Genomic DNA, 89,500 nt, shown 5'->3' with positions numbered 1-89,500 from the left:
TCCATTGCTTGATCTGCTCTTTTGACATCATAAAAATCTCCCAACCTTTCTAATACTAATTGTAGTTTAGAGGTTGAAAGTTTACACAAATTATTTTACAGACTCGAGCTATATGATATTACGTCAGCAAACCCAATGGGCAGCCAGTTTGCATGCAGTAGTCGATTTTCCAGTACCTTGCTAATTTTAGCCATCGTTTTGAGCCTACTTTTGCAAATGCACTTGCTCAGTGATTTCTAGAGAGTGGATATGCTCAATTAATTGATGGGCGCGTTCCAACTTATCACAACTTTTCTGACGAGGATCGGTTGTGGTGCTTGAAGGAAAAAAATTCCGTTTGCAGTACCTTTATTAACGAGGAGATTTGACCGTGGCCAAGTGAAAACGAAAATAATTCATAAAATTATCTTAGTAAAAAATTTTTCAAGGTATTTTTCTATCTCTTCAATTGAATTTATAGAAAATTTTTTATCAGTATAACTTATAAGGCCCTCATTTATGCACTGAGCTATTGAACGATTTAAACTTCTAATTGGTGCACAGACCTCACTTGATAAAATTTGCTTTGTAAGGTTATCTAAATCACCAATTTGATAATGATTATGTATACGTAATAAGATACGATCTTTAACTGTTAGCAGTGATAACTTTGCCGCAGTATCTGAGCTTAAAATTAATTTTGAGGCAAGTTGTTTAATTATGTAAAAATTGAAATATAAGGAAGACATCGTTCCCTCATAACTTTGTCTATTAACTTCTGCTATACCTGTGGTTAGAATATAAAGATAATCATTTTGTTCATAGGGTGAATAATAAGGCTACCTTTCTTGTTTATGTCGTAAAACGATTAAACTATAGTGTATATACTGGATATTTGTGAGTATATTTCATGTCTTTACAAAATAAAGGTGCTTCTTCATTTCTTCTTGCTTTTAAATTTCTATCATATGAAAATGCTTTGCTGACTAATTTTGAACAAGTATCACTTTGAGCTTTAAAGAAATAAAAAGAATAGGCAACTCTACATTGAATACTGTAAAGTCACCTATTCTGACTAGTTAAGTGAATTCCATTTTGTTGGCGGGACCCATCTTCAAAAAATTAGCAGAATGAATTTATAGGATCAGTTATCCTAATATGCTATAATTTGGAAATACAGTAAAGTAAATCATCTCCATTTTTGATTTTTTAAAGGAGTTAATGATTATGGTTAAATCTAATAAACAAATGCTAATACTATATTCACTGCTATTATCCGTAAGTTTAGAAATTGTAGGTTGTAGTGATACCCAACCCCAAAGGGAAGATAGTCAGATTCAGGAAATGCAAGATCATAAAAAGGAACAGATAGATGAACAAGTCAAAGACGTAGATCCTATTAGCGATGAGAATTCAAAAGATTTAGATCCAATAGTGAAAAAGCTAGCAATAGGTCAATCAGTTGCTCAAGTGCAAGAAATGTTCGGGGAAAAATACGAGCTTGTAAACGATGCAGATACAAATACAGTTATTTGGAGATTCGATTTTTCCCAGAATACTGATTATAAATTTCCGAATGAGAAGAAATGGCTACAAAATATGAATGTAGATGTTGCTGATCTTGACGGTTTATTAAAAGGAGTTATTGATTCCCAATTGTTCATAAAATTTGATGATGAGGATAAGGTTAGTTCATTTAGTTACTATTTTAAAGGGATTGATAATGATATTAAAGTAAGGCATATATTTGAAGATGGTACTATTAAGGAAGAAGGAATTTAAAAGTTAGACCCTGGAGATTTAATTCTTTAGGGTCTATTTGAGCGTGACAATGGAAAATCAGTAAAAATAGTGATGTCATCCAAGACAGAGACAGTTGGTCATTATCACTCAAAACTCTTCCTCAAACAATAAAGAAGGAACCACCTGTCGAGGATAAGAAAAGAAGTAAACTCTTATCCCCTTTTGCAAATAAGCGAGATCTGCAAACGGCACATGTTTGAACATGTAGAAAATGAACCATCGATCAGTCGGGAGCATGCTCATGGTCGCCTTATTAGGGCCTGTCTGGTCATTTCGCAATCGAGCGGACTTGTAATGTATACAATCGCAGAAGCAATTTGGGTGGATTAAGAAGTTGGAGAAAAGATTGGTTCCGTTTAATCGCATTCTTTCGGTGAAATAGTTGCGTACAAGGAAAATGGTATTATATTCATTTTCAACAGTTCCTCTGAGCCCAAGCTTCGTCAGGGGCTTTTTTTTATTCAATGATTCAATCAAACAAGCATAACCTCACTGTGCCCCAATCAGCAGAGTAGACAGTTTCACATCCCAGAAGAGCTTTTACCCACCCCTCCGATTTAAAGACAGTTAAAAGACTTGTCTCTTAGTAGTGTGACAACATAAAATAGCGACATAAAGTTTTGAATAGTTTGTTTATTTCAAATAAGGAGGAATTGGTGTGAGAACAATACAAGAGCTTGATCAAAAAATGATTCGCCCTTCTGATCAATTGATACAGTCTATGGCGAGGATGGACGGTGATCTGATGATTTTAGGTGTTGGCGGAAAGATGGGACCAAGCCTGGCGAAGCTGGCCCAAAAGGCAATTGAAAAGGCTGGTGTAGAGAAAAAGGTGATCGGAGTTTCGCGTTTCTCTGCGGGTTCCCTACAATCTGAACTGCAAGAAGCGGGTATCGAGACGATCGCCGTAGATTTGTTGAACGATCAAGAATTACAATCTCTGCCTTCTGTGAAAAATGTCATCTTCATGGCTGGACAAAAATTTGGTACAACCGGCAATGAGTCGCTTACCTGGGCGATGAATACGTATTTGCCGGGAAGAGTGGCAGAAAAGTTCCGCGAGTCGCGGATTGTCTCCTTTTCAACAGGGAATATTTATCCACTGTCGCCTGTACTCCAAGGAGGTTCATCTGAAGATGCGACGGTGGGGCCTATAGGTGAATATGCACAATCTTGCTTGGGGCGGGAGCGAATTTTCAGCTACTTTTCCCAAAAATACGATATCCCCATGCTTCACTTTCGCTTGAACTACGCGATTGATATGAAATACGGCGTTCTGCTAGAAATTGCCAAGGCCGTATATGAGCGTCGTTCTCTCGATTTGAGAATGGGGCAAGTAAACGTAATCTGGCAGGGAGATGCCAATGAAATGGCCATTCGCTCCTTAGAGCTATGTAGTACACCTCCGCAGCTCTTGAACGTTACAGGTCCCGAAACAACTTCTGTACGCTGGCTGGCCGAGCAATTTGCTTCGCGCTTTCACGTAGAGCCTGTTTTCGTAAATCATGAGCAAGATACGGCCTTGCTGAGCAACGCATCCAAAGCCCACCAGCTGCTTGGTTACCCGCGCGTTTCTCTTGGTCAGATGATCGATTGGACAGCAGAATGGGTAGCTGCGGGAGGAGAGACAAGTAATAAACCTACGCACTTCCAAGAGAGAAAGGGGGAATTTTAAGATGGCAAGAGAACTAAAGACAGCTCTCCACAAAAAGCTCATGGAAGGAGTCGTCATTCCAGCACATCCGCTGGCCCTGGATCAAACAGGGCGCTTGGATGAAGCACGGCAGAGAGCCTTGACCCGTTATTATGTCGCGTCAGGAGCTGGCGGAATTGCGGTTGGAGTGCATACGACACAGTTTGAGATTCGGGAAAAAGAGATCAATTTGCTAGAACCGGTGTTGCACCTCGCCGCCGAAGAGATTGAACAATTGGGCAAGGCCGATTCCTTTTTGAAAGTAGCGGGTATTTGCGGACCGACAACACAAGCCATAGTTGAGGCTGAAGTAGCGGCAAAGCTGGGCTATGATTTGGGACTTGTCAGTATGGGAGGGCTTCATGATTATTCCGAAGTAGAGCTGTTAAAAAGAGTAGAAGAGATTGCGAAAATCATCCCGATCTTTGGATTTTACCTGCAGCCCTCCGTTGGGGGAAGAATCCTCAGCTATTCTTTTTGGAAAGAGTTCGCTGAAATTCCCGGTGTGATGGCAATCAAAATGGCACCGTTTAATCGATACCAGACACTTGATGTCGTACGAGCGGTATGCAGCTCTACTCGTTCTGACCAGATCGCTCTTTATACAGGAAATGATGACAATATCGTCGCGGATTTACTCACCACGTACCGTTTTCAGATCGACGGGAAAACAGTCGAGAAAAGCATCGTAGGCGGCTTGCTCGGTCATTGGGCCGTATGGACAAAGAGCGCGGTCGACCTTTTGGAGCGTGTGAAGCGGGCAAAACAAACAGAAAGAGGTATTCTCGAGTTGCTGCAAGAAGGGCAGGCGATTACGGATGCCAATGCTGCCTTTTTCGACCCGGCTCACGACTTTGCTGGCTGCATTCCTGGCATTCACGAGGTCCTTAGACGGCTAGGCTTGCTGGCAGGACGTTGGTGCCTCAATCCGGATGAAGAGCTGTCCGCGGGGCAGATGGAGGAAATCGACCGTGTCTATCGAGATTACCCAGCATTGAACGACGATGCATTTGTGGATGAGCATTTGGCTAGCTGGCTTTCTGTAAAACCTACATCGGTTTAAGAAAGGGGATCTTTCGTGTGGAACAATTGGAATCGAATGTCCAAAAGCACAAGAGGGCAACATCGTTGGTGAAATCACTCGGTCCGGCTATCATTACGGCTGCCTTGGTAGTCGGACCAGGGAGCGTCACCTTGACCTCCAAAATCGGCGCTATGTATGGGTACAGCTTATTATGGGTCATTGTTGTTTCGGTCCTCTTTATGATGTGCTTTACCGAGATGAGTGCAAGAATCGGAATGGCAACGAATCAGTCCCTTTTGACAACCATTCGGGTAAAATGGGGGAGAGCGGCATCCATTATTATGGGATTGGGATGCTTTTTGGTCACCTCGACGTTTCAAGGAGCGAATGTCATCGGTGCGGGTGTGGCTCTCTCGAGCTTGGCAGGAGGATCACCCAAAGTCTGGGGCACTCTCTTTACACTATTGGGAATCGCCATCTTATTTTATCGGAACTTTTATAAAATACTGGAAAAACTGATGCTAGTGTTGGTAGGAATCATGCTCTTCTCATTCTTGTGTACTGTAGTTGTTATCAGACCTAGCTTCAGCGGTATTTTTTCGGGTCTGGTGCCGCAAATTCCCGATGGATCGGCGATTCTCATCATCGGGTTGGTTGCAACAACATTTACGGTGGTCGGTGCTTTGTACCAGTCGTATCTCGTTCAGGAAAAAGGATGGACAGCCATCCATGCAAAAGAGGGCTCTCGTGAAAGTTATACGGGTATTATTTTGTTGGGAATCATCTCTGCTTTAATTATGATCAGTGCTGCAGCTGTACTAAAGCCCCAAGGAATCCAAGTGAATGCAGCGACCGATATGGGAAAGGCACTGGAGCCGTTGTTTGGTAACTGGGCGATGATCGTCTTTATGATTGGATTATGGGGTGCTGCCTTTTCCTCTCTCACAGGAAATGCAGCAATTGGCGGGGTAATGCTCGCAGATGCGTTTGGCTTTGGAAGCAAGCTGGAGAGCAACATCGTTCGCTACTTTATTATGGCAGTGATGGTTCTCGGGGGAGTCGTTGCCCTCGTCTTTGGCAAAATTCCTGTCCAGCTCATCATGATCACGCAACCGATCACAATCGTCGTAGTCCCGCTGATTGGCTTGGCATTATTTTTACTTGCTAATGATAAAAAAATCATGGGTGACTTGAAAAATACACCAATCAAAAACGGAATTACGATCTTGGCTTTGCTGTTCCTGGTTGTTCTAGCCGTGAAGACAGTCAACGACCTTTTCTTTTCATAGATAGTAGAACAAGCAGGCGAGGAGAAGGGGAGAACGATGCAAAATACAATCAAAATCGGTGTCATCGGACCTACCATCATAGTGGAAAAAATCAGAGAAGCACTCAAATCATTCCCTAACTTCAAACCTGTATTTCGAGCGTCCAATGAAATTTTGGACGCTTCTGCCTTTGCCCAGGAACTGATGGACCAAGTTGAGGTCCTGCTCTTTTCCGGCTATTACCCGTACAAAATAGCAAAAGAGAAAGTCGACTTTACGCTCCCTGTTCACTATATTCCTTTGACAGGGACGGGACTCTTTCGTTCATTGTTTCGCTTGTACCATCATCGCAAAATGCAGCGACTTAGCGTCGACTCTTTCCTGAGTCAAGGGGTTAACCAAGTGCTGCAGGAGGTAGGTGAGCCGTTTACAATCATCCATTACTATGAGGGCATTCCCTTTCAAATCGAGGAAATGGTTGCTTTTCATCGGGAAAAGTACGAGCAGGGAGTAAGCGACGGGGCACTTACCGGGGTTAAAAAAGTAGCAGACGAGCTGACACGGCTGAACATTCCCAATGACTGGGTAGTACCGACCGTTCAGGATATTTCTGTATCTCTGGAGCGTGCTCTTCTCTCCACGGAAAAGCGGCGTAATAAGGACTCTCAAATTGTTTTTGGGATCATCCAGATTGATGACTATCGTGAGCTGGTGGAAAAAAGCACCTCAGAGCATGGTGTACAGCGACTGAAGCTAGAGATTCAGCGCATGTTTTTGGATTACGTCGGCTGTTTAGAGGGGCATTTGACCAGTCTGGGTGGCGATGAGTATTTATTCGTGACGACAAGGGGGATTTTTGAACGTGAAACCCGAGGCTACAAAACAATCCCAATCTTATTGGAAGCAAAAAAGACGTTAGGGGTTTCACTCAGTATCGGAGTTGGCTTTGGACAGTCGGCTAATGAAGCGGGAACACATGCGCGGTTAGCATTGAGGCAGTCGAAAGAATTCGGGGGAGACATCTGTTTTATCGTACGTGAAGACAGAAGCGTAATTGGGCCCGTCGAAATGTCTCATCCCATGATTTACGAGCTTTCGATCACAGACGAAACGATTTTGGCGAGAGCCGGGAAGGCAGGGATGACTGCCTCCTATATGAGCAAGCTGATGGCTCAGGTGACCCGTCTGGGAAAAATCGAGTATACCGCGCAGGAACTAGCAGCGATCCTGGGCGTAACGATTCGCAGCTCTCATCGGATTTTGTTACAGTGGCTCGATGCCGAGCTGGTGGAGATCGTCGGGATCGAGAAGATTTCGGTGAAGGGCAGGCCAAGGCAGATATATCGGCTCAGCTTTGTGGATGAATGGGGAATCAAAGAAAACTAGCTTGTCCAAAGTGATGGTTGCCCATAAAGGAGCACTCTGGTTAGATGTCACCATGTTTGGGAAAACAGCACACGGCTCTATGCCTCATCATGGCATCAACGCCATCCATGTAATCCACCGTTCTCTAACCGAGCTGAATCACTTTCAATTGGAGCATGTACCCCATGCGATTCTGCGGCTCTACCATGAACATCGGCATGATTGGTGGCAAAGTGAGTCCCAAATTTCGTCGCGGATCAATGCAGTATCACTCTGATATCCGGACGGTTCCAGAAAAAATCACGCCAAGATTCTCGAAGAAATAGAACAGCTCGATAGGCATGCAAGTGAGAGTCTATCTGCTTCTTTTCAAGTAAATGGACTGGTAGTAAAAGGAGGAGAATGGTATGGGGAATGAGCTGCGAATTGGCATGGTAGGATTGGATACGTCGCATTGTGAGATGTTTACCGAGCTTTTGCACGATCATCTGCATCCATATCACGTTGCTGGCGGAAAAATTGTTGCGGCGTACCCGGGCGGTTCGCCTGATTTCGAATTAAGCGCTTCTCGGGTAGGGGGAATCACGAGCACCTTGTGTGATCAATATGGGATAAACATCGTTGCATCCATAGAAGCAGTCGCACAGCAGTCTGATGCAATACTGCTCACATCGGTAGATGGGCGTATTCATTTGGAGCAGTTTGCCTTGCTCGCTCCTTTTGGCAAACCGGTGTTTATCGACAAACCGTTCGCGACGTCTTACCTGGATGCACTCAAACTGATAGAAATTGCGCAGATTCACCAGGTGCCGCTCATGAGCTGCTCTTCCCTACGTTTCGCAGAAGGCATCGTGAATGCGATCATGAAGAGCGGCGAAGATCCGATTACCGGTGCTTATTGCTACGGACCTATGCCACTGGAGTCAGCCCTGCCTGGTTTGTTTTGGTACGGAATTCATTCGGTGGAGATGCTTTTCACGATACTCGGCCATGAATGCCTAAGTGTAACGGCAGTAAAAAATGATGAGTTCGAGGTCATCACAGGGCAATGGGGGGATGGGCGAACCGGAGTGATCCGGGGCGATCGTACGTGGAACAAAACATTTGGGGCACTCCTCCATCACAGGGAGCATGCTTCTTTTGTCGATGTGCAAGCAACTCCCAAGCCTTACTACGCTAGTTTGCTAGAGCAAATTCTCTCCTTCTTTAAAACGGGGGTATCACCGGTTCCACTAGATGAGACATTAGCGATTATGCGATTTCTTGAGGCTGCCAATGAAAGCAGACTGCGAGGCGGTACAGTCCGATTGTAAGAAAGGAGAGGGAATACTCCCGGCAGCTTCGCTAAAAGTAACTCGATCCTATTCATACCTTTTCCAAAAACAAATACATGATTCTGATTCCAGTCCATATCTTCAGCTGTGAGGTTATCCCAAAAGGGCCGGACTGGATCGCTCAAGTGAAATGAGATATTGTTCGAATTTTAACCATAGATCAGGACCGACTATACAGCGGAAACGGCTACCTCACTTGGATTGAATCAATGGACCCCGTCAACCCGATTGACATTGAGCTGACATTTACCGAATGGCTGGATAAGCTCATCGAGCATGAGGGGAAGGAATTCTGGATTCCACCTTACGAAGAATAGCCACAGGCTCGGAAAATCGCGTCTTTTTTATGCTATGAAGTTACAATCTACAATCGGGAAACCCGAAACACCACAACCACAAAAAACAGCAGCTTAAATCTGGCTGCTGTTTTTTTGCGTGGATGAAGAGAACAGATTCATTTTTTCAGGGGACAGGGAGGGAGACAGGATTCACAGAGCAGTTAAACGAGATGAAGCCGTCTTCAAACAGGAAGAATCATCTGCAATTTTTTAAAGGCATTTCTGTCTGGGGGAAAATTAAATGGATGATACTATTAGGGCTATATAGTAGGACAAATTATTTACAAGATTGGAAAGGTGCTTTGAAAATTTACTCGCAAAATCAAGCTCAGGCCCGAAAAGGCATCCTTTATCGAAGATATTGGAAAAACACGCTGGTGTTGATAACCAATGGATACGATAAGGGGTGTATTTTTCTATTGGGCAGATAAAAAAATATCAAACGATAAAAAATGAAAAAAATTTTCTTCTTTTGTTGAATAAAATGAAAATTATTTATATAATCAATTTTGTATTCTCTCAAAACCCAGATTTTTTAGAATTTATTAAACAATCATTTTATGAGGGGGAAGATAACAGCAGGCAAGAAGCAGGGGGCGTCTATCATTTCTTATTTCGTAGGGAGGGTCATTTCTTTGAAAACATATCGAAAAAGAATAGCTGTTGCTGTTTTGTCTACTTTAGTGCTGCTCTCGGGCTGTGCATCAAACAATTCTGCTTCCGATTCATCCGGACAATCGCAAGCGCAATCAGGTGCCGAGAAAATGTTGATTATCGGACGAGGCGGTGACACGGTTACGCTCGATCCAGCGCAATCCACAGATGATGAAACCAACCGGGTAACCGAAGAGGTTGTGGAAACGCTCGTTACATACCAAAAGGGCACGAGTGATATCGTAGGGCTTCTCGCGAAAAGCTGGGACATCAGTAAAGACGGGACAACGGTTACTTTTCATCTGGAGCAAAATGTGAAGTTCCATGATGGAACCCCGTTTAATGCCGATGCGGTGGTGTACAATTTTGAACGCTGGTGGGATCCAGCCCATCCTTATCACAACGGAGCCTTTTCCATTTTCCAGACGGATATGGGCGGATTCAAGGGCGATGAGAAAGCAGTCATTCGCGATGTGAAAAAGGTTGACGACAATACGGTCACGGTTACGTTGGCCCATTCATTTGCTCCGTTTATCGCCATGCTATCCGAGCCACAGTACAGTATGGTCTCGCCGGAGAGCATGAAAAAGAACAATGGAGAGTTCAAGGATCAATTGGTGGGTACTGGGGCTTTTCAATTTGTGAGTTGGGCACCAAATGACAAGATCACCCTCAAGAAAAATCCGGACTACCGAATCAGCGGCCTTCCAAAGGTGGATCAGCTCGTATTCCAGGTCATCAAGGATAATACAGCCAGGTTGAATGCTCTCAAAGCAGGTCAAATCGATTTGATGGAAGGGCTCAATCCATCCGATGTCACTTCTCTGGAGAGTGATGCAAACCTGACAACCTATACCAGCCCGAGCAATAACATCGGCTACATGTTCTTCAATACGCAAATGAAGCCATTTGACAATCCGAAAGTTCGGCAGGCCATCACCATGACGATTGACAAGCAGGCCCTGATTGACGCCTTTTATTACGGAAAGGCTGAGCCGGCTGTAACGGTCTTGCCGTCCAAGAGCTGGGGCTTCAACAGTGACCTTACCCCTTATCCGGTCGATATTCCAAAAGCGAAGCAGCTGCTTGCGGAAGCAGGCTATCCAGATGGCTTCCAAACCGATTTTTGGGTCATGCCAGTTGCACGTCCGTACATGCCACAGCCTGAAAAAATCGGGGCAGCCATCCAGGCCAATATGAAGGAGATAGGGATTGAAGCCAAGATCGTCACGTTTGACTGGGCTACCTACCTGAAAAAAGCAGGGGATGGAGAGGCACCGATGGGCTTCTTGGGATGGTCCGCAGCTACGTGGGATCCGACGACCTTGATGTACACGCTGCTTCGTTCTTCCGATGTGAAACCGACGAACAATGCCAGCCTCTATAAAAATCCAGAGGTGGACAAGCTGTTGGACGAAGCCTTGCAGGTTACAGATCAGGCGAAGCGCACGGAGATGTACAAGAAGGCACAGGCAATTGTCTTTGAGGATGCACCGATGGTTCCACTCGTACACTCGACACCGGTTCGAGCTGCAAACAAAAATGTAAGCGGTTATATACCCCAGGTAACGTACGGTCCGCAGTTTACGGATGTAGATATTGCGCAATAAAAAGTGGCGCGATTTACCCGCTCAGGTGCGTATCAGCTTTTGAGCGGGTAGCTCCACTTCACTGATTTTGCACCAACAGACAATCAATAAAGAGAGGGTGTTTTCGGATGGAAATAACAACAACGGCACTGTCTGAACTGTCAGAGAAGCTACAGGAAGAGCTTGTCGGCTGGAGACGTTATCTGCATGAAAATCCGGAGCTGTCTTATCAGGAGGAAAAAACAGCCCAGTTCGTTTATGAAACCTTAGAGTCTTTTGGCGGGCTTGAATTATCCCGTCCGACAGCGACGAGTGTGATGGCAAGACTGATAGGAGATGAGCCAGGCAAAACGATTGCAATCCGCGCCGATATCGATGCGCTGCCGATTACCGAAGAAAATGATTTCGCATTCGTTTCCAAAAATCCAGGAGTCATGCACGCCTGCGGACACGATGGACATACGGCGATCCTGCTGGGGACGACCAAAATTCTTGCTTCCTTGAAGCAGCAGATTAAAGGCGAAATCCGCTTTCTGTTCCAGCATGGCGAAGAGATGGGGCCAGGGGGAGCACAAGAGATGGTGGACGCGGGTGTCATGGACGGAGTCGACAAAGTGATTGGCCTGCATCTGCACTCGCCGCTCGAAGTAGGCAATATTGCTATAACCTCTGGTGGAACACATGCCGGTTCAGATACTTTCACGATTACGGTCTGCGGAAGGGGAGGACATGCCGCACAGCCGCACGATGCTGTAGACAGTCTCGCCATTGCTGCCCAGGTCGTGACTAACCTTCAGTACATCGTCGCTCGCAATGTGGACCCGCTTGACCGTCTCGTAATATCCGTCACAAAAGTGAGAGGTGGCACAGCCAGCAATATCATCCCAGGCTCGGTACAGATGTCGGGCACTACCCGCTCCTTTAACCCGGAGCTGAGAAACAGGCTTCCCCAAATGATGGAGCAGGTCATCAAGGGAATTACCGAAGCGCATGGCGCGACCTTCGAATTTGTGTACGAATATGGGAATGATCCGGTCATCAACGACCCGGAAACGACGCAGCTGGTAAAAGAAACACTGGTAGAGGTGTTCGGGAGCGGCGCAGTACAGGAGATGATCCCGACGATGGGCGGAGAAGACTTTTCGGCTTTCCAAAAAAAAGCGCCCGGCACTTACTTCTGGGTAGGAGCAGGCAATGTCTCCAAAGGCATCATCCATCCCCATCACCACCCGCAGTTCACCATCGATGAGGATTCCCTCACGATTGGCGTAAAAGCGTTTACCAATCTTGCATTCCAGTTACTGAAATAAGGAAAGGGGAGGGAAGGCTTGAAGCCATTGTTATCCGTGCGCGGTTTGCAAACCCATTTTTTCACAGACGAAGGAGTCGTTCGATCTGTAGACAATGTTGATTTCTCCATAAACGAAGGCGAAATCCTGGGTATTGTTGGGGAGTCTGGATGCGGCAAAAGCGTGACGTCGCTCTCGATTATGGGACTAGTTGCTTCTCCGCCTGGAAAGATTGTCGGGGGAGAGATTCTGTTCGAAGGAAAGAATCTGGTTGAATTGTCATCCAAAGAGATGCGAGCAATCCGGGGAAATAAAATCTCGATGATTTTCCAGGAGCCGATGACGAGCCTCAACCCTGTGTTTCAGATTGGCGACCAATTGTGTGAAGCTATCCGGCTGCACATGAAGCTGGGGAAGAACGAGGCCAGGGAGCGGGCCATTCAATTGCTCAAGCAGGTAGGCTTGCCGCGAGCAGAGCAACTCGTCGATGAATATCCGCATCAATTGTCGGGCGGGATGCGCCAGCGGGTGATGATTGCGATGGGCATTGCCTGCAACCCGCGCTTGCTCATTGCCGATGAGCCGACGACAGCCCTCGATGTGACGATTCAGGCGCAAATTCTCGATCTGATGCGGAAAATCTCCAAGGAGTCGGGCACGGCGATCATGCTGATTACACACGACCTCGGCGTCGTGGCAGAAATGTGTGACAGAGTAGTGGTTATGTATGCGGGAAAAGTGGTCGAGCAGACGGATGTGAAAACCTTGTTCGAGAACCCACAACATCCGTATACGATCGGGCTCCTTCAGTCGATGCCGACACTCAATGAGCGAAAAGAGACGCTTTCGACCATCCCCGGAAACGTTCCGATTCCGTCGGAGTTGCCTGCTGGCTGTAAATTTGCACCACGCTGTACACAGGCCACCACTATTTGTCATAAGCAGGAGCCTGAGATGAGACAATTGGACTGCGAGCGGCCGCATGAGGTCCGGTGCTGGCTGTATCAGGAGCATTTCGCAGCTCTGGTCGCAGATTGATTGACCCAACATGGAGGCGAAAACATGACGAGAACTTTGTTGGAAGTAAATGATTTAAAAACGTATTATCCGATTGAAACAGGCGGCCTGTTTAAAAAGGAAATGAAATACGTGAAGGCAGTGGATGGAGTAAGCTTTTCAATTCAGGAAGGCGAAACCTTCGGGTTAGTCGGGGAGAGCGGTTGCGGCAAGTCCACTACGGGAAGATCGATTCTTCGACTGACTGACCCGACAGACGGAGAAGTGCTGTTTGAGGGGCAAAATCTGGTCAAAGCTTCTGAAAAGGACATGCAAGCCATCCGCCGCGAGTTGCAGATTATTTTTCAGGATCCGTTCGCCTCCTTGAATCCGAAAATGACGATTGGTCAAATTCTTGAGGAGCCGATGCTCGTACACGGGATCAAAAGTAAAGAAGAGCGCAAAAAACGTCTCAGTGAGCTGTTAGACGCTGTCGGCTTGCATCCGCTGCACGCTAATCGGTATGCCCATGAATTCAGCGGCGGCCAAAGACAGCGGGTCGGCATTGCCAGAGCGTTGGTGCTCAGGCCCAAGCTGATCATAGCGGACGAGCCAGTCTCCGCATTGGATGTAAGCGTGCAGGCGCAGGTGATCAATTTGATGCAGGCGCTGCAAAAGCAATTCAAGCTGACCTATCTGTTTATCGCCCATGATCTCAGTGTGGTTCGCCATATTTGCAACCGTGTTGGTGTGATGTATCTGGGGCGGATCATCGAACGGGGAAATAGCGAAAAGCTGTATCAAAATCCAAAGCATCCATACACGCAAGCCTTGCTGTCTGCTGTGCCGATTCCAGATCCAAACCTGCAGCGGGAGCGGATCATCCTCCAGGGAGACGTTCCAAGCCCGATCAATCCCCCTACGGGATGTACCTTTCATCCCAGATGTCCGTATGCGATGGAAATTTGTAGAACAAGTCAGCCGCAATTCAGAGAGGTCGATTCTGATCATCAGGTTGCGTGCCACTTGGTTTGAATACTTTCAGGGCATGAATACTATCCCTCATCGGGTGACGATATAACTTGAAAAAATGGGGTGTAAATAGTGATCAGGTACACAGCCAGAAGAATCTATCAGCTTCTCCCTGTCCTGATAGGTGTCTCAATCATAGTGTTTGCCATCATCCACCTGATTCCGGGCGATCCGGCACAGGTGATTTTAGGCGAGCAGGCAAACGCCGAGTCCATTCAAAAATTGAGACAGCAGTTAGGGCTTGATTTGCCATTGTACCAACAATATTTTCATTTCCTTTTGCAGATAGTGCAGGGGGATCTGGGTGTGTCACTCCTGACGCAAAAACCGATTATCGAGGAGATCGTTCCGCATCTGGCGGCAACCGTCGAGCTCACCCTCTTTGCCATGATCTTCGCCGTAGTTGTCGGAGTCAATATTGGAATTGTCTCTGCTTGGAGAAGAAACACATGGCTGGATTACCTCCCCATGATAATTGCGCTAATCGGCGTTTCGATGCCTATTTTCTGGCTGGGACTACTTGAGCAATGGATGTTCGGCTTAAAGCTACAATGGTTACCCGTGCTAGGCCGGGAAAATGCAAGAATGCCCGTGGAGGCAATCACTCACTTTTACTTGCTCGATACACTGTTGCAGGGCAATATCGCGAAGTTTTTGGAGACGATTCGCCACTTGATCCTGCCTGCCATGGCTTTGGGGACCATTCCGATGGCCTATATTGCCAGAATGACGCGCTCGAGCATGCTCGAGGTTCTCAAGCATGACTTTGTTCGTACCGCAAAGGCAAAGGGGCTCCATGAATTTTTTGTCGTGTACAAGCACGCGCTGAAAAACTCATTTGCACCCGTCATGACTGTCATTGGTCTGGAAGTGGGCAGATTGCTCGGTGGAGCTGTATTGACAGAGACGATTTTTGGCTGGCCGGGAGTGGGGCAGTACATTTACAACGCCATCGGCTACCGGGATTATGCGGTGATTCAGTCCGGAATTCTGATCCTTGCCGTGATCTTTATCGTCGTCAATCTGATCGTCGATTTGCTCTACACCTATCTTGATCCCAGAATCCAATATAAATAGCGAGGTGTCACACATGCAAACTGGGCAAGTTGCTATTGAGGCAAATGCGCTTCCTGCTGCCAGGGCAATCAAGCGAACCCCATGGAGAGAAGGGTGGAAAAAGCTGCGCAAGCAAAAGGCAGCGATGATCGGCGGGGGCTTTATTATCGTATTCGTTCTAGTTGGAATACTCGCCCCATACCTTGCTCCGTATGATCCGATTGCCCAAAATCTTTCAAATACCCTAAAGCCTCCATCCGCAGAGCATTGGCTGGGAACGGACGACTCTGGGCGCGATATTTTGTCCCGCATTCTCTACGGTGCGCGAGTCTCCTTGACGATCGGATTCTTCTCGGTCATCGGCTCTCTGATTGTGGGAGCATTACTCGGACTGTTGGCAGGTTTTTTCGGAAACCGGATCGATACGATCATTTCCCGCTTGTTTGATATCATGCTGGCCTTCCCTGGAGTTTTGCTAGCGATTGCGATCGTTGCCATTCTGGGCCCAGGGTTGTTCAATGCCCTTTTGGCCATTGCGATTGTCAATATTCCGATGTACGGACGGCTGATTCGAGCCAAGGTGCTCAGCGTCAAGCAGGAGGAATACATCATGGCAGCCCGAGCCCAAGGGATGTCCACGTGGCGAATTCTCTTCCGCCACGTGCTGCCGAACAGCTGGACCCCTTTGATCGTCCAGGGAACGCTTGGGATCGCCTCCGCTATTCTTGAAGCCGCAGCTCTGGGCTTTTTGGGATTGGGAGCGCAGCCGCCAGAAGCGGAATGGGGGAAAATGCTAGCTGATTCGCGAGACTACATCACCAATGCCCCGTGGGTGGTCATGACACCGGGTCTTGCCATCATGCTAAGTGTGATCGGATTTAATCTGTTCGGAGATGGTCTGCGTGACGCGCTTGACCCGAAAATGAAATAGCTCTTGGAAAAGTCAATCTATCAGCAGGATGGTGAAAGTTGTGAAAATTGGAATTGTCGGACTTGGTAAAATGGGATTTAATTTAGGAAGTAACATGATTCAAAAAGGTCATGCTGTAGCCGGATACGATGTCTCTCGAGAGATGACGGATAAGCTAGAGGAAATAGGCGGGGGTGGCTGTCATTCCCTGGAGGAATTGATGGGGCAGCTTACTACCTCCCCAAGAATCGTTTGGTTGATGGTACCGTCAGGCGAAATGGTCGATAAAGTAATCGCGCGAATCCAGCCTTATCTTTCTAAGGGGGATATTATTATTGATGGCGGCAATTCCTTTTATAAGGATTCCGTCCGCAGAAGCGAGCAGCTTGCACAGCAAGGAATCTACTTTCTGGATATCGGAACAAGCGGTGGTATGGAGGGGGCTCTCAACGGTGTGTGCCTGATGATCGGTGGAGACAAGGCAGCCTTCTCGGCAATCGAGCCGTTAGCTCGTGACATTTCGCAGCCGAACGGTTATTTATATACGGGTTTGCCAGGCTCCGGGCATTTCCTCAAAATGATTCATAACGGAATCGAGTACGGAATGATGCAAGCCATCGGGGAGGGCTTTGAAATCCTGGAAAAAAGCGAATACTCCTATGACTACGAGCAGGTATCCCGGACCTGGAACAATGGCTCTGTCATTCGCTCCTGGCTCATGGAGTTGATGGAAAAGGCTTTTGCCTCAGACGCGAAGCTGTCAGATATTAGAGGAATCATGCATTCGTCCGGCGAAGGTCAATGGACGGCGGAGACAGCGATGGAGCTGCAAGTGGCAGCACCTGTCATCACCATGTCTTTGTTAATGCGTTATCGCTCGTTGCAAGAGGATACATTTCATGGCAAAGTTGTAGCTGCACTACGAAATCAGTTCGGAGGACATACCGTCGAGAAAGTTTGAATCCTGCGATGATGTGTTCAGGGAGGGAATTGAGCACAAATGCAAACTTCTTGGAAAGAAATTCAGGGTTGCTTAGCAAGAATTCATTATATGTATAACGATTTAACAAGCACAGAACTCAATATCGCGAATTTTATCATCCAAAACCCGAAAACAATTATTCAGCTTTCCATCACACAACTAGCTGAGCTGGCGGACTGTGGAGAAGCGACAATTTTCAGGTTTTGCAAGCGCATCGGCTATGAAGGCTACCAGGCGATGAAGATCGCACTTGCGGCTGATCTGGTCACTCCAATCGAGGCCATGCATGAGGAAGTCGAGCCGACAGACAACGTGGCGACCATTGCCCGCAAGGTGTTTACCTTTAATTCGGAGACGTTGCAGGAGACGCTGCGTGTACTAGATGAGCAGTCCCTGCAAGCGGCTGTCGATGCATTTGTGGCAGCGGAGCGAATCGAGTTCTACGGATGCGGCGGCTCCGGACCGATTGCTCTCGATGCCTACCACAAATTTACGCGACTAGGGCTTTCTTGCAATGCGTTGAGTGATTCACATTTACAAATCGTTTCTGCTGGACTATTAAAGCCCGGAAGTGTCGCTGTGGGCATTTCTCATTCGGGGAGCAGCAGGGATATCATTGAAGCGATCCAGGCGGCAAAGGATGCAGGAGCCACGACCATTTGCATCACAGATTACACGATCTCACCGCTGACGAAAATCTCGGATATCGTGCTCTATACCTCATCCAGAGAAACACTGTTTCGCCCTGAGTCCATGTCATGCCGCTTGGCCCAAATCAGCATACTGGATACGCTGTTGATTGGCGTATCGATCCAAAAAGCAGATACGTACTCGGAAAATCTCGGGAAGGTCCGCAAATTGATTGCGCAAAAGCGTTATTAAAAACAGACGTGAGAGGGTAACCATGGGAAATCGGGATGTCTTTATTGGGATTGATATCGGTACGACAAGCACGAAAGGAATCATTGCCAATGCGGCGGGTAGGCTGCTGGCGAATGTACAAATCGCCTATCCGATCTACCAGCCTGAGATTTCGTATGCGGAGCAGGATCCAGATGAAATTGCGAATGCAGTATGGAAAGTGATCAAGCAGCTGCTGTTATCTCCAGATGCCCAAGATAGTAAGCTGGTGGGAATCGGCTTTAGCAGTGCGATGCATAGCGTCATTTTGGTCGATGAAGCCCATCAGCCGCTTACCAGATGCATGATCTGGACCGATAATCGCAGCACGGCTGAGGCCGAAGAAATCAGAAACAATCAGGGGCTGGACATCTACCGGAGAACGGGTACACCGATCCACCCCATGTCTCCATTGACCAAGCTTTGCTGGCTGTCGCGCCATCGTCCCGAGCTGTTGACGCAGGCAAAGAAGATTCTGTCTATTAAAGAATACATACTGTATCAGATGTGCGGCTTGTATGTGGTGGATGTTTCGATTGCTTCGACGACGGGACTCTTCAATTTGTTCGAGATGAAGTGGGATGCGCAGGCGCTGGAGCTCGCCGGCATCTGCCCCGATCAATTGTCTGAGCCGGTTCCAACCACACAAGTCCTCCCTCTCCAGAATGTCCGATTGACCGAGGAGCTGGGCATACCGCTTGGCACTCCCGTCGTCATCGGTGCGAGCGATGGTGTACTGGCAAATCTCGGTTCCGGAGCGATTGAGGAGGATACGGCTGTCATTACGATTGGAACAAGCGGAGCGGTCCGAACGATGTGCAGGTCTCCCCGGACCGATCCGCAAATGCGGGCTTTCTGCTATGCCCTGACCGATCAACACTGGGTGACGGGTGGCCCCATCAACAACGGTGGGATTGCCTTGCAGTGGTTTCGCGACAAGTTTCTGGAAGGGAAGACAGATGGGATCAGCTACGATGAGATGACCGCTGCTGCGGCCAGAGTGAAGGCAGGGGCCGAGGGCTTGTTGTTCCTTCCTTATCTTACTGGTGAACGTGCCCCTTACTGGAATGCGCGGGCGCGGGGACTTTTTTTCGGGGCAGGCCTGCATCACCAGCGTGAACACTTTATTCGGGCTGTTCTTGAAGGGGTTATTTTTAGTGCTTACAGTGTATTTCGTTCACTTTCAAACGACAATAGCGAGATCAAAAAATTGTACGCCACAGGCGGCTTTGTCCAGTCACCTCTGTGGCTGCAGATGACAGCGGATATTTTTGGCATTCCGGTCCATGTTCCCGAATCTCCAGAAAGCGCCTGTTTGGGGGCGGTCATGCTGACCATGCTAGCGACGGGAGCCATCGACTCATTAGAGGATACTTCTGCGATGATACGGATGACGAATGTTTACCACCCGGATCAGGAAAATTTCGGTGTGTATCAAAAGTATCAAGAGCTGTTTGAACAGTTGTACAATTCCGTTGAAAATCATTATGAGACGCTCGCCAACATCGGATGACCTCGTATAAGAAAAGATCACTCAAAAGCCGCCGAATTTGATTCGGGCGGCTTTTGGTCTGTGGACCTTGTAGTTCTCACGCCAGTTTTTTCGGTGCGGCAGCAGGTGCACCGGATTTTTGCTGTTGTCCTGATTTGTCAGATTGGTTGTAGCGGATAAACAAGTAAATGCACGCGATAATGATGAGACCGCCGATGCATTGCGGGAGCAATAAAGTGCTCGTTTCCCAACTCGCCCAGACCATCCCGCTTATTAAGCTCCAGGACATCATTGAAGGAGTAGGCTCCCATTTCTACCATCATTTTGAGCCAGCGGCGACGCGATCCGCTGCATTTCCCTGATCGGGCAGCGCCTGGAATTACTTGCGCAGGAAAAAAGAATAAATTAATTCCTTAAATATCTTCGCGCCATGTTGGCTTGATTTCGTTGGCAGATCAAGCGATCGCTATTGCTCTTTCATAGAGAAGAGCAATGGCCTTTTTGTTGACCCTGACTGGCTTGATTAATATTAGTCGCTGAAGTGTTCTTTTTTAATAGGGGTAAAGCATTTAAGGGAAGCCAGTTTCCTAGCTATTGTACCATTAGCATTTTTTAGTTTACCTACACAAAAATCCTCAAAATTAGTATGATCAAGTTAGATTATTACAGCCAAGTCTAAGAATTGGTTTACAGTACAATGATATGATGATTAAACATTAATTAAATATCTCGATCCATTTAATTAAAACAAATAGTTTTACTATTGATTGAAGTTGATAATAAGATAAGACCTAGAACATTCAGCAACCTTATTTATTGCTAGATAATGAAAAGGAGTTAACTATAGAACAACATGGCTTAATTGATTGAACAAATGTACCAACCCATGTTGTTGGGGAAATGTATGATTGAATCTTTAGATGGAGGACACAGGAATGCTGGTGCTACAAAAAACACAAACGATAGTTCGCTATCAGAATGAATACGGTAAAATTTACTATGGAATTGTTGAGGGTGACGAAATATTACAATTGTCCAGTGATTTTACTGAAATTGTAAGCAATGAACTAAAATATGATGGCGTAAGAGTTAGATATGCTGATGTGAAAATTTTAGAGCCTGTCGTCCCCTCAAAAGTTGTTAACTTCGGCTGGACATATGCCGGACATGCAAAAGAGACTGGGGGACAAGCCAATCTCAAAGAACCATTTTTGTTCTTAAAACCGACATCTTCATTGATTCCAAATGGGGGAGATATCATTCTTCCTTCAAGTGAATTAACTCAGCAGGTGGAAATGGAAGGGGAAGTAGCACTCATTATTGGGAAACGGGGAAAAAACATAAAAGAAGAAGACGCACTAGATTACGTCTTTGGTTGTACTATATTTAATGATGTGACTGCTAGAGATCTAACAAAAACCGATCCCCAGTTCACACGGGGTAAAGGTTTTGATACTTTTGGGCCACTGGGTCCGTGGATTGTGACCGGTATAGATCCATCAAATTTACGAATAGTTACAACTTTAAATGGTAAAGTTGTACAAGATGGTAACACTAATCAGATGTCACTTTCAATTCCCTTTCTTATTAGTTGGATTTCGCAGGTTATGACACTCGAGCCAGGTGATGTATTGGCTACTGGTTCACCGTCTGGTAGTTGTCCAATGACGTCAGGAGATATTGTGACCGTGGAAGTAGAGAATATCGGAAAACTAACCAATTATGTAAAATAGCGGATAAAAATTAACTCAAAATCGTGTGGGAAAACGTGGGGGTTCAAGTCTCTTCACTGGCACCATATTACGAAATAAAGCTCTTGGGATGAATCATTCCTAAGAGTTTTTTTGTTTCTACCGTGTGACAATATATGGAATTTTGATTTCATAGTCTTTTAGTAACTTGAAATTTGAAGAATATGGTATGACAATAGTAGCAGGCAATCAGGAAGTATCCCATTATTTTCACCAAGGAGGAAGAGGAAGTGGGCTGGTTCCGGTGGTGGGGCAAATCACGGAAAAAAGAAAACACACCAGACATCGAGACACAAGATCAGCAGTTGTCATCGATAACCAAGGGAGCAGCTCTACTTACTTTGAGTGAGAAACTGTCGCTTGGCAGTGAAAATGTCGTAGGTGAAGTCGTTCTGGCATTGGATCAACCGGAATTGTATGTGGAGCAATGGGAAGAGCGGTTGGACAACCGTGGAATCCAAGGGCCGATACCGGACTTGGCCTGGATTGCACTCGTAGATGCTTTGGACCAACTAGGGCTTGTGTGGGAAAACGATTGGAAGCAGGACGCGGAGACCATTCTTTTCGCCGTGGGCTCGCTGCTGGATCGTAGAGGATGGTTGCTCCCAGCGGCTGATCGGCAATTAGAGCAAGCGATCAGTCACGACAGTTACACCTTTGACTTATTGGGAGAGCTGCATAAATGGTTGCGCCCTCATGGCATTATATTGGGTCATTTGGACATCAATAGTGACAGTTACGTTCTGATCGTTGTGAAGGAAGACGAGTGTGGAGAAATAGAGCGGCTGGCAGCAACATGCGGATACAGGTTTCATAGTCGCTTTAGCTAGGAGGAAAGGAACTAGAAAAATGCGGAGCCTCGAAAGCATTTTACTGAATAGAACCGATTGTATCACTTATCAGGCGATACCTAGTCGATCCAGTGAAAGGTACAGGCTGGATAGGTGGAAATGCACCTGCGTGAAAAAACGTATTTTGGAGGGAAGCATCAATGACGCCAACAAATGAATGGTTGTCCCAATGGGAACAGAAGCGTGAGAAACTGAAATGTCCTGTAGATTTAAATGATTATTTTTCTTCTACGGAAATAGCAGGCAAGCAGCTAGTGGTGATTGATATCGGTCCTTGCTCAGTTCCTACAGGCCAGATACTCGTTCGGGATCCGCTATGTTATTTGGCAAATAGAGAGGAACAGCCTTACTTCCAAACGGCACCGGCTGGCAGCTATCGCGTGGAAGTCAGTGTCGTGAAACCGGGCGAGGATGGTGACTGTGCCCGATATGCCGCTGTTCGCCTGCGATTTGCTGATGTGCCTGCCGTGAGATTCGAAGAGGCTCTTATCGGCCATGAAGACATATCAAGTCTGGGTGACGAAGAGTTCTTTGGCTTTAATGTCGATGCTGGTCTGGGATGTATTTGCGACAAGCAAGTTCATCAGACTTTTTGCGACTTCGTAGAACAATGGCATAATGAACATCCGGGTGCAAACCTTTATGACGATTATTTTGCTTCTTTGTTTGCAGAAAGCTTCCGGCTGCATCCAGAATATCAACGTAGCGGCGGCGATTGGTTGAACTGGCAGATACCAGGTACAGAATACCATTTGCCGATCTTTCAAAGTGGTTTTGGCGACGGTGCTTACCCGGTTTATTGGGGTTATGACGAAGTGGGGGAGATTTGCCAAATCGTTGTTCAGTTCATTGATATTGCTTTGGCCTACGGCGAAGAGGAAGAAGAAGATTAACACGAAATTCATAGGACTGAATTTTCACCATAAAAAACCGGACATCCCTTTATAGCGATGTAGCGTAAAGGGAGGAGTCCGGCTTTCATAGTGAGCAGCAACGGACTTGATTCCCGTATTCTGCTCTGCATGGAAAAAGTCTTGCTTGGCAGGGCTTCTTTGTATTTTTATTTGCAACCTGAGTGATTTTGCATGTAGCTAATCTTAGAGCTGATTTTTATTTGCAAGATTAATCCCTACAAGATAACTGACGAATTCAAAAATATAGAAGAAAGCATAGACGATATATTCCAAGCAACCATCCCCCCATATTCGTTTGTAGTAAATACGTTCGTTAAAAAAAACGTTTCAAAATGGGGGATGTGAGGACTTATCTACTGATCCCTGTACAAGGAGTTTTATGCAACGCGAAGCATTCTATGTAATTTGTCCAACAGAAATCGGAGTTTGCTTTTTATCTACTTCTTCAAGAATGAATTGCCGCGTATCCGGCGTAACCAATCGCCCTGTTTCCTCCAAGCATTCCCGTACCAGGGCTTGATGAAGAGTCTCTCCCGGTTCCTGTCCGCCACCTGGCAAAAGATAATAAATACCTTCCGCCTCATCTTCATACTTCGAAACGAGGAGTTTCCCGTTATGGATGAGTACGCCCTTAACAGAGTTTCTGATTTTCATGTGTTCACCTCATTTTCGTAGAGGTATTTGTTGTGCCATAAGTTAGGGGTAGCGCATCCCATGACCATTAAATAATTGTTGGATGAAGTTATACACACGGACATGTACATCTGGAAAGACAAAAGCAACCTCATTATTCCTCAGCGGCAGGGAATCTGAAGCTGGTTCGATCCAATATGGGATGGACAATAGGTCCAATGATTCCTTCAGGTAATGTACGTCTCTGTCAGGCACTCTATAGTAAAACGATTTTTCCACGAAACCAGCCCCTTTTCCACATTGTAGCACTAGAACGCGGGACATAAAAACAAGCATCAGAGGGGGAGCTGGACATTCGTAAGTGGGATAAAGCGATGAAAAAAGTACCCTCTCGCGCTCGCGTGATGAGGGTACCGCATCAATCAGATGAAAAGCGTGCCAGAACTCTTTACGGCAATACCGTTATTTTCTGTGCCAAATCCATTCAGTACCTGGTTATGGTGAGCAATGATTTGTTGCGCTTTCAACACAGGACTATCTAATGTGGAATGGCAATCTTCTACGAGTGTGACATCGTATCCAAGTGAAACAGCTCGTCTGCTCGTAGTATCAATACAGTATTCGGTTTGCAAGCCAACTATGACAAGCTGTTTGATTTCTCTTGACGTAAGCTCATCTTGCAGAGTGGTATCCAAAAAGGAATCACATGCAAATTTGCGAATGACTGGCTCATGCTCTAGAGGGGAAATGGTGTGATAGATTTCCCAGGTCGGAGTTCCGATCGCAAACTCACCCTCGGGTTCACAATGCTGAACGTAGAGGACCGGGATATGTAAATCACGGGCTCTGTTTATTAATTTTTCAATACGATCTGCTAATGCATGACCTTGAAACGCATGCTCGATCAGGAATTCTTGAACATCAATGATGAGTAGCGCAGTACTTTTACTCATGAAAAAGCCCCTTCCCATTTATGTACCCACAAGAACAGTATAGACGGAAGAGATGGTGCGAACAAATGAATTCATGAATTTCATTGAATTTTCTACCATTTTGCAAACCCACTTGTTTGAATCACTTCCAGTAGCTCGGCTTCAATGATTGAAGGTAGGGCATCTGATTCAGTAACGTTTACAAATGTTGGGTTTATGGATTGCAGATAAGGAGAAGCATTCGATTGTTCTACTTTAAAAAGCTGATTAGGTGTGTTGGGAATCAAGATATGCTTTTTTAACTCTTCATCGTAGTCACCGTTCAAAAATAGAAGGTACTCACCTCGTTGTAAAGCTTGATACTCGGGAGCTACTATATTAACCATGTCATTTCCTTCTCCCAAATTAACGCCCACGAGGCGATGGATTTCGAGCGTTTTCCCTTCCGAAATTTCCTGAGCAGTCTGATTTCTATATAGCTTATCTACCTGAATGTCATATACATAAAATACGATTTTACCCATTGATTGTACGCGAAAATCTTCAGATATGCGCCCTTTGATAATTACATTTGAGTCTCTCACCATTTCATCGAGAGAAGAGAAGGTTTTGGACAGGGTGGGGCCTTGCGAGCTCGTACGGGCCTGCTCTTTTTTGCTTGCAAGAGAGTAACTAATGCCAACCAGGACTGCTGCAAGTATAACGAGAGTGATTATTTTTCTCATGCAGAGCACTTCCTTTATGTAATCGATATGAAATAGGAATCAATCTTTTGGTGAAAAGATTACCGTACGACTGAATTTACTTGAAAAAAAGGGCTGGGCGTGATTAAATTATCTGATTAAAAGCCTTCCTCTCAATGGAGTGATAGGAACGAGAACGAATTCGAATTGAAAGGGTGGTTGAGGAAAAATGGCTTTGCCAGATAACAACAAGTTCGTGGATATTGCGGCACTTGTCATTGGATCTTTCTTATTCGCAGCAGGTATTAATTTATTTGTTATCCCCCAGCATTTTGGTGAAGGAGGCGTTACCGGGGTAACCATTATTTTGTATTATCTTTTCCAATGGGAGCCTTGGCTGACGAGCCTGTTGATCAATGCCGTCCTTTTATTAATGGGATATCGTTTTTTGGGGAAAGTAACGACCATTTATACGATCATTGTCGTTGGACTTCTTTCTGTCTTTTTACATCTTACAAAAACATGGACGATTTCCTCGAGTGAGCCGACCATCAATGCTATTTTTGGCGGAGTCGTCGTAGGTCTTGGTATTGGACTGATTGTTCGGGTGGGAGGAACCTCGGCAGGAACGGGGATTCTCGCCAAAATTGCAAATAAATATTTGAGTTGGAACGTTAGCTATGCTTTGCTATTTTTTGATTTGATTGTAGTTTTTGCCTCATTATTTATCATTGGTTTTGAGAAGATGATGCTGACAATCCTCATGCTTTTCGTAGCCACCAAAGTAATGGATTTTGTCGTTGAGGGACTGAATCCGAAAAAAGCGATTACGATCGTTTCTCTCAAGCAGGACGAAATCGCTGAACGAATCAGTATCGAGATGAATCGTGGTGTGACTGTACTCACAGGATACGGTTACTATACGAAAGAGCCGAAAGAAATTCTATATACAGTTATTACGAAGCAGGAAGTGCCCACGCTCAAGAAAATCATCCGCAAAACGGACAAGGATGCTTTTGTTACGATTCACGACGCGCGAGATGTTTTCGGAGAAGGTTTCGTAGATATTTCAAAATAGAAAACACGAAACGGCAGACGATCAGCCCTGAACCAGCTATTTATGTTCAGAGCAGCGGCTGCCGTTTTTCATTTAGTCTTTTCCTTTCAAAATAACATGAGGGACTACGCGAATATAGACGAGCTCCCCGATAATCTCAACGAGAGTTTGTGTCACAATAACAGAAGTGGCAAGCAGGCTTGTCTCCGCAGGCAGTGCTAGTGCAAATGGGAGGACCACAAGTGAATTCCGGGTGCCTCCACTAAAGATCAAAGCACGACCTGCTCCGATATCGAGTCTGAAAATACGTGCAAACAGACGTGAAATAAATGGGGTAATGATCATAAAAGCGATATAAACAGGAACCACATAGATGAGCATTTCCATTGAACCAGAGAGCTTGCCAATTTGGGATGCGACGATTATGAACAAAGTAATCGCCATGAATGGTACTGGTATCCAGGCAGAGGCGTCCAGTAGGGCGGAGCCAAGCCGGCCTCTTTTCGCGAGTATTTGTACAACCAATGCTATCGCTAAAGGCAGCACGATGAGTCCCAGGAATGCTTCCAAAAATGGTTCAACATGTACGAGATTAGCTGCTTCTTGCCCCATAAAAAGCCACAAATACAAGGGTAACAGCAGCATTTGTGTGACAAAAAGAAGTGGAGTCGCGACCAGAATGAGTTTTTCGTTCCCACGTCCAAGGGAGGTGAACACAATTACATAATCAATGCATGGTGTAAGTAAAACGAGATAGACTCCCAAAAGAAGTGGTGGATAGTCAGGTAGAAACCTCGTTAAAAGCCAAACCAGAATCGGAATGGCCACGTAGTTAACAGTCAGAAGCGCATAGATGAACCGTCGATTACGTAAAGCTTCTTTTAAATGAAAAAAGGGGATTTGTGAGAACATCCCGTACATCAGGATGCCAAGCACAACAGTTACGGCTTTTTCAAGCGACGAACTAACTTCTGGCCAAAGCAATTCAAATCCGAAGGCAAGGACAAGTGTCACTATATAGTACCAAACCTGATTGTTTTCTAAATGCTCTCTCGAAATCATGACGATTCTCCTTTGATGCTACATGCACGGAATTCCGTTATGATTTTATCAATGTCGTTGGGATCAATCCCTCTTTTGTTTAATAATAGACCATGCGATCATGAAGAGAGACCCGACCAGGCCCACTACACTCATGAAAGTATCATACGGATGGTAGTGATGTGAAAAGACTTGGGCAGTGGAAAGCCCCCATAATAGAGTAGGAAAAGCAAGAAACATGTGCAAGTAGCCATTACGCGTGAATTGAATGTAGGTAACAGTTAGGGCTGTGGACACGAAAAAACATAGTAGGAACACGGTAGTGTCCCCGGGCGTTATGACAACAGGTATATCGCTTGAAAGCAGCGTTTTGCTGGCCCAAAGCATAAGAAACCAAAAGCCTACTATCAACCCAATCACGGTTTTCCGTATTGTTTTTATGTTCATTTCATCCCCTCATGCGTTTGCACATAAAGCTTACTCTTTTGTCTGAAGCTTACTGGCATAATCGAGTATTAGCTCCTTCATTGCCAACGGCTCCAGCCATCGCTGAGGAATCGCTTCGATGCCGTAATGAGCACCTGCTAACTGACCGTATATGGCACCTGTTGTATCCGCATCGTCACCCAGATTTACCGCAAGCAATACCCCTTCCTCGAAGCTTTCCCCGTGATAAAATGCCCACAACGCAGCTTCTAGAGACTTCACAACATACCCGCTGCCTTGTATGTCTGGTGGGTTTAATCGCTTATAAGATCCCTGGGAAATTTCCTCGATCCGAGGCGAAAGAGGCTCCTTGGACCACAAAAACGCAAAAGTCTGCGGGTGTAACAATTCCTCTTTGCTAAGGCCTTTGGCAGCACTTGCAATCATTGCCCCAAAAAGCTTGCAAGCATCTACGCATTCTTTGGCAGCGTGTGTCGTTCTGGAGCTTTGAGCCGACCATTTGACGGCTTCGTTAAGATCGTCTGAAAAAAATAGAGGCACAGGTGCTAGTCGCATGATGGAACCATTGCCTGCAGAGTATGGGTTGTCCGAGCCACTGAACGGTTCGCCAGTTCGTTCAAATGTTTTTAGCGCTTCCGCAGTTGCATTCCCGATGTCAAAGCATTTTCCAATCGAACTCAAATGTCCCGCACGATACCATTTGACATACCGCTCCATCTGATCTATCGGATCAAACTGTTTATGGGTAATCAGACTTTCTGCAAGACATAGGGCCATGGAGGTATCATCCGTCCAACATCCCTTTGGCAAATCGAATACGCCTCCACCTATCATGTCTGTCACCTTATGAAAAGTTCCTGGCTTCTTGAACTCGACAGTTGTGCCGATCGCATCACCGATTGCGAGTCCAATGAGACTTCCTTGGAAACGATTAAGCATAGCTACCTCCTATCATATGATTTCGGTTTGGGCAGCAATTCGCTTGAAAGCGTCAAGCAGCTGTTTTCTCTCTTAGATAATCATACCATTTATTGACCGTTCCATAATCAACACTTGTTCGAATCATGCGAACTCTACGATATAATGTGGGTAGCTTGTTATCATGCTGTTTTGGAGGGGTAATATGCTTACATTTCGAATGGCTACAGCACAAGACGTGGACAAAATTGTGCAACTGCTCGCTGATGATGAATTGGGAAAGACAAGAGAACGCTACGAGAAGCCGCTACCTGAGAGCTATCTCAAAGCATTTGAAGCCATTGATAATGACCCGAATAATGAATTGATTGTAGCCTGTTTGGGTGAGGATATTGTAGGCGTCCAGCAAATCACGTTTACACCTTATCTGACCCACCAAGGAAGCTGGCGAGCAACAATCGAAGGAGTTCGGACAGCATCCACAGAAAGGGGAAAGGGACTCGGGAGCAAGCTGATTCTTTGGGCAGTGGAACGAGCAAAGGAGCGCGGCTGCCATATCGTTCAGCTCACGACCGATAAACAGCGGCCAGACGCACTGCGCTTTTATGAACGTTTGGGTTTTACAGCGACGCATGAAGGGTTAAAAATGAAGCTGTGATTTATATGCCGGAGTTTTTGATGGCAGGAGCCAAGCCGATTTCCTTTAACATTTGTTTGAGCAGCTCTGTTTTCTCGCCGGATATAGTATAAGCGGTATGGGTATTCGAAATGTCCATCAAAGTGGATACTGCTGCATCTGCCTTAATCCAGAGGAAGTAGGTTTGAGTGACGCTTGCTTTCGTCATTACAGTTATCTCGTAATCTGGAGGCACCATATCGACGATCCCCGGAATCTTGGCGGGACGCTGTAGGGTGGAGAGGAACTGCTCATTAGAGAATGAGTCAATAACGACTTTCGGTTTAAAAATGGCGGGTGGCTTTGTTTGCATTTGTGTGATAAGGATCGTCAGGTCAAGAGATGCATGATCATACGCAATTTCAGAAGCTGATTGACGATAGGAGGCAGACGCAAGCGGTTGCCAATAGGCATGAAACAGTAGCAAGCCTCCGAAGCATAGCAAACAGAAAAGATTTGTTTTCAAATGGATAAAAGCCCCCTTTTTAACTGCCTATTTACCAAATTATAACAGAAAATTTTGAAGAGCAAAAAAGGCGGCCGTTTTAGCCGCCTTATCGTTATTTACGTGCAGCCCACGCTTCCACCTCTACTTTAATGGCAGGCTGAGCCAGCGCGGATACGTATGCCAGGGTAGTAGGAGGTGGGGTACCATCGCCACGGAACTCGTTCCAAATGGCTAAAAACTGGGGGCGATCAGGAGCCTCTGTAAACCAGAAATTGATTTTAAGAATGGCGTCGGGTGTTAGTCCTTCACTCTTTAAAATGTTTGCTACGTTGGCCAGTGCGTTTCGAAATTGATCCTCGACCTTGTCCGGAATTGTTCCATCTAGCTCAGCCCCGGTCTGTCCAGCGAGGAAAAGTACCTCCGCATCTCTTGGCAGAATGGAGAGGTGGCTGTAAGCGCCAATCGGAGGAGCTACCGTTTCAGGATTTTTACGAGTTACTTTCATATAATGTCTACCTCCTATTTATGTAATTGGAGGATTATACCATTCGTTCGTTGTTTTCGCAATATTCAGAGCTGACACAGGAGATTCTTCTACAATAGATGCCAGGAATGAGAGGATTTAAAAAGCCCGAACCATCTGTTCGGGCAATCCCGGTACGCCTGTTATTCAGGAGGATAGATATCATTTAAGAATCGTTTTAGCTCTCCGTTTCCATCTAGAGCAAGATGTACAGAATTTTCATAGATTCAAAAGTAACGACGGTTACTGGTTTATCATTGTTATCTCCTAATGTATAGGTGTAGACTTTAGAAAATGTATAATCTTCAGCTTTATCGCCAAGGAGCGTTTCCAAATACGTAAACGCCTGACTTTCTGCTTCAAGTAATACGTATAAATGGTAAAAAAAGTAACTAACGATTCGTTGTTTTACTATTTTTATTTTTTGTACTAAAATAATCGAGAATAGCTTATGCGCGGCAAAAAGTAGGCAAGCATTGTTAAAATAAACGGAATAATATCATGACAAATAGAGGGGCAGTGAATGATGTCAATTTCTATGGATGATCTGGAACTATCCTGCTGGGAATGTGAAGGAAAAGGCGTTATCGAACAGGAAGGAAAGCAGCAAACGGAATGCCCCAAGTGCGAAGGAAAAGGCACCGTGCTAACCGCGCAAGGACAAACCCTGCTGCATTTCATTAAAAAGCACTTATAAAAAATACAAGGCAACAGCTTACATCTGTAAGAGAGGCTGTTGTTTTTGTTTTCAGAAACAATTGATAGAAACAATTTCATTTGCATGTTCTCATGTTGTTCGCATATAATACAGGAACAAACGTTCTGTTTTGGAGGCGAACAACATTGAAAAAAGAACTGCTCCGTGCCATCAAACAGCACCAGCACATTCGAGTCATTTATTTGGGGAGCGATGGTCACACTTCGATTCGGGTGATTCGACCATTGGCGATTGAAGGAGAACGGTTGAAAGCCTACTGTCTGACACGAAAAGGTCCGAGGGTGTTTGCCATTTACAATCTGCTTGCAATTGAGCCGGTGGTGAACGACTATGCTGTCTGATATTGAGCGGAAAGTTCTCCGCGTCATTGCGAACTATTCCGCAGGACGTCGGAGGACTCCTACCATCCATGAGTTATGCACGAAGACAGGGAGGTCGCGTGGGGGAATTATGATGGTATTAGAAGTGCTCGCAAAAGAAAAGTATATCGAGTGGATGCGATCTGCTCCTGATGACATAAACGTATTGGAAGCGTGGGAGAGGAAGCGGTAAGCAGCGGCAGGAACAAATGTATTCGAGTACGAATGCTCCAGGTAAAATCTGGGCATACTGTTTTCATACACTGTTAACAACCTTTTTCAACCCTCGTCCTTGCGAGGGCCTTTTTTATAGGCAGTCACGGACATCGAGCTCTTTGTCCACGACTGCCTATTTGGATTGTTATTCGATCAGTAAGCGTACGCTCTGCGTGCCGATAGAAAAGCTCTCCATCGCTTTTTCCTTCGCGAAAACTACATCAGAAACGAGTACACTTTCTCTCAATACGTGATCAAAACGCACTAAAGCTTCTTGGAGATAGTCGTCGACATCAAGCGAGAGGCGAACGCGTTTTTCGATCGGTAAATCAAGCTTTTTGCGGTAATCCTGAATCACCCGTATGACTTCACGGACGAGTCCTTCCTGCTCAAGCTCCTCTGTGATCGTCGTATTTAATGCTACGTTTAACTGGTAGTCAGAAGCGGAAGCGAAGCCTTTTTTCCCTTGTTTCTCGACAAGTAACTCATCCAGAGTAAGGTGGAAACCCTCTTCATCCATGGAGGCATCCAAAAAGCCGTTTTGTACGACCTGCTTTGCTTCAGCTGCGGGCAGCTCCTTTAAGTAGCTTTGAAGCGGGCCAACCCATTTTCCGTATTTCTTTCCAGCTACCTTCAAATTCAATTTAAGCGTGTAATCGACGAAGCTGCTGTCACTTTGCTCTAGATGGATATTTTTTACGTTGATCTCGTCTTTGATGATGTCCTCAAATCGCTTCAGGTTGAATGCTCGATCCATCGAGACGATCAGCTCGGACAGGGGCTGACGTGTTTTAATTCCTGTTTCATTTCGGATATTACGAGCCAGCTCAACGATTTGACGGGCGGTTTCCATTTCACTTTCCAGGGTAAGGTCGATGGCGTCTTCATTTACAGTCGGGTAATCGGTTAGATGGACGCTTTCCTCGCTGCCGTCCAGATTGCAATAGATGTCATCCGCGATGAGCGGAGCGTATGGAGCAATCATTCGTGCTAAAGTAAGAAGCACTTCATGCAGTGTTTGGTACGCAGACAGCTTATCCGTAGACATGCCACTGCTCCAAAAACGATCACGCGAGCGACGAATGAACCAGTTGCTAAGTTCATCTACAAACACTTCGATATGCTTGGCGGGGTTGAGGAAATCGTAAGACTCAACTCCTTTTAGAACATTTTGCAGCGTCGTGTGTAGCCGAGAAAGAATCCAACGGTCTAATTCGTTTTGCGATACTTGTGGCTGGTGATCCTTCGGTTGAAAGTCATCAATCGTAGCATAAAGTGAGTAGAAGGCATGGGTGTTATGGATGGTATCGATTACCTTATATTTTGCTTCAGCAACGATTTGCTTGGAAAAACGTTTGCTGCTCCATGGTGAGCTGTCAGATAAGAGTGCCCAGCGGAAAGCGTCTGTTCCGAACTCGTCGATGATTTCCCATGGGTCAATCACGTTTCCTTTACTTTTCGACATTTTCAAGCCATTTTCATCTAACACATGACCGGTTGAAATGACGGCTTTATACGGAGATTTTCCGTTATACAGGGTAGATACAGCAAGCAGGCTGAAGAACCATCCGCGAGTTTGGTCGATACCCTCGGAGATCATATCTGCGGGATACTGATCCTGAAATCGATTCTCTTCGTTAAATGGATGATGGTATTGGGCGAATGGCATCGAGCCACTGTCAAACCACACATCAATGACTTCTGGCGTTCGTTCCATTGTGCCGCCACACGTACAACGAAGCTTCACATCGTCTACATACGGCTTATGCAGCTCCAGATTTTCGGCTAATGGCTCTACAGACCTTTCGCGAAGCTGGGCTAAACTGCCAGGTGAATATTCACACCCGCAATCGGTGCAAAGCCAGATATTCAAAGGAGTACCCCAGTAACGGTTCCGACTGATATTCCAATCAACAAGCTCCTCCAAAAACTTTCCAAAGCGACCATCGCGCAGATGGGAAGGGTACCACTCGATCTGCTTGTTGTTTTCGATCAGCTGATCCTTTATAGCAGTCGTTTTGATAAACCAGCTCTCCATCGCATAGTAGAGAAGGGGAGTTTTACACCGCCAGCAAAACGGATAGCTATGCTCATAGCGCTCTTTGGAAAACAGGAGCTGACGATGGGACAAAGCTTTGACGATATCAACGTCGCAATCCTTGACAAAGCGTCCAGCGAAATCGGTTATTTCGTCCGTATATCGACCGGACAAATTGACGACGTTGACAAAATCAAGCTCGTGAAGACGGCATGTGCGGTAATCTTCTTCTCCGTGTGCGGGAGCTGTGTGAACAATTCCTGTACCGCTGGTGTCACTTACGTAGTCTGCATCAACCACGATGTGTCCACGTTTAACCTTTACGTAGCCGAACAGCGGCGTATAAGGGGTTCCAACAAATTCAGACCCTTTATGTGTGGATAAGATCTCATAGTTTTCCTTGAATACTTTTTCAGCAAGATTTTTGGCTACGACGAATATTTCGCCGTTCTGCTTGACACGGACATAGTCGATATCTTTGTTGATGGCCAACGCGACGTTTGCTGGTAGCGTCCATGGCGTTGTCGTCCACGCGAGAAAGATTTCTTCACCGGTTTTGCTTTTGAATTTTACCGTAGCACTCAAATCTTTTACATCTTCATAGCCTTGTGCAACCTCGTGGGAGCTAAGTGTCGTTTGGCAGTCAGGGCAATATGGACTTACGCGGTGGCCTTTGTACAGCAGCTCTTTTTTATGAATTTCGGACAAGATGTGCCACACGCTCTCGATATAGGGATTAGTCAATGTGACATAGGGGTTATCCATATCGGTCCAATAGGCGATGCCTTCTGTCAGTTCACGCCACTGTCTTTCGTATTCGAAGACGCTTGTTTTACACTGCTCCACGAATTTGGCTACACCGTAATTTTCGATCTCTTGCTTGCCGGAGATCCCCAGCTGCTTCTCGACGCCAAGCTCGACAGGGAGACCGTGTGTATCCCAGCCAGCTTTACGAACGACGCGATAACCTGACATCGTTTTGTAGCGCCCGATAAAATCTTTGATTACTCGTCCGAGAACATGTCCGATATGAGGCTTGCCATTTGCGGTAGGGGGACCTTCGTAAAATACGAAATTCGGCTTTCCAACCCGATAATCCATTGATTTTTTAAACGTTTCGTTTTGTTTCCACTGATTTAGGATGCGAAGCTCACGGGTTCTTGCTTTTTCTTTCACATCTACTTTTCTCATTCTATTCATCCTTTCGTTGTCACGAGGAGAAGAGCGCATCAGCAGAAAAAAACAAAAAATCCCGCCCCCTAAGGGACGAGATTTTATCTCGCGATACCACCCTTGTTCCGAGATGATCAAATAACAGGATCTCTCGGCACCTCATACTACGTACCATCATACGCGCCCCTTGTAACGGCGGGAACCCGGGTTAGCTTACTGATCTTTCTTTCAGCTTTCCTTCTCGGAGAGGATTTTCGGCTAAGTCTTGAACGTTGGCTTTCAGCACAAGGCCAACTCTCTGGGGAACAAGGGTTTAGCTTACTCTTTCTCGTCAATGAATTTATTCACGTCATTTGGTTACCTCATTTTTACAACAGATTCAGGCGAATGTCAAATTGTGATTTTTTCAGCTGTGAAAAAAGGGCGTTTTATTTTTTGAAGATGACGATGACAATCAAGAAGGTGAGGAGCAAAATAAAGAGCAAGATAAAAAATTGCGATAAAGGACGGTGTGAGATTTCGCTGCTGACGATGATTCCGCAGATCGACAGTCCGATGTTTTCCCGGTTATGTTTGGTGAATTTATATTTGAAAACGCGAAAAAGAACAAGAGTAACCATGCCGAGTGCTAAAAGAATCAGTATGCTCTCCATAAGAATCCTCCTTGGTAAGCTCCTTCAATCGATATTCGATTTTCGAATTTTCTTACTTATTCAAGGTTACTCTATTCCTTTACATTATTACCATATTTTTCGTATGGAACCAATAATAAAACAAGAGCATAATAGAAAAGTAATCCAAACTAACTAGTATAATCCATTGGGGATTGCGCCTTGACTTAAACTAAGCAGATAAGTCGGCGCTCATTTTTTATTCCAGCGATAGGTATAAATACCTATATCAAGTTGTTGTCAATGTATGGCGGACCCTATATGATAAACGTATTCACGTATAATCAACGTACTACCCCGTACGCCCCAACCGTAAGTTTGCGGTTGGGGATTTTTTTGCCCCTGTGTATTGAGTCCCAATTATCTCCTATCGCCTGTATATCCAATTTCATATATCCTATATAAGGACTCGAAAAGTTCTTGGGGTCTGCGGTGACTCAAAAATGCAGATGAGTCACCGCTTTTTTTAAATAAATACCACCCTGAATCTATAAGCAAACCCGTCTTTCGGTACTGACCGAGACGGGTTTTTTCAACGTATAGGAATTTATAAGCGAGAAGCTTATGAATTCTGGAGCGCATAACAAGGTGCCTCAGCGTCCGCATCCGGCATAACTACGGTAAAACTTTCCACTAAAACGTGATCGCACCTCCATGCAGAGACCTCGATAGAGGTTTTTTTATGGAATAATCACACAAACATATAATTGCCATTTACGGTCATTCTAAAGGATAGGTGATTTTGGTAGGGAGGTCTTTGATTTGCGTACTACAGTCGTCGTCTTATCCTTTGCCTTGCTCATGACGGGCTGTGGCTCAAACTCTGAGTCGAAAGGCAAAGTCCAGTCTAAAGAAGCAGAGCCTCTGTGTGCACCTGCGCCAGTACGCTATGAACAATGGGAAGAGCAAGCAAAAAGCATAGCCGGACAAGTTAAAGGAATTGACCAGGTTGTTGCCGTACAGATTGATAAAGAGCTAGATGTAGCCGTAAAAGTGACTAACTTTAATCGCTTCAGGCTTGAATCGATTCAAAAAGAGGTAGCCAAACGATTGAAGGATGCTTTTCCTGATACTGACATTCATGTCACAGCCGACAAAAAATTAATTCGAGAGCTACAAAAATTTGGTGAGAATCCATGGCCGACAGACGTGAGAGAAGCGTGCAAACAAAAGAAGAAGTTCAAGCAGTTAGAAAAAAAGATGAAGGGATGAAGATCGTGGGTAGTAGACCTGACCGATATGAAAGTCCCGGACCGAAAAAAAGACTCCGCAATACGGGAGTCTTTCGTTTTTGTGGAGAGGAGGTTAGCGTAACCCAGTCCTAGTAATGGTCGTAATCACGGTGCACATGGTGATCCACATGGTCATCACGGTGACGGTGATTTCGGTGAACATCTACATCACGTAGTTCATTTTTTGCTTTTTCAACAAGCAGCTGGTAATCTCGTATCACCTCGGTGAGAGCAGAGACGGACTCTTTATAATCAGGCTCATTACAGATGCCGTCTATCGCTCGATGGAGGTGGTACATCTTATCTTCGGTTTTTCGGATAAACTCAACCCAATCCATGCCGTTCATAAAATACCTCCTTTCCACTTTAGGCTTTACACGCCCTTTGGAAACTATGCAAAAAGCAGAAGCAATCAAGAATTTGCATAGGGATAAAACAGGTTGGGCTTGCTCGGAAAAAAGGTTCATGATAACATACGTCACGTCAGTGCTTCGCTTTGGACAAAGGATATAGTCGGGAGAAAGCAAAGCACCTTCCATCAAGAAACAACTGAGGTGTACGTATGGACACATTAGCAAAAATAAACAAAATGCTTGAAAAAATAATGCCACTCCTGACGCCAAGCAGCGTCGTAATCGGTGTGTTGGCAGGAAGTCATTTGCAGCCGTATACATTTCTTTCTCCATGGGTATTTGCCTTTATGACGTTTGTGGGTAGTCTGGGGTCGGGATTTAAAGAATTTGCGAAAGTGCTTGCCAGGCCTTTTCCGTTAATTGCCAATCTTTTGATCCTACACGCACTTATGCCCCTCGTAGCTTGGGGAACAGCAAGCTTGTTTTATCCAGACGACACTCATGTTGTAACTGGCTTTATTTTGGCAGCTTTAATTCCGACAGGTATCACAAGCTTTTTATGGTCGTCCATTTATATGGGGAATATCGCCTTGACTCTATCCATCATCTTGATTGACACCATGCTTTCTCCTTTTATCGTCCCTTTGGGAATGTCTCTGTTTTTAGGGGCAAAGGTCGAAATGAACATGGCTCTCATGATGCAAGGTCTATTTTTCATGATCGTACTGCCTTCGCTTATCGGTATGCTGCTCAATCAGTTGACTGGAGGCAAAGTGAAGACGACACTTGCTCCCAAATTAGCTCCTTTCTCTAAGCTGGGGATGGGGGTGGTTGTCGCCATTAATAGCTCCGTCGTGGCTCCTTATTTATCGACCTTGGATGCGAAGCTGCTCGGTATGGCAGGGGTAGTGCTCTTGCTGGCGATTATTGGATATCTCATGGGATGGTTTATCGCAAAATGCTGTGGATGGGATCGAGGGGTGATCGTGACCTTGACCTTCAATAGCGGGATGCGAAATATTAGCGCAGGTGCAGTTATCGCAACCTCGTATTTTCCAGCAGCGGTTGCTTTGCCGGTAGTGCTTGGCATGCTGTTTCAGCAGACGCTTGCCTCTACATTTGGTAAATTTCTGGAGATCGTCGAAAAAAGGCCAACTCATCCAGAGTCCATAAAGTATGGGTCGAAAGCAGGGTAACCTGCTTTTTTTGTTTGGAGACTTTGTGTTGCGTGTTCGCATCTCGTTCGTATATACTACAAACAAACGTTCGTGATCGAGGTGGTAGTATGATCGAGACAATCATGGTTCCTGTAAACAGGGAGATGAAGCGTGTCCCCGTTTTGACAAAAACGCATCTGCGGATTATCAGAATGCTTGATAACGGGGCGGACATCAGTACGCTCGTCGCAGATCGACAAATGAGACGAGCGGTGAATGACTTATGTAGATTAGGGTGGGTGAGTTCGCGTGGCAGCAGGCATTAGTAATCGGGATAATAAAGGTATGACAGCAAACGATCGGGATTCCTTTTACTACTTGCTCCGTGATTCTGGTCGTGAAGACTACGCAGTTGCGGTGAGCTGGTGGGTGTCGCTTGAAGGTGAAACAGGGAATACATGTACAATGTGGGGAGTTGTCAAATGGTTTGATCCAAAGTCTCGTAAAATCCAGCTTGCCAATCAGACGAGCAGTCAGTGGATCGACATGGAACAAATCGTTGATGTGCATGGTTAGAAGATTCGGAACATCAATCCCATGTAAGAAAATATGACGTAAGAATTCAGAAAACTGCAAAAAACAATAGACTTGAGCTGGTTTTATGTTAGAATATATTACATAGCTTGCATTTTCTCTCCACTTCCAACTTTGACCCTTTCATGGGTCGCTTTTTTTTGTCCTACGAAAGGTCTATTGGGAATAAGTGGAGGCTTTCTATTCCGCTACTTGGTAAAATGAAAGGGACCCTATTATTACGGATATGGCTTGCCATCACCTTTAAACAGCTTGCTGACCATTCCGTAGAGCTTGGCAGGCATATTGGGGAAGACAAAGGAGTACTGACTGGCTCCATGCTTTAATAATGCAACTGGGGCTTCTATTGTATAGGGAATTTTCATGAGATCGAGCATTTTTTTGTACTCTTCAACCATCGAATGATCTACGGTGTAATAAAATGATTTCGAAGACTTCATGGGCACACACTCCTTTTCCATATTGTAGCATATCAAACGGACATCATTAAAAACCAGTTTAGCCAAGAATGTATGGTTTTTGTTAAGGGAGAGTAAGGCTTTGGCCTGGAGGGAGAAAAGCGATGCGGACACGGTTTTCGGCGGCGAATCGTACAGAGCTACTCAAGAAAATGACCTTGAAAGAATTGGAAGTGCTGGTCATCGGCGGAGGAATTACAGGAGCGGGCATTGCATTGGATGCTGCCCTGCGCGGAGTACAGATTGGGCTAATTGAACAAAACGATTTCGGCTCAGGAACGAGCAGCCGCTCAACCAAGCTCATTCACGGTGGCTTGCGCTATCTCAAGCAAGGAGACGTAAAGCTCGTACAAGAGGTGGGGCGAGAGAGAGCAATCTTGTATAAAAATGCACCGCATCTTGTGGTTGCGGCACCGATGCTCTTGCCGATCTATCGGGGAGGAACCTATGGGTATTTTGCCTCTTCAATGGGTTTGTACATTTACGATTGGCTAGCGGGTGTAGAGCGTCCTGAGCGCAGACGAATGTTAAACAAGCAAGAGGCGCTTCGCTTTGAGCCTCTTTTGAAACCAGATGGGCTTAAAGGCGCCGGATATTACTATGAGTACCGCACTGATGATGCGAGACTTACGATCGATATGATGAAAACAGCCTTTCAAAATGGAGCGACTATCGTCAATTATGCAAAAATGACCGAGTTTATTTATAAAGACAGCCGTGTGGTTGGGGTCAAGGTCACTGATCGGATAACCAATAAAGTCTACAGCATTTATGCAAAGCAAATTGTAAACGCGTCCGGCCCGTGGGTAGATGGCGTGCGACAATTAGACGGGAGCCTCTCTGGCAAGCGCTTGTTTTTAACCAAAGGTGTTCATCTTGTAGTAGCCAAAGACAGGCTGCCGATCCGCCAATCTGCCTATTTCGATACACCAGATGGTCGGATGATTTTTGTGATTCCACGCGGAGACATCACCTATATCGGAACAACCGACACCGCTTATCAGATGGAAATTGATCAACTGCGTACTACCCAGCAAGATCGTGATTATTTGCTGAAAGCTGTGAATGCCATCTTTCCAGAGGTGAGACTCAGTCCACAAGATGTTTGCTCAAACTGGGCAGGTGTGCGACCACTGATTTATCAGGAAGGAAAAGGTCCGTCAGAGCTGTCCAGAAAGGATGAGATTTTCGTTTCTCCGTCCGGCTTGATCACGATTGCAGGGGGGAAGCTGACCGGATTTCGTAAAATGGCAGAAAAAGTAATGAATCTGGTCACGAGTGAGCTGGCACTAAAGACAGGCAGTAGGTATAAGGCGTGCAGAACAGACCAAGTGATCGTCACGGGCGGAGAGCGTATGGGGTATCGTGACTATGCCGATTGCAAAAAAGACTTATTGGAACAAGGGATTGCTCGTGGCGTGGATGCAAATACTGCAGCGGAATGGATCGACCTCTACGGGACGAATACGCTGCAAATTTATAATCGATTAGGCGCAGTTAAAAGAAAAGGCGAAGGAATCGAGCTAGAAAAACTGCTGCGGGCACAAATCGCGTATGCAGTGGAGGAGGAAATGACGACGACTGCGGTTGATTTTCTGAGGTTGCGCACGGGTTGGACGTATTTTCATGTGAAAAAGGCAGAAGCCAACGCTGAAGGAGTCATTCGAATCATGGGGGAGCAATTAGGGTGGGGCGCGGGTGAATGTAACAGGCAGCGAGCGGAAGTGACAGCTTTACTGGATGCAATATATCGTTTCCCAGAGAGCGAGGAAGCGTGCAGGGAATAGACACCGTGTCCGTTTGGTTCGGGAAAGAAATTAGTTTATAGTTCAACTAAGATAGAGCTTTGTTGTTGTCGCTAGAAAAAATCCAAAAAAGCTTAGAACCGCTACTATTATGGCGGTTTTTTATGTTTTTAAAATGATCTTCCACGGGTAGCCAGACAACGAAAACCTTTTACAGAATTAATAAACACAATAGTATATATTTTCAGAATAAAATATTGTGGTTTTTGGGTGCAGCACGTATAATTCAACTAGAGCAGCAACTTCAGACACTCATATTTTTTAAAGTATAAACTTCAAAACAATAAAATCATAAAAAGGAGGATGAATCATGATGAGAATTGTTATTGCGGAGGTCATGCACGAAACGAACACCTTCTCAAATGTCCCTACTACACGAGAGCTATTTGAGCTGTGGGAGTGGGCAAGGGGAGATGACATCCTGAGGGCACATGCTGGGGTTCGCGATTTTCTGGGTGGAATGATTGACGGTGCCAGACAGCGGGATATTGAAGTGGTAGGTGCTTTTGCCACAAATGCATATCCGGCAGGCACGATTACAAAAGAAACATTTGATGCCATGCAAAATGAACTGCTCCAAGGAATTGCGGATGCAGGAAAAGTAGATGCCATTTGTCTGTCTTTGCATGGCGCTGGCGTCGCAGAAGGCGCTGATGATTTGGAGGGTACGCTCTTAAAAGCGGTTCGCGAGCAGGTCGGCTATGACATTCCTCTCATCGTAACGCTGGATTTGCACGGTAATATTTCGGATGAAATGATTGCTGAGGCGGATATTTTGCTGGGGGTTCATCTCTATCCACACACCGATTGCTACGAACGCGGCCTTGAAGCCGTAGAGTTGGCTGAGAGAATGGTAAAGGGAGAGCTGGTCCCGCGCATGTATCGTGCCGTCTTGCCGTTGATGATTCCTCCTTCAACGACAAATCTTTCTCCTGCCAAGGATATCAATGAAGCGTGCTATAAATGGGAGCGGGAGCCGGGGATGATTGATTGTGCATTTTTTCACGGGTTTCCGTACACGGATATTCCGGAAATGAGTGTGACAGTCGTTGCAGTCGCAAATAACGATGCAGAGTTAGCGAAGCGCGCCGCTTTGGATGTTGCTGATTTGATTTGGGAAAAACGCGAGGAATTCTCTCCAAAGGTATTGTCACCTCAACAGGGACTAGAGCTGGCAAAAGCGGCAAGTGCGTTTCCGGTCGTATTAAATGAAACGTCTGATAACCCAGGTGGAGGAACTCCAGGGGACGGGACATACCTTTTACGAGCGATGCTGGAAGCTGATTTGCAAGATGCCTGCTTTGGCTTTATTTACGATCCGGAAGTCGCAGCATATGCTCATGAACAAGGTATTGGCGCCACAATCGAGGTGAAGCTCGGCGGCAAAACTGATCAGCTGCACGGAGAACCGATCGCTCTCACAGCCTATGTCAAGACGTTGACTGATGGGAAGTTTATTGTGTCATCGCCGATGGGCAAGGGCACTCCTGTCGATCTGGGAAAATCGGTCCGCCTACAAGCAAATGGTGTCGATATCCTCGTCTGTTCAGTCAAAACACAAGTGCTGGACGAGCAGGTTTTCCTTCTCCATGGTATAGATGTCACGCAATACAAAATTGTTTGCTTGAAATCGAGCCAACACTTCCGAGCCAGCTTTGAGCCAATCAGCGCGGAAATCATTACAGTAGATTCTCCAGGTTTGACGACATTATTGTTCCAAACATTTGATTACCAACGTCTGAACCGACCGATTTACCCACTCGATCCAGTCACTCGCTCTTCGTACTGACACAATAAACAAAATGCACCCCCATACTGGAATGTTCATTAGAAATAGAGATATATGATTAGAGGAGAATGAAATTCATGCGGAGAGACGCCTTAGAATATCGTACGGTGACAACCGCCATCGAGATGGTTGAAATGGAAGATTTGCAACGACGTATTTGGGGAGAGAGCAGTGTAACGCCTGTTCCTCAATTGATGGCAGCCATCCACAATGGCGGGGTGGTCATTGCTGCTTATCATGAGGGGAAGCCAGTCGGCTTTTGCTATGGCTTTACCGGCTTCAAGGAAGGCAAGGTACACATATGCTCGCATATGCTCGGGATTCTACCCGAATATAGAGATTGGGGTATCGGGAAGCAGCTCAAGCTAAGCCAGCGTGAATGGGCCATCGAAAATGGCTATGACAAAATGACATGGACATATGACCCGCTTGAAGCGCGCAATGCGTATCTGAATCTGTGTAAGCTGGGCGGTGTGGTACGAACTTACTTGGAGTCGTACTATGGCGAAATGGGCGATGGCATCAATAAAGGCATGCCAACCGACAGGCTACTGCTGGAATGGGATTTGAACTCGGACCGTGTTGTAAGCAGTATGAACGGCTCACCCATCGATCGAGCGGAGTGGAGAGATTATGCTTGTGTGCTTGATTGGGAGCTGAACGGAGAACACCCACGCCCAGTTAATCGTCTAGAGTTGGGAGACCATACGGGAATTTTGCTTTCCGTACCCGTTTCGATCCAACAGCTGAAGAAGGATAATCTCGACATTGCGTTGGAGTGGAGGCTTGCCTTGCGCAACCTTTTTAAGGAAGCGTTTTCATCAGGCTACATCGTCGTAGGCCTCTTGAAGAGCGATAAACCTGTGCACGCTTATGTTCTGGAAAAAAGTGTGCGGGTGGATGATTGAATAAAAGAAACCGAGGAGGCGTGACATGAAAACGAATGAATGGGGAACAGCTTTTGAAGCGTATGCGAGTAAGCTGATCGACGAGTTTCGAGTCCCGGGTGCTATCGTGGCTGTCGCCAAAGAAGGCGAGCTACTTTACGAAAAAACATTCGGTTATCGCGATCGGGAAGAAAAAGCGCCGATTGATCTCGATACCGTGTTTGGCATCGGCTCCATCACGAAGTCGTTCACGTGCTTGGCGATTATGCAGCTGCAGGAGGAAGGCAAGCTCTCCATACATGATCCTGTTGTCACCTATTTACCAGAGTTTCGTACCCGGGATGAAGCACACACCAAGGCCGTTACGATTCATCATTTCATGACGCATTCACCTGGTCTGCCTCCTCTTCCAGCTCTTATTCCTGCGATGCTGCCAAGCTTGAAAGCAGATCCGACAGCTGAAGAGTTATTAAAACAGTTTGAAAAGGATTGCAAAGAACCGATTGATACTTATGAACAGCTGATGGCGTATATTGCGGAGCACCCATATGAACTCTTGGGACCGCCGGGGACTGAATTCAGCTATTGCAACGAGGCGTACGGTTTGCTTGGTGCGATCATTGAACGTGTAAGAGGGAAAAAGTACGAAGCGTACGTGCAAGAACATATCTTGCAACCACTTGGGATGGATCGATCTGTTTTTTACGTGGAGGAGCTGGGAGAGGATGACAATTGCACCATGCTGTACACTCCCCGGGTGAAAGATGGCGTGCGAGAAGCATTACGTGCCCCGGGATGGTGGGATTCCCCTTCAATGCTTGCAGCTGGTTTTCTCAAATCTACCGCACGTGACATGCTTCGCTATGCAGATGTGTATCGGACAGGGGGGGCCTCAGGTGACGTTAGAGTGATTTCGGAGGTAAGCGCTTCGCAAATGACTGCTCCACATATCAAGACCGATTTGGTCCGCAGCTATGGTTATGGACTCGGAACCCAATCATTCCATGAAAAATATACCTTGATCCAGCATACAGGAGGCTTAAAAGGGATTACTTCGGTGATGTTAATCATTCCGGAGGCGGGGTTAACGGGAGTTGTATTGACCAACGTAGATGATGCACCGATTTCAAACTTGGTTCTGGGATTACTAAACAGCTTGTTTGATCGCCCGTTGGAAACGCCGCTAGTGACCTTTGCCCCCTATGAGGCGCCGCTTGCTCAGCTGCAGGAAAGCAACGGTACGTATAAATCTGGTGAGGGCGATGAGGTGAAAATCCGCTTTGATGAAGCAGACAGGAAGCTGTGGTTTGCTGCGGGCAGTGAGGAGCTGCCTCTGCGACCAATTGGTGAGGATTCATTTTTGCTCAAGCGCAATAACATGGATATGCAAGTTCGTTTTGTACGGAATTCGGAAGGACAGGTCAAGCGCTTCGTAATGGGCGGGCGCCAAATGCCTAAAGTAGAAGCGTAGATCATAATCAGGAGGTGATCTTAGAATGAAGGTGTTTATTTCGTTAGACATGGAAGGGATTTCAGGACTTTGCGAGGCGGAGGATGTCATCCCTGGCCGCAGGCATTACGAGGCTGGACGACGTCTACTGACGCAGGATGTAAACGCTGCGATAGAAGGGGCGCTTGATGCAGGTGCCACGCAGATCATCGTCAATGAATCGCATGGACCGATGAACAATATCATTCTGGAAGAGCTGCATCCAGCGGCAGATGTCATCCGTGGATTTTTCAAACCGCTCTGCATGATGCAAGGAATCGATGAAAGCTTCGATGCCGCTTTCTTCGTCGGCTATCATGGAAAAGCAGGCACAGGGGATGCTGTACTGAACCATACCTTGTCTGGGCTCGCCATTCATCGTCTCGTATTAAATGGCAAAGAGGTTGGAGAAGCAGGGCTAAATGCTGCGGTTGCAGGTGCGTTTGGCGTTCCTGTTATATTGGTTACAGGCGACTCGCAGACCGCACAGGAAGTCGAGGCGGATATTCCGGGCGTCTTTACCGTCGCAGTGAAAACAGGAATCACAGGACTGTCTTCACAGGCAATACATCCAGTTCGCGCACGCGAGATGATTCGCAAGCAGGCAAAAGAAGCTCTGCTTAGCCGGAGTCATGTACAGCCGATCGGACAAAAGGCTGAAAATACGATCGAAGTGGAGTTCACCAAGTCGCACTTTGCTACGGCGGTCAGCTGGATGCCAGGAGTAGAGCTTGTCGAAGGGCGTACCGTTCGCTTTCATTCTAACGATCTTGTGAGCATGATGCCTGTTCTGCAGGCGATGCTGCTGCTTACTGGACAAGTGAACCGGATGATCACCGGGTGACGAATGACCAAAATAGGATGTGAATAAAAAATGCAGCCACCTTTCATAGACAAGGGGCTGCATTTTTTGTTAGAACGAATGAATTAACTCGCTATTTCAAAACAGATATACGAGTGTTAAACGATTGTTTAACTGCTGAAAAAACTACGGCTGGACCGCTTTTTCTTGTAATGAGAGCTTCCGTAATACGAGTGTCCCTGCCCGTAGTGTGATCCATTTTCTTTTCGGTGTTTATAATCGCTGCTGCTGAACTTTCTGCGTTTGTAGTCGCTGCTGCTGTATTTTCTGTACTTGCTAGATGAAGACGAGTGATTACCCAGTAAATTTCCTAAGAGCTTTTTTAACAATACAATCACTCCTTGTCGTATGTGTATTAGCATATACGAATATAACTGGCTACAGTTTCACATTCTCCTGTGTCTATTTCGAATGTATGACGGGTCCGATTCGATCAATCCGATTCGTCCAAATCAATCCGGAGAAGCCTTGGGGCACGCTTGCTAGATCCTGTGGACTGTCAAACCCACGAGAAAAATCGCCACTGCCCGCAACGAGCACAACCCGTGTCTGCTGATGGTCCATTCTTTCCATAAAACGGTTTGGCCAACCCCATAGCCACGGAGCGATTTGGTCAGGTATATGCAGCTGTGTTTGTGCGCACGCTTGTGGTACATAGCTCGACCAGCCGACAGCGATATATGGGATCAGACAGGCTTTTAACGTTGCCTTGGACATCACTCGCATTTCTGGCAGCATGCTGTGCAGAGCTTCAATAGGCTTGTCCCCTCCGTACACGGTGAGCGTTTCCAAGCGTTCCTGAGGCAAGGCAGCTAAATAACGTGCCAGCTGTTCGCCTTCACTCGAATCATTGCTTTTTATATGAATCAACAAGGAGCGATCAGGAAATGTTTGAAGTACATCGGACAGGGAAGGCATCATTCCAACTCCTTTTCCGCGGAATGGGAAGGTCTTGCCTCCGTCAGCCGTGTATTTGTAACCAATATCGAGTTTTTGCAGCTCAGCTAATGAAAAATCACGAGTAACACCTTCTGAATTTGTACGGCAGCCAAGCGTCCAGTCATGGAAAATAGCAAACTGTCCGTCTTTTGTTGGCTGGACGTCTAACTCGACAACGTCAGCACCTGCGTCAAAAGCAGCGCGCATGGACGGGATGGTATTTTCCAAAAACGGATGCTCGGGAGGGTAAATTCGTTCTGCTGTACAGGTTTCATCTGTTATGTCTTCCATATGAAAGGTTTGAGACATCCCCCGATGAGCCAAAAGAAGCGGAGAACCAGAAGCCTCTCGGGCAAAATAAGAGCTGTTCGTTACGTAAACATATGAGATGAAAATGACCAGTATCCAAAGCCACCTGCGTTTGAACCACGGTTTTTTCGGTTTATGAGCATTTGTCATGGAAAGGCGCCTCCTAACGTACCATTGTTGTTTGTTTTGTGATTCTATCAAAACATGTGTAAAAAGGAAAAGCTTTTCAACGTTTAAGGACTTGGCATCATCTAAAAAGACTGGCAAAATATACGAGAGAAAAGATGCTCAGGACGAAGACACAGGGAGGTTCCATGAAAATAGCGTTGCACCAAATCGCCTATCAAATCGGGATGCACCCTACTGAAATGGCTAAGCTCGTTTTTGAAGGGGAAGTCACAGGAGAAGTGCCTGACCGAAATCCGCAAGCAAAAGACGCGTGGGTGGATCTTCACTCCCTGAGTAATTTTATTCAATGGAGATTTGAGCAGGGGCACTTTGATAAAATGTTTTATGACAAAGCAATGCGTCACATTAACAAATACTTGCCAAACCGGTAGGGTGAAAAGGAGTAGTAGGATGGACAACATCATTTATTGTATGGTTCCTAAAACGTACTGGGAGCAATGGGAGAAACGGGAGCACTATTTACCTCGCGATTATGAGCAAGAAGGCTTTATTCATGCTACCAAAGGAGACGAGCTGCTTGAGATTGTAGCGGATCGCGTCTATCCATCCTTTGACGGGGAGCTGCTTTTGCTCGTTGTGGACGAGACAAAAACCACTTCTCCAATTAAGTATGAGCAAGCAAAAGATGGTTTGCTCTACCCGCACATCTATGGACCACTCAATCATGAAGCGATCATCGATATCAAATCGATGCTACGAACAGACGGACATTGGAAGCTCGGAGCTTCTATACGCTTCTAATACATACATAAATCATTCCAGTATCGCGCACAATGTATGGGGTAGTACCTACATATTGTGATGCGAAGGAGTGCTAATTACATGCCAAAACCGGATGATCGTTCAGACAACGTAGAGAAGCTGCAAGAAATGCTGCAAAATACGGAAGAGAGTATTCGCGAATCAGAGGATTACCTTTCTGCTCATGCTGGCGAGATTTCAGCAGAGGAAAAAGCGAACATGGAAGCGAAGAATCAACGCCGAGAAGAGAGTATTGACGGATTTCGTTCGGAAATTCAGGACGAAGCCTCGGAGCAATCATAGGACTGCAAACGTCTGTTGCGCTCAAAGCAACAGGCGTTTTTTGTTTAAAGTGCAACAAAACATGAATTGTTTTGTGAAACATGGTAATCTGTTAATGGTACAATCTGAAAAAAGAGGAGAAAGACCATGAAACGACCAGAAGATACACGCGTCGTTGTCGGCATGTCCGGCGGCGTTGACTCCTCCGTGACGGCTTACCTGCTCAAACAACAGGGATATGACGTCATCGGCATCTTCATGAAAAACTGGGATGATACCGATGAATTCGGCCACTGCACGGCGGAAGAAGATTTCCAGGATGTCCGGCGCGTCTGTGAACAGATCGGCATTCCGTATTACACCGTAAACTTTGAAAAAGAATACATGGATAAAGTATTCCAGTATTTTTTGGATGAATATAAACGAGGCCGTACGCCTAATCCTGACGTCATGTGTAATCGCGAAATCAAATTCGGCGAGCTGCTGGCCAAAGTAATGGATTTGGGAGCCGATTATATTGCGACGGGTCACTACGCCCAAGTGAAGCACATCGACGGAGAGTACAAGCTAATCCGTGGTGCAGATAATAACAAAGATCAAACCTACTTTTTAAACGTGCTGGGGCAGGAGCAGCTGTCGAAAACGATGTTTCCGATCGGTCATCTGCCAAAGCCGGAAGTGCGTAAAATCGCAGAGGAAGCGGGACTTTACACTGCCAAGAAAAAGGACAGTACAGGGATTTGCTTTATTGGCGAACGAAACTTCCGTGACTTTTTGCAAAATTACCTCCCTGCAAAGCAAGGCAATATTGAAACCGTGGATGGTGCAGTTATCGGTAGTCACGATGGGTTAATGTACTACACGCTAGGACAACGCCAAGGTCTTGGTATTGGAGGCGGCCACGGAACAAGCGGGCAGCCATGGTTTGTTGTGGATAAGGACCTGGAGCGTAATGCTCTCATCGTCGGCGAAGGCTCAGATCATCCTCGACTGTATTCCACTAGCTTGCTAGCAACTGATATCTCTTGGGTGAGTGCCAAGCAGCCTGCGTCTACTTTTACTTGTACGGCGAAGTTTCGATATCGCCAGCCTGATCAGGGCGTCACGGTTCATATACTAGACGATCAGCAGGTTGAAGTCGTGTTTGATCAACCCCAAAAAGCAGTTACTCCGGGCCAAGCGGTCGTGTTTTATGACGGAGAGGTTTGTTTGGGCGGAGGAACAATTGATAAAGTACGTCTGAATGATAAAGAGAAATAGATTGACGGGGGAATTGGTTGGTGGATGCAACGAAAAAGTCGAAAATCGTTATTGCTTCATTTTTAGCAGGAGCCGTTTTATTAGCAATTGTAGCAGTTCTCGGTATGTCGTCGACAAATGAAGAGCATATGACGACAATTCAGCAAGTGATCAAGGAACAAGGTGGAGAGATCGCCGCCAAAGGCATTACCATAGTTCCGGTAGATGAAAGTCCATTCGAAAAGAGCGGGAAAGGAAATACGATTTATCGCATTTACTATACCAAGGATGGGCAAAATCTGACTGCGTGGTTCCGCTCTGAGAACCACTCCTCTATAAAAAAAGAACCGGAAGAGTGGATTCTTCCCTAACGTAAGAAAAATCGACTGGGAGAGAGAGGAATCGCCATGACCCAATTTGCTGGATTGCGTGAGCTTGCAGGGTTGATTAGACGACTGGAGCCTGATCTGTCGGGAGCATCTATCAGTATCCTGACTCATGAAAATCGAGAAGAAATCACAAAACAACTATTAGACGGACTAGGTGAGCGTGTACCGGTTCAAAACAGTGCCGGAGAATATGCCAATCATCTCGCTGTGCTTCGTGTAGGGGCGAATAAATATACGGTAGCACAGGACTGGCGTGAGGTTTATATTAGTGAAATCAACTACTGCTTCTGCCGCATCCCTCCAGGGGCGCATGGACTTTTGGTGCATCATACCGACTATCCCGGTGTTATCTACGATGTTTCGAGAAAGCTGGCTGATTTCGAGATCAATATCTCCAAGCTGAATGTATCCCGAGAGCAAAAGGGGAAGAATGCCTTGCTCATTTCTGTAACGGATGAAGAAATTACACCAAATGTTGTATCCGCTATCGAAGAACTACCCCAAATCAATAAAGTGGTTTCCCTTCAGTAATTCGTAAGGGGCCAAACGAGACACCGCCTGCAGCGTGTGGGCGGTTTTTTTGCGTTGCCCTAAGTAAATACTCGCTCAAAAGGATATGCTAACGGTTATATGTCTTGATTATGTGATAGTAAAGGCACAAGGAGTATCTGGTATGTTTTATCTACTACTTATGGCTGTTATCATTTGCGTAATTGCTGGTATTGTATTGCTCGCAAATAGAGTCTTTTTGTGGGGAACTGTGCTGATCCTGAGCGGCCTGGGCTTATTGTTGTTGATGTACAACAGGTATAAATCGAGGGTGAGAAATAGCTGCGACTGTATGCCTGACATTCCGTGCTTGGAATGTCACACGCCGGATTGCCTGGATTGCGGTGGTCATTCATGAAAGTAGACAAGAGACTAGCCTTTCTCTCGTTTATTCCCTGTCATCGCCTGCCGTCCCGTTCTATTTATTTGAACGGCAAACCTTTTCCGTTATGCGCACGGTGTATGGCCATCTTGCTTGGATACGTTTTTCTACCTGCGCTTTTTTTGGTGCCCTTGCCTTTTTATGTAGGCCTCCTAATGCAGGTGCCGATGCTAGTGGACGGCATCACGCAGTTTGGGAAGTGGCGAGAATCAACCAATCAGATTCGAATCATAACAGGGCTTTTAAGTGGGGTAGGTCAAGGTGTATTGATCGTCTCAGCCGTTAATTTTCTAGTAGAATCGCTAATGTAGCAACTCTTGCTCATTATGCTTGACTACTACGACATATTGAGGTAAAGTAAGTTTTACCAACTACATATTGATGCGGAGAGGTGTTTGCCAACTAGATTTGGCAGACTTAATAGGGAAGTCGGTTAGAATCCGACGCGGTCCCGCCACTGTAATGAGAGAGTTCTATTCGAGGAAAGGCCACTGATCAGATGGGAAAGATCGGGAAGGCGTAATAGAACGTTTGATCCCGAGCCAGGAGACCTGCCTAGCCGTTGACACGCTGTAGTACCTACGGAAGATAGGGAAGTGTTCGAGCGCTCAATTCGCATGCGAATTGATATGATCAAGTATCATTATGCGCATTCGACATTTTAATCGTCGGATGCGTTTTTCATTTGTACAGAAAGTATACATACGCAGTAAAGGATGAGGGATATGTTAATTGCTTTTGATTCAAAAACAGGGAATGTACGCAGATTTGTCCAAAAGATCGATTTGCCACATGTGGAAATTAATCCTGAGATGATATTGGATGAACCGTTCATATTGGTTACGTACACGACCGGATTTGGACAAGTACCTGAAAAAGTGACGACATTTCTAAAAACAAATCATTCCTTGCTGCGAGGCGTATCGGCAAGCGGGAACCGCAACTGGGGTCAAAGCTTTGCCAAAAGTGCAGATACGATTGCAAATCTTTACGGCGTTCCGGTAATATCTAAATTTGAATTATCGGGAACAGGCCGAGATGTGGAACATTTTACGAGTGGGGTGGCAGCAATTGCGACATATTGAATTGAACAACCAACTGATGCAGCGTGGAGAAGACGGATTTTTTCAGCTTGAAAAGGATCGTGAAGCCGTTGCAGATTTCATGAAAGAAGTTGAGGAGAAAACCTTGGCTTTTGCAAGTATTAAAGAACGGATGGACTACCTGATTGAAAATGACTACTACGAAAACGTCTACGTTACGTATACAGCTTCGCAGGTAGAGGAAGTCTTCCGTTTGGCAAAAGACGCTTCATTTCAATTTGCATCGTATATGGCCATCTCCAAGTTTTATAAAGATTATGCGTTGAAAACAAACGACAAATCCATGTATTTGGAGCAGTACTCGGATCGGGTAGCGATTGTCGCACTCTCCTTGGGCCAAGGGGACTTCGAGCTGGCCAAACGTTTGACGGTTTCCATGATGGATCAAAGACTGCAGCCAGCAACTCCGACTTTCTTGAATGCAGGAAAAAGTCGACGGGGGGAAATGGTTTCCTGTTTCTTGCTTGAAATGGATGACTCGTTGAACTCGATTAACTTTATTTTGGGAACGTGCATGCAGTTGTCCAAAATCGGCGGTGGAGTCGCTGTAAACCTGTCCAAGCTTCGCGGACGCGGCGAGCCGATCAAAGGTGTCGAGGGTGCAGCAAAAGGGGTCATGCCTGTACTCAAGCTTCTAGAGGATGCTTTCTCCTATGCGGACCAGATGGGACAACGCAAAGGATCGGGAGCGGCATACTACAACATTTTTGGCTGGGATATTAATGAATTCCTCGATTGTAAAAAAATTAATGCCGATGAAAAGTCGCGGATTAAGACCTTGTCGATTGGCCTCATCGTTCCGAACGTCTTTTACAAGCTCGCTGAGGAAAACAAGCCTTTGACTGTGTTTGCTCCATACTCGGTGTACAAGGAATACGGAGTTCATCTGGATGATCTGGATCTGGACGAGATGTACGATGAGCTGGTTGCCAACGATCGAATCAAGAAAAAAGTCGTGATGAGCGCACGGGACATGCTGACGAAAATCGCCATGATCCAGATGGAATCCGGCTATCCTTACATTATGAATAAAACAAATGCGAACCGCGATCACGCCTTGAAAGATATTGGGGCAGTGAAGATGTCCAACCTGTGCACGGAAATTTTCCAGCTGCAGGAAACCTCCTCGATCATGAATTACGGAGAAATGGACGTGATTCGTCGAGATATCAGCTGCAACCTGGCATCGCTTAATATTGCAAACGTGATGGAACGCAAAATGATTAAAGAGTCCGTCCACGAAGGCATCGAAGCCATCACAGCAGTCAGTGACATGACAAAGGTAGAAAATGCACCAGGTGTGCAAAAAGCAAATCGCGAGCTGCACTCTGTCGGGCTTGGTGCCATGAATCTGAATGGCTATCTGGCGAAGAACAAAATCGCGTACGAGAGTGAAGAAGCAAAAGATTTTGTTCGGACTTTTTTCATGATGATGAACTATTATTCACTCGAAATGAGCATGATGATTGCGAAAAAGAAAGAAACAACATTCCATGGATTTGAGCAATCGGAATACGCAAAGGGCACGTACTTTAACAAGTATGTAATCACTGATTATCAGCCACGCACGGAAAAAGCAAAGCGGCTCTTCGAAGGCATGTATATCCCGACTACCGAAGACTGGGAGAACTTGAAGCAACAGGTTCAAACTCATGGGCTGTATCACGCATATCGTCTGGCGATTGCACCAACCCAAAGCATTTCGTACATTCAAAATGCAACCTCCAGCGTCATGCCAATCGTCGAGCATATCGAAACGAGAACGTATGCGAACTCGACGACGTATTATCCAATGCCGTATTTGTCACAGGAAAACTATTTTTACTATAAATCGGCCTACTCGATCGATCAGTTTAAAGTCATTGATCTGATCGCTGAAATTCAGGAGCATGTGGACCAAGGGATTTCAACGGTACTGCATGTGAACAGTAACATCTCGACTCGCGAGCTTGCCCGCTACTACATCTACGCGGCGAAAAAAGGACTCAAGTCGCTCTACTACACACGCACGAAGCATTTGACTGTAGAAGAGTGCATAAGCTGCGCCGTTTAAAACCAATCAAACACCCTGCTGCTCTCTCGAACCTTAGGAAGAAAGAGGGCAAGTAGGGTGTGGGTGTGTAGTTTAACGAAGAAAACTGTAAGTAAAAAGAGAAGAGGAACGCCACATGAAAGCTGTCAATTGGAACAGGCCGGACGACGATTTTACAATGACATTTTGGAACCAGAGCATTATGCAGTTCTGGACCGATGACGAAATCCCGCTCTCTGACGACAAGATGTCCTGGATGGAGCTAAGCGCTGCTGAACGGGATACCTATAAAAAAGTGTTAGGTGGCCTCACCCTATTGGATACCGTACAGGGCGGAGTGGGAATGCCCAAAATCATGGAGCATGTCGATGGACTGCAGCGCAAAGCTGTCCTCGCTTTTATGGGCATGATGGAGCAAATTCACGCCAAATCGTACAGCAGCATTTTTACCACACTTGCTGCAACCGAAGAAATTGATGATATTTTCAGCTGGGTGGAAAAAAATCCCTATTTGCAAAAGAAAGCTGCACTCATCTCTACACGTTATCAAGAGATTCATTCCGAGAAGGATTTATATATGGCGATGGTGGCATCCGTGTTTTTGGAAAGCTACTTGTTTTACAGCGGCTTTTTCTATCCGCTTTTCCTGGCAGGACAAGGAAAAATGACGAGCAGTGGCGAAATCATTGACCTAATCGTGCGCGATGAAAGCATTCATGGACTTTATGTGGGTGTACTCGCTCAGGAAGTGTATCAGCGTCTGAGTGTCGCTGAGCAGTCAATGGTGAAAGAGGAGCTGTACGCACTTCTGCAAGAATTGCATCAAAACGAAGAGGCGTATACGAGATCGCTCTATACCGAAATTGGACTTGCTGACGACGTTTTGGCCTATGTCCGTTACAATGCGAACAAAGCGTTGATGAATTTGGGACTAGATCCATTTTTCCCAGACGAAGAAGTCAATCCAATCGTATTAAACGGCATCCGTACGCATACCAAGCAGCATGACTTCTTCTCGAAAAAGGGCAATGGCTATGTTCGTACACTGAATGTAGAGCCGCTTTCTGACGACGATTTTAAATTTTAGCCACCAAAATAGCTTGATAAAACAAAATAGCACTCCACCTTACACACCAAAATAGATAAGAGATTTTGTGTGTGTATTTTTTTGATCTTGTTTTGTAGGTTCTGTCACAAGAAATATGTAGCAGGAGGAGAGAATGAATATTCGTTACCTTACCGTACAATGGACTTCCATACTTGAACGTATAAAAATAACGAATGGCCAGATCATCGAGCTCACTGCAGATGACCCTACAACCATTCAAGAAATGCTTTCAGTGGAAGAAAAGCTAGGCATCCAGCTTCCACATGACTTCAAGAAGGTGCTTATGGAATGGTCCAAGCATCTCTATTTTAGGTGGTCGTTATCCGATGAGGTTGTACTGCCGCATGAGTTCAGAGAGATATTTAGCGGAGAATTAGGCTGGAATCTGGAGTGGCTGCAGTATTGGCACGAAGAATATGCAAAAGAACAATACGCTAGCAGCTTAGCGGGAAAACTCACATTTTTTCCTGTGGGTAACGGTGATTATTTAGCTCTGGATTTACAGTATGATGGTGAGCCACCTGTCGTTTATTGGGATCACGAGACAGACGAGGTTACGCTACTTGCTTCTTCCTTTTCGGAATACCTAAGCAAGATGACAGAGCTTGGCAGTATTGGTGCAGAAATGTGGCAATATGAATGCTTTTTAGGATCGGGCGGAATTGAAACAAACTCTGATGCTGCCCAGCGGTGGAAAGCGTGGTTTCAGTCTTTTCTGAGTCTACGATTCGAAGATGCCAAAGAGTCCCTCGATTCCTTATTTCAATACATTTTGTACCACGGTGAAGTAAACAGTAGAGAAGTATCAGCACTTCAATCATTTCCACGTGACGAAATTCTTACGTATGCATGGAAACGGCTCCCCACTTCTTCGCGAGAGGAATCAAAAGTGTTGTGCATGATCGTAGGAGAGGGAGTTGGAAAAGATGCCGCAGAGTGGGTTAGAAAACTTTGGGTAGAGCCAGGTACGATAAATCCTGTGGATCGGTCATATTTAACGGCAAGATGCTTACCTATCGATGAGGCCTACCAGCTCATTGTGAATTACGTAGAAGAATCAAAAGTAAAAGAGATTAATGGCTATGAAGCATTGCGTCATCTATCTGCACTCGAATCCAATCGCGTGATTACCTGGCTTGAGAAGAACTGTCGATTGCCTGCAACAGATGGATGGGCTGCATTATTCGCAATTTCAAAACCATCCTGGGATGATTTGAAGCATTGGGCTGAATTGGAGACGCGGCACCGCTTAACCATCATCCATGGATTAGAAGAAATGATACGTGAACAGAATACTTGCAACTCCACCCAATTAAAGGTTTATGGAGTTCCAAGCAAAAATGAAATGTTGGATTTTTTAGGGAGATTACATGATTCAGAAATCCTGAACACCAAGAAAGCGATTATTAAAAAGACTATTGATCAGGTGGACAAGATCTTATTGTAGAGCCATGAGTGCCTTAATTTGAGGTAGGAATTGTTTCATTCGGTAAAGTTTGACATGACAAAAAATGGTTTGCATGTTACTGTATGAAAAGATGTTGCCAGCTAGTCTAAGGGGTACATGCTTTGTTTTTTAAAACTGCATATGAGTGGAAACAGGTTCCTTGTTGTTGTATCACGCAAGGATGAAAAGGGAAGTCGGTGAGAATCCGACACGGTCCCGCCACTGTATGAGGGGAGTCGGCACTACGAGAAGCCACTGATCCAACCGGATTGGGAAGGCATGTGCAGATCATGAGCCTCAAGTCAGGAGACCTGCCTGTTTCAACGACACTGCTTAACCTACGGGAGATAGGGAGGTGTTAGGATGCTGTGATCTCAGTGCTTATTTGGCATTTCTAACGTTCTTTTTGATCGTTGGAGATGCCTTTTTTGTTGGGTGGACTCAGACATGATCGAGCAAAGAATGGAGAGGAAATTCATGAAAAGCAGCAATTTGGGATTTCCACGGATCGGCGAACAGCGCGAGTGGAAAAAGGCATTGGAATCGTTTTGGGCAGGGGAGCTTGCGGAAAGCGTTTTGTTAAAGCAAATGGAGCAAATTCGCAATCGCCATCTGCAAAAGCAACAGGAAAAAGAAATCGATTTGATTCCAGTTAATGATTTTACATTTTATGACCATATGCTGGACATGGCCGTGATGTTTGGGCTTGTTCCTAAACGGTATAATTATGATGGAGGACCTGTTTCTCTCGCTACCTATTTTGCTATGGCTCGGGGGAATGAATCCGCTGTTGCTGGCGAGATGACGAAATGGTTTACGACGAACTACCACTACATCGTTCCGGAGTTTGGGGACAGACAACCTGCTGTGACTGAAAACAAGCCACTTCTAGCGTACCTCGCGGCAAAGGAATCGCTCGGGATTAAGGGCAAGCCAGTAATGGTGGGGCCATATACATTTGTAAAATTATCCAAAGGATTCGCATCTGATGAATTCCATCAAACGATTGAGAAAATGGTTCCGCTTTATATCCAAATCTTGCAGGAGCTGGAGCTGCACGGGGTAGAGTGGGTACAGATAGACGAGCCAGCCTTTGTAATGGAAGTACCTGCGCTTGATTTGCCAGTGATAAAAAGTGTGTACGAACAGCTGAGCCAAGCGCTGCCACATTTGAAGCTCATGCTGCAGACGTACTTTGAAGCCGTGGATTGGTATCAAGAGCTGGTCGCGCTGCCTGTCCAAGGAATCGGATTGGATCTGGTACAAGGCGCCGCTAGAAACCTGGCACATTTGCAAACGCATGGTTTCCCGGAGGATAAGGTACTGGCTGCAGGAATTATTGATGGGCGCAACATTTGGCGATCTTCTCTGGAGGAAAAATGGAGCCTGGTCAAGAGCATCACTGACATTGTTCCCCCTGAGAGATTATGGCTGCAACCATCTACGAGTCTCCTGCACGTCCCTGTTACCGTTCATCAAGAGAGTGATTTAGAAGAAGTAAAACAAGCTTTAGCATTTGCAGACGAAAAACTGGGAGAGGTACAGCTTTTAGTCCAAGGATTCCGATATGGTAAATATGTTATTTCAAAACAGATTGCGGAAAATGAATCTGCCATCATGCGTTTGCAGTCGTCGCCCGCACGAAATCGTGTAGAAGTGAAGCGAGCTTTGGAAGAGCTGGACAAGACCTCAGCAAAGAGAGAGGTGCCGTTCCACGAACGCAAGGAAATCCAGCAAGCTGCGTGGAATCTCCCATTGCTTCCAACAACCACGATTGGTAGCTTTCCGCAGACGACTGAAGTTCGCAAGGCTAGACAACAGTATAAAAAGGGAGAATGGTCCGCTGAACAGTATGCTTCTTTTATTCAGGAGCAGATTAAGGAATGGATTGGCATCCAGACAGAGATCGGATTGGATGTTTTGGTGCATGGTGAGTTTGAGCGGAATGACATGGTCGAATTTTTTGGCGAGAAGCTTGACGGATTTGTGTTTACGAAAAACGGTTGGGTCCAGTCCTATGGTTCTCGTTGTGTAAAGCCACCAGTGATTTACGGAGATGTGGAGTTCACCTCCCCGATGACCGTAAAAGAAAGTGTTTACGCCAAGTCATTGACTCAGAAACCTGTGAAGGGAATGCTCACTGGCCCGGCGACCATTTTGAATTGGTCGTTCGTCCGGGATGATGTCTCCCGCAAAGTTGTTTGCGAGCAAATCGCTTTGGCGCTGCGAAAAGAAGTAAAGGCGCTTGAAGCAGCAGGTATCCATATGATTCAAGTAGACGAGCCAGCCTTGCGCGAAGGACTCCCCCTCAAGGCAGAAGACAGAAAGGGCTATCTGGATTGGGCAATCAAGGCATTCCGCATCGCTACATCATCTGTGCAACCGACTACGCAAATTCACACGCACATGTGCTATTGCGAGTTCCATGACTTCATCGACGTCATTAGCGAGCTAGATGCAGATGTCATTTCGATCGAGACATCACGCAGTCACGGGGAATTGGTTTCCGTGTTTGAGACTCGCACCTACGATAAAGGGATTGGACTGGGAGTATACGATATTCACAGCCCACGCGTTCCTGCTGTAGCCGAGATGGAACAAATGGTGAGTCGCGCGCTTCAGGTGCTTCCTCCATCACAGTTTTGGATCAATCCCGATTGTGGGCTCAAGACTCGTGGAATTCGGGAAACGATTGCATCGTTAAAAAATATGGTAGAAGCTACACATATGGTCCGTGACCGTTTGTCTGCACCAAAATCTACCACGTGAGGAGTTGGACAGATGCTTGAGACATCTTGCCCCGTTCAGCAGTCCAGAACCTATTTGACAGACCTCGTATTTCCGCCGGATACGAACCACCACAACACCATTTTCGGAGGAAAAGTGATGGCGTATGTGGACAAGATTGCTTGCATCGCCGCGATGAGACACTGCCGCAAGCCGGTCGTTACCGTGTCCAGCGATTCCTTTGACTTCCTGGCACCGATCAAAACTGGAGAGGCAATCAATCTGGAGGCATATGTAACCTGGACACATCGCACTTCCATGGAGGTATTCGTCAAGGTCGAATCAGAGAATCTTTTGACGGGGACAAAGCAGATGACTGCTAGAGCTTATTTGACCATGATTGCCCTTGATGACCAAGGGAAACCGACTCTCGTCCCATCCGTCATACCCGAAACAGAGGAAGAGAAGCTCCAGCACGAAAAGGCCAAAGAGCGTTATGAGCTGAGACGGAAGCGTAAAGCAGAAGTGTAAAAAATCGCCCCTGTCCTGGAATAAAAACTAGGGCAGGGGCGATTTCTTCGTTCTGAGTGTAGATTATTAGGAAAGAGAACGAATTAAGTAAACACAACCAATAAAAAGCAATGAACAAACAGACAGAGTCCCTAGTGGATGCAGAATCTGTCTGGTAAACCAGGAGTCCGTCCATTTCGGAGACGTGAACCACAGCAAAACCAGCATGACAGACACGCTGGCAAATGCAGTACCAAGCAAATTGGAGAATAAACTGGTCACCCATCCAGCAAGCATGACGATCACAAATTTATCAAGAGGGTGAAAGTATCCTTTGCAGATTCCAAGTGGTTTTCATAGCAGCCGCACGCCTCCATTTCCTCCATCATGATGATCCCTTTTCATGCAGAATACCATAAATGCCCAGTTGATTGTGAAAACATAGTGACCAGCTGCTCGAAATGGCTTGAAAAGATGGAAAAAGATTCGTTACAATAGGATCGTACGTTCTTGTTCGAGGAGGATCAAGCTGTGAAAATATTTACTGTAAGCAAACCACATCAATCTAGCTATCCGAATCCAATATGTCTTGATGTTGGACAGAAGGTCAAGTTGGGGAAACTGGACGATGGGCCGGAAAATTGGCGCAACTGGAGATATTGCTACTCGCTAGATTTACAATCCGAGGGCTGGGTACCGGAGCAAATCATCGAAAAAGAAGGCGAGCAAGGTATTATTACAGAGGCATATTCCGCTCATGAGTTAACAGTGGCTGGTGGAGAGCGGGTTTGGCTCGAACGCGAGCTGAATGGCTGGGGCTGGTGCACACTGGAGGATACAGATGAAGCAGGCTGGATACCCATGGAATGTTTAGCTGAGGGGTAAGCTTGACAGGGAACGAGCAAAACGTTTGTAAATCTTGGCTTACTTCGTTTCGCTTATGGTACGGTAGTGAAGTTCAAGTAAATAGAGAGGCGCTCTACAATGTAGGGCGTCTTTTTTAGTGCGAAAATCACTTTGATCGAGGTTTAATAAAAATTTTAACTTTACCCCACTATTTATTTTAATAGTTCTATCTATTTTATACCTAGGGGAAAAAATCCCCAAAACATAAACCTGAAGGAGAATTGTTATGAAAAAAAATCTTAAAAAAACATCCGTACGTTTGGCAGCTTTAGGATTGGCTACTGCGATTTCCCTATCTGGAGCTTTACTAGTTAGTGCTAATGAAAATCCAACTCAAAAGACTGCAGCTCAGAACCAAGATTCTGCGAAATTGTATGCAGGAACTTACCAAAAAGTCTCAGCTTCTGAAGCTCTTGCGGACAAGGATGTGAAAGCAGCAATCGATCAAGTCTATGCTATGTTTCCTGAAACAAAATCCTATGAGGTCAATGCTTATAAAGATGTGGTTTCAAAAGATGAGTACGATAAGTATGTTATTAACCTTGAAAAAGATTCAAATAACTTTTTTCACTTTGCAGTAGATTCGAAAACGGGGAACCTTAGCTATACCATACAATCATTGGATGCTTCTAAAGTTCTTTCATACCCAAATGTACAAAAAGGGGTAGATAAAATCTATGCCTTACATCCTGAAACAAAATCCTATGAGATTTCAAGTGCCAATGTTGTAGACAACTATATAAGCAAATTTAGCAGATATAACCTTACGTTTACTGAAAAAGATTCCAAACGCTCTATCACTATTGGAATAGATGCGGGAACGGGAGAGATTATGCCTAACAAATTTACTCCTGCCAAATAAGCATGCTTGACTAGGTTTTGGCTACGGCTAACACAGCGGCTCCACCAACCCAAATAGGTTTCCTTCCGTGCATCACCCGTTCATTCAATCTCGCCCCCTCATATTCCCACGATATGAAGCTACAGTTTTTCATCAGAGAAGGTCATAAAATAGTTAATAACGAACGGAGGAAAAGGAAGAGGTTGCGTTGAATTGCCGTTAAAAATAAAGATATGAATGAAAGAACGAGAGCGTCCTATCAATTATGCAGGACGCTCTTGCTTGTTATACATGAACTATAGACTTCTTTCTAACAAAACTCCAACTTGTTTGGCCATAACTTGCGGCGGATACGGCATCCCGTTCCGAATCCACCACTCAATTACTCCTACATAAGCGTTCCCAGCATATTGCAGCATAACATCTTCACTTAATTCAGTATTCCTACCGCTTTCTCTGTCAATCTCACCTTTGAATCCTTCAATAAATGAAGAAAAAAGCCGTGACCTGAAAGACGATGGGGTCCCTTTACTTGCTAACATGGTGGAAAAAAACAAGTAATTATCCGCAAAATATTCAAAATATGGAATAAGAGCGTCGATCCAATCCATCTCACATGCCCACTTATCCATCTCTCCTAATTCGTCAAGGTGTGTTTCAATGAGTTTATCCAATAAATCATATTTGTCTTGATAATGAAGATAGATGGTTCCGCGGTTCACATTTGCCCGATCCGCAATATCCTGAATAGTAATCTCATCAAAGTTTTTTTCAGTCATCAGTTCAATAATAGCTTGTTTTAAGGACTCTTGTGTTTTAAGAATTCTCCGATCCACTTTGGTCATAGAAGAACATCACCTAGCCTTCTGAGATAATGAACATATTTGTTATATCTGTTGATATATCAACATTTCACGGTTTTTTAACCATTGATTATACTCTTCTTGCTCATATAATAATAGACATAAGTTGATTAAACAACAAAATTTGAATATCCGGCTCTAGAGGATGACATAGGATTGTCTTCCGGGCGGATATTGATACTACATTGGATTGCAGGAGGTTAAACTATGATTACTGTTAAAGCACGCGCAACTTTCAGTCCAGAGGGTCCATTCAAACTGACCAAGATAGAGCGTAGGGATCTCCAGCCTCATGATGTCCTCATTGAGATTAAGTACGCTGGTATTTGCCATTCTGATATTCATACAGCTCGCGGCGAGTGGGGGGCGGTGAACTATCCTTTAGTTCCAGGACACGAGATTGCCGGAATTGTCACCCAGGTTGGTTCGGATGTCACAAAGTTTGCGATTGGTGACCGGGTGGGGGTAGGCTGCATGGTTGACTCCTGCGGAGAGTGCGTTAACTGCCATAATGGAGAGGAGCAGTATTGCCTTAGTGGGAATACGGGCACCTATGGAGTCATCGACAGATACGGGCAGTATACGCAGGGTGGTTATTCCACTCACATCGTTGTAACTGAAGAGTTCGTGGTTAGAATACCTGACGGTTTGGAGCTTGATGTCGCCGCTCCTTTGCTTTGTGCCGGTATCACAACTTATTCGCCTCTGCGCCATTGGGGAGCCGCTCCCGGCAAAAAGATAGCTGTTGTGGGGCTTGGTGGGCTTGGACACATGGCCGTGAAGCTCGCTCATGCCATGGGGGCTGAGGTTACGGTTTTATCACAATCTTTAAAGAAAAAAGAAGACGGGTTGCAGCTTGGAGCCGAACATTATTATGCCACGAACGATCCAGAGACATTTAATAAATTGGCTGGTTCGTTCGATCTAATCGTAAATACAGTCAGCGCGAAAATCGATATGAATGCCTATCTTTCGTTGCTTGCGTTGGACGGTACATTAGTCAACGTAGGTGCGCCAGCGGAGCCATTGTCCGTGCATGTTTTATCTCTTATCGGTCATCGTCGGTCGTTTGCTGGATCGATGATTGGCGGTATTCGTGAAACGCAGGAAATGTTAGACTTTTGCGCTGAACACACTATTACTCCTGAGATTGAGGTTATCTCTGCTAACCAGATTGATGAAGCCTGGGAGCGTGTATTAGCCTCAGATGTCCGGTATCGATTTGTGATCGACATCAGCACGATGAACAATGAATAGAGAGTCATCCTTGCAAAGCAATATGGGGCACTCCAACCACGGTGTGCCTCTTCCCGTACGAATCTATGAAGCAGCTATTAGACCAAATAACTTAAAATGGAGGTATTTGAGAAATGGAAATCAAAAGAATCGGCTCGCAACCTTCCGGCAAGGGACCGTCGGAATATTTTACCGGAACAGTTCGTATTGATCCCCTGTTTGGAGCAACAGCTCCTGCTCGAGCAGCTGGAGCGACCGTTACGTTTGAGCCTGGAGCACGGACGGCATGGCATACTCATCCATTAGGACAAACTTTGATTGTTACCGCGGGCAGTGGACGGGTGCAACGCTGGGGCGGTCCGATCGAGGAAATTCGTCCCGGTGACGTGGTCTGGTTCCCGCCGGGTGAGAAACATTGGCATGGTGCTTCTCCAACCACCGCTATGACTCACATTGCCATTCAAGAACAACTTGACGGTAAGGCTGTCGAATGGATGGAGAAAGTCAGTGACAATCAATACGATGCCTAGTCGGACTGGACTTTACACGAAATGCAAAAATGCCTGTTTAAGGAAATCACATGGTTTGATAGCAGTCAGCAGTTCGCACGGGAAGAAGTGAGGATATGAGATAAATGATGACTGTTAAACGAAATAACTTGCTTATATTAATTTTGACAACGGGTGTATTTGGCATTTTAAATACCGAAATGGGCGTTATTGGTATATTGCCGTTAATTGCCGATAACTTTCAGGTCAGTATATCCAGTGCAGGGTTGGTTGTAAGTCTTTTTGCACTTGCTGTAGCAATATCTGGTCCAATTATGCCTATTTTATTTTCGCGCATGAATCGTAAGGCGACCATGTTACTTGTACTGGGCATTTTCCTTTTAGGAAACGTTGTCTCGGCACTCACAACTAACTTTACCGTACTAGTTATCGTTCGTGTGATCCCAGCCCTATTTCATCCGATTTATGTTTCATTGGCTTTTACAGTAGCTGCCAGATCGGTTAGTAAGGAAGAGGAACCCAAGGCGGTATCCAAAATATTTATTGGTGTTTCGGCAGGAATGGTACTTGGTGTGCCCGTTACTAGTTTGATTGCTACGGCAACCTCACTAAACATGGCAATGTTATTCTTTGCTATTGTGAATGCTATCGTATTTATAACTACACTCCTCTATGTACCATCCATGCCTGTTCGTGAAAAACTATCTTACGGTGCACAATATAGCGTACTAAAAAAATCAATTACCTGGTTATCCATTGCCGCGGTCATTTTTATGAATGGAGCTGTATTCGGAGTCTATAGTTACCTCACGGAGTATCTTGAAACCGTTACGAAGATGACATGGAACACAATTAGCTTCATTTTATTTATATACGGTGCGGCAAATATTATTGGGAATATCCTAGCAGGGAAGTTGCTCACTACTAATGCTTTCAAATCTGTAGCGACTTTTCCTTTTGCATTAGGAGCTGTTTACATCGTCTTATTCCTGATGGGACATTTCAGTGTTCCAATGGCCTTCATTATTTTATGCTGGGGGATCTTGGCTGGTATCGGGGCAAATATCAACCAATACTGGATTACGTCTGCAGCTCCAGAGGCTCCTGAGTTTGCAAATGGATTATTTTTAACATCCGCAAACTTAGGAACAACAGTTGGTGCCACAGTATGCGGATTTTTTATATCAGGCCTTGGCATTCATTACGTTGTATTTGGAGGATTTCTGTTACTGATAGGAAGTTGTGTATCCATTTTTCTAAGAAAATCCAGCTATTGCGGGGGTTAAAGCTTAATAAATCAGCGGCTGTTTAAGACTATTTACTCTTGTCTGAGACAGTCGCTGTTTATGATAGAGAAGTCCGGAAGTAATGAAGCAAAACCATCCGAAAATAGAATAGGTAAGAAGGAGATACCCAATGCATTTGAGTATCTCTTTTTGATTTTATGGGTGACAGAGTAACTTGTGGAAATTTAGATAAGTCAGATTTTTAAACGCTGTTAACATACATTACAAATTAAAATGTTGACAAAGTTAAAAGGTGATGTTAAATTGTTTGAAAATACAGAATCAAATGGAGGGATCGAAATGCAACAAACCCAAAGGCAGCCTTGGATCAATGCGGGTACACTGACATCCATCCAAGAGAAGGGCCACAAGTTGATCCACGGCGGGATCGTCGTGTTTTATCATGAGGAGAAGGTTTATGCGGTCGACAATCGCTGTCCGCATATGGGATTTCCCTTGCATATGGGTAGCTTGTGTGAAGGGATACTCACCTGCCATTGGCATCATGCGCGCTTTGATGTTTGCAGCGGTGGAACGTTGGATCTGTGGGCGGACGATGTTCCATCCTATGAAGTAAAACTTGAAAATGGAGTAGTTTGGGTGAATCCACATCCAAAACAGACGAACAGCGTTGAGAAATACAAACGCCGGTTGCGAGAAGGCCTGGAACAAAATTTGGGTCTCGTGATTGCCAAAGCCGTTGTCGGATTGGTGGAAGCCGGCGTTCCAGCAACGGAAATCATGCAGGTAGGCATAAATTTCGGTACTGTGCATGGGAGAAGCTGGGGTTCGGGACTCACGATTCTTACCGCGATGGCCAATGTACTGCCAAAGCTAGATAAAGCAGGAACGATTCTCGCTCTTTATCAAGGGTTGCTTCATGTGGCGCGCAACAGCTCCGGTGCCGCGACTCGGCATCTGCTTAAGCCACTACCGGAGGCTAACGTGCCGTTTGAGCGGCTGACGGAATGGTACCGCAGCTGTATCGAGGTGCGCGACACTCAAGGGGCAGAAAGAGTATTGCTCACGGCGATCCACCAAGGGGCTTCGCTGGAGATGCTTTCGGAGATGATGTTGATGGCGGCGACTGACCACTTTTATTTAGACGGCGGCCATACGTTCGATTTCCATAATAAAGCCTTTGAAGCGATTGGCCTTATCGGCGAGGAGCACACCGAGCAGACACTGACCTCACTGGTTCGGCTCCTCGCCAATCCGACAAGGAGCGAGGAACTTCACCAATGGCAGTCGCCAGTGAATCTGGTCGCTCCGCTAAAGGAAGCTTTCGCTCTACTGGATAGCCTCCCTCTGGCCAAGCCCTATAGAGAGATATTCGTAGCGGAAGAGAAGAAAATGGTGGAACAGCTGTTAAGTGACAAACCACTCGAAACAGTGAGCCTTGTGACAGAGCTATTGAAATCCGGTGCACATCCGGCGCAACTGGCCCAATTGGTTGCTTTAGCCGCAGCTGAACGAATCGTGCGCTTCCATACCCAGAATGATTTCGGGGATTGGATCTCCGTTTTGCATACCTTTACCTATTCCCATGCCGTGCATGAGCGATTGCGCCGATCTACCCATCCGCTGCTCATTCGGGCCATCTACCACGGGCTAATCAGAATTTATTTGGATCGCTTTTTGAATATCCCTGCGGCACCCCGCCCGGATGGCTCGGCCGTCCCAGCCGTTGACACTACCTATCCGGAGCGATTGCTGCAAATTTTGGATCTACGCCAGCAGGTGAACGAATCGGCACGCTGGACAGCGGGATATCTGCACGCCGGCGGCGACCCTGACGCCCTGCTTAATACGTTGGGCCATGCGCTATTACGCGAGGACGCCGAATTCCATTCGTTTCAAATGTATGAAGCAGCGGTCGCCGAATTTGAGCGCTGGACAATACGTAGCGATGATTTTGCCGCTCGCGCTGGTGAAACAATGCTTCTGGCGGCAACCCGCTATTTGGCGGCGCATGCACCCACCCCTCGTGAACTTCCACATATCGCCCGAATTGCCACTCGACTGCACCGGGGCGAACGGCTATTTGAAGAGGCGTAATCTAAAAGAGTTGATGAATACCGAGAAAAAAGAGTATTAATCTAAAATAGCAGAGGAACTCCTGAATCGCAAAAAGGAGTTCCTTTTTCGTTTGAACGTCTGCATGGGTTATTTGAAAGGAGAGGATTGGACTCCACGGAATTTTAAATAGGCTGAGAATAAATATGTCAAGCAGGATACTGCCAACCACTGTGAGCCAGAAGCCGTCCACAGATACAAGGTGAAGGGCAAGGTCCAGACAAAGGCAATCAAAATCACCGGCACTGAAATAAATGAGGTAATTAGCGCAAAGAAGGCTGGTAGGACAACTAAGAGTATGAGCAAGAAATCAAGTCCTTTAAAAGCATCGCCATAAATATAGCCATAGGAGACAAGCAGGGCAAGTACTGATCCTGTGAATCCGACAAGGAAACCGACAAAGGATAACCAGTTGGTAAACATCTGTTTTCGCCTCCTGATTTTCTTACATCGTAACATTTGTTAGATAAATAGGGGGTAAATTCCAGAAGCATTTACACACCAAAATGAAGGATAAACTACATTTTTAGAGATGTATTGAAGTGTTTTGTTTCAAAAGATATACTATTCTCAAAATTACTCACAAATTGATGACAAAGGAGCTTCAGTATGGAGCAGCATGTGAAGGAACGAATTCGGAAGCAATATGGGAATCTGACAGCCAGCCAAAAAATCATATCCAAGATCGCGATCGAAAAGCCAAGCTTACTGGCTATTCATACAGCCAAGAAGATTGCTGAGCTGACGAATACGAGTGAGGCTACCGTTATCCGTTTTTGTTACGCATTAGGGTATTCCGGATATACCGAGCTCCAGGACGAGATCAAGAAATCACTCTTAGTCGGGGAGCAAAAAAAGGGTCCATTCCAAAAATACCGTGATACCGAAGGCACGCTCAGCCGCGACAATTATGCACACCAGGTCATCGAAACAGATATTGCTTATTTGCAGCAAAGCTTGCAGCAACTCGATTACGGTCTGCTTCAGCAAGCTATCGACCATATTATTCGCGCAAATCGCATTGTGGTGGTCGGTTTCCGCTGGTGCCATATTCCAGCCAAATGGTTGTTCTCCTCGTTGAATGCGATCAAGGGAAACACGCATTTGTATACCGGAGCAGTGGATAATGCCGACTATTTCCTCACAGAGAGAGAGCAGGAATGGCTTGTCATCGCAATTTCCTTTCCTCGCCACCCGAGCGAAACAGTGGCAATGGTTCATTCTGCAAAAGAGCTGGGAGCCAAAATCTTGGCGATCACAGAAGGAGAGCTGTCTCCAATCAGTCAGGCAGCCGACCTGCTTTTGAAAATTACGACACCACAGCCTGTTGCGACAAGTGGCATGCCGACGCTCTTTTCTATTCTCAATGTCTTGATCCAGGGGGTGATGGTACACGATTCGGAAAATGTGCAAAAACGATTGCAGCACTATGACGAAATCAGCTCAAAGCTGTATTCATTCGCCGGAGACGAGGAAGAGGATTATTCGATTTTTTGAATGAGCCATATAGGGATAATCAGCCCCAAAACAGTAGTGAACAGGAGGAGCACGCCAAAATGACACGACCGATTCTTTTTGCAGCAACAGGTGACAGCTTTATTACACGCAATCTTCCTTACAAGGACCAGGCATTTCGAGAGGTGTCTCGCTTACTCCATCGAGCAGATGTACGTATCGCCAATCTGGAAACAACGGTCCATGACAATGAAGGCTACCCAAGCGCTCAAAGTGGGGGAACATGGGCAATGTCACCTCCTTCCGTATTACACGTCATGAAGGATTACGGCTTTAATCTGATCGGCTGGGCTAACAACCACACGTTGGACTATTTGTATGGCGGGTTGGAAGCTACCGAACGAAATCTGAATGAATTCGGCTTTGTTCACGCTGGAGCGGGTAAAAATTTGGCAGAGGCTGGTGCCCCTCGGTATTTGGAATGTGAATCTGCCAGAGTGGCTCTCATCGCTGCTACCTCTACCTTTCATCCGTGGTGGGCAGCAGGAGACCAACGACCGGATAGTATCGGGAGACCGGGCATCAATCCGATGCGCTATATCATGACGCACCATGTACAGGAAGACAAGCTGAAGCAGCTGCAAGCGATTTCTGAATCCACAGACATTAATGCCTTCAACAAACTATTAATTGAGGAAGGCTTTATGAATGATCCTGGCAAAGACATCTTTCTTTTTGGGAACTCTCGCTTTGTTGTAAGCGATGAAGAAGGAACGAGTACACAGCCGCATCCGCGTGACCTGCAGCGCATCGTAAAAACGATCAATGAAGCAAAGCAGCGCGCGGACTACGTTATCATCAGCATACATGCACATGAGATGAAGGGAGAAGCCAAGGAAGTTCCAGCCGATTTCCTGCCGACCTTTGCAAAGGCTTGTATTGATGCTGGCGCACACGCCGTAGTGGGACACGGACCGCATCTGTTGCGCGGCATTGAGATCTACAAGAACAGACCGATTTTTTACAGTCTGGGCGACTTCATTTTCCAAACCGAGGCGGTTACGAGTCAGCCTGCTGATTTTTATGAGCACTATGGCTTGGACCACACGCACACAGTTGCCGACGCCTTGAATGCAATGAGTGCGAACTATACGCGAGGATTATGCGTTCATCGAGAAGTGTGGGAATCAGTTGTTCCTCTGTGGAAAATGCAGGACGGGGAGCTAGTTGAGATCGAGCTGCACCCGATCGAGCTTGGATTCAATTTGCCTGTGCATCGGATGGGCTGGCCCAAAATAAGTGCGGATACACGCATTTTGGAAGACCTTCAGGCTTTGAGTGCCCCATACGGTACTGAAATCAAGATGGAAGGGGGAATCGGGCGAGTGGTCCTTAGGTAAGTTTGCGATCCCTATTACCTTTCACACTGATCACACAGGAACAGCTGTCAGCTTGTCTGCGAAAATGGAGCCGGCCATTGGTGCGAAAGAAATCATTTTTACCCGTGTCTGATTGATCTTGTTAATGAATGGAGTGATACGCATGATGGCCAGAATTACGATGTTAATGCTTTTTGTGCTTTACATGATTAACTACGCAGACAAAACGATTGCAGGCTATTCGGCTGTTCCGATCATGGAGGAATTTTTTCTGACACAAAAGGAATGGGGCCTGGTTGGAAGCAGCTTCTTCTGGTTCTTCTCAATCGCAGGGATTTTGGGAGCTGCCTTATCTGATCGAATCGGTACGAAAAAGATGCTGGCAATTATGGCGATTTCCTGGACGGTCATCCAGTTTGGGGCATGCGTGATTGCTGGCCTGCCGATGCTGGTGCTGGCGCGGGTGCTCTTAGGTATTGGTGAAGGTCCATTCTGGGCGACTGTCGTCAGTCACTTAAACAAATGGTTTCCCGAAGAAAAGCGTGGTCTCGTCTATTCTACGGTCAACTTTGGCGCATTCGTCGGAGCCGTTGCTTCAGCCCCATTGCTCGTTTCGTTAATTGATTCTAACGGTTGGCGCTTTGCCTGGGCATTCATGGGCGCACTCAGCTTGATCTGGTTGATTATTTGGCTTGTAATTGGCAAGGAAAGGCCGCAAATCAGTATCACACCTACCAAAACAGAAGCACCGTCTCTTCCAAAAGCGAAATGGTCCGACATATCTGGAGTCTTGCTGTCATCTACTTTTATCCTTTGTTTTCTCATCTATTTCGCTCAAATTTGGGGTACGACGTTCGCAGCGGTATGGGAGCCCGTCTATTTGGTCAAGGTATTCGAATTAACGAATCAAGAAATGGCTTATGCAATCGCAGGAACAGGCTTACTCGCAGGCTTGATGACCATTTTCATTTCCTGGATGGGTGATCGATTGTATAAAAAGCATCGCAGCTATCGCAAGTCCTATGTCTTCATCGGCGGAACGTCAATTGTTTTGGGTGGGCTGTGCTTCTTCGCGGTGCCGTTCCTGCAATCAACCGCTCTCGTCCTTATTGCTCTTTGCCTTGGTAAAGGATTTGCTTTTTCGGTCGGTACAGCCGCATCGGTTATTGTCAGCAGCCTTTTGCCAGAGAGAACGGGTTTGCTTGTAGGAGTTTTGTCCAGTCTGGTAACCTTGGCAGGAATCATTTCCCCGCTCGTTACAGGCTCGATTGTTCAAGCCGCAGGTAATGTGGGAACAGGCTTTGGCAATGCGATGATCGTAAACGCACTCATTTTCGTAGTATGTGGCGCATTGTTCCTGATGTTTGCAAAACGAAACGAGCAAAAAAATGAGCTGGCTCCACCTATTACGAACGCTTCCTAGCAAAAAATGACAAATTACTTCTTTTTGGAAACAAATGCTTTATCCTGATTATTTCAAATGTTACAATTTTCAAAAGGGGGTAGATGTGTGATGTATCATTTAAATGAAAATCTGAAGCAAAGCGCTCAAAACTTCCCAGACCATCCCGCTTACATATTTTTGGGGGAGTCCACAACTTATGCTGAACTAGACCAGCAAGTTGATTATTTGGCTGCAGGACTTGCCAAACGCGGAATCGGAAAAGGTGACTCTGTCGCTTTGCTGCTGGATAACCGCCCACATTTTGTAAGCGCTTACTACGCGATTTTACGGGTGGGGGCGGCGGTAGTACCGATGAATCCCATCTACACACCTAGAGAGATCAGCTATATTTTGGCCAATAGCAAAACAAAAGCGGTTATTGCCTTGGCTGCACTGGAGCCAGTAGTGGCATCAGTCAAGGAAGACCTGAAAGATTTGGAGCTGTTCATCTACACGGAGCCAGTAGGCGATGAGCTGAGCATCGACCAGATCATACTGGAAAAGGAGACGGACTTCACTTCACCAGAGATGGGAGAGGACGATCTCGCTGTCATCCTGTACACCTCTGGTACGACTGGCCAGCCAAAAGGAGCAATGCTCTCCCACCGCAATATGGCTTCGAATGCCGAAGCAATGGGCATCCTTTTTGAGCTGACGCCACAGGATCGAATGGTCTCTGTCTTACCGATGTTCCACGTGTTTTGTATGACGGTCTGCCTGAATGGCCCTGTGCGGTACGGTGCAACAATGTTGATCATACCGAGATTCCACCCTGTGGAGGTGATCAACACCATCCGTGAACAAAAAGCGACTTGCTTTGCCGGAGTGCCTACCATGTACAACTACATGCTCCAGGTTCCTACGGCAACAAAAGAAGACCTCGCTTCTATCCGACTGTGCTGCTCTGGTGGTGCTGCGATGCCAGTAGAGCTGCTCCATAAATTCGAAGCAAAGTATGAAAAGATCATTCTGGAAGGGTATGGTCTGTCCGAAGCGGCGCCGGCTACCGCGTTTAATCCGCTGCGAGGAACACGTAAGCCAGGCTCGATCGGGGTTGATATACCTGGCGTCACAAACAAGATTTTTGATCCCGAGGGGAACGAACTGCCTTGTGGAGAAGTAGGAGAGCTCGTCGTCAAAGGTCCAAATGTCATGATCGGTTACCTGGGATTGCCAGAAGAGACGAATGCCGCTCTCAAGGACGGCTGGCTCTATACCGGAGATTTGGCACGGATGGATGAAGAGGGCTATGTATATATCGTCGACCGGAAAAAAGATATGATTTTGGTAGATGGGTACAACGTCTATCCACGTGAGGTAGAAGAAGTGCTCTACCAGCATCCGGCGATTATTGAAGCGGCTGTCATCGGCGTCCCGGACGAGGTGCATGGTGAGGCGGTCAAAGCGTTCGTGGCTCTAAAGGAAGTTGCCGTTTCCCAAGAAGAAATCGTATCCTTTTGCCAGGACAAACTAGCCAAATACAAAGTACCTCGGCAAGTAGAAATTGTCACCGAGCTGCCGAAAAACAGTACCGGAAAAATTTTGCGCCGTTCACTGCGAAAATAGTGAATGACAAAAAAACCAGTTTAAAACATCGTGTTGTTTTAAGCTGGTTTTCTATCTGTAGAAGCGCATAGGCTTCACTCCTGACGCAAATGGCAAGCGAGCTGCACCTTCAACAAATCTGCCGGCTGGTGCAGATCGATAGCAAGCAGCTCTTCAATACGTTTTAAACGCTGGTACAAGGTATTGACGTGGATGTGCAATTCGCGAGCTGCTTGCTGGGGGGACTGACTGCATCTCATATACGTAAGCAGTGTGTGCTCAAGCTCCTGATACTTTTCCTGTCCTTCCCAAAGCGGCTCAAAGACATCGCGGATGAATGCGTCAATATCTTCCTGAGATTGATTAAGTATCAAGCGATTTATACCCAGATCGCTATAACGGACAACACCTGATCGACCTCGATTCACCAAATAATGTGCTGCTTTTTTGGCTTCCTCAAAGCTCTTTCCAATCTGCTCCAAGTCAGAGACGACACTTCCTGCCCCTATGGAGAGGGATACTTGTTTTTCTAGCTCCCATTCTTGAACGGCATCAGAGAGACGTTCGATCACTTCTTTTACCTCTAGCGAATTCGATGGCGTCAATAGAATTGTAGCGTGATTATGAAATCCATAGATTAAAACCTGGCTGCTCGCAAAGTCCCATTTCCAGCGAGTAACGAGCCTGTGAATGTTGGCTTCAAGCAAGGACAGATCGTGCGAACGGCTTAAATACGCATAAATAACCCAATAGTCTCCATGTGGCGAAAGTCCAAATCCTCGCGCGCGTTCGAATAGCTCGCTGCCTTTGCTGATGATCAGCTCTTGAAAAATGTCATGTGCACGCTTGTACAAAACGGAGCTGAGTGATTGTTTTTTCACCAAATCTAGGGTAAGGACTGCACTTCCTTGCTCGATTGTCACACGCTCCAGCTCAGATAGATGACGCTCCTTGATCAAAATAATGAGACAACCTAGAAAAACACTGCCGTTTGTTAGCGGATATACGTAGCAGGACTGCTGGCGATTTTTCTGACCAGAAAATAACTGCACGAGGATCGGGTGCCTTTTGCCCGCGAGCAAGGCAGACAGCTCATCCCAGCTAAACAGGATCGGACTTTCCGCTGGATAATATCGCTGCTCCAGCCAATCGGCAAAAAAGACCTGCTTGGCAGTCATTCTGCCCAGTGCTTTCACAATAGTCTCTGTGCCTTTATTTTGCAGAGACAGCTGTTTGATGGACTCGTGAATTTTGTTTCGCTTGACGAGATCATCATGCTTTACTCGCAGCTGTTCACTAATCGCAGCCATGTTTTGATAGGCCTCTCGTGATTCCGCATACAGTCTCGCATTTTGCAGCGCAATGGAGGTTTGATCAGCAAAGCCCTGAAGGAGGGCAAGATCGTAGTTGGAAAACACATTTTCCTGATGAAATTGATGCAGAACAAGAACGCCGATTCGTTTTTGTTCCAAAGAGATGGGAACGCATAAGAGTCCAGTCAAGCTGTGAAGTGCTTTTGCGTCATTCAGCGATTCAAAGTTATCTTGAGACAAATCGATCATAGCCTGTGAGGTTTCGGGATGGGTACGATACATTCTTGGCTGTCCATCCTGAAAAACCTTGCCTGCAATCGATTCGCCAATGCGTAATTTAAAATTACGGTAAACGGTGTCGTGAAAGCCAACCGTTGCCTTCGGTACGAGCCGATCAATGTCGGCATCATACAAGTGCAACAGACCGGCATCTGCAGCGGGAATTACCGCCAGCGCATTACTGATAATATCGCGAATGATGCTTTCCACATCCAATGTCGCAGAAATCGAATGGATTCCTTGCAAGAGCTTGGTCCATTCCTGACTTTTGGTCTCGATCATTTCTTCTGCTACGAATAATTGAAAGGCAAGCCAAAGAATCTCCCATTGCTCAGAGGTAAGAGAAATAGGGGAGAAATCGGATTTTTCCCGCACGACTACTGCTTGTCCTTCCTCGGAAAAAAAGAAGCGGAGGTAGCAGAGGTCTGCTTGTTCTTCATAAAGATAACGATCTACACCTGCATGAAAAGACACTTCGTCAGGCTTGTGTGTATGGATGCTCTCTACTTCTTCTTTCGGTACGGATGAATAAGAAAGCTGGAGATGGCGATCACGTGAGCCTTGTACCCATATAGAGAATGGAGTGCCCGCAAAGTATTGGTGCAGCTTGGATAACAAGTAATCAAATGCATTCAACTTATTCCCCACCTTATAGAGGTTGTTCAAAAAGTCGTCTTTTGATCACGAAGGAGTCCTGAAAGCTTATTCGACATCGAAAATGGCGTTCACCTTCGAAGTCCGGTGCTCATGTAGTTTGCCTACACTCCGCTCCTCCTTCGTACGTCTCTCGCCATTTTCTCGGTGCTGAAAAGCCAACTTTTTGAACACGCACGTATAGAGATATACACATAAATAAAAGTGATTCTGTGTGTGTACCCACATTGTATGTAGTATTTTGAATTTATACAATACTCTTATAAGACCAAAGAGTAGGTGGGGGATTATATGACAGCGACATACCAGAACTATATTAATGGAGAATGGGTAGCGAGCCATACAGGTCAAGTATTTGCGAGTACCAACCCTGCACAAACAGCTGAGGTTCTCGGTTACTTTCAAAAATCAGATGGGGCAGATGCCCGTGTAGCGATTGAAGCTGCTGCGAGTGCTTTTGACAAGTGGTCAAAAACGCCGGCACCTTTGCGAGGCGAGTTTCTGTTCTCTTTAATACACCTCTTAGAAAAGCACAAAGAAGAATTGGCTGAAACGATCACCCGTGAGGTAGGAAAAACATTGCGGGAAGCTCGCGGTGAAGTGAATAAAACGATTACATCGATGAAGCAGCTGACAGGCGAGGCTACTCGTTTGACAGGACAAACCGTACCCTCCTTTGATGAGCGAGTCATTGGCTATACGGTACGGGAACCAATTGGCGTTTTTGCGATCATCGCACCATGGAACTTTCCTTTGGGAATCGGCTTGTGGAAGATCGTTCCAGCGATCATTGCAGGCAACACGGTCGTTTTTAAACCAGCGAGCAACACTTCGCTTATTAGTGTAAAGCTGGTTGAGTTGCTGATCGAAGCGGGGGTTCCTGCAGGAGTCGTCAATCTGGTAACGGGACCAGGCTCAGTCATCGGCGATGAGCTAGCGAATAATCCGTTGATCAAAGGAATTTCCTTTACAGGCTCCTCCGAAGTCGGCTTGTCATTGGGACAAGCTGTAGGAGCGCGAGGCGGCAAAATTCAGGCAGAAATGGGTGGAAAAAACCCAGCGATTATTTTAGCAGACGCAGACATCAATTTGGCTATCGATTGTATCGTCACCAGCGGCTTTTTTGACAATGGACAGCGTTGTACGGGTACGAGCCGTGTGCTGGTAGTTCCAGAGGTAGCCGAACAGGTGAAAGCCAAATTAATCGAACGGGCGAAGAGCATGAAGATCGGAGATGGCTTTGATCCAGAGAGCAATAACGGTCCAGTCGTTGACGAGCATCAGCTAAACCTGTATCTCCATTACGTGCAAAAAGGGATCGAAGAAGGTGGCGTGCTGGAATGCGGTGGTAAGCGTCTGGTCGACGGAGACCTGGCAAATGGCTATTTCGTTGCGCCAACGGTCTTTACCGGAGTGACCCAAGAGATGACAATCGCCAAGGAAGAAATTTTTGCTCCGGTTATCGCGGTCATCGATGTGGAATCGTTCGAGCACGCCATGGAGATCGCAAACCAAGTGGAGTTTGGCTTGTCATCCACGATCTTCACCAACGACCTGCAAAAGGCCTTCCAATTTGTAAAGGGCATCCAATCAGGTGTTACACACGTCAATATGCCTTCTACGCATTTTGAATCGCAGTTCCCGTTTGGCGGCAAGAAGATATCTGGTCTGGGTCCGAGAGAGCAAGGGGAGTCGGCACTCGATTTCTACATCGAGACCAAAACGGTCTATATTCGCGCATAAGCCTGTAGAGAGTAGGGGGAGCAAGTATGGAAGCGATTGGAGTCATTGGCATTGGAGCAATGGGCAAGGGAATGATCGGTAGTTTGTTGAAAAAGGGCTATCATGTTTACGCGTATGATCCAAGTCCAGCCGCGCAGCAGTGGGCGAGTGAGCAAGGGGCTCATGTGGTAGCTTCACCGCAGGCTGTAGGATGCGTCACCCGAGTCGTATTTACTTCTTTACCGGGTCCAGAGATTGCCCAGCAGGTGATGCTTGGGGAGGACGGACTCTACCAGACACTGCCCGAGGGCAGCTTCGTTTTCGATACGAGCACGATTGATCCAGCAACAGCCAAGCGATTGAACCAATCAGCGCTGGAAAAACAAATCTACTATTTTGATTGTCCAGTAAGCGGAGGACCGGCAGGCTCTGCGGCAGGGACATTAACGATCATGGTTGGCGGAGATGAGTCCAAGCTTGAGGCGATTATGCCGTATCTGCAATTGATCGGGAAAGAGATTTTCTATTTGGGTGAATCCGGATCGGGTCAGGTCGCCAAGCTTTGCCACAATTCCGTCGTGGCGGTAATTACGACTGCATTGGGAGAAGCTCTGACGGTAGGGGCAAAAGCAGGAGTCGATCCACATAAACTCGCCGCCGTTATCGATAAAGGCTCGGCTCACAATCGTGTCCTGTCCGTATTCGGTCCGAATATTTTGTACGGTACCTATGAAAAATCAATCTTTTCGCTGGATCACATGCACAAAGACCTGCAGCTGTACGCGGCAACAGCGAGGGAACAGCAAGTGCCGGTTTTGGTTGGCTCGACCGTTGCCCAAATGTATGAGGCGGCAAAAGCACAAGGCAAGGGAAGCTGGGATTCCTCCGCAGTTTGCACAGTTACAGAAGAGCTGGCGAATGCGACGGTGGCTAGATAAGATTATACGGAAAGTCGATGGTTCTTGTTTTAGGACCGTCGACTTTTCATTTTTTTGTCCATATTCTTAATTGTTTGCGAATAATCATTTTGCCCCCCAAGAAAAACGAGTCACGATCAGAAAGCTTCGGCAATAACGGTCCGAGGCTTTTTAGGATGTGGTCAGAGGATAATTAGAATGTCTCCGATTTTATGTGGTGGAAAAAAGGTCGTTGACATGACACTAAAAGGTGTCGTATTATCGAAATGACACTAAATGGTGTCCAATTGAAAGCAAGCCATTTGAAAGGTTGAAAACCTGAATAAGTTTCGTTTTAAACCATTCATGAGGGGGAGACGAATGAGCAAGACGATCAGCGCAGCAATAACTTCGCGAGCAGAAACACAGCCCAGAGGAAAAATGATTGCTTATTGGACAGTCACATTCTTACTCGCAGCCACGGTTATGTTAAGTGGTATTGGTCAACTAATGCAATATGGCGGAAATCTTGAGTTAGTGACGAATCTTGGTTACCCAATATACGTCTTGACCATTCTCGGGATGTGGAAAATGCTAGGAGCTATCGCTCTCGTCATGCCAGGTTTTCCTCGACTTAAAGAATGGGTTCACGCTGGTATCTTCTTTTTAATGACGGGTGCGGCATTATCTCATGCTTTTGCTAACGATTTTGGTGAGTACGGGTTTCATATTATCCTTCCGCTTTTCTATGCCGTACTAAATATCGCCTCGTGGACACTGCGTCCGAAGAGCCGTAAACTTTAGGGAGGTGGTGAAATCAACGGCTGTCCCTTCGTAGCAGCAAATAGATTTCTCCTGCAGAACATCATATTTTTGGAGGGAGTGTCGTGAGCGAGAACAACCAGTTACGGGATGTGTTTGACGCGATTGCAGATCCAACAAGGCGCCGACTGATTCGCCTGTTGGCAGGGGCAGGGGAGATACCGCTTCATGAATTAACAGCACAGTTTCAAATGGGGCGAACAGCGGTATCCAAGCATTTAACCATCCTTAAAGAAGCTGGACTGGTACTGGACCGAAAAGTCGGCAGAGAAACGCGATTTAGGCTAAACGCCACGCCACTCAGAGAAATTCAGGATTGGGTAGCTTTCTACAGTCAGTTTTGGAGTACGAATATGTTGCGCTTGAACCAACTATTAGAGGAGGAAGAAGAATGAGTTTAACATTATCCTTGGATTTTCAGTACAAGACGTCAATTGAGAAGCTTTGGTCCGCTTTAACCGATTCTAGTAAGCTTGCCAAATGGGTGGTCAATAACCACACTGGTCAGCCGATGGAAAATGATTTTAAACCTGTCGTAGGACACCATTTTCAGTTTCGCACTCAGCCATCCGAATATTGGGATGGAATTGTTGACGGTGAGGTGCTCATCGTAGACGAACCAAACAAGTTGTCCTATACGTGGGCCAGTGGAGGAGAGAAGCACACGGTCACCTGGACACTGGAGGATGTAGGGGAAGGAAAGGTTAATCTTCATCTCGAACAAACCGGAATCTCAAATGCCCAAGCACTAGGCGGAGCTAAGTATGGCTGGAGTAAATGGTGCGGTGAGCTTGAAAAAATGTTGGAACAATAACCGCATTCAACAAGAAATCAGATAAATAGAAAACCTTCCATTTGATGCAAACGAGAATGAATGCCCAAATGGAAGGTTTTGTTATGCTAATTTTTGCGATCAGGATAATCTGAGCGTGGAAAAAGCATTCAGATTTTTGCCATAAAGTGCATAATGGTACTAAGTATGATATATTTTTTACAGAACTAAAGAGGATAATTGTGGTAATTCAGTAAAAAACACTCAATCTATTGAATCGTCCAAGGAGAGTGGAACCAGATGTTTACGTATGATCGCTCTTTGCCTTTAGATTTTGAAGAATCTTCATGTATTGAAAAAGAAGGTTATACGATTAGAGACGTGTCTTATTTAAGTCCGTATGGTGGAAAAGTACCTGCTTATTTGGTCGTTCCCACTTCCGACGGACCTTTCCCGGCAGTTATTTTTATGCATCCGGGTCAAGGCAATCGAACATCGTTTCTGCCTGAAGCTGAGGCTTTAGCTTTAAAAGGTGTAGTTTCTCTATTGATCGCTGCCCCCGCCACGCGAAATCATCCACCAAAAGATTTAACCGAAGAACAGATATTAAATCTTGTTATAGAGACAATAACGAGCATTCGACAATATACCCAGACAGTCGTTGATATTCAGAGGGGGATTGACCTTCTTTATCGTTTTGAAAATATTGATGTAAAGCGTCTTGCCTATATTGGTCATAGTTTTGGTGCTACTTGGGGTGGAGTCCTTGCTGGAATGGAAGAACGAATTAAATCATACGTTTTGATGGCTGGATTCGCCAGTGTATCTGAGTGGCATAAAACGAGTGAACATCCATTTGCAGTCCTGATTCGTACAAAGTTAACAAAAGAGAAATTTAATGAATTTATTTCTGAATTGGAACCATTGGATGCGGTCCATTACATAAAAAAAGCTACACCTGCATCACTGTTATTTCAATTTGTTCACGATGATGAATTTGTGCCGAGTAATCAAGCGGATACATTCTATTCTACAGCAAGTTCACCAAAGGAAATTTCTTGGTATGAAACGGACCATCTTTTTGCGAATTGTGATGCTGCCTATCAAGACCGTACGCGGTGGATTATTAAGCAGTTAGGACTTACTCATCTATAAACTTACAAAATGTAGATGATATAATATTCTGAAGCTGAACATATTGTGGGTGAATTTAACTTCATCCTTTTTTTGTTGCAAAAAAGGGAATCAATCGCTTGACAGGGGGGATGCAAGAGGTGTTTTGGAAGAAAGAAACGCAGCTTGATCGAATAAAAAACAAGCTCGAAGGTGCACTGCGCAAAGATGCAGCTTTATTGGTGTTTGGAGCATCTTCACACAAGTACAAGGTGAATGAAAAGCTTACAGCAAAAGAACTTGCAGACTGGCAAGAAAAGCATAACGTCACACTTCCGGAGCCATATGCACAATTTTTAACGAAGGTCGGAAATGGTGGTGCCGGCCCGTATTACGGGATGTATTCAATTGAACAAGCAACTTCCTATACCGATACAAATGCACTCACTACAAAGTGCGTTTTGCACCCAAGAATGACAAAAGAGGAATGGAATCATCTGACCGAGTCCCTGATCAGTGATGAAGACATCTCTGACCTGGAATACGACGCAGCCCGTGATATGGTGATGGGGGGCATGCTGTGCATTGGTACTCACGGCTGTGAATACGATATGTATCTCGTCCTCGAAGGGAAGCACAGGGGAAAAATCGTTTATACTTCAGATTTCTATTCTGATCATCCCTTTTTCTTTGTCTATGAAGACAACTTTTTGGACTGGTATGAGCGCTGGCTGGACGAAATTATTTTGGATTATGATATCGGGTGGTTCGGAAGCAGAATGCCGGGTGATGAAAATGCGTTGATACAGGTTTATCAAAACGCCACAGACGAAGAAATAAAATCAAACGCGCTTCAGGGAATGTTCAAGTTTAAGAACATCTCGCAACCAACGATTGATTTTTTAAAAAGCGTTGCGGAGCAAAGTAAAAATGATCGGACCACAGCTATTCAGCTAATCTGCAAAAACTCTTTTGATGAGGGTAGAGGCTTTATTCGCGAGCTGTTGCACTCTAACAGAAATGAGGATTTTTTAAAAGCTTTACATGTTATGAACTGGTACGGCAAAGCTTTTGATTTAACCGAGTTTATAAAGGTGATATTGCAAAGTCATGACAGGGTTCAGGACGCGGAAACGTTACGTCATGTGGGGTATGTTTTGGAAGCCTCAGGCATGATTACCCTCAAAAACTTTGCGCCATTTTTGTGTCACACCGATTCGGATATACAAATTGCAGCAATCTATGCCACGAGCAAATGCAATAACAAAACGGAAAACTGGGAAACCATTGAACAGATGTTAATGAATAGCGACAAGGAGGTTATGAAAAACACCATCTTATTTTGGGGCGTTGTCCCTCATAAGGAATTATTGCCGTATTATAAGGCTGCATGGCCAGAATATAAAGGCAATATTCATTTCAGGGAAAAATTTATAGGTTGTTTGAAAGAATTACATTTGCCAGATGATTATTTTGACAAAGAATAGGAGGGATCATGTTGCAGGAGTTCTTTAACGAAATGATAAAGCAGGACGTAAAGCCGTTCTTGTCCAATCAAGGCTTCGCAAAGAAGAGTTTGAATTTTTATAAGATGTCAGATAGCCTCATCTACATGATTCATTTTCAAAAATCGTCTGGTAATACAGCGGACAATGTAATGTTTTATGTCAACTGTGGAATTTATGCAGCAGAGTTGGCTCAGATACAATCGAGAGAGATACTGACGTCCCCAAAAGAGTCGGAGTGTCACTTCAGATCCAGAATTAGGGAAATTACTGAGACTGTTCCAGATCGCTTTTCAATCAGTCCTGATACGAATATGGAAGATTTGAGAAGAATACTGCTTGGTGGATTAGCTGAGGTTATTCATTTCTATGAAACGATGACCAGTGCCAGATCCATCGTTGACTATTACACGTCAGGTCCATTTTTACATCTAGGCGAAGAGAGCTTTCATTTGCTGTTGCAATCCAATGATGTAGCAGCTGCTAATCATTATTTGAAGGCTTTACATAAAAAGCATGGATCAGAAAATCGATGGATCATATTTGAAAATAAATACAAGGCTATCTTCAATAAATACGGGGTAGAATTTGAGGCGGACGCTTTGTGACCGCTCAATCAGGTTTCATACTTCTCCGTTTTATGGAAGACAGACTAGCTTCATTCAATGCTGCAGGCAATTCACAGTTAGAACCTAACCAAAAGTCACCATGACGCTCCATGACCAGTACATTCCCGCAGCGGTAAAACGTATGAGTAGATCCTTCTTCTTTGGGGCTCGTATAATACCCATTTATCCACAACTCTTCAAGCGGCTCATCGTACTCTGGTGGATCAACATGATTTTGACGAATACTTTGAGCTAACGAATGACTACCTGTAAAAATGTAACGATATTTCATGTATATTGTTGGTTTTAAAACGGTTTCAATGCTATAATGGGGGCAGAGAAGATTATTGATGTCAGGGTAATGTGCATTGCCGCTTACATCCTGATCTCCTCCATTTGGCATGGCGGGATGGATAACTGGTATCATAGATGCTTAGTCATTAACCCACCATAAAACGGTTTGTGCAAAATCATGCACAGATTGTTTTGTGGTGGGTTTTTATTTATCTATTGGAGGTTACGTCTAGATGAAACAAGTGAGCTTTGAATTAAATGGAACGAGGCACCAAACAGAAGAGGGCACTCGTATTCTGGATTATTTGCTTCGGCAGGATATCGAACATCCACACGTCTGTTACTCTTCTGAATTAGGTCCGATCCAGACTTGTGATACATGTATGTGTGAAATAGATGGGAAAATCATGCGCGCCTGTTCTACCCAAATTCAAGATGGCATGAAGATTCTTACTTCTTCTGAGCTGGCAAAAAATGCGCAACGGGAAGCGATGGACCGGATTCTTGAAAACCACATGCTCTACTGTACAGTTTGCGACAACAACAATGGAAACTGTCGCGTTCATAACACGGTGGAATTGCTGGAAATTGAACATCAGCAACGTCCTTTCCGTGAAAAAGGCTATGAAGTAGACATGTCACATCCTTTCTATCGATATGATCCAAACCAATGCATCTTATGTGGGCGTTGTACAGAAGTTTGCCAAGATTGGCAAGTGAATGAAACGCTGACCATTGACTGGGAACGAGAAATGCCGCGCGTGATTTGGGATGACAACAAATCGATCAACGAATCATCCTGTGTATCCTGCGGTCAATGTGTAACTGTATGTCCATGTAATGCCTTGATGGAAAAATCCATGCTCGGCGAAGCAGGCTTCATGAGCGGCATGGAAAGCGACTTGTTGAATCCGATGATTGACCTGATCAAAAAAGTGGAGCCAGGCTATAGCAGCATTTTTGCCATCTCGGAAATGGAAGCGGCTATGCGCGAAACGAAAATTAAGAAAACGAAAACCGTATGTACGTTCTGCGGTGTAGGCTGTTCGTTTGAAGTGTGGACCAAAGACCGAAAAATTTTAAAAGTAGAACCAAGTCCTGAAGCACCAGTGAACGGAATTTCCACTTGTGTGAAAGGGAAATTCGGGTGGGATTTCGTCAATAGCGATCAGCGATTAACCAAGCCACTTATTCGACGCGGGGATGCGTTTGTAGAAGCTACGTGGGATGAGGCACTGGATGTCGTTGTGAACAGACTAGGTACCATTAAAGACACCTATGGCCCTAATTCGCTTGGATTTATTTCTTCCTCCAAGTTCACGAATGAGGAAAACTACCTGATGCAAAAAACAGCTCGCCAACTGTTTGGAACGAATAATGTAGACAACTGCTCGAGGTACTGTCAGTCGCCAGCTTCTTGGGGACTCCAGTATACAGGCGGAATTGGCGGAGACTCGGGAACTATTCAGGACATCGCAAAAGCTGGTTTGGTCATCTTGATGGGCTGTGCGCCAGCTGAAGCACATCCCGTACTCGCTACCAGAATCAAACGCGCGAAAAAATTGAATGGTCAAAAACTCATCACAGTTGATTTGCGCAAACACGAGATGGCAGAACGGGCAGATTTGTTCATCCGTCCAAAACAAGGAACCGACTATGTTTGGTTAGCTGCCGTGTCTAAATATATGATCGACCAAAATTGGCATGATGCCGCGTTCATCCAGGAGCATGTCAACTTTTATCCGGAATTCGTAGAATTGATTCAAAAGTATACGTTGGAATTTGCAGAAGAAGAAACAGGGATTTCCAAAGCGACGTTGATCCAAATCGCGGAAATGATTCGCGATGCTGACGGTACAGCCATTTGCTGGGGAATGGGTGTCACGCAAAATGCGGGTGGCTCCTATACCTCGACGGCCATTGCAAACCTATTGCTGATCACTGGAAACTTCATGAGACCAGGTGCAGGAGCGTACCCGCTGCGCGGACATAACAACGTACAAGGTGCGGCTGACATGGGAACCATGCCAAACATTTTCCCAGGGTATCAACCGGTTACGAACGATGAGATTCGTGCTAAATTTGAGGCAGCTTACGGCGTGAAAATTCAAGCACAGCCAGGTCTGGACAACATCCAAATGCTGGAGGCAGTAGATCGTGGCGAGCTTCGTGCAATGTACGTCGCAGGTGAAGACATGGCATGGGTAGATGCAGACTCCAACCATACGCAAGACATGCTTGCCAAGCTCGACTTTCTCGTGGTGCAGGATGTTTTCTTAAGCAAAACGGCGCAGTTTGCAGACGTTGTTTTGCCAGCGGTTCCGTCGCTTGAAAAGGATGGCACCTTTACCAATACCGAACGTCGTGTACAACGCCTGTATCAGGTGCTTGAGCCTGTCGGCGATAGCAAACCTGACTGGTGGATTTTCAGCCAGCTTGCGAAAAAGATGGGCTATGATTGGAACTATAGCCATCCGAGCGAAATTTTCGATGAAATGGCATCACTGACTCCGTTCTTCTCGCAATGTAATTACGAAGTGCTAGAAGGCTGGAACAGCTTTAGCTGGGGATCTCCTGATGGAAGCAACACTCCGCTGCTGCATACCAAAGGATTCAACTTCCCTGACAAAAAAGCACGTCTGGCGCTGTTCGATTATATTCCGCCAGCCAAGTTCCCGGAAGAGTATGATCTGACGCTTGATAATGGACGCTTGCTTGAACAGTTCCATGAAGGAAATCTCACAAACAAGTCCAAAGGTATCCAGTACAAACTCCCAGAAGTGTTTGTGGAAGTTTCTCCGGAGCTAGCTGAAGAACGTGGACTCTCTGACGGAACATTGGTCCGTCTCCTGTCTCCTTATGGAAAAATCAAGCTCCGTGTGCTTGTGACGAGCCGAATGAGTGGAAAAGATATTTATGTTCCGATGCACTCCGCGAGTCATGAGAGCGCTGTGAATCTGCTAACGGGTGGAGCAGTTGATGTGCAGACGCATACTCCTGCCTACAAGCAGGTCAAAGTACGTATGGAGATTCTTGAGGAAAAAGGAAAATCGCCACTTCCGGCGTATAATCCTCGTTATGCCAAGCGCAATCCACAGCTCGGCGTACAAGTGGAACGCAAATGGGCAAGAGAAGATTACAAGCCGATTGCAGATGTGAATGTTGCGGTAGATGTAAGAGGGGGTAGAAAGTAATGGCGAGTCCTATTACGAAAATTGTCCAACCGACACTCTCAGAGAGTGAAAAGCAAAATCAAACGGTCGAAGCCATCCTCCAATTACTTGCGAAAAATCCGGAAGGAATCCAGGAAACGATCAAATTACTCCAAGAGCTGCATGATAGTGGTGTCTTGGGAGCACTTACTGCAGCAGTCGAAGCAAAGGAAGAGCTTGCGAAAATCGTCGTAGGGCAGATGGTGCGTCCTCCTGTTACGAATATCATTAATAATGCAATGGCTGCAGCAGGCGGACTTGCCGAGCTGGAGCCAGAAATGACGCAAAAGCTGATGAAGGGTGTTTCCAAGGGGTTGCAAAAAGCGGACGAGGGACTTCACTCTGGTCAAAAGGTTGGCATCATGGATTTGATGAAGGCGTTATCCGACCCAGACATAAATCGGGCGATCGGCTTTGGCATCAACTTGTTAAAAGGAGTAGGTGAGGGCTTAAAGGAATCCTGATGCTTTTCTCCGAATTCTATAAGATGGAAGGAGATAAGCCATGTCAAAACAGTTGGAGCATCAATTCAGCATGCTCGTTCGAGAGATTCGCAAGGAATATGTGGGCAACGGGCCCAAAGAAATTTTTACGCGTTTCGTGGATACCTGGGCGATTAGTGAGATGAAAGGGAATCTGACGAACGTAGAAAAATTTATGATCACCTCAAATGAAGGCAGAAGAATGGTTCATGATGCGCGTACGAAATTGGTGAAAAAGATCTATACCAATCCAGAGGTAGTGACAAAGCTCGAAGATTTGATGAAGGCAAAAATCGTACGCATTTTTTCCGATATAAATATCGAAGAGGATATCGCCATGACCGTATTTGTATTCGATAGAGCACTTGATTCCAAATAGAATTGCTTTAACCTAAACCAATAATGGAGTCAGTCTGACACTTGCGTTTGAGTGTTTGGCTGGCTCCTTTTTTTGCGGATTTCTCGTCATTTCCCCCAGAAGCCAGCAAACGAAGCTTAAAAAGCTTATTTAAGAAAAACGTAAGACTTATCCTACGATTTTTTTCAATAGTTTCTCCTATTCTTATCAGGACAACAAGCTTACAGGAGGGATTTGTTATGGAGAAAAAAATCGTTGCAATCTTATTTGGGGGAAGATCCAACGAGTACGAAGTTTCGTTAATCTCTGCAGCATCGGTGATTGAGCATATCGATAAAGAAAAATACAATCTAGTGCTGGTTGGCATCACGAAAGAGGGAGAATGGCTCAGGTACTGCGGCAGTACCCAGGATATTCGCGAAGACCGCTGGCATGCACATCCGAGCTGCATCCCGTCCTTTATTTTGCCGAGTCGATCAACACGAGGACTCATAGAGCTCGTGCAAATAGAATATCACCTGATTCCGATCGATATCGTTTTTCCCATCTTGCATGGACGAAATGGAGAGGACGGAACTATACAAGGCCTCTTAGAGCTTGCGGGTATTCCGTATGTGGGATGTGATATGCTGTCCTCCGCTATCTGTATGGACAAGGATATCGCACATATACTCGTGCAGGCTGCTGGTATCGACACCCCACGTGCGATAACGGTCTATCCGGATGACTATAAGGAAAAAGCGATGCAAGCTGCAGAACGATTCGATTTCCCTCTGTATGTCAAACCGGCAAAATCCGGGTCATCGATCGGGATTACAAAAGCACACACTCATAAAGAACTGATAGAAGGCATTGTACTTGCGTTTATATATGATCACAAAGTCGTGATCGAACAAAATATCGAAGGCTTTGAAGTGGGGTGCGCTGTTCTTGGGAATAAGAACCCTCGCTCAGGTGTAATCGATGAAATTGAGCTTGCGGACGATTTTTTCCATTTCACAGAAAAATATTCCTTGCAAACGTCAAAAATTCATTTGCCTGCTCGTCTAGACGCTGAAACATCGAACAAGGTTAGAGAGACAGCCATGCTCATTTACCGAACACTCGGCTGTAAAGGCTTTGCGAGAGTAGATATGTTTCTCACACCAGATGGAAGGGTTGTATTCAACGAGGTCAATACGATACCCGGGTTTACCTCGAATTCCAGATATCCAAATATGCTGCGTGCAAGCGGTATTTCTTATCCGCAAATACTCGACGAGCTGATACATCTTGCACGGGAGCAGAGATGATCATGACTCGTAAAAAATTGCTAGCTGTTTCCGATGATGAAATTCGTTTGGACCGATCTGCTATTCATTACGGGCATCTCATCCTGGTTAACCGAGAGCATCCAGTGCAATTGAAAGAGTCATCTCTGGATCTTTTTCCAATAATTTACATTCGCTCATTTGATGAAAATGTTCAGTTGTTCCTCGAGAAAACATGCTTGCAACAGCTTTTCGCGTTAGTTACTACATGCAAGGGCTGTGTTTGGCAAAATAAAAGTACACTCTTTGGCAACCGAAAAGTGCAGACCATTTCCGAAAATGAAAAAAGCCTTGC

86 protein-coding genes, 1 pseudogene, 2 riboswitches and 1 other annotated feature are annotated in these 89,500 nt (G+C 45.7%); of the genes and pseudogenes, 68 read left to right on the top strand and 19 right to left on the bottom strand.

All coding sequences use genetic code 11. The features are described from left to right. Positions 1-395: 395 nt before the first annotated feature. Positions 396-728: a cyclic nucleotide-binding domain-containing protein gene (locus SB752_RS28885; RefSeq protein ID WP_410718906.1), complete on the bottom strand. Its 333-nt coding sequence runs from the start codon at positions 726-728 to the stop codon at positions 396-398. Positions 729-1,206: 478 nt separating this feature from the next. Here SB752_RS28885 and SB752_RS28880 point away from each other — a divergent pair, with 478 nt between their 5' ends. The 16 genes from SB752_RS28880 to SB752_RS28805 all read left to right on the top strand — a co-directional run bounded on the left by SB752_RS28880 (position 1,207) and on the right by SB752_RS28805 (position 19,725). Then, a complete protein-coding gene (locus SB752_RS28880) occupies positions 1,207-1,761 on the top strand; it encodes a hypothetical protein (RefSeq protein WP_410718905.1) in 555 nt (184 codons plus the stop codon). A gap of 679 nt (positions 1,762-2,440) precedes the next feature. Further along, positions 2,441-3,457, top strand: coding sequence for an NAD-dependent epimerase/dehydratase family protein (locus tag SB752_RS28875; protein ID WP_410718904.1), 1,017 nt, complete (start codon positions 2,441-2,443; stop codon positions 3,455-3,457). 1 nt (position 3,458) lies between these two features. Beyond that, positions 3,459-4,538, top strand: coding sequence for a dihydrodipicolinate synthase family protein (locus SB752_RS28870; protein ID WP_410718903.1), 1,080 nt, complete (start codon positions 3,459-3,461; stop codon positions 4,536-4,538). Between the two features lie 17 nt (positions 4,539-4,555). Then, positions 4,556-5,788 carry an Nramp family divalent metal transporter gene (locus SB752_RS28865; protein ID WP_410718902.1) on the top strand — a complete coding sequence of 411 codons (1,233 nt, stop codon included), beginning with the start codon at positions 4,556-4,558 and terminating at the stop codon, positions 5,786-5,788. A 36-nt stretch (positions 5,789-5,824) separates the two neighbouring features. Then, a complete protein-coding gene (locus SB752_RS28860) occupies positions 5,825-7,153 on the top strand; it encodes a GGDEF domain-containing protein (RefSeq protein WP_410718901.1) in 1,329 nt (442 codons plus the stop codon). A gap of 10 nt (positions 7,154-7,163) precedes the next feature. Further along, the gene (locus SB752_RS28855; protein ID WP_410718914.1) at positions 7,164-7,409 is read left to right on the top strand and encodes a peptidase dimerization domain-containing protein; all 246 of its coding nucleotides are present in this window, start codon (positions 7,164-7,166) and stop codon (positions 7,407-7,409) included. Positions 7,410-7,539: 130 nt separating this feature from the next. Further along, the gene (locus SB752_RS28850) at positions 7,540-8,445 is read left to right on the top strand and encodes a Gfo/Idh/MocA family protein (RefSeq protein WP_410718900.1); all 906 of its coding nucleotides are present in this window, start codon (positions 7,540-7,542) and stop codon (positions 8,443-8,445) included. 994 nt (positions 8,446-9,439) lie between these two features. Beyond that, positions 9,440-11,068: an ABC transporter substrate-binding protein gene (locus SB752_RS28845; protein ID WP_410718899.1), complete on the top strand. Its 1,629-nt coding sequence runs from the start codon at positions 9,440-9,442 to the stop codon at positions 11,066-11,068. Between the two features lie 113 nt (positions 11,069-11,181). Next, positions 11,182-12,357 (top strand): amidohydrolase, encoded by a 1,176-nt coding sequence (locus tag SB752_RS28840; RefSeq protein ID WP_410718913.1) that lies wholly within the window; start codon positions 11,182-11,184, stop codon positions 12,355-12,357. An 18-nt stretch (positions 12,358-12,375) separates the two neighbouring features. Beyond that, positions 12,376-13,374: an ABC transporter ATP-binding protein gene (locus SB752_RS28835; protein WP_410718898.1), complete on the top strand. Its 999-nt coding sequence runs from the start codon at positions 12,376-12,378 to the stop codon at positions 13,372-13,374. A 24-nt stretch (positions 13,375-13,398) separates the two neighbouring features. Next, the gene (locus SB752_RS28830; RefSeq protein WP_410718897.1) at positions 13,399-14,367 is read left to right on the top strand and encodes an ABC transporter ATP-binding protein; all 969 of its coding nucleotides are present in this window, start codon (positions 13,399-13,401) and stop codon (positions 14,365-14,367) included. A gap of 69 nt (positions 14,368-14,436) precedes the next feature. Then, a complete protein-coding gene (locus SB752_RS28825) occupies positions 14,437-15,441 on the top strand; it encodes an ABC transporter permease (RefSeq protein WP_410718896.1) in 1,005 nt (334 codons plus the stop codon). A 13-nt stretch (positions 15,442-15,454) separates the two neighbouring features. After that, positions 15,455-16,351 (top strand): nickel transporter permease, encoded by an 897-nt coding sequence (nikC, locus tag SB752_RS28820; protein WP_410718895.1) that lies wholly within the window; start codon positions 15,455-15,457, stop codon positions 16,349-16,351. Positions 16,352-16,391: 40 nt separating this feature from the next. Then, positions 16,392-17,291 (top strand): phosphogluconate dehydrogenase (NAD(+)-dependent, decarboxylating), encoded by a 900-nt coding sequence (gnd, locus tag SB752_RS28815; RefSeq protein WP_410718894.1) that lies wholly within the window; start codon positions 16,392-16,394, stop codon positions 17,289-17,291. A 39-nt stretch (positions 17,292-17,330) separates the two neighbouring features. Beyond that, on the top strand, positions 17,331-18,194 hold the full coding sequence (locus tag SB752_RS28810) for a MurR/RpiR family transcriptional regulator (protein WP_410718893.1): 864 nt from the start codon (positions 17,331-17,333) through the stop codon (positions 18,192-18,194). Between the two features lie 22 nt (positions 18,195-18,216). After that, positions 18,217-19,725 (top strand): gluconokinase, encoded by a 1,509-nt coding sequence (locus SB752_RS28805; protein WP_410718892.1) that lies wholly within the window; start codon positions 18,217-18,219, stop codon positions 19,723-19,725. A 76-nt stretch (positions 19,726-19,801) separates the two neighbouring features. On the opposite strand, the gene SB752_RS28800 is transcribed toward SB752_RS28805, so the two are convergent. Next, positions 19,802-19,996: a hypothetical protein gene (locus tag SB752_RS28800; protein ID WP_410718891.1), complete on the bottom strand. Its 195-nt coding sequence runs from the start codon at positions 19,994-19,996 to the stop codon at positions 19,802-19,804. Positions 19,997-20,639: 643 nt separating this feature from the next. Between SB752_RS28800 and SB752_RS28795 the strand changes: the two genes are divergently transcribed. From SB752_RS28795 to SB752_RS28785, 3 genes are all read left to right on the top strand, one after another. Next, positions 20,640-21,437, top strand: coding sequence for a fumarylacetoacetate hydrolase family protein (locus tag SB752_RS28795; RefSeq protein WP_410718890.1), 798 nt, complete (start codon positions 20,640-20,642; stop codon positions 21,435-21,437). 248 nt (positions 21,438-21,685) lie between these two features. Next, a complete protein-coding gene (locus tag SB752_RS28790) occupies positions 21,686-22,285 on the top strand; it encodes a DUF6630 family protein (protein WP_410718889.1) in 600 nt (199 codons plus the stop codon). 161 nt (positions 22,286-22,446) lie between these two features. Further along, positions 22,447-23,199, top strand: a complete 753-nt coding sequence (locus SB752_RS28785; protein ID WP_410718888.1) for a DUF4241 domain-containing protein — start codon at positions 22,447-22,449, stop codon at positions 23,197-23,199. A gap of 417 nt (positions 23,200-23,616) precedes the next feature. Here SB752_RS28785 and SB752_RS28780 read toward each other — a convergent pair whose 3' ends face one another. From SB752_RS28780 to SB752_RS28770, 3 genes are all read right to left on the bottom strand, one after another. After that, positions 23,617-23,874: an NUDIX domain-containing protein gene (locus SB752_RS28780; RefSeq protein WP_410718887.1), complete on the bottom strand. Its 258-nt coding sequence runs from the start codon at positions 23,872-23,874 to the stop codon at positions 23,617-23,619. Between the two features lie 401 nt (positions 23,875-24,275). After that, on the bottom strand, positions 24,276-24,806 hold the full coding sequence (locus SB752_RS28775) for a cysteine hydrolase family protein (protein WP_410718886.1): 531 nt from the start codon (positions 24,804-24,806) through the stop codon (positions 24,276-24,278). A 92-nt stretch (positions 24,807-24,898) separates the two neighbouring features. After that, positions 24,899-25,510, bottom strand: coding sequence for a hypothetical protein (locus tag SB752_RS28770; protein WP_410718885.1), 612 nt, complete (start codon positions 25,508-25,510; stop codon positions 24,899-24,901). Positions 25,511-25,697: 187 nt separating this feature from the next. Between SB752_RS28770 and SB752_RS28765 the strand changes: the two genes are divergently transcribed. Further along, complete coding sequence (locus tag SB752_RS28765; RefSeq protein ID WP_410718884.1) at positions 25,698-26,546, top strand: YitT family protein; 849 nt, start codon at positions 25,698-25,700, stop codon at positions 26,544-26,546. A 72-nt stretch (positions 26,547-26,618) separates the two neighbouring features. Here SB752_RS28765 and SB752_RS28760 read toward each other — a convergent pair whose 3' ends face one another. Continuing rightward, entirely contained in the window at positions 26,619-27,587 is a 969-nt protein-coding gene (locus SB752_RS28760; RefSeq protein ID WP_410718883.1) for an arsenic resistance protein, read from the bottom strand. A 456-nt stretch (positions 27,588-28,043) separates the two neighbouring features. Further along, a complete protein-coding gene (locus SB752_RS28755) occupies positions 28,044-28,952 on the bottom strand; it encodes an ADP-ribosylglycohydrolase family protein (protein WP_410718882.1) in 909 nt (302 codons plus the stop codon). Between the two features lie 184 nt (positions 28,953-29,136). Between SB752_RS28755 and SB752_RS28750 the strand changes: the two genes are divergently transcribed. After that, the gene (locus SB752_RS28750; protein ID WP_410718881.1) at positions 29,137-29,589 is read left to right on the top strand and encodes a GNAT family N-acetyltransferase; all 453 of its coding nucleotides are present in this window, start codon (positions 29,137-29,139) and stop codon (positions 29,587-29,589) included. Position 29,590: 1 nt separating this feature from the next. Here SB752_RS28750 and SB752_RS28745 read toward each other — a convergent pair whose 3' ends face one another. Both SB752_RS28745 and SB752_RS28740 read right to left on the bottom strand, forming a co-directional pair. Continuing rightward, positions 29,591-30,073, bottom strand: a complete 483-nt coding sequence (locus SB752_RS28745; RefSeq protein ID WP_410718880.1) for a YhfM domain-containing protein — start codon at positions 30,071-30,073, stop codon at positions 29,591-29,593. 94 nt (positions 30,074-30,167) lie between these two features. Next, a complete protein-coding gene (locus tag SB752_RS28740) occupies positions 30,168-30,560 on the bottom strand; it encodes a RidA family protein (RefSeq protein WP_410718879.1) in 393 nt (130 codons plus the stop codon). 544 nt (positions 30,561-31,104) lie between these two features. On the opposite strand from SB752_RS28740, the gene SB752_RS28735 reads away from it, so the two are divergent. Together SB752_RS28735 and SB752_RS28730 are read left to right on the top strand one after the other, a co-directional pair. Beyond that, positions 31,105-31,275 carry a tryptophan RNA-binding attenuation protein gene (locus SB752_RS28735; protein ID WP_410718912.1) on the top strand — a complete coding sequence of 57 codons (171 nt, stop codon included), beginning with the start codon at positions 31,105-31,107 and terminating at the stop codon, positions 31,273-31,275. A 146-nt stretch (positions 31,276-31,421) separates the two neighbouring features. After that, complete coding sequence (locus SB752_RS28730; RefSeq protein WP_410718878.1) at positions 31,422-31,637, top strand: WYL domain-containing protein; 216 nt, start codon at positions 31,422-31,424, stop codon at positions 31,635-31,637. Between the two features lie 379 nt (positions 31,638-32,016). Here the strand turns inward: SB752_RS28730 and ileS are convergent, their stop codons facing one another. Both ileS and SB752_RS28720 read right to left on the bottom strand, forming a co-directional pair. Continuing rightward, positions 32,017-35,100 (bottom strand): isoleucine--tRNA ligase, encoded by a 3,084-nt coding sequence (gene ileS / locus SB752_RS28725; protein WP_410718877.1) that lies wholly within the window; start codon positions 35,098-35,100, stop codon positions 32,017-32,019. 68 nt (positions 35,101-35,168) lie between these two features. Beyond that, positions 35,169-35,426 (bottom strand) — a binding site (T-box leader). Between the two features lie 84 nt (positions 35,427-35,510). Beyond that, on the bottom strand, positions 35,511-35,735 hold the full coding sequence (locus SB752_RS28720) for a hypothetical protein (protein ID WP_410718876.1): 225 nt from the start codon (positions 35,733-35,735) through the stop codon (positions 35,511-35,513). Positions 35,736-36,515: 780 nt separating this feature from the next. On the opposite strand from SB752_RS28720, the gene SB752_RS28715 reads away from it, so the two are divergent. Continuing rightward, positions 36,516-36,965: a YhcN/YlaJ family sporulation lipoprotein gene (locus tag SB752_RS28715; protein ID WP_410718875.1), complete on the top strand. Its 450-nt coding sequence runs from the start codon at positions 36,516-36,518 to the stop codon at positions 36,963-36,965. Positions 36,966-37,074: 109 nt separating this feature from the next. On the opposite strand, the gene SB752_RS28710 is transcribed toward SB752_RS28715, so the two are convergent. Then, positions 37,075-37,332 (bottom strand): hypothetical protein, encoded by a 258-nt coding sequence (locus SB752_RS28710; RefSeq protein WP_410718874.1) that lies wholly within the window; start codon positions 37,330-37,332, stop codon positions 37,075-37,077. A 215-nt stretch (positions 37,333-37,547) separates the two neighbouring features. On the opposite strand from SB752_RS28710, the gene SB752_RS28705 reads away from it, so the two are divergent. From SB752_RS28705 to SB752_RS28695, 3 genes are all read left to right on the top strand, one after another. Continuing rightward, positions 37,548-38,534 carry a bile acid:sodium symporter family protein gene (locus SB752_RS28705; protein WP_410718873.1) on the top strand — a complete coding sequence of 329 codons (987 nt, stop codon included), beginning with the start codon at positions 37,548-37,550 and terminating at the stop codon, positions 38,532-38,534. 89 nt (positions 38,535-38,623) lie between these two features. Beyond that, a complete protein-coding gene (locus tag SB752_RS28700; protein ID WP_213024404.1) occupies positions 38,624-38,821 on the top strand; it encodes a hypothetical protein in 198 nt (65 codons plus the stop codon). Next, positions 38,805-39,071: a YolD-like family protein gene (locus SB752_RS28695; RefSeq protein ID WP_410718872.1), complete on the top strand. Its 267-nt coding sequence runs from the start codon at positions 38,805-38,807 to the stop codon at positions 39,069-39,071. The genes SB752_RS28700 and SB752_RS28695 overlap by 17 nt, the downstream gene beginning before the upstream one ends. A gap of 236 nt (positions 39,072-39,307) precedes the next feature. Here the strand turns inward: SB752_RS28695 and SB752_RS28690 are convergent, their stop codons facing one another. Continuing rightward, the gene (locus SB752_RS28690; protein ID WP_410718871.1) at positions 39,308-39,529 is read right to left on the bottom strand and encodes a hypothetical protein; all 222 of its coding nucleotides are present in this window, start codon (positions 39,527-39,529) and stop codon (positions 39,308-39,310) included. 122 nt (positions 39,530-39,651) lie between these two features. Here SB752_RS28690 and SB752_RS28685 point away from each other — a divergent pair, with 122 nt between their 5' ends. The 5 genes from SB752_RS28685 (at position 39,652) to SB752_RS28665 (ending at position 46,361) form a co-directional block, all read left to right on the top strand. After that, positions 39,652-41,334 (top strand): glycerol-3-phosphate dehydrogenase/oxidase, encoded by a 1,683-nt coding sequence (locus SB752_RS28685; protein ID WP_410718870.1) that lies wholly within the window; start codon positions 39,652-39,654, stop codon positions 41,332-41,334. 331 nt (positions 41,335-41,665) lie between these two features. Beyond that, entirely contained in the window at positions 41,666-43,141 is a 1,476-nt protein-coding gene (locus tag SB752_RS28680) for a M81 family metallopeptidase (RefSeq protein ID WP_410718911.1), read from the top strand. 77 nt (positions 43,142-43,218) lie between these two features. Next, complete coding sequence (locus tag SB752_RS28675) at positions 43,219-44,049, top strand: GNAT family N-acetyltransferase (RefSeq protein WP_410718869.1); 831 nt, start codon at positions 43,219-43,221, stop codon at positions 44,047-44,049. A 25-nt stretch (positions 44,050-44,074) separates the two neighbouring features. Further along, positions 44,075-45,499 (top strand): serine hydrolase domain-containing protein, encoded by a 1,425-nt coding sequence (locus SB752_RS28670; protein ID WP_410718868.1) that lies wholly within the window; start codon positions 44,075-44,077, stop codon positions 45,497-45,499. Between the two features lie 25 nt (positions 45,500-45,524). After that, positions 45,525-46,361, top strand: coding sequence for a M55 family metallopeptidase (locus SB752_RS28665; RefSeq protein ID WP_410718867.1), 837 nt, complete (start codon positions 45,525-45,527; stop codon positions 46,359-46,361). Positions 46,362-46,489: 128 nt separating this feature from the next. On the opposite strand, the gene SB752_RS28660 is transcribed toward SB752_RS28665, so the two are convergent. Both SB752_RS28660 and SB752_RS28655 read right to left on the bottom strand, forming a co-directional pair. Next, positions 46,490-46,708, bottom strand: a complete 219-nt coding sequence (locus tag SB752_RS28660) for a hypothetical protein (protein WP_410718866.1) — start codon at positions 46,706-46,708, stop codon at positions 46,490-46,492. Between the two features lie 73 nt (positions 46,709-46,781). Then, the gene (locus SB752_RS28655) at positions 46,782-47,777 is read right to left on the bottom strand and encodes a glycerophosphodiester phosphodiesterase family protein (protein WP_410718865.1); all 996 of its coding nucleotides are present in this window, start codon (positions 47,775-47,777) and stop codon (positions 46,782-46,784) included. Between the two features lie 164 nt (positions 47,778-47,941). Here SB752_RS28655 and SB752_RS28650 point away from each other — a divergent pair, with 164 nt between their 5' ends. The 15 genes from SB752_RS28650 to SB752_RS28580 all read left to right on the top strand — a co-directional run bounded on the left by SB752_RS28650 (position 47,942) and on the right by SB752_RS28580 (position 62,093). Further along, positions 47,942-48,187: a hypothetical protein gene (locus SB752_RS28650; RefSeq protein ID WP_410718864.1), complete on the top strand. Its 246-nt coding sequence runs from the start codon at positions 47,942-47,944 to the stop codon at positions 48,185-48,187. 19 nt (positions 48,188-48,206) lie between these two features. Continuing rightward, positions 48,207-48,557 carry a DUF952 domain-containing protein gene (locus SB752_RS28645; RefSeq protein ID WP_410718863.1) on the top strand — a complete coding sequence of 117 codons (351 nt, stop codon included), beginning with the start codon at positions 48,207-48,209 and terminating at the stop codon, positions 48,555-48,557. An 81-nt stretch (positions 48,558-48,638) separates the two neighbouring features. Next, a complete protein-coding gene (gene tlp / locus SB752_RS28640; protein ID WP_410718862.1) occupies positions 48,639-48,860 on the top strand; it encodes a small acid-soluble spore protein Tlp in 222 nt (73 codons plus the stop codon). A 126-nt stretch (positions 48,861-48,986) separates the two neighbouring features. Further along, a complete protein-coding gene (gene mnmA, locus SB752_RS28635) occupies positions 48,987-50,099 on the top strand; it encodes a tRNA 2-thiouridine(34) synthase MnmA (RefSeq protein ID WP_410718861.1) in 1,113 nt (370 codons plus the stop codon). Between the two features lie 20 nt (positions 50,100-50,119). Beyond that, positions 50,120-50,449 carry a hypothetical protein gene (locus SB752_RS28630; protein WP_410718860.1) on the top strand — a complete coding sequence of 110 codons (330 nt, stop codon included), beginning with the start codon at positions 50,120-50,122 and terminating at the stop codon, positions 50,447-50,449. A gap of 36 nt (positions 50,450-50,485) precedes the next feature. Further along, on the top strand, positions 50,486-50,998 hold the full coding sequence (locus tag SB752_RS28625; protein ID WP_410718859.1) for an ACT domain-containing protein: 513 nt from the start codon (positions 50,486-50,488) through the stop codon (positions 50,996-50,998). A gap of 372 nt (positions 50,999-51,370) precedes the next feature. Further along, positions 51,371-51,709, top strand: coding sequence for a DUF2085 domain-containing protein (locus tag SB752_RS28620; RefSeq protein ID WP_410718858.1), 339 nt, complete (start codon positions 51,371-51,373; stop codon positions 51,707-51,709). Between the two features lie 61 nt (positions 51,710-51,770). Next, positions 51,771-51,971, top strand: a riboswitch (cobalamin riboswitch). A gap of 152 nt (positions 51,972-52,123) precedes the next feature. Beyond that, positions 52,124-52,483 (top strand): class Ib ribonucleoside-diphosphate reductase assembly flavoprotein NrdI, encoded by a 360-nt coding sequence (gene nrdI, locus SB752_RS28615; protein ID WP_410718857.1) that lies wholly within the window; start codon positions 52,124-52,126, stop codon positions 52,481-52,483. Next, positions 52,470-54,554: a class 1b ribonucleoside-diphosphate reductase subunit alpha gene (gene nrdE / locus SB752_RS28610; protein ID WP_410718910.1), complete on the top strand. Its 2,085-nt coding sequence runs from the start codon at positions 52,470-52,472 to the stop codon at positions 54,552-54,554. Before nrdI ends, nrdE begins: the two co-directional genes overlap by 14 nt. Before the next feature lie 115 nt (positions 54,555-54,669). Then, the gene (gene nrdF / locus SB752_RS28605) at positions 54,670-55,620 is read left to right on the top strand and encodes a class 1b ribonucleoside-diphosphate reductase subunit beta (protein ID WP_410718856.1); all 951 of its coding nucleotides are present in this window, start codon (positions 54,670-54,672) and stop codon (positions 55,618-55,620) included. A 133-nt stretch (positions 55,621-55,753) separates the two neighbouring features. Next, a complete protein-coding gene (locus tag SB752_RS28600) occupies positions 55,754-57,088 on the top strand; it encodes an SMI1/KNR4 family protein (protein ID WP_410718855.1) in 1,335 nt (444 codons plus the stop codon). Between the two features lie 136 nt (positions 57,089-57,224). Then, positions 57,225-57,421: riboswitch (cobalamin riboswitch) on the top strand. A 144-nt stretch (positions 57,422-57,565) separates the two neighbouring features. Next, on the top strand, positions 57,566-59,857 hold the full coding sequence (gene metE / locus SB752_RS28595; RefSeq protein WP_410718909.1) for a 5-methyltetrahydropteroyltriglutamate--homocysteine S-methyltransferase: 2,292 nt from the start codon (positions 57,566-57,568) through the stop codon (positions 59,855-59,857). A 12-nt stretch (positions 59,858-59,869) separates the two neighbouring features. After that, the gene (locus SB752_RS28590; RefSeq protein ID WP_103110454.1) at positions 59,870-60,346 is read left to right on the top strand and encodes an acyl-CoA thioesterase; all 477 of its coding nucleotides are present in this window, start codon (positions 59,870-59,872) and stop codon (positions 60,344-60,346) included. 510 nt (positions 60,347-60,856) lie between these two features. After that, positions 60,857-61,210, top strand: coding sequence for an SH3 domain-containing protein (locus tag SB752_RS28585; protein WP_410718854.1), 354 nt, complete (start codon positions 60,857-60,859; stop codon positions 61,208-61,210). 247 nt (positions 61,211-61,457) lie between these two features. Next, a complete protein-coding gene (locus SB752_RS28580) occupies positions 61,458-62,093 on the top strand; it encodes a hypothetical protein (RefSeq protein WP_410718853.1) in 636 nt (211 codons plus the stop codon). Between the two features lie 275 nt (positions 62,094-62,368). Here the strand turns inward: SB752_RS28580 and SB752_RS28575 are convergent, their stop codons facing one another. Beyond that, positions 62,369-62,917, bottom strand: a complete 549-nt coding sequence (locus SB752_RS28575) for a TetR/AcrR family transcriptional regulator (RefSeq protein WP_410718852.1) — start codon at positions 62,915-62,917, stop codon at positions 62,369-62,371. Between the two features lie 225 nt (positions 62,918-63,142). Here SB752_RS28575 and SB752_RS28570 point away from each other — a divergent pair, with 225 nt between their 5' ends. From SB752_RS28570 to SB752_RS28555, 4 genes are all read left to right on the top strand, one after another. Beyond that, positions 63,143-64,192 (top strand): NAD(P)-dependent alcohol dehydrogenase, encoded by a 1,050-nt coding sequence (locus tag SB752_RS28570; RefSeq protein WP_410718851.1) that lies wholly within the window; start codon positions 63,143-63,145, stop codon positions 64,190-64,192. Positions 64,193-64,305: 113 nt separating this feature from the next. Further along, positions 64,306-64,701 (top strand): (R)-mandelonitrile lyase, encoded by a 396-nt coding sequence (locus tag SB752_RS28565; protein WP_410718850.1) that lies wholly within the window; start codon positions 64,306-64,308, stop codon positions 64,699-64,701. Between the two features lie 107 nt (positions 64,702-64,808). Continuing rightward, entirely contained in the window at positions 64,809-65,966 is a 1,158-nt protein-coding gene (locus SB752_RS28560; RefSeq protein WP_410718908.1) for an MFS transporter, read from the top strand. Between the two features lie 300 nt (positions 65,967-66,266). After that, a complete protein-coding gene (locus SB752_RS28555) occupies positions 66,267-68,024 on the top strand; it encodes a Rieske (2Fe-2S) protein (protein WP_410718849.1) in 1,758 nt (585 codons plus the stop codon). Between the two features lie 108 nt (positions 68,025-68,132). Here SB752_RS28555 and SB752_RS28550 read toward each other — a convergent pair whose 3' ends face one another. Further along, complete coding sequence (locus tag SB752_RS28550) at positions 68,133-68,465, bottom strand: hypothetical protein (protein WP_410718848.1); 333 nt, start codon at positions 68,463-68,465, stop codon at positions 68,133-68,135. Between the two features lie 186 nt (positions 68,466-68,651). Here SB752_RS28550 and SB752_RS28545 point away from each other — a divergent pair, with 186 nt between their 5' ends. From SB752_RS28545 to SB752_RS28530, 4 genes are all read left to right on the top strand, one after another. Next, positions 68,652-69,539 (top strand): MurR/RpiR family transcriptional regulator, encoded by an 888-nt coding sequence (locus SB752_RS28545; RefSeq protein ID WP_410718847.1) that lies wholly within the window; start codon positions 68,652-68,654, stop codon positions 69,537-69,539. A gap of 59 nt (positions 69,540-69,598) precedes the next feature. Beyond that, positions 69,599-70,897, top strand: coding sequence for a CapA family protein (locus SB752_RS28540; RefSeq protein WP_410718846.1), 1,299 nt, complete (start codon positions 69,599-69,601; stop codon positions 70,895-70,897). A 142-nt stretch (positions 70,898-71,039) separates the two neighbouring features. Beyond that, a complete protein-coding gene (locus SB752_RS28535; protein WP_410718845.1) occupies positions 71,040-72,299 on the top strand; it encodes an MFS transporter in 1,260 nt (419 codons plus the stop codon). Between the two features lie 90 nt (positions 72,300-72,389). Beyond that, positions 72,390-73,886 (top strand): long-chain-fatty-acid--CoA ligase, encoded by a 1,497-nt coding sequence (locus SB752_RS28530; RefSeq protein ID WP_410718907.1) that lies wholly within the window; start codon positions 72,390-72,392, stop codon positions 73,884-73,886. 74 nt (positions 73,887-73,960) lie between these two features. On the opposite strand, the gene SB752_RS28525 is transcribed toward SB752_RS28530, so the two are convergent. After that, entirely contained in the window at positions 73,961-76,093 is a 2,133-nt protein-coding gene (locus tag SB752_RS28525; protein WP_410718844.1) for a helix-turn-helix domain-containing protein, read from the bottom strand. Between the two features lie 309 nt (positions 76,094-76,402). Between SB752_RS28525 and SB752_RS28520 the strand changes: the two genes are divergently transcribed. The 8 genes from SB752_RS28520 to SB752_RS28485 all read left to right on the top strand — a co-directional run bounded on the left by SB752_RS28520 (position 76,403) and on the right by SB752_RS28485 (position 83,549). Beyond that, positions 76,403-77,854, top strand: coding sequence for an aldehyde dehydrogenase family protein (locus SB752_RS28520; RefSeq protein ID WP_410718843.1), 1,452 nt, complete (start codon positions 76,403-76,405; stop codon positions 77,852-77,854). Positions 77,855-77,880: 26 nt separating this feature from the next. After that, positions 77,881-78,771, top strand: coding sequence for an NAD(P)-dependent oxidoreductase (locus SB752_RS28515; RefSeq protein WP_410718842.1), 891 nt, complete (start codon positions 77,881-77,883; stop codon positions 78,769-78,771). A gap of 339 nt (positions 78,772-79,110) precedes the next feature. Continuing rightward, entirely contained in the window at positions 79,111-79,533 is a 423-nt protein-coding gene (locus SB752_RS28510; RefSeq protein ID WP_410718841.1) for a DoxX family protein, read from the top strand. Positions 79,534-79,616: 83 nt separating this feature from the next. Continuing rightward, entirely contained in the window at positions 79,617-79,946 is a 330-nt protein-coding gene (locus SB752_RS28505; RefSeq protein WP_410718840.1) for an ArsR/SmtB family transcription factor, read from the top strand. Beyond that, entirely contained in the window at positions 79,943-80,365 is a 423-nt protein-coding gene (locus tag SB752_RS28500; RefSeq protein ID WP_410718839.1) for an SRPBCC family protein, read from the top strand. The genes SB752_RS28505 and SB752_RS28500 overlap by 4 nt, the downstream gene beginning before the upstream one ends. Positions 80,366-80,623: 258 nt before the next feature. Continuing rightward, positions 80,624-81,478 (top strand): alpha/beta hydrolase family protein, encoded by an 855-nt coding sequence (locus SB752_RS28495; RefSeq protein ID WP_410718838.1) that lies wholly within the window; start codon positions 80,624-80,626, stop codon positions 81,476-81,478. A gap of 119 nt (positions 81,479-81,597) precedes the next feature. Then, complete coding sequence (locus SB752_RS28490) at positions 81,598-82,923, top strand: SMI1/KNR4 family protein (RefSeq protein ID WP_410718837.1); 1,326 nt, start codon at positions 81,598-81,600, stop codon at positions 82,921-82,923. Positions 82,924-82,931: 8 nt separating this feature from the next. Then, positions 82,932-83,549, top strand: coding sequence for a DUF4304 domain-containing protein (locus SB752_RS28485; RefSeq protein ID WP_410718836.1), 618 nt, complete (start codon positions 82,932-82,934; stop codon positions 83,547-83,549). A gap of 4 nt (positions 83,550-83,553) precedes the next feature. On the opposite strand, the gene SB752_RS28480 is transcribed toward SB752_RS28485, so the two are convergent. Further along, on the bottom strand, positions 83,554-83,976 hold the full coding sequence (locus tag SB752_RS28480) for a hypothetical protein (RefSeq protein WP_410718835.1): 423 nt from the start codon (positions 83,974-83,976) through the stop codon (positions 83,554-83,556). A gap of 100 nt (positions 83,977-84,076) precedes the next feature. On the opposite strand from SB752_RS28480, the gene fdhF reads away from it, so the two are divergent. From fdhF to SB752_RS28455, 5 genes and pseudogenes are all read left to right on the top strand, one after another. Next, positions 84,077-87,037: a formate dehydrogenase subunit alpha gene (fdhF, locus tag SB752_RS28475; RefSeq protein ID WP_410718834.1), complete on the top strand. Its 2,961-nt coding sequence runs from the start codon at positions 84,077-84,079 to the stop codon at positions 87,035-87,037. Continuing rightward, complete coding sequence (locus SB752_RS28470) at positions 87,037-87,519, top strand: helical membrane plugin domain-containing protein (protein ID WP_410718833.1); 483 nt, start codon at positions 87,037-87,039, stop codon at positions 87,517-87,519. The genes fdhF and SB752_RS28470 overlap by 1 nt, the downstream gene beginning before the upstream one ends. A 40-nt stretch (positions 87,520-87,559) precedes the next feature. Then, a complete protein-coding gene (locus SB752_RS28465; protein WP_410718832.1) occupies positions 87,560-87,916 on the top strand; it encodes a Na-translocating system protein MpsC family protein in 357 nt (118 codons plus the stop codon). A gap of 218 nt (positions 87,917-88,134) precedes the next feature. Then, positions 88,135-89,187 (top strand): D-alanine--D-serine ligase VanG, encoded by a 1,053-nt coding sequence (vanG, locus tag SB752_RS28460; protein ID WP_410718831.1) that lies wholly within the window; start codon positions 88,135-88,137, stop codon positions 89,185-89,187. 2 nt (positions 89,188-89,189) lie between these two features. Beyond that, positions 89,190-89,500 (top strand): annotated as a pseudogene (locus tag SB752_RS28455) (hypothetical protein); the annotation flags it as partial.

Origin of the sequence: Brevibacillus sp. SIMBA_040 (assembly GCF_046535075.1) — a bacterium.
Classification (GTDB): Bacteria; Bacillota; Bacilli; order Brevibacillales; family Brevibacillaceae; genus Brevibacillus.
This window is presented reverse-complemented; position numbering and strand designations above follow the sequence as displayed.

What these genes read in the sequence shown, in the direction of transcription:
- SB752_RS28885 (WP_410718906.1), bottom strand. Translation starts at nt 728, where the DNA reads ATGTCTTCCTTATATTTCAATTTTTACATAATTAAACAACTTGCCTCA.
- SB752_RS28880 (WP_410718905.1), top strand. Translation starts at nt 1,207, where the DNA reads ATGGTTAAATCTAATAAACAAATGCTAATACTATATTCACTGCTATTA.
- SB752_RS28870 (WP_410718903.1), top strand. Translation starts at nt 3,459, where the DNA reads ATGGCAAGAGAACTAAAGACAGCTCTCCACAAAAAGCTCATGGAAGGA.
- SB752_RS28860 (WP_410718901.1), top strand. Translation starts at nt 5,825, where the DNA reads ATGCAAAATACAATCAAAATCGGTGTCATCGGACCTACCATCATAGTG.
- SB752_RS28850 (WP_410718900.1), top strand. Translation starts at nt 7,540, where the DNA reads ATGGGGAATGAGCTGCGAATTGGCATGGTAGGATTGGATACGTCGCAT.
- SB752_RS28830 (WP_410718897.1), top strand. Translation starts at nt 13,399, where the DNA reads ATGACGAGAACTTTGTTGGAAGTAAATGATTTAAAAACGTATTATCCG.
- nikC (WP_410718895.1), top strand. Translation starts at nt 15,455, where the DNA reads ATGCAAACTGGGCAAGTTGCTATTGAGGCAAATGCGCTTCCTGCTGCC.
- SB752_RS28810 (WP_410718893.1), top strand. Translation starts at nt 17,331, where the DNA reads ATGCAAACTTCTTGGAAAGAAATTCAGGGTTGCTTAGCAAGAATTCAT.
- SB752_RS28805 (WP_410718892.1), top strand. Translation starts at nt 18,217, where the DNA reads ATGGGAAATCGGGATGTCTTTATTGGGATTGATATCGGTACGACAAGC.
- SB752_RS28800 (WP_410718891.1), bottom strand. Translation starts at nt 19,996, where the DNA reads ATGATGTCCTGGAGCTTAATAAGCGGGATGGTCTGGGCGAGTTGGGAA.
- SB752_RS28795 (WP_410718890.1), top strand. Translation starts at nt 20,640, where the DNA reads ATGCTGGTGCTACAAAAAACACAAACGATAGTTCGCTATCAGAATGAA.
- SB752_RS28785 (WP_410718888.1), top strand. Translation starts at nt 22,447, where the DNA reads ATGACGCCAACAAATGAATGGTTGTCCCAATGGGAACAGAAGCGTGAG.
- SB752_RS28780 (WP_410718887.1), bottom strand. Translation starts at nt 23,874, where the DNA reads ATGAAAATCAGAAACTCTGTTAAGGGCGTACTCATCCATAACGGGAAA.
- SB752_RS28775 (WP_410718886.1), bottom strand. Translation starts at nt 24,806, where the DNA reads ATGAGTAAAAGTACTGCGCTACTCATCATTGATGTTCAAGAATTCCTG.
- SB752_RS28770 (WP_410718885.1), bottom strand. Translation starts at nt 25,510, where the DNA reads ATGAGAAAAATAATCACTCTCGTTATACTTGCAGCAGTCCTGGTTGGC.
- SB752_RS28765 (WP_410718884.1), top strand. Translation starts at nt 25,698, where the DNA reads ATGGCTTTGCCAGATAACAACAAGTTCGTGGATATTGCGGCACTTGTC.
- SB752_RS28760 (WP_410718883.1), bottom strand. Translation starts at nt 27,587, where the DNA reads ATGATTTCGAGAGAGCATTTAGAAAACAATCAGGTTTGGTACTATATA.
- SB752_RS28755 (WP_410718882.1), bottom strand. Translation starts at nt 28,952, where the DNA reads ATGCTTAATCGTTTCCAAGGAAGTCTCATTGGACTCGCAATCGGTGAT.
- SB752_RS28750 (WP_410718881.1), top strand. Translation starts at nt 29,137, where the DNA reads ATGCTTACATTTCGAATGGCTACAGCACAAGACGTGGACAAAATTGTG.
- SB752_RS28740 (WP_410718879.1), bottom strand. Translation starts at nt 30,560, where the DNA reads ATGAAAGTAACTCGTAAAAATCCTGAAACGGTAGCTCCTCCGATTGGC.
- SB752_RS28735 (WP_410718912.1), top strand. Translation starts at nt 31,105, where the DNA reads ATGTCAATTTCTATGGATGATCTGGAACTATCCTGCTGGGAATGTGAA.
- ileS (WP_410718877.1), bottom strand. Translation starts at nt 35,100, where the DNA reads ATGAGAAAAGTAGATGTGAAAGAAAAAGCAAGAACCCGTGAGCTTCGC.
- SB752_RS28720 (WP_410718876.1), bottom strand. Translation starts at nt 35,735, where the DNA reads ATGGAGAGCATACTGATTCTTTTAGCACTCGGCATGGTTACTCTTGTT.
- SB752_RS28710 (WP_410718874.1), bottom strand. Translation starts at nt 37,332, where the DNA reads ATGAACGGCATGGATTGGGTTGAGTTTATCCGAAAAACCGAAGATAAG.
- SB752_RS28705 (WP_410718873.1), top strand. Translation starts at nt 37,548, where the DNA reads ATGGACACATTAGCAAAAATAAACAAAATGCTTGAAAAAATAATGCCA.
- SB752_RS28700 (WP_213024404.1), top strand. Translation starts at nt 38,624, where the DNA reads ATGATCGAGACAATCATGGTTCCTGTAAACAGGGAGATGAAGCGTGTC.
- SB752_RS28690 (WP_410718871.1), bottom strand. Translation starts at nt 39,529, where the DNA reads ATGAAGTCTTCGAAATCATTTTATTACACCGTAGATCATTCGATGGTT.
- SB752_RS28685 (WP_410718870.1), top strand. Translation starts at nt 39,652, where the DNA reads ATGCGGACACGGTTTTCGGCGGCGAATCGTACAGAGCTACTCAAGAAA.
- SB752_RS28680 (WP_410718911.1), top strand. Translation starts at nt 41,666, where the DNA reads ATGAGAATTGTTATTGCGGAGGTCATGCACGAAACGAACACCTTCTCA.
- SB752_RS28675 (WP_410718869.1), top strand. Translation starts at nt 43,219, where the DNA reads ATGCGGAGAGACGCCTTAGAATATCGTACGGTGACAACCGCCATCGAG.
- SB752_RS28670 (WP_410718868.1), top strand. Translation starts at nt 44,075, where the DNA reads ATGAAAACGAATGAATGGGGAACAGCTTTTGAAGCGTATGCGAGTAAG.
- SB752_RS28665 (WP_410718867.1), top strand. Translation starts at nt 45,525, where the DNA reads ATGAAGGTGTTTATTTCGTTAGACATGGAAGGGATTTCAGGACTTTGC.
- SB752_RS28655 (WP_410718865.1), bottom strand. Translation starts at nt 47,777, where the DNA reads ATGACAAATGCTCATAAACCGAAAAAACCGTGGTTCAAACGCAGGTGG.
- SB752_RS28650 (WP_410718864.1), top strand. Translation starts at nt 47,942, where the DNA reads ATGAAAATAGCGTTGCACCAAATCGCCTATCAAATCGGGATGCACCCT.
- SB752_RS28645 (WP_410718863.1), top strand. Translation starts at nt 48,207, where the DNA reads ATGGACAACATCATTTATTGTATGGTTCCTAAAACGTACTGGGAGCAA.
- tlp (WP_410718862.1), top strand. Translation starts at nt 48,639, where the DNA reads ATGCCAAAACCGGATGATCGTTCAGACAACGTAGAGAAGCTGCAAGAA.
- mnmA (WP_410718861.1), top strand. Translation starts at nt 48,987, where the DNA reads ATGAAACGACCAGAAGATACACGCGTCGTTGTCGGCATGTCCGGCGGC.
- SB752_RS28625 (WP_410718859.1), top strand. Translation starts at nt 50,486, where the DNA reads ATGACCCAATTTGCTGGATTGCGTGAGCTTGCAGGGTTGATTAGACGA.
- SB752_RS28620 (WP_410718858.1), top strand. Translation starts at nt 51,371, where the DNA reads ATGAAAGTAGACAAGAGACTAGCCTTTCTCTCGTTTATTCCCTGTCAT.
- nrdI (WP_410718857.1), top strand. Translation starts at nt 52,124, where the DNA reads ATGTTAATTGCTTTTGATTCAAAAACAGGGAATGTACGCAGATTTGTC.
- nrdF (WP_410718856.1), top strand. Translation starts at nt 54,670, where the DNA reads ATGAAAGCTGTCAATTGGAACAGGCCGGACGACGATTTTACAATGACA.
- SB752_RS28600 (WP_410718855.1), top strand. Translation starts at nt 55,754, where the DNA reads ATGAATATTCGTTACCTTACCGTACAATGGACTTCCATACTTGAACGT.
- metE (WP_410718909.1), top strand. Translation starts at nt 57,566, where the DNA reads ATGAAAAGCAGCAATTTGGGATTTCCACGGATCGGCGAACAGCGCGAG.
- SB752_RS28590 (WP_103110454.1), top strand. Translation starts at nt 59,870, where the DNA reads ATGCTTGAGACATCTTGCCCCGTTCAGCAGTCCAGAACCTATTTGACA.
- SB752_RS28580 (WP_410718853.1), top strand. Translation starts at nt 61,458, where the DNA reads ATGAAAAAAAATCTTAAAAAAACATCCGTACGTTTGGCAGCTTTAGGA.
- SB752_RS28575 (WP_410718852.1), bottom strand. Translation starts at nt 62,917, where the DNA reads ATGACCAAAGTGGATCGGAGAATTCTTAAAACACAAGAGTCCTTAAAA.
- SB752_RS28570 (WP_410718851.1), top strand. Translation starts at nt 63,143, where the DNA reads ATGATTACTGTTAAAGCACGCGCAACTTTCAGTCCAGAGGGTCCATTC.
- SB752_RS28565 (WP_410718850.1), top strand. Translation starts at nt 64,306, where the DNA reads ATGGAAATCAAAAGAATCGGCTCGCAACCTTCCGGCAAGGGACCGTCG.
- SB752_RS28560 (WP_410718908.1), top strand. Translation starts at nt 64,809, where the DNA reads ATGACTGTTAAACGAAATAACTTGCTTATATTAATTTTGACAACGGGT.
- SB752_RS28555 (WP_410718849.1), top strand. Translation starts at nt 66,267, where the DNA reads ATGCAACAAACCCAAAGGCAGCCTTGGATCAATGCGGGTACACTGACA.
- SB752_RS28550 (WP_410718848.1), bottom strand. Translation starts at nt 68,465, where the DNA reads ATGTTTACCAACTGGTTATCCTTTGTCGGTTTCCTTGTCGGATTCACA.
- SB752_RS28545 (WP_410718847.1), top strand. Translation starts at nt 68,652, where the DNA reads ATGGAGCAGCATGTGAAGGAACGAATTCGGAAGCAATATGGGAATCTG.
- SB752_RS28540 (WP_410718846.1), top strand. Translation starts at nt 69,599, where the DNA reads ATGACACGACCGATTCTTTTTGCAGCAACAGGTGACAGCTTTATTACA.
- SB752_RS28535 (WP_410718845.1), top strand. Translation starts at nt 71,040, where the DNA reads ATGATGGCCAGAATTACGATGTTAATGCTTTTTGTGCTTTACATGATT.
- SB752_RS28530 (WP_410718907.1), top strand. Translation starts at nt 72,390, where the DNA reads ATGTATCATTTAAATGAAAATCTGAAGCAAAGCGCTCAAAACTTCCCA.
- SB752_RS28520 (WP_410718843.1), top strand. Translation starts at nt 76,403, where the DNA reads ATGACAGCGACATACCAGAACTATATTAATGGAGAATGGGTAGCGAGC.
- SB752_RS28515 (WP_410718842.1), top strand. Translation starts at nt 77,881, where the DNA reads ATGGAAGCGATTGGAGTCATTGGCATTGGAGCAATGGGCAAGGGAATG.
- SB752_RS28510 (WP_410718841.1), top strand. Translation starts at nt 79,111, where the DNA reads ATGAGCAAGACGATCAGCGCAGCAATAACTTCGCGAGCAGAAACACAG.
- SB752_RS28500 (WP_410718839.1), top strand. Translation starts at nt 79,943, where the DNA reads ATGAGTTTAACATTATCCTTGGATTTTCAGTACAAGACGTCAATTGAG.
- SB752_RS28495 (WP_410718838.1), top strand. Translation starts at nt 80,624, where the DNA reads ATGTTTACGTATGATCGCTCTTTGCCTTTAGATTTTGAAGAATCTTCA.
- SB752_RS28485 (WP_410718836.1), top strand. Translation starts at nt 82,932, where the DNA reads ATGTTGCAGGAGTTCTTTAACGAAATGATAAAGCAGGACGTAAAGCCG.
- SB752_RS28480 (WP_410718835.1), bottom strand. Translation starts at nt 83,976, where the DNA reads ATGATACCAGTTATCCATCCCGCCATGCCAAATGGAGGAGATCAGGAT.
- fdhF (WP_410718834.1), top strand. Translation starts at nt 84,077, where the DNA reads ATGAAACAAGTGAGCTTTGAATTAAATGGAACGAGGCACCAAACAGAA.
- SB752_RS28470 (WP_410718833.1), top strand. Translation starts at nt 87,037, where the DNA reads ATGGCGAGTCCTATTACGAAAATTGTCCAACCGACACTCTCAGAGAGT.
- SB752_RS28465 (WP_410718832.1), top strand. Translation starts at nt 87,560, where the DNA reads ATGTCAAAACAGTTGGAGCATCAATTCAGCATGCTCGTTCGAGAGATT.
- vanG (WP_410718831.1), top strand. Translation starts at nt 88,135, where the DNA reads ATGGAGAAAAAAATCGTTGCAATCTTATTTGGGGGAAGATCCAACGAG.